A 115,343-nucleotide genomic window follows, 5' to 3' on the forward strand; every position below is an offset into this window, starting at 1 on the left:
GCTATCCGGAAGCTTCTTATACGGTTGAAATTTTAGATGGTACCCAGGTTGTTGCCAGTGTTTTGGCCAATACTTACCGGGACGATTTGAAAGCCAAGGGTTTTGGTACGGGCAATTACGGGTTCAGTATTGATTTTCCTGCTAGTCTGAAAGATGGCAAAGCGCACTCGATCAGCGCCCGGATCAAGGATACCGGCTTCCAGCTGACTGGTTCACCTACTGCTTCTCCGATCAGTGTCACGTGTGCGGTATTACCATTGTACAGCGGGGTCCTGGAATCGGCTGACTGCAATGTGATTACAGGTTATGCATGGGACGAGAATTTCCCGGAGAAGGGACTGACTGTTGAGATCCTGGAAGGCACTACGTTGCGGGCCCAGGTTGTTGCAACAACTTACCGCGCTGATTTGAAATCGGATGGCAAAGGCACTGGCAATTACGGGTTTAGTGTGTCCTTGCCCGATATCCTGAAAGACGGCCAGCCACATACGCTGGCAGCTCGTATCAAAGGAACGACGGTTCTTCTGGCCGGTGGCCCCAAGACCATCACATGCCAGGTGCCCTCGTTGTATGCGGGTAACTTTGAAGGCGCGGATTGTAATACATTCCGCGGGTACGTTTGGGACAAAAACTATCCTGAAAAGACACTTACGGTTGAGCTCATGGAAGGCAGTGTTGTACGGGCCACAACCGTGGCAGATATTTTCCGTGCTGACCTTGAAGCTGCTGGCTCGGGCACTGCCAAATATGGGTTCCGTATGGCCATACCTGCAAGCGTGAAAGATGGTAAGCCACATGAGCTGAAGATCCGCGTTAAAGGGACAGAGTATTTCCTGAGGTCTACGTGGACAGTGACATGCAATAGCTCAGGCGCGACAGCGCGAATTGCTGCACCCGAGCAGATTGTTGCGAAGGAAGTTGAAACCATTGTAGTAGTGACAACCTCACCAAATCCAACAGCCGGTATGCTCAGGGTCAATGCCAGTCTTGGGGAGGGTAAACGAGGAACATTGTCCGTGTTGAATCTTTCTGGCCTAAGAGTTTACCAAAAAGAATTAATAGGCAGCAAGTCGGGCGTGCTGGAGGAAGTTGATCTTACAAACCAAGCTTCTGGAACTTACATTGTTCAATTTGATAGCTCTGAAGGGCATATAGTCAAGCGAGTAGCATTAGTTAAATAATTAAGATTTGATTCTTCTCAGCAGCTATTTTAATTCTTATGCAGATTGAACCAGAACTTGTTTCGGTTCAATCTGCATAAGATTGCGAATTTGCCACTGTAATCGCTTATGAATATGTGCTGGTTCAAGTATGCGAAAATATGCGTATAATTGTTAGCTTTAATTATACTCAACGCTTTTCGCATGCAAAATAAATCTACTTTCTATTGGCTGGATCTTATACGAGGTTTGGCTGCGATACTTGTGTTTTTGTCGCACATTCGGGTACTTTACTTTGTCGACTATACCGATATTGATAGTAACCCTTATTTGAGCCTATTTTATTTTATTTCCGGATTTGGACACTCAGCTGTTGTCATCTTTTTCGTATTGTCTGGTTTTTTTATTATTCGTAGTATCGATCGCGCTGAAAATAGTGGCAGGTGGTCAGCATCAAATTATCTGATTGATCGTATAAGTCGTCTATGGGTAGTGTTAATCCCCGCGTTGATTGTAACATTATTACTAGATAGAACAGGATTGAGTTTCTTTGGAGATTCAATAGCGTATACCGGACAAATTGATAGCCTTCAAAAGGTCAATCCTACTGGAAAAATTGGCATTTCGACTTTTCTGGGCAACGTTTTTTTTCTTCAAAATATTTTGGTTTTACCATATGGTTCTAATACACCCCTTTGGAGCTTGGCGTATGAGTTTTTTTATTATATCATTTTTCCACTTCTCTACTTTGCTTTCATAAACAGGACCAGACTTTTGAAAAGCCTAATTCTGACAACTGCAGCAGTTGCGCTTTTGATTTTTGTGGGTGAAGAAATAAGTAAATATTTCCTTGTATGGTTAGTAGGGGGATTAGTGTACTTCTTAAGCAAGAATGATTATTTTAAATGGGTTGGTAAACCGCCGGTCATAGTCTTATCTATACTTTTCTTCGCCGGGACACTAACTTTTATCCGGGCAAATAAATTGCATTGGATATTCAACGACTTCTCCTTGTCAGTTGCGGCAGGTTTATTGATATGGAACGTTTTTAAGCTTGAAATGAGGTCAGAACTTTTGCGGAAAATATCAAGGACGCTATCCAATTTTTCTTATACATTGTACCTTGTTCATATGCCAATTTGCGTTTTCCTGACAAGTGCGCTTCTTCGGCAACGACAATATCCTAGCATCGAGAATCTAACAGCTTTTGTTTTACTTTGCGCCATCATACTTGTAATTGCATATGGTTTTTACTTAGCATTTGAGAAAAAGACTGATCGGATCCGTAACTGGGTAAAGGGTAGAATCTACATGCTTAAAGAAACGCAGGTGAAGCATTTATAATGCTCCGGGACATGGAGATATGAAGTATTTCGGAGTAATTGCATATTCATATATCAAGAACAAAGCCCGCATCTTTTAAGGTGCGGGCTTTGTTCTTGATATACATTGTTTCCGAAAGACGTCTACCTTCCTTTGCCAAGTACCATTACCTGAACTGTTCGAAGTATAAGCTGAACATCATCAAAAACACTATAAGATTTAAGATATTGAAGGTCATATTTTAAGCGTTCAACATTCTTTGCAACACTATCTGCGTAACCAACATTTATTTGGCCAATGGAAGTAATACCAGGCTTAACGGTAAGAAGCCTTTGGAAATCATGTGGTTCAGCTTCCATTAACATGTCGACGTCATACTTAAATAATGGGCGGGGACCTACAACAGACATTTCACCACGTAGAACATTTAGGAACTGTGGGAGTTCATCTAGTCTTGACTTACGTAGAATCTTTCCGATGGGGGTTATCCTTGGGTCGTCATCTCCTTTAGAATGCTGCAGCCCCATCTTATCGGCATCAACGTACATAGTACGGAATTTATAAATTTCAAACATCTCGCCCCATCTGCCACACCTTTTTTGACGAAAGAATACCGGACCGCGTGATGATAATTTGAGAGCTATCATGATAGTTAAAAAGACCGGCATTCCCAAGATCATTACCGTAGTTGAGAAAATCAGATCAAATGAACGTTTAAATGTTTGCTCATTGACACTCGAAAATGGCTTGGTATTAACTTGAATTACAGGATACAGATCATGATATTCAATAGTAGCCATATTAGTCATAAAACCCCTAAAATCTGGCACAAGCCTAACCTGAGTTTTTCGTCTTTCTCCCAGCTTGATTATACCTTTAATCTGCTCATCATTGAGATCTGACAGGCAGCAATACAGGTAATCCAACTGCTGAGTTTTGACCATATTTTCAAGACTATTCAGATCATACTCACCATTATTGAATTGAAAGAGCCCACAAAAACGAAAACCGAGTTCTTTGCGATCCGCATAGAAGCCACGGATCATGTTAGAAACTTCACCCTTTCCAACAATTGCATAACGATGATCGTTATATCCTGCCTGGCGATATATTTTCAATGAAAATATCACAGCAATTCGGCAAGCTGTAGCCGAAACAAGAAAGAAAGCATAAGTCATCAAAAATTGAGTTCTCGAGAATGCATCGCCTTCCTGGACGAGGTATAAAAGGGCGGTAATCGCAGTTGAGTGAATGATTACCGAGCGAAAAAATCGTCTAAATTGAACGTTGATGTTGTACGATAGTCGCGAAAATGAGTAGGGGTGCGACACATGTACTGTGAAGATCCAGATCAAGTTAGCAACTAATAAAAGGATAATGTACTGATTGTCAACTAGCTTTGTGAGGCTTTCAAAGCGAATCGCGTATGCTGCTAGAAATGAAGAGTTAAGAAGGACAATGTCTGTCCACAAGTGAATTTTGGGTAAAATCCCTGCGTAGCGGTTTTTCATATTACGTTGAGTATAGAGTAAATTATTTACACATAGCTAAAACCTCTACTTTATTCAACTTTCTATTGAAATAGAGGTTTTTACCTAACAAATAAACGTTGAGATTCGGATTATTCAAAGAGACGCAAACATTGAATAGTTCAATTTTACGAAAATTATGCAAATTTTCCTACTCTTCCCGCTCTAAGTTTTATATGTGAATTTCTGAGCTATGGAACGAACTATTCCCAAGATTAAAATGTCCGATTGGATGAAGCATTGCACATTGTTTTAAATCGTGCTTGCTCTTGGTAAGCCACTGTATTTCTGCGGGTTTTAGTTTGTAAGAAACTGATCTGTTGGCTTTTGAAGACCCAGTTCTCTTCGTCCTTCTATGATATTATTGAGAGTCGCTTCAAAATTCATTAATACTGCGTCTTTGTTCAGATACCTTTCAGCATAGCGTCTGGCATTGATACGGTAAATACTGGTTGATTCAATCAAGCCAGTCATAATTGCCTTGTATAGGGCATCAGGAGATTCTGGCTCTGCAATCAGGCCAAGTTGGTGCTCGTGTATCATATTGTGCAAAGAGCTTCCTGGAAGCGTGGTAACAATCGCACATCCGCCGGCGGACAAAATCGCTGTCAACTTGCTAGGCATCACGAGATCAGCTGCAGACTTTTTCTGCAAAACCAGGTGAAGATCAGCTGTTGCAAGTAGCTGAGACATTTTCTCATATGGTTGAAGTGGGTGAAATTTAACATTATCTAATCCAAGCGCATTAACTTGATCAACAAGCGCTTCTTTTCCTCCACCGGCACCAACGATTAAGAATTTGACATTCTTCTGTGTAGAGAAACGGGACGCAACGGATACAATTGCATCAAGTCCCTGTTTCTCACCAAGATTACCTGAGTAAAGAACCACCTTGTCCTCGTTACTTAGACCAAATTCAGCACGTAGCGAATCATGCTTGTCCAGGGGGCGAATCATGTTGGTATCCACCCAATTCGGGAGTAGAACAACGCGAGAACTTGGCATTATCTTTAATTTTATTCTCGAAATCATCCCATCACTGATGGATGATACTAAATTGCTTCTTTTCAACAACTGCGTCTCGAGCGAAAACATTAGATTTAGCATAGCTTTGTTTCTGATCATGCCTAACTCTTTGGCCGCGTCGATCTGGAGATCTTGTACGTGAGTAATATAAAGCGAACTCCGTATTTTTGAATATAGCTGCGGTAGGATGCCAAGATGGAATGGTGGAGATATACTGATAACTATGTCGTGCTTTTTTAAAAAAAACGTATATAGCCAGACAGGTATAATGCTTAGAAAGAATGAGAACTCGTGTATTATTCTTTTAACAGGCGTCACATGTTTTGGAACATACAATGGACAACGGAAAACTTTTACACCGTCGATTTCTTCGGAGAACCATAGCTTTCCTGCATAACCTGTATGAACTGCCCATTCGGGATAATATGGATGAGCGGTCACAACAGTGACGTCATGTCCCTGCCTTGCCAGCCATGTAGACATTTCGCCTGTATATTTACCAATTCCTGTAAGCTCCGGGCTGTAGTTAATTCCGTATAAGATGATGCGCATTTCAATCCGTTCTTGACTTATTAGTTAAATATATTAGCATGCGATTGTCCTTTGTTTTGGAATTACCAGCATTTTCGCCGCGTCAGAGTGTACCGTTGTTTGGTGTAAAAGCTATCGTGAGCTTCCATTTTTCCTGAGACTTTGCTATTTCGCAGTCAGCACCACCGAATAGCCTCCAATTATCAGATTAAGACGTTACTTCTATCTATACTGGCCTTTCGAAACTCCTGGATTTTACAATAGACCTGGACAAAGTATGATGCTTTTAGGATCGAGAATGCCAAACCCCGTGATCCGTCCAGACATCCTCCAAGCAATATATAATTCCCGAGGAAGTATAAAATGCCGACAAAGGGTGTGTCAACAAGTTTGTACTTGATCGATTGTTTCCAAGTCAATTGTGTCTCAGCATCGCGGGAATGCTCTCGTTTAAGAAATCGCAATGCTTCCCAATTCGCATAATCATCATGTTTCTTGACATAGTGTGATATTCCACGAAAGTCCTGGTGATCTATTTTGCTCTTTATTTTTCCAATGTTACCATCAAGGATTGGATGCTCATGGATCTCCATGTCAAGATGGCTCCAGAATTCCTCATCAATCCTTTCGTATTCACCTTTTCCAATTTGAAAAAGTGCGAGTTTCTTCAACGGGTATCCCCATTGAAGGGTTTTGCCCATAAAGTAGATACTGTAGTTAAGCCAATAACCGACGAAATCATTTTTGGCAATTGCTTCGCGTACCTCCTGTTTGAATTCAGGTGTTATATACTCATCAGCATCTAGAAACAGTACCCATTTCGTAGTAATGGTAGAATCTCGCAGAAACCAATTTCGCTTTTTAGGGAAACGACCATTCCATTTAAAATTTACGACCTCAACGCCCATAGCAGCAGCGATCTCAGTAGTCGCATCTGTACTTTCTGAATCGATGACTACAATTCTTCTCGCGAAATCCTGGCCTATTGCAGCCAGGCATCCTGAAAGATTTTTCTCCTCATTCTTAGTTGGAATTGCAATCGTTATATCTAATAAGCTGGTTTCAATCATTGTTGTGGGGAGCGTTAATCATTAGAACCCTATTTAGTCAGTCATTACCCGTGCTTTCAGCGCCTTGCAAGGATTCCCTGAACATACCATCCAGGGTGGCATATCCTTAGTAACTACGGATCTTGCCCCAATCACTGCACCGTCGGAAATAGTGATACCCGGATGAACAAAAGTTTCAGCAGCAATCCAGCAGTTATCGCCAATTGTGATTGGCTTTGTAATTAGGGGAAAGCCTTTTTTCGTGTAATCGTGTGTTCCAGCGCATAAATAAGACCCTTGAGAAATAACGGTTTTCCTACCGATTGTAATTTTCCCTTGGGAGTAAAGATTCACTCCACTGGCAATTCCACATTGATCGTTTATGTCTAGATTCCATGGAGCCCAAATTTTCACCCCCGGATATATATGGGTCTTTTTACCTATTCTAGCGCCGAAGCATCTTAACAAAACTGCTCTGAACTCATGAAACGGTATAGGTGATAACTTAAATAGGATTGAAAACAATGCCCATACGACACGTGCGATTCGGTTACGAAAAGAAAATGATGGACCATCGTGTGTGTCCTGATTGATCAAAGTTGATTTACTCATTCAAAGGCAGCAGGAATGTCTATGTATCTATTTTAACCAGTAATTTTCCTAGGTGCTACAGGCTTGTTAGGAATATCTTTTGTCTTTTTACTAAGGAAGATTGCCAACATATGTGAAGGCTTTTCAATCAATAGATAAAATATGTATGATAAGAAAAGTGCCACAATAATAGCTATGATCTTTAACTCAAATCCAGGCATCAAGCTAACACCCACGAGTACCAAAACCTTCGGGGCAAGCTGGTGAATCATATAAAGCGAATAGCTCCATTGCCCTGCACTTTCTAATGTTTTATTTGCCTTATGATCAATGAAATATTTGACTTCGAGGCCAAACCATATGCACACGAGAAAAGCAAAGATATTTAACGTGAATACGTTGCTGGCTAAAACATGGTCGGCGTGGAATTTGACGACCCTTAGAACAACGCTGGTAGAAAAAATACCTGTGCGTACAATCCAGATATTTTGGGTCGAAAGTAATGGAAAACGCTTGTAATTGTCGGCTAACCAGCAGCCCAGAAGCCAGCAAGGCAATCCAATAAATGCTGTAAATAATATGCCATTTCCGCTAATAACATAGGAACCATTCGCTTCATCTATCCGATCCCAATTGAGTAACGCGAGTATCAAGGAGGAAATGTATGCAATCGCAACCTGCTTGTCCCAACTGAATTTTTGACGGAAAAATAGTAGTAATGGAAATACCGCATAGTAGATCAATTCGCATAGAATACTCCAGAATATGCCATACTCGGGAGCTGGTACATTCATTCCTAAGTACTTATACAATGAGAATGCGATGATCGCTGGCAGGCATATTCTTGTAATGCGCCTGATGTAGTATGAAGACAATTGAATTCGTTTACCGGAGCTATATGGATAATAAATACAAAAGCCGCTTATCACAAAAAAGACAATCACAGCAGCTGGCCCATTAAAAAGACAAGCTATTGTATGATTCAGCAGTTTTCCGAACAATGAATCCATATTGCTAATGAATGCAGGAACCGGAACACGGAGATGTCCTAAGACAACAATTACTGCACAGATGAAGCGAATGCTGTCTATACCTTTTATTCTTTCCATAATGTTTTATCGTTGAGTTTCTATGTGCACGAGCACAGCTTTTCAAAAATGCCCTAGTTCTTTAAGACGCTAGTGCTTTGAGCAAGTAATCGACTGATTTTTGTCGTTCAGCGCTAAGCTTGCTCGCTACAGTATCATAATCAATTTTAGCCAAAGGTTGCACTAGTGAAATTTCTGTTTCTTTAATGAGACGGTCCTCTAATCCGAGCAATTGCATTAAATTAATTTGTCTGCTGTTGTTTGCTTTTCGCGACGGAATTACTGTATAAAAAGGTTTATTAAATTGAATGGAGAAAATTGATCCATGATATGAATCAGTAACTACATAAGAAGCTCTCGAAAATAAACCTATAAACTCTGCGGGACCTGCATCAGGAAAACTTTCAATCTCTATCGAATCAAACGATTTGGCCACTCTGCCAACACTCACTACCTGTAAGCCAGTTTGTTCATGAATAAGCTTTAAAACACTTTTCATGAATTCGGATAATCTTAATACATAAAGCAATATATATGGTTCACTTCTTTCAACAGGGATAGCTATTTCCTCCCACTCTTGTTGCGTCAATAGCAATGTAGGATCCAAAACTCGTGTTGCGTCACGGCCAGTTATGTCCTTTATTATGTCTACACCTGCTTGTTCTCGGCACGACAGCACATCAATATTATTAAGAAGACTTTTATAGTTGTTCCTATTTGACTCGCCAATTTCGCTCACACCAAAGCTTGAAGCATAGGAAATCTTCTTTTTATTTTCCTTTACAAAGGTTAAGAAATATGGTTGCAGCGAAGTATGTGTAACCGGATTCCATACCTGATCGCTACCCACAATAAATGTTTCGTATGGGAGATTTGCGGCGTAAAGCTTTTCATAGCTATTGTAAGTTGGTGAAAGCCTGGTATGCCTCGCGTGAAACTGATTAACGTTTTTCGCTTTTTGACTCGGCTTTCCCTTAAGTTTATTAATGTAATTTATAACCCGATGGCCCAACCACTTGAATTTGTTTTTTAGGCTAATATTCATCGTACGCACAGACCCCTTGGTAGGTATATGCTCTGGATTAGTGTAATAGAGGTAATCAATTACTTCATTATGGAATCCCAATTTTTCCAACTTATGGTGCAACGCGAATGCCTGTAGCTCGGCGCCATAGTTATTTACCTTAATTATTGTAATGATTCCTATTTTTTTCATCTAAATTGATATTTCAGTTGTTAGTGAAAACTTGCAATGTTTTCGACCGGATACCTAGCAGAAGAGGCAATTTTAAAATGTTCGGGAACGAATCCACAGCTTATCATCATAATAAAACTTTCGGATTTCGGAATATTTCCTACCCTCCAATAAATTTCATCCTTTTGAGGAGAACTGCTGCAATTAAGCGAACAAGCAGCGATTTTATAGTAATGTAATGCATATAGAAGGTTCATCGCCCACATTCCTCCATCAACAAATGCCTGATTTCTTTCAAACAAACCATGAAAAACCCCAAGCTCAGCCGTGACAACAATCAGTTTATCGGCAAGGTGTCCGAAGCCACGGTTACCACCCTGCGTTTCAAGCAACTTTTTAATTGTATTTTTATCGGAATAAACATGCACGCGTACAGTTTGACGATTACATGCAGAGGGAGTATTACGCGCAAGCGAAACTGCTTTGTTGATTAGGTCAATGGGAATTTCAACACTCGAATAATTTCTGATACTTGATCTTGATTCCGAAAAGTCTAGGAAATTACCGGAGCTATTTGCAAAATAGCTTTCACCTGTCATCAAGCGCTGCTCGCTCACAGAGCAGGAAGACATATTGCGTTCAAGAATTTGAGTGGCGTGCAATATGTCGTCGTCAAGCTTGAAATCATGGAGTCTATGAAATTCACGATACTCAAGAATGACTGATACAGCATGTTTTACCTGCTGATCATCCAAGCCATACTTGGATACATAGGTGTTGCAATTCTGGATTAAGGTCATGATGTTCGCCTTTCCAAATCCTAGTCTCGTCTCGGGCATAGTCAATCCCTTCTCGACTACGTGATATTGTGCAGTTATTTTACCCGACAGCTTGTATTTTCCGTTGAGATTTACAGCACCCGAATATCGGGCATAACGGTACCAATCTCTGAAGTAGACTGGTATCAGAAGAACAAACGCTAAACTTGGGAGATAATTTTTTATAAACCGCTTCATGAGTATACTAGGGCTATTATGACAAGTGAACAAATTTGGGAATTGGACTCTTGTAAAGAATCCAATTGTAAAGCTCTTCAATCTTCTCAGCGATTACTTGAACTGAATAGTTTTCACGGATCAGCTTTTCACCGTTGCGGCCCATTTGCACTCTTTGTGCTTGAGAAATCGAGAGTGCTGTTCTGAAGGTATTTGTTATTGTCTGCACATCATTATCTATCCACCAACCGCACGAATTGGTTTCAAGTTCTTCCCAAGGCATCCCTTTTGACGCAATTACAGGGACGCCCAGCATTAATGCCTCGGGAACGATCATTCCGAAATTTTCAAAATCACTTGGCACTGCTAAGTAAGAAAGTGAGGCAATAGTTTTATTCTTAGCATCACCTGAGAGAAAGCCGGTAAAAATGACATTTTTCAATCCGAGCTTTTTCACCTCCTCCTTTAGGAAGTTCCCGTAACTATTTTCTTCTCCACCAATGATCAGCAACTCCGAGTCTTGAACTAAATCTCCCAGTTCATTCCAGGCGTAGATCAGCCTTTCGATGTTTTTTCTAGGATGAATGCGGCCTAGATAGCCGAATCGATTTTTGTTTTTTACAGTGAAGTCCGGTGAGCCAAAACTGTCGGCATCAATCGGGTTTGGAATAACCGCGACTGGCGATTTAACTCCTAACGCTCTAAGATGCTCCATTTCTTCGTGACATGTTGCTTGTATACACGCAGCTTGCTGTAAATCTCTTAACATATACATATTCAGAGCGATCTTCTTAATCATTGCTGATTTTTTGAGATCCTGTGGATACAGCATTCCTCTTGGGGTAAGGATGTAAGGCTTGCTGAAACTGCGGGCTCGTTTCGCAGTTACATAGGAGGGATACTGCCACACACCATGTGAATGATATAAATCATAATTATTATGATTTTTAAGGAAGGTATCAAAATGCTTTGAGTATGCAATCTTCTTTTCGAACGGGGATGGCACGAAATGAACGAACTCGCCGTCAATGATATTAACGTCTGTCGCAGATTCAAGTGCGTATGTAAGTATTTCAACATCCAGTCCCCGGTCCATGATACCTTTGACGGTAAGTGAAGTGCTCAGTGGCGGTCCACCGCCGTTGATCCTGAGGCGTGGTATTGTATGCAGAATTTTCATTTATCGTTTACGTTGAGAATATCGTTGGTAATCAGCCTTGTGCTAATATTCGTTCATAAAGTAGTTCAATTTGAGTTAATGCTTTTTCAGAACTGAATCTTGAACTATTAGCAATACCCTTAGCAATAGCTTGTTCTCGGTCTTTTGCAGATAGGTTAACAATTTTCGTAATCTGTTCTGCTGCTGTCATGGCCCATTGCTTTAACTGGCCAGACTCTACGGGCCGGCGCGGAATTAAGAAAGCTGCATCACCCGCCACCTCGCTCATCGGTGCTCGATTGGTTGTGATTGTCGGACACCCCGATGCCATGGCCTCAGCAATCGGCCATCCAAACCCTTCATCCAATGATGGAAACAGGAACAGTGCAGCAGTCCTATATGCCTTCCTGACTACTTCATCTGAAAGGCCGGTGAAAAAATGAATATCCTTTCTGTATTTTGATGTATTGTACGAAGCAACAAGTGAGGTGCTTGGAGTTGCTCCGATCATTATAAGTGGCATCTTAGACGCTGTTTCATCGCGCCACGCACTATAAATTTCAATCACACCTCGTCTATTTTTATACCATTGATTACCAGCTACATTGAGAATGAACCCAGTGGAAAGATCTTGCTTTAAAATCTGACTTAATTCATTTCGCTCGAATTCAACATTCTGGGACGGTGAAAAAGGTTGAGCAAGCCCATTGTGGACGACTTCCGAAATGCTTGGTGCTTGCATTAAGAGACCATGTAAATCAGCTTGGGTCTTGTATGAAATCGAGATAAAGTTTCGTCCCTTCTGATAACCCCTTCTTATGAAAGATTGATACTTCCTTCCTGACCAATTCGTTGGATTTTCGGGAATATTGCCCAGCGCACTGTGTTGTGCGAGAAAGTCATGGCAGTGGATAACATGAGGTAAATTTGAAACCAATGGTACCCAAGGTCCAAGTGCATGGTCGGTGAAAACAAACAATGTGTCTCTGCGATGTAGGTAATCACTTTTTATCTTTTTTGGAAATAAAACATACTGATCAAAATACCCCATCCACTTCTTGAGGCTCTGAGGAACAGGTAAATTGTATGCAATAGGATCAGGTGAGATAATCTGAGTATCGTGACCACGAGACTTCATACCCTGAGCAAGCCATCTTGCGTAACGAGGCATGCTCTGAGAGCTTAAAAATGTTGGATGTGTGATAAAAATTAGCTTCATCAGCTCAGGTCTTTAAGTTCGCCAACCGGGAACAGGCTTTTAATCTCTGTCAGTACTGTGTTGCAAACATCCTCGTTCCCAACTTTCAAAGCCCTTACTTTTGCAGCGCCAGAATTTCTAATATTAGTTCTGAGCAAATCATCACCAAGCAGCTTTTTGCAGACTTCTGCACATTCCTTTGAGTCTTTCCAATATACCGCTTCGACTCCCTCCTCATACATTTCGCTGTGCTCAGATGTCCGTTCTGCACAGAAAAGACCGCCTATATACGGTATCTCAACCGACCGTCTTGTATGTAAATCCCTATTACCTTTTGATAACATGCCCAAGCATATTTTAGCTCCCTGAATAGCGGCTACATAATCCCGGCCAGATAATGCCGGACCTTTGTAATGATCTTTCAAGTCATTCCATAATGGTGACTTTTTCCAGCGCCCTCCCCAAATGCTAACCGGGATACCGTCCTGTATTAAATCGAGAAGGAATCTATCCCTATTTTCGTTACGCATCCAAGTGCCGATGAAGGCCACATCAGATCTGAATTGCGCCGGAATATCACTTGCAGAATCATAGGGTTTATGAACTATCTCATCATAAGACATGTAAACTCGAATAACGTTCTTTACTCCAAGAGACCGATACTCAGCTATATTTGGCACTCTAAGCACGGCAGCAAGATCATAAGATGATATCGCATTGAGAAGCGTATTGAATCTATTTCCATCCCGCCCCCCGGTGGGATCATCATTATTGTATAGTATCACAGGGCAGCCAAGCTTCTTTAAAATATTCAGGCTGCTTTTGCCTAACAACTCACCGCCATTTACCCAGACAGCATCGAATGCCTTGTCCCTTTGTAATTGGGTTTCCAGCCATTTTGCTACCCTCTGATTAAGCAATTTATATCCAGTACGGAAGTGCATTTGACTCATTAATCCGGGTAGCAGCTTAAAGTTTAGCAATTCATACGGATCTAGACAAACCACCTCATTTCCGAGACGTTTTAAAGCCTGAGCTCTATGATTAGAAGTCGCCGAAGACTTCATACTTCCTAAATACAGTAGTCTCATGCTATGCAAATTTTGAAATCAGTTTCCTTTTTTTTGTTCTAAAAAAGGAAAGTCTTAGTCGAAGGAAAATTTGTGTCAGATAAAAGAAAACACCCCAGAAAAGTATCGATCTAAGTGAAACCAGCCACTTGATAATAGATGCCTCCCCAAGCCTCAGGAAAAAGAGGCTAATGAAGGTTGTTACTATTATTGCGTAAAGAAATGGTGAGAGTTTCATCGTTTGACTCATTGATAGCATCATATACCAAAGGCCAAAAAGCAACAACGGATAGATGAGTATGCCGAACCATCCGAAGTCCACATATGAACTAAGATAAAGGGAGTCTGCTGTATCCTGCGTACCAATAGGGAAGTTTGCATATAGCAACTGCTCTTGTTTTGGGAATGCTTTTTTATTAGGAACAAGAGGCCCTGGTAATGCCCAGATCAGAGAGTGAAACAAATCTTTGCCAACCGTAAACGATTTGTTCCACAAGGGTAATTGAATACATAGAGCGAGTGGTGTTGCCACAAGCGGCCTAGTTGAGAGATTCACGGCAGTCTTAAATCTCTCTGCAGCCTGTAATTCCTCAGATTGTTGAAATTTATCTAACGTCTTCGAAATCACTTCCACCGCACTTCCTTGAATTTCACTAGCACCTGACACCCCACTTCGAAGAAAATTGTTTAGCAGAAAAGCCTGTGAAACAATGGGGTATACAATTGCCATAATAAGTACAGCTCTAACAAAATTTGGTCTTTTTGCAAGGAAAAATATAGCCCAGTAAGCGTGAGCCACAACTGAAAATGTCATGGTGCTCCTACTTTTATTAAAATGTAAAAAGAAACAGGTACTTGCTGATACTGCCAAGATAATCCATAACAACAACCTTGCATGCCCTACTTCCTTTTTCCATAACAAACTAAATAACAATGCGTTTAAGAATACATGTAACGGTAAGAGTGATTCATAAAGTACCATCCATGCGGGCATATCACCATCTTCATATCCTGCCACATTCAATCCTCTTTGCGCAACAATCCCTGATCCAATCAGCCCTAATTCAATTGCTACTATGAGCAGCATCATAATTATGAATCGCTGCACATTGATTTTTTGAAATAGCAAGATTCTGTTGCGTAACTCTATTTCCAAGCGATATAACCACGGTCTTGAACCAGCGTATGCCAAAACAGCTGAAAAGAGCGTAACAAAAATAATTGCCAAACAGTAACTACTAAGAGTAAGACCTCCGCCCAAATTTTTACTAAGAGCAACTTCAATAGACCTGTCGACAGCTCGACTAAACATAGAGGCTATAAGCCAAGATGCATTTTGAATAAAAACAAGCATTGCAGCCCCTAGTCGAGCAAAGCGAACCATTTCTACCTGATTTCCTAACCTGTTCCACACCCACAGTAACATCGTGATACTACCAAAGAGCGCAGCGAGGTCTGCAACTATTACTTCGCTAATCAAATAAGCAAAGAACCATCCAGGCAAGGTCAATAAGATAAATTGCCCTAACGGTCTTTCGGAATTTGAAATCGACGGTCTCAGACTGCTACCCTGCCTAGAATTACCTGACAATGTTGCTAAAGTCTTCATAGATGAATATTTATGAGGATTATCAGATCCTGTTTTTTATGAGTTTAGCATATTCTAAACCGTAAGAGTCCCAGCCGCCACGAGAGTTGATCTTAGTAATTGCTGCCGCAGACATGGTTTCGCGCAAAAAGTTGTCGTCTGCCAGCATTTCAAGATGCTCGGCAATAATCTGAGGTGATCGGGTAGGGACGATAAAGCCTTCTACACCATTTGTGAAAAGATCCTCTGCCCCTGCATTTCTTGTTGCAATAACCGGGCAGCCACAAGCCAGCGCCTCTCCTTGGACATTTGCCAAACCTTCTTCGATACTAGGCAGGAGAAATGCATGAGATTGGCTGTAGTAATTTAACAATTCGCCATTTGGAACGACGCCTTTAAAAATTACATCCGAGAGTTTTTCCTTTTGCAGAAGCTTTTGTACTTCCGGATGTACGCTTCCTATTACAGTAAATGATTTATTAGGATGTTTAAACTGCCGAAAAGCATGTAGCGCATCCATAAAACCTTTACGAATTGAAACTGCTCCAACCCACAGTACGTCAAACCGACCACTCTTTGGGTCTAGCGTCTTCTTAAAGCGGTCCATACTTGCACCATAAGCCAGCTTAACTACCTTTTCCGGTGCCACACCTTTTTCAATGAAAGTTTGGCGCGCGAATTCGGAGGGAACAACTATCGCATCTGAAACAGCATATTCCTTTTCTTCCTTCGTTATTTTTCTAACATCAATACCTGCAAAGCCAAGTCCCCAACGGTGGTATTCCTCAGTCAGGATTTCGTTTTGAAATGTAATGTGGCTAGATCCGCGGTGACAAATATATTTTCCTCCTACTTGCTGTGCACGAGTGCCACTTTTTAAACCGGAACCCGAGAGACCTATAACGATGGTTGGATTATTAATTTGTTGAGCAACGTGATGATCCAAGGATTCATGCGCCAGCCAATTCCATTCTCTACTTATCCATTTGAAATTATTCATGCCTATGTTGGACATGTAGAGGTAGGGGGTGTAAATCCATGGAAAGGATTTAATGCTGTTTTCAGGAATACCTTTTTCTTTTTTTAGCTTGAATTTTGGGTAAGCTGTCCAAATAGTGTCTAACAAGTCATGCTTGACTAATTGTCGAGCTAAATGGAACTGACTAAATCTACCTATTGTGACTTGAGTAACTTTCATATTGATTGTAGATTCCTTTTTGCCAGAATTCGTTTTGCTGAACTTACACGCCCTACCTTTCCTCCGGCTGTTGCAAGAAACAAAGCCCAACGCCACATAGACGACAATATAAATGGGGATTTTTCAGCAACTTTTTCCAACTCTACGAGATAAGTGTTATTACCTGCAAACCTCCTTCTTACACCATTGTATCTTTGCTGCGTATCAAAATTCAATGTTCCATGCACTCTTAAAGGTAATTTGTTTTGGCCTAGTTCATTAACTAGAATGTCGTACAACTTGGACAATACCTTCGATTTCTGTGCAAGCAGTTCTCCTTTTTTGTTCAAGTGATTAGAAGCGACACCTTCATGTCTTCTCACAAAAACAACAAAATCATCAACAACGCCCATGGAAAACTTCCGTGAGGCTCGACTCCAGAAGTCGAAATCACCAGCATAGGGAAGCTGCTGATTGTATCCTCCACATTTTTTTACCAGATCTGTTCTGAGAGTAACATTGGATAAGTTGCCAGGAATATTGCCAAACAAAAAAAATAACAATGTGGCATCTTCGGATTTGACAATGTTCGGTATAACTTTCTTTTGATATCTAGTAAGAGCACATTTGCCAGTTTCGCTATGATTAAATCTTGCAAAACCTACGTTCTCCGGAGCTGTTTCCCAATAATTTACGATTCGCGATAATGAGCGTTTATCCACAAAGTAATCGTCCTGACACAATATCTGACAGAACGGAGCAGAGGCCTGTTCAAAAATCCAGTTTAGATTTCCGAAAATTCCTCTGTTTTTCTCTTGTTTAAAAATTCTTACCCGGGAGTCCTTAATAGTGTCTAGGTATTCCCTGGATTCATCACTAGAGCCGTCATCGCTAATGATCATCTCCCAGCTTTGATATTCTTGAGACAATACAGACTCAACGCACTCCCGAAGAAATGGCATTCCATTCCAAACGGGCGTTATGATGGAAATATTTGGTTTGGTCAACAGTTCGCTCATCTTAGTTTTCCATTATTTTGACCATATTGTCGAAAGACTCCCGAATTCTGGACAATTGCATTAGTCGGTTTTCCTGCAGAGCATCTTTACTTATGTCCCGACTGCGTACGTAAGCGGATTCAATTTGATGGAATTCACTAGTTCTATCCAAACCTTTTACTCCCCATGTATTCATGTAACTATTAACTTTGGCTCCTTTGAGGCCAATATAAGGAACAGCATAACTCATCGCTGTAATCACGCCATGTAAACTGGTCCCTATATATGTTTTTGCATTAGCTATTAGAAACATAATATCCCAGATAGTTACATCTACAAAGAGTTCATAGTCAACGCTAAGATATTTTGCAACTTCCCGAAGTGCCACATCATCTTCATGCGCAAGTGCTTTGCCAATTGGACAAAGACATATCTTAACATTTTGATTAGCTCCCAATGAATTAAGTTCATTGGCAATTTCCTTGTGAAATCCCTTCGAAATTCTCTTACCAACTTGTACAAATACATACTTACCCCCATTTTGGGAAACGTATGAAGCTGCTTTCGCACTTACTTTTGTTGCCAAATATTCTTTATCATAAAACTCAGACATTAATATCGCTGAATCCGGGAATAAACTGGCGTTAATACCATTGACTTCGAGATTGTTTAGTGTGACATGATCCCTAACCGCAAAGTAGTCAGAGTTTTGCAGCGGCCGCATGAGTGCGTCAGGATAAGCCTGAAGGAGCTTTTTATTGACACGAGATCCGCCGAGCGAGTTCAAAATAACTCTATTTATATTAGGGAATTGCTGCTTTGTTACAAGAAATGGAAAAGGTGAATGAAGGCCTAGAAATTTAGTGCCATAACTATCAAAATTGATAAACCCGGCGAGATATCTTGTGAAGAATCGTACGATATCAATTTTCGAGTTGCCATCGATCGCTGAAATGAGGGATCCCCATTTCACGGCGACTGATTCACCACCTGCTAAAATAACATTTACCTTGGACTTGCCACTATTGCAACGCTTATAAAACTCACTAATTCCAAGTGTGGGTTTTCCGCCGATTTCCGAAAGATCACTGTCAACTAAGCCAAAAAATTCGAGATTGAAATTTTGATTATATGTGGCTAATTGCTTCTCCAATATTATTGGGAACAATAGATCTCCATAATTATTCCTATCAAAAGCTCCAATTATAAGTACATCACTCATGAATAAGAAAGTTAAGCTATTTAATATTTTGAGTAGCAACCGACCTTTTATTTGAGAATCGGGTGATCAATTTTCCGAGCATAGAGTGTAACAATTGTTTTTCGTCGCTGCACAGTCCCGTGAAATATACAGCAACTAAAAATAATGAGGCCGATATAAATCCAGTCAATATAAATCTGTATTCCAAATGAATATAAGTAGTAATGAGCAAGCATGCAATTACCGAAACTAGAACCGGTATTATTTCTCTGAGAAAAACCTTTTCGGTATATTCTTTGACAGACAGACCCGCAAGCTTTCTTAAGAAATAAATTCTAAACATACATGCTGCAAAGTCTAGAGAAATAGTAACAGCCAAAACTGAATATGCGGGAAGCCCTAATGAGAGAAGTAAATAAGAAATGGGTATGTTAAACAAGAGAACTGTCCCTATAACTATCTGATACATCTTGATTTTTCCTGTCGCCTGGGCTGCTGATTGAAGGCCAACAGTGAGTTGTACTGTGAGTGAAGAGATGATAATCAGAGTACAAAAAATGACTGAATTGGCCGGTACTTTTTTGAGCCAAAGATTAAGAATTGTTTCAAGTTCAAACATGATTGGTATCGCTGCTATCGCGAGAAGAAAAAATCCGAACTTGCTTGCGATCATGGCCAGGCGAAGCATGCGTTGCCTATCGTCGGCACCTTCACTTTTCATAATCTGGGGGTTAATAGCCCTCAGCAATGTTGCGGAAAAGAAGTTCAATTGACCTGCTATTTGCCCGGAAATACCGTAGGCTGCATTTACAACAGTTCCAAAGAATAGATTAAGTAATATAGCAGTGCCTTGCGAGCGCCCTAACGCGCATAGTGAACCAAAAAGGTTCCAACCAGCAAAAGAGGTGAGCTCTTGGATAGTATTTCTATCAGGCAAATTGATCCCCCGAAAAGAACATTCTGCATAATTCTTTAGACAGTAAAGAAAATACAACAAAAAACTGGCCCCGCTTATAAAAGCAACAAAGAAGCCGTAAAAAACTAGTTTGTCTGTTGTAACATAAATCAGTGAAAATGCTATAGCGAACTTTGCTAGGGTTTCAAATATACTGACTACGGCAATCCAAAAAATGTTTTCATGGGCATTGATAGATGCAGTAAATGGCACGGCAATAATTGTAAAGAATACGGATGCCGACATAAAATGGAAAATGGTCTTCGCTGCGTCAACCCTGTTTGCGGGAATATTCAAAAAATGGTCAAAAAGAAACAATCCCCCTATTTCAAGCAAAAAAACGATCAATGCAGCGATTCCCATGTGAATAACCAAACTTGCATGGAAGATTTTTTTTTGCATCAGCCAGTCCTTCTTTCCTTGATAAAATGACAAGAACCGCTGAGTGGAAGCGGTCATGGCAGAATTCAGGAATGAAAGCATTGTGATAATGCCAGCAACTAAATAGTATATTCCATAATCCGAGGCACCAAGTCCGTTTAGTACGAACCTGGTCGAATAGAGGGTAATGAACATTGTTATGAGCATCTTTCCGTAGAGGATACCCATATTAAAAACGACCTTGTTTGCCCTTCCCATCTTGTTATTAAACCATATTTTGGTTGTGACCTTTATACCATTGAGCAAATCGCAATAAGCCTTCTTTCAAGCTTACATTTGGAGAGTAACTAGTCAGATCCATAAGCTTTGCCTGACTGGCCCAGGTTCTTGGTACGTCCCCAGGTTGCATAGGCATCAAATCTTTTTGTGCCACCTTTTCCAAACCCTTCTCAAGTTCAGAAATGAATTCCATCAAACTGACGGGTGCTCCGTTGCCAATGTTCAAGACTCTATATTTAGAAGCTGAGGTGAAGTCTGAGAGAGCGGTTTTAACAACGCCCATGACGATGTCATCTACATAGGTGAAATCCCGCTCCATAATTCCATTATTAAAGACCTTTATCGGCTTTCCCTCCGAAATGGCCTTCGCAAAAAGCATAGGAGCCATATCCGGTCTACCCCAAGGGCCATAGACTGTAAAAAAACGTAAGCAAGTAATGGGTATATTATATAATTCACTGTACGCATGAGCCATTAATTCATTGCTCTTTTTTGTTGCTGCATATAAGCTTACTGGGGAGTCTACTTTATCATCTTCTTCAAATGGTATCTTCGCATTGGCGCCGTAAACAGATGAAGAGGATGCGTGAACTAGGTGTTTTGGAGCGAAGTATCTACATGCCTCTAGCACATAGTGAAATCCTAAAATATTTGATTGGACATACACATCAGGATTCTCGATAGAATATCGTACGCCAGCCTGTGCGGCTAAGTTTACTACGATATCAAACTGCTCTGTCTGAAAAAGATTAAATAGCTGCTGCTTGTCCTCTAAATTCATCCTAACAAAGCGGTAACGCTCATTTGTGCTACTAGACACAAGTTTGTACCACTTAATGTCGTCTTGGGAGATGCCTGACTCATTTAGCCGCGCATATTTGAGTTGAGGAGAGTAATAATCGTTTATATTGTCCAAGCCCACAACCTCAAATCCTTCTGCAAGAAATTGCCGAACCGTGTGAAATCCGATAAAGCCTGCACTACCAGTAACTAAAACTTTCATCGTAATCAGTATATAAGTTGAGTGTATAACATACCATTGTAGTCGATCACGCGTGCGAATAAGCTACGTAATTTGAACTACGTTGACGCGATCCAAGATATGTCATTTTAAAATTTGGATTAATAATTGCGTTGATCTCATCCATATATTGCAAGATCAAACTGTTGGATTCAAACCGTTGAAGAAATGGTTTGACTACTGCTTAAAAGTAAAGTCAAATGATCCTCTTTCATGAAAATCATTTATGGACATACTTGAACTGGCTTGATAGAGCCCGTCAAAAATTGAGAATAAAATGGGAGTTTTCATATAGTTACGTTGAGTTTTATCTATTTTACGAGATTGTAAAACAATCTCGTAGTCAAATGTTTGTCATAATCTATGCCTTGCCCACGAGCTTCCTGAGCCTGCCTCCAAAGTCACGTCTTTTATCGCCGCCGTTATCTTCTGTATAATAGCCATATCCGTATCCACCATAACCATACCCATATCCGTAGCCAGCTCCATAGTTAACACCATTGTAAATTACGGTGAGATTTGAGAATCTCCTGGACTTGCCAAGCTCCCCTACACGCTTGAGGTGGTCCTTCAAAGTATAGTTGAAACGGACAAGGTAAAGGGTCGCATGAACATGCTCAGCGATCAGTGCAGCGTCAGTAACCAATCCGTATGGGGGGGAGTCAATAAGGATATAATCATATATTTCACGAAGTTCACTAATCAGAAGTGGAAGTCTTCCATTGCTTAGCAACTCAGAAGGATTCGGGGGTATGGGGCCGCTGGTAATTACATCAAAGAGAGGATGAACGCCAGTTGACTGAATAAGATCAGATAGATCTTTCTGACCAACCAAATAGTTGGACACACCTTTTTTGTTGGGAACTTCTAAACGTTCATGCAAAGTGGGCTTGCGCAAGTCAACTCCCAAAAGAATAACCTTCTTATCTGAGTATGCCAAACTCGCGGCAAGGTTAATACTAATAAAACTCTTTCCCTCGCCACCAATGGAAGAAGTAAACATAATTGATCGACAGCTACCATCTCCAAGATATTGAAGGTTGGTACGGAGTGCTCTGAATTGTTCAGCGACCGCACTTCTACTTGTCATCTTGATGATTCCTTCTGAGATCGCTTGACCTTTTTCCACTTTCATCAAACCAATTTCTCCAAGCACTGACAGATTGGAAATATTTTCAATCTCTTCCCGGCTTTGAACTTTATTATTCAAAAGGAAGAACAAATTTATAAGGAGTATCGGCAAGAGGAAGCCGGCTGCAAGCGCACCTAGCCAAACAGTTGATCTCTTCGGCTTGATAGGTATCGCGGAGGAGCTCGGAGCGTCTATCAAACGGCTATCAGTAACTGTGGATGCATAAGCGAGAGCAGTCTCTTCACGTTTTTGCAGTAAGTACAAATAAAGCCCTTCCTTTATAGATTGTTGCCGCTTTATTCCAACAAATTCCCGCTCCTTTTGAGGAATGCTCCGTAAGCCTGATGAAAATCTGGAATTTATTGATTGCAGATTCTGCCTTGTTATATCCATCCCTCTTTTCAGATTCTGGACATTTTCTCTGATTGCAAGACGGGTGTTTTCAAGCTGGGTGTTAATTGTTTCTAAAAGCGGGTTACCAGCTGTTGTTGTTCTAGCGTACTTTTCTCTTTGGAGTTCAAGTTCATTAAACTTTGTGAGAAGCGAGACCAGTACCGGATCGTTGATCATATATGTCGCAGGGGCAGGCGCTCCTGAACTAGAATTCTTAATGTAGTTATCAACGCTTTCTAAGATGCCTATCTGAGTTGTGATTTCATTTAATTTAGAATCATTTTCCTTGATGTTTTCAAGGAACAATTGTGACTCGGCACTGATATCAGTTAAACCTCTTGAGGTTTTGTAAGTTTCAACATCTCTTTCGACATCACCGAGCTCACCGGTGATCAGGCCAAGACGGGTTTCAATAAACTTCAACGTGTTGCTGGCCTCACTATTCTTGTCGTTAAGTGATGACTGTACATATACATCGAGTAGCTTGTTAAGCACATCTTTGCCACGCTGCATTGAGGGATCCTCAAATGTCAATTCCAGTACTGTACTTTTGGGATTTAGAACTGAGACATTTAGCCTTGTGAGCATGCTGGCAGTAAGCGACGTAGCATTTTTGAAGTTCACGCGGATCTCGCTGTAAGGAGAATCTCCACCTTTAAATACTGAAAATATTCCCCACGGATTTCGGAATTTCTGTCCGAACGTATGAACTTTTTCTTCGTCGTTAATCCTGAAATGATCTTTGTCTACCAAGTAGATCGTCATTGGATTTCTTAATGCGTATTCGGTGGTAAGATCTGACTGTAGGAGTATGGGACTAGCACCGTAGAGATCTACTGTTTTAAGACCGTCTTTCGCCTGAAAGGCAATATCAAGGCTTAATTCTTTCACCACCTGCCCCATAAGCATCTGAGACTTTAATACCTCTATTTCATTCTCAACCAGCTTATTTCCGCCGAATTGAGCCATTTCTTCCATAAAAGTACCATCCTCCGCGACTCCCTTTTTTTCATCCTTTATAAGAAGGGTGGTCTTGGAAAGATAAATTGGGCTTGTTACCTGAAGGTAGAAGAATGCAAGAATGCAGGTAGAGAAGATAAAGATTGGGAAGAGATACCAGTATCGAAAATATCGCCTTATATAATCTTGCAGATCAAACCTTTCTTCCTCAGCCTCGAAGTACTCCTCAATTGAGCTGTTATTTTTCATAAGTATCTTATAACGTTAAGTTTTTTGCAACTATTTTAAAAGCACTTGGCTTAGAATACTCGAACAATAACAAGGGAGATGGCAGTCACGATGCTTACGAATAATGGAGCCAATTGGACGGTACGATCTGTCGCATTCATCTTTGCTTTGGCAGGCTCCACGTAAACTACGTCGTTCTTGTGCAGATAGTAGTAGGGTGAGTCAAAGATCGCTCTGGATGTTAAATCTATGCGAATGTATTCCCGCTTTGAATTTTCCTCTCTAATAATTAAAATGTTATCTCTTTTGCCATAAATCGTGAGATCGCCAGCCAAACTCAGAACCTCTGGTAGTGTTATTTTTTCGTCCGGAATTACATATACCGCGGGTCGGTTGACCTCTCCTAAGACTGACACTTTGAAATTAATGTTCCTGATCGTAACAGATGGCTCTTTAAGATAAAACGCAAGTCTTGTTCTGATTGTGTCAGCGGCAATTCTTGTTGGCAAGCCCTGTACTGATATCTTCCCAACCAAAGGTAGTTCAATGTTCCCTCCATCGTCTACTAGATAACCGAAAGGTTGTGATACATTATTACTGCCGCTGCCATAACTTGTAGTTGGCGATGAATATCTGTTTGGACTGTTAAAAATCTCATTTGCTTCCGCATTCAAGCTGCCTACCACGATAGATAGCATATCATTCTTCTGGATCGTAGGCACATAATTTTGTAATACCTGGCTGGAAGAGTATCTAAGACTATCACCTTGGAAATAAATAATAGACTTGGGAGAGACACAAGATCCCAGACTAAATAAGACAACGATAGTAACAAAACATAGACAGGCAGAAACTTTGGAGAAATGGCGCATTGTAAAACGTTTGAGTAAAATGTCTTGTCTTCAAGAAATAGTAGCACTTATCGTAGCTTGATGCAGTTTGCTGACTAATACATCAAAGGAGTAAGCACTCTTTGATGACTTGTATATGATGCAAATTGCCTTAAATTGTCTACGAGTCAGGTTTTCAATCTGACGCAAATATAGGACAAAATTTATATTCATATTTACTAGACAACTGATGATTTTAGGCTATGTATCGAATTTAATCTTTCCAAGAGAAGACGACTTGGAGCAATAATTAGCTATGGTAACCTTTAATTTTTGTTGATATTCTAGAAGTATTTAGACTCTTGTGGTCGCATGAAAGGAACATTTTGGTTTTCGGGCATAAGGCAAAAGACATCTGTTCTGAAAAATGGCGGGACAAAACCTTCCTCTCTTACCTCAAATTTACAATAAAGTTATAGATATTATAGCCAAAATATGAGAATATTGCAATTTATAAGAAATGTTTAATACCTACTTGATAAAGTTAAAATGCTTACTATGAGTTTTTGGTCAATGATAACATACGTGCTTGATAGTCGCCGACTACATTGGAGCTCGGATCGCTTTAATAGCCTTACTTGGGTTCTTACCTGTAGTCTTCTACTTTTCGCCAGCATTGGACAGTCTCAGGATTTTTCTAGTTTTGAACTGCGAAGGCAAGCGCTACTTCGAAGCCTTTCTAACGTGCCTTTAAAGGAGCGGGGCAAGTACGGGCTGCCGAAGGCTTGTGCCAGATTATGGAATAATCCAAAGGATCAGGAAGCACTCCAGTACATCTCGTTGGTATTGCAACATCGGAATCAAAGCGTGTTTGATTTTCCTGGAATTGCTTACGCGTTACATAAATACGGTAGCCAATTTTCCAAGGAGCAGCTCGGACGAATTCAGAGTGATTTGGAGAGGCTTGCCAAAGCAGGAAGCAAGAACGGAGAGGGATTTTTATCTCATGGAACAGAGAACCAGGCAATGCTGCAGTGGTGTGGGGCATATCTGTTCGCACAATACTTCCCCAAGGCTAAATGGGCAAACGGGATGAATAGCGAAGAGCTTAAAGCTGAAATCAAAGACCGATTCAGAAGAACCTTTAAAAATATTTATAAAAAGGGATATGCGGAATTTCTTTCCCCTACCTATGAAGTAGTATCGGATTTTCCTGTGACAATCTTGTGTGAATTCGCGAAAGACCCTCAGGTAAGGGATATGGCGAAGGCTTATCTGCTTTACAAGTGGTCTCTACTCGCTTTGAATAACATAGATGGCTACATCTCGGCGCCCGTGGCCAGGATGAATGTGGAGCAGGATTTTAAATCAGATTTCAAATACGGAAATCCGTCTGGTACTAATTACTACGTCTGGCTCTATTGGGGATGGGGATTGGGTACAAATAATGTCAATCTGAATGATTTTCAACAACGTCGTAGCTCAGAAACTGCCTACACCATATACGCTGCACTATCACAAGTGCATCCCGATGAATTTTTTGAAGATGTAGCCAATCTCAAAAATACGACGTCACTTGATATTAGATCATCTTCCTCCACGTTTGGTACTTACGCTGGTGATAAAGCACGAGCCCACATGATGCTCCGCAAAACGTATAAGGAAAAGATGTATGCAATCGGATCTGGTAATTTCAGATGGGTGCCGGGAGGAGATTATGCGGACAATGATAATTATGGATTTAGTATTGCGTGGAGCAGTGCTGATCGTTTCAAGTATTTAGGCTGCAGTTCCCCATTTTGGTACTCGGACTCGCAGGATCCAAATAAAACGCCTGACACGTGGAGGAGTATCTCTCCATTTCAACAGACGGCTCACCACGAGAATACATCTATTGTGCTCTTCGATATCCCAAATCAAGATCCTTGGACAAAGGCTTCTAATCCGAAGAAATTGTCCTGGCGAGCTACACATGTAGATAATTTATTAAAAAGGGCAATGGTTCGTTACCCCAGATCAATTGATCAAACATCTTCCAAGAAGGGTTGGGTCTTCCTTAGGGAAAACGAGACATATATAGGCATTCGTCCTCTCCGCGACTTTTATGTACAGGATTCTCTTGAAGGAAGAGGACTAGATGACTTTGTCGTTATCAAAAGTGATTTTTCACAAACTGGATTTATTTTCGAAGTAGGTACTAAAGAGGAATTTGGCTCTTTCGAAAAATTTCAGAATCTATTGGTTGAAAACAAGGTGGATGTCGATTGGACGAAAATGCAAGTCAGTTATAATAATACTCGGAAACACAACTTAAGAATCAAATTTAAGCCAGGTCTCGCCATTGACAGCGATGGTTTGGCAAATTCGATACCTGAAATTTGGGTAGATGGAAAGGAAGAAATGGATTTTAAGGACTGGCCTTTGATTGGATCCAGCGTAATCAATATGAATAATTCTGTTCTGAAATTACCTCAAACAATTGTTGATTGGACAGCTGACTATCCAATAATCAAAAAGAATAATGTCGTTAGCCCAGTGAAAACGGGCAACTGATTTTTTAAGGTGTTTGGTTTTCAATCCTACCATCACTGCACCTTGAAAGGTATTGATTATGAGGAGAGACTGATTAACTTTTGATTTTGGAAAGGATAAATCGAGAGCCAGTCTTTTTTAATCACTTTTCGGATCATGTCCAGATGCTGAACCTTATGTGCATCGGTCCCAAGAAAAGTGATCAAATTGTTTTTAAGCAGCCATTCAGCCATCTTGTTTATGTTCTCTCCATAGTAGTTAGTTAGAGACAATATATTTACTTGGAGCTCGCATCCCTGATCTACCAGTCGTTTGTAAATCGATGGATCAGAATAAAAGTAAGTATAACGTTCCGGGTGTGCTAAAATAGGTTGATATCCTTTCTCGATAATGGCAAAGAGGTTTTCGGATGTATTCATCAACGGCGTTGAATAGGGTAGTTCAACTAACACGCGATTACCGGGTAAAGTCAGTAACTTCTCCCCAGACTCCAGCATCTCGTTAAAATGTTCGTCTATAAAATATTCCGCTGCCGCAGCAATCTCAATGGTGAGACCAGCAACCTTGCAAGCAGCTTGAACATCCCTAAGTCTTGCTAAAACAATTTCTGGCGTATTTCGATAACAATCCCACATTACATGGGGGGTAGTTATGAGATGCGTATAACCCAGGGACTGCATTTTAGCGGCCATTGCGACAGCTTCATCTATAGTCGGAGCACCATCGTCGATTCCGGGAATGAGGTGGGAATGTATATCTATTCCAATATGATCCAAACTAACCTCCTTATTCTTATTGCCAAATAGCCAATTGAACATAATATTGTATTCGCAGCTTTTAGGCTGACTGATCGCGAATTGCTGATTTAAAAGAGTAGTAATTGGACAAATTTAATTTAAAATCCGGCATAAAGCCAGATTTGTAGCACTAAATCAACTTTTGCGTTTTATATAACACTTATCCGAGCACATGGGTTATTATTGCTGATTACCGAGTAGATCTGCATTTCAAAGCTAGAGCACGCCCATAATATCACATCATTTTAGGCTACTCTTAATATCTGAGTCAATGGTTGATAGTCAATTATAAACCATTAACTGTCTGGGTACACCAAGTTAGTTCCGCAAACAGCCTTTAATGTGCAGTAGTCTACCTACGATTGCGTTGTCTTTGCCGAGTTTTGTGATTAGCTGAGCTGTGCTAGCTTCTGAAATTCCTGGACAAGCATTATTCTTAGCTATCATTTGTCCGATGCGCCTTTTTTCGATTGCCACTACGCTTTAATCGTTTTTTTGGCTTGTTTACCAGTTTTTTTTCCGGATTTTTTAGAAGTGAATCTGAATGTTGCTTTTCTTTCAACATTTCCTGATCATAGATCCAACCCACTACTTCATAAGTTTCTCCGCTGGATCCCTGAGCGATTCCGACTTTGATCCGTTTCGAGTAGTTAGACCATGAATGTGTCCACAAGATTTCGCCTTTTTTCATGTCTGTGAGCTTCGGAGCTGCCAACAACGTTTTTGCTGCGCCATTGTCCTTTTCAAAAAACTTTACCAGATTTTGTAGGTCGTCCCTTAGCTTTATGCTTGAATAAGATGCATCACGGCTGATACCGGAAAGTTCGATTTTGAATAGTTTCGACTGACTATTAAAAAGAGGCCTAACGAAGTAAGTGTTAGCTCCAAATCCCTGCATGATGTACCGATTGGCCGCCTGGTATTCCTTCAAGGTGATTCCGAAATTTACCGCAGGCAAGGCAATCCTTGATTTTTCCAAATCCTTGCTTGAATCTGATTGACGTGCAACTACTTCGGGTGTTTTGATCGTCTCCGTAGTTGACAGCTTTTCATCTGAATTTGAGTTGCAGCCCAGAACGATAATGGCCAATAAATGTAAACCGGAAAATTTCATACGGAGGTTGCATTATCGTTGAGTATCCTGTAAATATATTAAAATCACCGAAGCATATGCCATTAGAGGTGTAAAATCATGGTTTGACTGCAGTATCTACATTTTACTAGTTTGTAGAATTCGCGAGAACAAATTTCTAAGAGGTCCATCTTTGTAGCTAAAATTCGATAAATTGCAAGAAAGTTGTTAGGTTTAAATCAACAGTAGAGTAGCAATACTACCGCTCCGTCTATACCATTTACCATGCCCTATCTCGACCCTTTCTCGCAGCCGCTGTCGACCAAAAATGCGGCACATTTGCTTAGGCGCGCTACGTTTGGTCCTACGCCGGATGAGATAGCTGATTTTACCGGGCTGTCTGCCGCGGAGGCCGTGAGTGCCCTTATCAGCAATGCGGCTTTAACACTTTCTCCGCCGCCGCCGGTTGTCATGGATGAAGCTTCTCCTGTTGCTGGTCAGACGTTTACTGATAGACCGTTCGATTCCGGCAAGAGTAATGAATATAGCTTTTATGTGAAATATTGGTGGATCGGGTTAATGGCCGAGCAGAATGGGAAACCTTCCGTGTTGGAGAAGTTGACTGCCTTTTGGCAAAACCATTTTGTAACCACACAAACGGTTGTCACTGACTACCGGCTTTCTTACCAGTACATCAGCTTACTGCGCAAAAACAGTCTGGGTAATTTTAAGACACTCGTTTCCGAAATGACAAAAGATGCTGCTATGCTCATTTATCAGAACGGTAACCAAAATGAGAAGGATCACCCGAATGAAAATTACGCAAGGGAGTTGCAGGAGCTGTTTACAGTAGGTCAGCGGAATTTTGCCAATGTTCCCAACTACACGGACGCAGATGTGAAAGCGGCAGCCCGACTGCTCACCGGCTGGCAAGTGGAAAATCAGTCAGCCCACGGCTCTGCTTCTGCCAGGACCGTATTTAACCCTGATCGCCACGATACCGAAGACAAACAGTTTTCATCTCATTATAATAATACAGTTATAAAAGGCAGGGCAGGCGCGAATGCAGGAGACGAAGAACTTACCGACTTGATCGATATGCTGACGCGACATCCCGAATGCGCCAGATTTATTTGCCGGAAACTTTACCGCTGGTATGTCAACACGGATGTGCCGCAGGATATTGAAAACAATGTAATTGTCCCGCTCGCCGATTTCTTCGCCAGTGCAGAAAACAACTTTGCATTGGAGCCGGTACTGCGGAAGTTACTTTCAAGCGACATTTTCTTCCATTCAGATAACATCGGCTCGATCATCAAGTCCCCCGCGGAGTTGCTGGTGGGTTGTATGCGGTTTTTCAAGCAGCCAGTTCCCGATATGAAGAAGGAATATGTGGCCTTTAAGAAGTACGTGGAATACATACATTGGCGCATGTACCCGATGCAGCTTAACCTGCTGGACCAGCCTTTGGTATTTGGATCTTTACCTTATTACCAGACGGGCTATTCAGTTAACTGGATCAATTCGGCAAGTATCGGAATGCGCAGGATGTTTACCGATCAGATGGTTTATCCCACCGAAATTCACCCGAATTTTAAGGTCGGCATCGATCTGGTGAAGTGGGTCAGCTCATTGCAGCCCAACTTCTCGGACGTAGAGGGCACTCCGCCTATTACCTGCGAGCAGGTCTTTGACGCATTGAGTAAAAATCTCTTTGTTCATGATTTGTTTCCATCCCAAAAAGAATTCCTTATTGACAAAATCATGATGTATTCGGCTCCCAGGAAATCTTGGGAATTTGAATTCAATGCTTACCGGAAAAATCAGAATCAGGAAACCAGAGGCGGGATTTTGTGGCGGTTGGAAGCAGTAATGAAGTATATGATGAGCATGGCTGAATTTCAAATTTTTTGACAATGTCGACGATTAACAGAAGAGACTTTCTTGCGGCAACTTCCTCGATGGTCCTGCCGGTGATGTTAAATGGATTTGGTGTAAAAGCATTTGCCAGAAATTCAGCACTCGTAAATTCACTTCATGAGGCAGTCGCCGCGAATCCGGACAGGATTTTGGTGATTATCTATCTGAATGGGGGGAATGACGGTCTGAATATGGTTATTCCGGTGGAGCACTACTCGCGCTACCACGCACTTCGCAGCAACATCGCTATTCCTGAAAACAAGGTACTGCCGCTGGGTAACAGCAAGCAAATGGGGTTGCACCCTGCAATGCCGGGCATGCAGCAGCTATATAATGAAGGGAAACTCGCTATCGTCCATTCGGTTTCTTATCCAAATCCCAATCTCTCGCACATCAGGTCTACCGATATTTACATGACAGGGTCTGATGCAAACCAGTATGCTTCTACGGGCTGGGCAGGAAGATACCTTGATGATCGTTTTCCCGGTTACCCGGAGAACTACCCGAATGACAATATGAAAGACCCGCTGGCGATACAGATCGGGCACATTGCAAGTACAAGTTTGTTGGGACAGCGGCAGTCAATGGGCGTTGTGATGGCTACGCCGGACGAATTTTACCAGCTTGTCGGCACACAAACCAACATTCCCGTGGACGATCTGCCATGTTGCTACTCGGGCCAGCTGATTAAGTATGTCAGGGAACAGCAGGTACTTTCAATCGGATATGGATCCCAGATCAAACGCGCTTCGGAAGCTGGGAGAAATATGGCGGGCTACCCTGAAAATGGCAACGAACTTGCAGAGCAGCTTAAAATTGTGGCTCGCCTGATCCACGGAGGCTTGCAGAGCAAAATATATTATGTAGAGCTCGGCGGCTTCGATCTGCATTCCGGGCAGGTTGACGGAAATGATCCTGTGAACGGAGCACATGCTACGCTGTTGAGCAAACTTTCCGGCGCTGTGTCCGCTTTTCAGCAGGATTTGAAGTTGCAGGGCACCGAAGACCGTGTCATAGGAATGACATTTTCAGACTTCGGCCGGCGCGCTTCCTCGAATGCCTCCAAAGGAACCGACCACGGCATTGCCGCCCCGATGCTGGTTTTTGGAACCGGCATAAAAAGGCAGAACATCGGCACAAATCCGGATCTCACCAACGATCTGGTGCCGCCGCCTTCAAGCTCCGGAGATAATAATTATGACATTGCAATGCAGATTGATTTCCGCCGTGTTTATTCTGATATTCTGAATAACTGGTTTGGCGCGGAAAGCTCGAAAACGGATTCTTTGCTTTTCAAAAGCTTTAAAAATGTGTCGCTGTTTTCTGATGTAGTTGAAACAATCAATTCCGGCTCATGGGGTGAAAAGTCTGTCTGGTCTCACGGCAGGGTCCCCGATGTAAACGATCTTGTTCGAATAAACCGGGGACATACCATATCAATCAATCAGAATATAGCTGCAAAAAAAATCAATGTAGACGCAGGCGGAGAACTGTATTTCCAGGGAAATTATAAGGTTGATACGAGGGAATAGAGGAGGAGTACGATACTGTCTGCGCTATGCTCTTTTACGTTTTATATGAGAAATATGAAGAAGCACGTCTTTGACAAAGGCCAGCTGATTCTTTGTGTTTCTCCTGAAAATTTCAGGTCTGAGAAAAATTCGCACCAGCCATTCCAGGCGCAGCTTGATCCAGATAGGCGCTGGTCTTTTGCTGTTTCCTGCATACCAGTCAAATACATTGCCCACGGCGCACAAAATTCGTGCATTCACAAGATCGCGGTGCTGATATCCCCATTTTTCCTGCTTTGGGGCAGTCATAGCAATAAAAAGAATGTCGGGCTGGAAGGCGTTGACAGCTTCAACCATTCGTGCATTGTCTTCATCCGAAAACTCTGCTTTATAAGGCGGGGAGTAGCTTCCCGTGATGATCCGGGGATATTCCTTGCCCAGTCTGTTGGTAATCTTGTTCAGCGTTGATTCCGTTGATCCAAGTAAAAAAACTTTCCAGCCATGTTCATTGGCTTTGTCAACGAGATAATCGAAACAGTCTTGACCGGCTATCTTTTTGATATTCTTTCCATTCAGCAAAATGCTTCCAAGAGCGATTCCGATGCCGTCGAGTACGAGAAGATCGGAGCCTTTCAGTGCCTCTTCAAATTCCTGGTCTTGCAGGGCGATACCGTATGAATTAGGACTGAATGTATTGATCAGCAATTTCTTAACATCTGCCCTGATGATATCCAAAGAAGCCGAAAATACCTCGTAGCTCAAAACGTTTGTACTTTTGTATCCTTGAAGTTCCATAATTTATTTAAGCTTGATTTGTTATGTGTTGAGTATTTTATGACGGGTTTTTTGCAATAGCAGTTTTCAGAATGTCCCGGATGTTGGTTTCAAAAGTTTCCAGTCTGAAATGCTGTTCAAATCTTGCCTTTGCTTCCTGTCCCATTGATTTTCTGAGTTCAGGATTTAGTATCAGGACTTCCAGCTTGTCCGCCAGCGCCTTGACATCTTTTTGAGGAACCAGATATCCGGTTTTTCCATCAACAACAATGTCAGGAATGCCGCCTTCCGGACATGAAACCACAGGAATTCCGTGTTGCATGGCTTCCAGATTTACAAGGCCGAAGGTTTCGTAATGATAGAATGTCGGGAAAACGAAAACGTCGGAGTTATTGAAGAAAGCAAGTTTGTCCGCATTGTATTTGGGTCCGTGACCGAAAACCCGGTCTTCTATCCCAAGCTGCTTTACTTTGTTTTTAAAAGATTCTTCAGATACATCCGACCAGGCGCCCACAAAATTACATTCAAATTGCAAGCCGCGTTCTTTTAAAATGTTGCAGGCTTCCATCAATATATATACGCCCTTCTCCTGCATCATATTAGAAAGGAATAAAAGCCGACAGGGACTATTTGTTGTATTCTTAATGGCACTTGGACTTGTTACTTCGGTACTTTCAGGAATGCCATACGCACAAACAAACACATTGCTTTCCTTTGCATAATTCTTGATGTCTGAATAGAGAAATTTTGATATCAGAATGCTGAATGTATTGTTAAAAGCATATTTATACAGCGTATCATTGAGTCTCGTTTTCTCTGATGTTTCTACACCTTTGTTATGGAAATGATAAATGATCTTTTTGCCGAATAGTTTGCATATAACAACGATCAGCATATCCTTATAAAATCCTGGTCCGCTTGCATTTAATGTAAGATAGCAGAGATCATAATTTTTCCGGAGTAGCGCACTGATCACACGATATTGAATGCGCAGCAGTGCACCCAGTTTTTTAAAACTTCCTTTTCCCGATTCTTTTAAATGCGTGGACGTGGAAAGATTGATATACTTTGTGTCAAATTCGTTATTAATTAATGCGCTGTTATGAATGAATGTACCAGCCATTGCTGCGCCATGTACGGGAGGTGGTATATGTAAGACGAATAGAATACTAGATTTCATAAGTGGAGGTCATTGTATTTTTAGGTAATGTAAATGAAACGGCGTCCAGGATTCCTTGCGCTGCCTGGAAGTGATTGTAAGACTGAACTTTCCTGACAGCGCGATCAGAAAATTGCTGGATCAGATTTTCGTTGGATAATAATTTCTCAATGTGCTCAGCCCAGATTTTTACATCTAATGGAAGAATGTACCCGTTCTCGCCATTAATTACGAGATCGTCAGCTGCACCTGCATTGCTACATGTAATGACGGGTGTACCACTGGCGCAGGCTTCATTTGCAACAATTCCCCAGGGATCATGAAGTGTGGGAAAGAGAAATAGCTTTGCCTTCGGATAGCAGGAGTAAAGCGATTGCTGGTCCAGGAAACCGGTAAATACATAATCAAGTTTAAGCTCGTCCATTCTTGCGAGAACAGATTGTCTGAGAGGTCCGTCGCCTACCAGCAATACCCTGAGTGCCGGACGCGTTTTCTTTAATTCACTGGCAACTTCAATAAAGAAGTCGGGCATTTTCCTTGCTATCAGTTGACCTGAAAACATGATATCATATTCTCTGCTTTTAATTTCAGGTGATTTGAACCGGCTGTTGTCAATGCAAAGTGTACTTTTAAAAATTGCATTCTCATTTACGCCGTAACTTTTAAATAGCTCAGCCGAACCATTACTCGGTCCGACGAATGCTTTGGTAAATGGAAATATAAATCTCCTGACCAGCTTATGGAAAATGGAATAATCCTTTTCTGACTGGTAGGTGCCGTCCAGGGAAACGATTAGTTTACGTCCTCTTAATAATGCCCAGATTACACCGTAAAGCATCGTTGGATTAAAACCTGTAATCAGTACAATATCCGGGTCCAGGTTATTTAATAGTGGCCAGACATTCAGATTATTATGCTTGAATGTCTTCGACTTTTCTTTTAGAAAATACTTCTCGTAATTTCCATAATCAAGTTTCCAATCCCGGTTGGGTTCCAGTTTAGCGCAGTATATTACACTGTACGAAATCGAAGAATGCTCTCCCAATATCTCGTGCATTCTCTCCCGGTACGGAGCAGGAACATTCGTGAGGTAAACAAGTTTTGTTTTCTTTTGCATAAGGTATTATTAATTCAGGATTGATCAGACTGCGACCTTCATTCTGATCATACTCGTAATATCCGCAGATAATAAGTTTAGATTATCTCTGTGAGACACTCTCATTTACAAGATCATCGATCACCACTGCATTACTGATCTTGTCTTCTGTTGCAACTAGAAATGTACTGTCTTTCAGGAGTGTTATTACTGAATTATAGATTGCCAGGAATAATAGTGTTAATAGAAAATAATTAGCATCTCTGATAAACTGAATCTTGAACTGATTAATTAATAGAAAAGTAAACAGGAGATTAAAGCCTAGTAGAATGTCTATGGCAAATAGATTATAATGCTGCAATCTGAAATAGAGTTGGTATCCACGGAAAAGACTAATTACAAAAAGAGCTAGAAAAATAATGCCGCCGAGATATCCCCAGGTAACAATCACACTCATATACAGGTTGTGATAATCGGGAATGATATCATCGCCTGTTTTGTCAAAATGTACTTTGATATATTCGAGCCTCTTTGTGAAATACCCTTCGCCAAAAAAGAAGTTACTTCTACCGGCTTTCTTAATGCCATAAGCGAAAATTCCGCCCCTGTTGATCTCTTCGCCGCTCAGGATTTTCTCTAACGTCAGATTTTTCATGTCGACGTTCTCACTTCTTTTAGAGAACACGTCAAAATCAATCCACCCGGCATTTGCGTTTACAGCCGCAAAGGCAGAAGCAAGCACGGTACCATAAAGTATGACTCTCACTTTGAGTCGCTTGTTCAGGAAGACTCCTGTAAGAAGTGCAACAACCGGCAGGAGCAATACGGAAGAGCGCGTGCCTGAAAAAATGATTGATAAAATCCCCGTAAAAATGATAGCGAAGCAGAAAAAGTAGAATCTCTGACTATAAGCCTTGGATGATCCGCTTAGCACAGATGGTAGTACCAATGCGATCAATGAAATCGAATATTCTGCATAAAATTCAAAATTATTGAGAACACCATTGCTTCTAAGAATGCCCATTTCGAACTCCGCTTCTGCATTGAGGCTTGGGAAGAATTCAAATGGCGATGCAAAAAACTCATACTTCTGATTAATCGAAACGACAAGATTGTAAAAAAGGAAAATGCCTGTTATTTGGATGAATTGCTTTAAATCTGAGTAATTCAATTGAATTTTCGATGCGTAAAGAAAAAGAAACAGCAGGTTTAGGAATATCACCGCTGCAATCACCTTCGTTGCGAAACCCGTATTATTATTTAGCAGACTTACTATCTGAATGACCGCAAGCATTGCAAGTAAAAGAACAGGAAGTCTGCCCAATGAAGAGGGCGCAGATAGAGAATTCCTGAAAAAAGTTAAATAGGTAATCAGAGAAATGGAAGCGACCAGATTATATATTCCGCCGTTTTCATAACCAAACATGAAATGGTTACAAATGAAAAGCTGAAACAAGAAAAGAGGATATCTATTCCTGTAAAGTGATTCAAAAAACAGTCCACCAATAATCAGCAGCGATAAGGCAATGACGGGGGCCGGGTACCTGGTAAATGTGAATTGCCCCAACACCATCATAACCGCCAATCTTCCCATAACGAGGATCAGCGAATCTGCCTTTGGCTGTACCGAAATATTGTTGGCTTTATTTTGCATATCAATCTACCAGTACTTGTGACATTTTCCGGTAAAGTGTCAGGTATGATTTGGCTTGTCTTTCAAGACTGAATTTCCCTCTGGCCTCTGATGAAATTGCTTCCTGATCAAACGACGAAATTTCGTTAATGCATCTTATGAAGGCATTGTGCAAGCCGGCGGCAGACAGCTCACCAGACAAGTAGCCATTATAGCCATTGAATATATGATCTTTCATGCCACCTACGGAAAATGCGACGACCGGAGTACCGCATGCAAGACTTTCCAGCATTACATTAGGCAGATTGTCTTCGCGGCTTGGAAGGAGGAAAATATCCGCCGCACTGTAAATCTCACTAAGCAGCATTTCTGAATGAATGCTACCTAGATATTTTACGCCGGGTAATTTTTGACCACTTTTGATATTTCCGACAGCTACAAACTCGCAGATTTCTGCGAGCATCCAATCCGCCGTCAGGTTTGCTAGCAGATCAAATCCTTTTCTCGGATTTCCGATGCTTTCGGACACAAACAATACGGTTATTTTTTCAGAATCAAATCCAAATTTGCTTTTCAGGTTAGATTCTGAACCGTTTTTGTTATTGAATAATGATGTATCTATTCCATTCGGAATGTGCTTGTGCGCAAACCGTCCAAGTATTTGTGATTCAGAAGCTTCTGACATCATCCATTTGGAAGGAGAAACAACCGTCAGCGAATCACTCGGAAGTTGTTCAAGTGCATTTAATTTGCATTGATATTGCTCGTCATTTTCTTCAAAAAGGACCTCTCGATTTCTAATATCATCATCTTTATAATGGAAGCCGCCCTGAAATGCATTCATATCATGCTGGGTCCATATAATAGGTTTGTTTATTTTCTTGAAGAATGAACTGTAGTCCAGGAAATTAGCTATCCAATGGAGATTGATTACATCGCATTCTTCTACAAGTGGATGATTAACCAGCTCCGTAAAAGACGTTTTTGCAAATGAGAAATAGTCGAAGTCTCCTTCAAATCTTCTCTGACGATTATCATTGTAGTGTTCAAGAGTAACAGGGAATCCCAGATTTTTTAGAATCCGCTGAAATAGAACGAAGTATTTGTTGGTTTTTCGCAAAGCGTACACCTCTGGTGTATCAGTTCGCTTATCGAGGACCAACATTTTGCTTTCGACTCCTATACTCAGGAGACCTTTGTGTAATCGGACCGCGGCAGTACCTGCACCGCCGTTATCGAAGCATGTAATGTGAAGAACTTTCATAAGAGGGTTTTTTCTAAATGGTATTGCAATTAAAATCAGCTAACTAGTTAAATCAGCATTTACCTGCTGATTCGATAAATGTTAAGAGTAGAAGATTTCATGTTTATATATTTTTCGCAGAAGGTAGTTCGAGATCTTCTGCGTTTTGGCATGCTGATATTTTGTCCACAACAGCCCACTAACAATGGTCTTTTTGAATGAATGAAATTGCTGAATCGCGGGAAGATCATTTACATTCACTTCTGTATTGGGCTGCCTTTGAGACAGCATTTGTAATCCTTTCTTAGCTACTGCGATATAGTCGTAATCTCTGATGATTTTGTCTCTTCCCTGTGCGCCGAATCGAAGACGTAAATTGCTGTCGAGGAGGAGCGTTTTTGTGTATTGGAAAAGCTCTTCCCTGGAATTGGCACAAAAGCCGCCGACACCGTGTCCGATGGTTTCAACCTGTGAATTATCAGACCAGGGTGTATTCAATGCAACTACCGGTGTTTCGCATAAAAGCGACTCGGCTAATGCATATCCAAAGCTTTCTCCCTGACTGCTGATATGTACAAAAACATCGATAGCGGAATAGCATTTCGACAATTCAGCATCACCTGTAATTGCGTCAATGTTAATAATTCTGTGGCCCAAGTTCCTGGCGTAAGCATATGCGAGCAATTCTTCTTTGGCGTTGACGAGAACCAGGTAAGTTTGATCATTAACTTCTTTTAGAAGACGCTCCAATAGATGTATCAAATAATGCGACCATTTTCCGTAATGTCGTTGCCCTATTCTTCCAATAAGGAATGCATTTTCCGGGATACCATATTTATTTCGGAATTCACTCTTCTCCTGCTGCGGCGCTTGTTTGAATTGCGCTGTTTTTACCGGATTCGGTACGATAACGCTTTTGCTTTTTGAACCTCCACGAAGCAGATATAAATACCTGCACCATTCCGAAAGTTGAAAGCTGAATTTCAGTATATGTTCTGGATAGGAGGAGGGTTCACTAAATACATTGGTTTCAACAAAGTCTGCGAATGGACAGCATTCTTTTAATGCGAGTACTTCATCGCCCGCAAGTGAATGCGAATGCAGGTGTACAATATCCGGCTGCCACGATTTGATATGCTCGACAAACTCTTCTGTTAAGCCAATAAAATACGGGATGTTGAGTGCGCGAAGTTCATCTTCGCGAGATCCGCCGGTTTGGGTTGCCAGCAATTGACTATCAAACCCGAGGATCTGATATGCTTCACAGAAGTTCTGCGCCGCCCTTTGCGTGCCACCTTTGTCTAAGTCGTAAACTACTGTCAGGATCTTCATCGCGAATACTTTAAATAAACTTTCTGATTTTTTCTGTTTTGATAAACAACAGCGCTTCGAGCCGTAGGAAGAATATCCCTCGTTCATTTGGAATCAGAAAGCCGAAAATGAAAAGCGACATGTCAGCGATCAGCGTTCCCATTGAAGCGCCGACGATATCATATCTTGGAATCAGGAGCATGTTGACCAGTATATTAATGCCGGCTATGATAAGCTGCCTGAAAAGAATGGTTGAATTTTTATTCAGCTTTTGAAGAATTGTGCTGGTTACAATGTTGAGAAATGTAAATGGAATCGACCATATCAGAATATTGACAACAGCGATACTGGCTTCGTATTCTTCGCCATAAAGCAGTTTTACCGCAAATCCGGAAAATACATTGACGAATAATCCCAACAGCGCAAGTGCAAGGAAAATGTAGCGCAGCATGGCAACCAATTTACCGCGCTCTTTTTCAAGATCCATTTCAATGATTTTCGGGTAAATGGACTGACTGATTAGCATGGGAATGAAATTGAATATCTCGGCAAATTTTACTCCCACTGCATAATAGCCGACACTCGTTTCGTTGATGTAGCTTTTAAGCATGACCTGGTCAATTCGCATTCCTATGGAAATGGAAATGCTGCTGAGTATCAGTGGCCAACTGTCTTTTAACAGCGACATTGCTACATTCGTATCAAATCTCCACTTGAGAATGTCGGTTTTATTTTTTCGATAAAAATAGATCAGTCCGATAGCTGATACGATTGTTTCAACCACTACGATAACGGCAAACACTTCCACGGAAGCTTCTAAAAAAAGGAAAAGGAGCTTCAATAATGTGGATACAAGTAGCACGGTAAAATTGACGTATACTACAAACCTGGATTGAACCTTTGACTGGAAATAAAAGTCGATTACGTTCACACTTTGAAAAATGGTGGACGCAGAAGTTATCATGACAATCAACTTGGTGTACGAATCTGTGGGGATTACATTTATGGTAATCGCCAGCAAAGCCATTACTGCAAATGCGCCCACCAGTTTCATTACGAAGGCAGTCCCAAGCAGCAAATTCTCATTCACTGTTTTGTTCACCAGCTCTCTGATGACAATATTGTTCAGCCCAAGCGTTGCCAATGCACCGAATAACCCGACTAAGCTTTGTGCATAGTTGAGTATCCCGAAATTGGCAGGGCCCAGATAGCGCGCCACCCAAACACCCACAAACAGCCCCACCGCCATTCGCAATATCTGCTCACTAAATAGCCATGACGTATTGAAGGCGTATTTTCGGACTGTGGGATTATTGATCAGAATGCTAATCTTGCTGACAATACCTGAAACCGATTTATCGATTGTGTTACGCATTAAGCCTTGTAAATAGTCGACGTTGAGAATTATTCCTTATGATTGAATTGAGTTGTTGGCTCACAGCTCACCTGTAATATGCCGTATCATATTTATATCCATATCCATGTTTTCGTCTATTGATTCCATTGAATATGATATTCATGTTTTTGAAGTTGCTGTCTTTGATCAGCTCTTCAATAAAGGCCAGCTCGTTTTTTGACGTGAAGCCCTGACGGATGATATACATCGTTGCTTCGCTCAGATAATCAATGATAAGTGCGTCAGATACAAGGTGTACAGGAGGCGTGTCAATAAGAATGTCGTCGAATTCCTGCTTCAGGTAATCGATCAGTTGTTCGATTCTTCCATTTTCCAGAAGTTCCGATGGATTTTCTGGTATTTCTCCGCATCCAATTACATACAGATTACCGGCTTGCTTAGTAACCTGAATGATTTCATCTTCCATTACTTCGCCTTTCAGATATTCGGAAATGCCGGGATGATTTGTTGGTAATTTAAAAAGAGAAGCAATTTTAGGTCTTCGCAGATCTAATTCCAGGATGACTGTTTTCCTGTCTGATGCCGCAAGCGAAATGCCCAGGTTACATACTGCAAAGCTCTTCCCTTCACCGGCTACGCTCGACGTGAATAATGTAACTCTCCCTTGCTGTTCGTTACTGTGGATATTCTGAAGTCTTGTTCGTAATGCCCTGAATTGTTCAAGAATTAAGTGATTGTTTTTGTTACGTGAGATCAGCGGTTCCTTGCCTTTTTGGTGGGATATTTCACTGATTACAGGAATGGAAACATTACGTTCGATTTCATTTCTGTTATTAATTCGCCCTCTCAAAATGCCAATTCCAAAAATGAAGCCTGCGGGAACAATAAAGCCGATTAGCAGAGCTGCTACGAGGGCCAGTGATTTTTTTGGGGATTTGGGAACATCTGAATAAGCGCTCTCTACAATTTTCGCATCATTTAAAGTAGAGGCATAGCTCAATGCGATTTCTTCCTTCTTTTGAAGCAGGTATACATACAAGTTTTCCTTTATCTCTTGCTGCCGCTTGATACTTGTGTATTGTCTCTCCTGACCAGGTATATTCTTAATTGATTTCTCGAATTTGTAATTATTCCCCTGCAGTTGCGCCTTGGTTGTCAGGAGTGATCCTTTAATTGCACGAACATTTGCACGAATCGCCGCCTCCGTTGCATTGATCTGTCGGTTAAGAGGTTCAAAAATAGGATTCTCTTCCGGGGTTGTAGCTAGTAGCCGGTTTTTCTGCAGGTGAAATGCGCTGAGTTGTTCAACCAGATTCACCAATCCTGGATCAGAAATGCCGAGTGTTGCAGGAGGATTTCCGGTATTGCTGTTGGAAGCAACATACCGTTCTATCCCCGATATTACATCAAGTTGCACATTAACATCATTCAATCTGGTGTCATTCGATTGAACGTTTTGCAGGAAGACTTTTGCTTCTGATGAAATATCCGTTACGCCTCGGCTGCTCTTAAATCCTTCAACACTTTTTTCCACACTTACCAATTCGCCGGTTAAAGATGATAAGCGATTGTCGATGAATTTAAGTGTGCTCATCGTAATTCTGTTCTTGTCTTCCAATGCAGATTCATTGTAAACCCGCATTAAACTATTAAGTATATCCTTTCCTCTTTCAGGAAGGTTATTGTCAATAGTAAGCTGAACAACAGGAGATAATTTATTGACCAGGGAAACAGAAATGCCTTTCTGATAATCTGCAACTGCCTTTTCAAAAGGTGTAAAACTGATTGTGATCTGCTTACCAATGTAATCCTGTACAGCCGGATTTTTAACAAGCTTCCATTTGAAGTATGGCGTAGCAACTATGTCTTTGAAGTTGGCAGTGAGTGGTTTAGGTCCTAATCCTGTGATAATGTAACTGTTTTTGTCTTGTATCGATATTCCAATTTTCTTTGTTAGCAGTGAATCTTTTTCTCCGGATATATATTGAAATACGAACGGACCATTTTTATACAGCTCCTGGCTCCCCAATGTTTTTTTCTCAGTATACGTCACCCATAATTTCAGATCGTTAACGACTTTCCCGATTAGTTCCCGTGACTTAAGAACCTCCATTTCATTTTCAACTGTCTTCGGCTTTTCGTATACATTCAGCTTTTCCAGTGGGGTCTTTTCTATGCTTGCATTTTTCTCGTCTTTGATCAAAAGCTTTGCTGTTATCTCGTAAACGGGAGGAGTTGTTTTGATATACAGGAACGCAATGGCAAGCGCAACACATAAGCTCAGAACAAATACCGGCCAATAAAAAAGGCATTTGGTCAGCAATTCTGAAAAGCTTTGTGGCTGCGTTTCACGAACAGTATTCGGAGCGGATACAATAACGATGGGTTCCTTATTCATGAGTTTGCTTTTAAAGCTGAGTAATAACGATAGCGATAATAGAAAGTGCTGATAACACCAGGCTCGCAGTTCGGTAGCTCCGGTCAACAGCAGCAAACTTTGTTCGCTCGGGTTTTACGTAAATGATATCGTTGTTTTTGAGATAATAAAAAGGTTGGTCGAATACCTTTTTTGATGTAAGATCAATGGGGTAATATTCCCTTTTTCCATCCCGCTCGCGGATGAGTACAATGTTTGTTCTGTTGGCAGTAATGTTCAAATCACCCGCCATACTGAGCGCCTCTATTACGGTAATCCGTTCCTTTTGGACATTGTAATTGTCGGGGCGAAGTACATCACCCAGTACAGATATTCTGAAATTCAGAAGGCGGATATTGACCACGGGTTCTCTTAAATAAGTGGTCAATCTCTTCGTCATATTTTCCCGTACCTGAGCCGTAGTCAAACCTGCTACTTTAAAGGATCCGATCAATGGAAGCTGGATATTTCCATCCTTATCAACCAGATAACCCAAAACAGGATTACCGTTTGAATTATCAAAATTGTTACCGTTTACCCGTCCCAGATTGTAATTGAAAATAACGGAAGCTTCGGGATTAAGACTGGTCACATTGATCCCCAATATATCGTCGGTTTGAACCGTCAAAGAAGTGTAGTTTGCAACAGTATCCACCGACGGCAGCGCCTGGTTCAAATCTTTAAAGTAAGGCACATTTTTATAAGAGCTGCACGATGCGAAAAATAGCATGAGCAATACAGCAGCGAGCCAGGATTGTAAATTTTTCATCTGATCATTTTTAGGCATGTAGGAGGATTCGCAGTTTCGGCGCCTATTTTCGAAATGCTTTTGGCAGTGTGAAGTATATAGTAGTTGTGTCGAAGGAGAGGAGCATACGTTGAGTAGATTTAATTTTAGGTCGAAATTATACACTGAATCAAGGCAACTATTTTTTTTGTGGCGAGTGCCTGCAAATGTTGTGGTGAGTTTTGTGAAATCAGTGGTTACAAAAATGCTGGAAACTGATATTCAGGTCATACTAGCGAAATAGTCCTTTCGAGGTGTTGTATAGATTCCTGGAATTGCCTGATGCGCTTATCTTCCCTTGCCTGTTAACACAACCTGGATAGTAAGCCAGATCAGATAAAGATCTGTTGTGAGACTGTAGATATCCAGATAAATGATATCGTATTTTAACCGTTTCAGGTTTTCGGCTGCATTAGTCGCATAACCCACCTTGATTTGGCCAATCGAAGTAATGCCCGGCCTGAGCGTGAGCAGGCGTTGGAAGTCGTGGCTTGCCTGAGCCATCAGCATGTCCACATCCACCTGATGCAAGGGTCTCGGGCCTACTACCGACATTTCGCCGAGCAGTACATTCAGGAACTGCGGTAATTCGTCCAGACGGGTTTTTCTCAGGAATTTTCCTATCGGCGTGATTCTCGGGTCCATTTTTCCCAATGAATGCGTAAGATTGTACTTGGCCGAGTCGGTGTACATGGTCCGGAACTTGATAATGCGAAATGGTTTACCCCAACGTCCGGTACGCGTTTGGAGAAAGAACACTGGGCCCCGGGAGGAACATTTAACCATGATCATCACGAGCAGGAAAAGCGGTACTCCGCACAGCATCACTGTGAGTGAAAATGCTATGTCAAAAACGCGCTTGACGAAGTCTTCCCAGTCTTCTGATTTGCGTCTTTCAGCATAATCTACGGTAGCATGACTTCCATGTTGATCAACCTTGAACTGATTGGAAAACATCATCAGAAAGGTCCGGTCAGGCAATCTCGGGAACGTGAGTATAAATTTGCTTTTCATATTTAATTATTTAAGGGCTGGAGGGAAACTTCGTAACTCAGATGCTTTTAAACTGTAATTTGAAAACCAGCTCTATCGGTGCGGATAATTGGCTGGTGTTTCTGCTGTAAGTAAGGTTATAGGTGCTAAGTACAGACGATGCAATTCTTTGGAAAGCGGTGTTCAGTTCGCCGGTATTTTTCCCTATTAATGATATTCCACCATTCTGGGTAAGGTTTTTTAGCACGTTTTCGTCGGGGCTGTACGTTGGGTGGCCTTTTAAGCCAATGGTATAAGCGGATACCCTTTTCCCGTTCACGGGTGAATTGAGCCTGTTTTTGACATAATCAATGCTTTGATAAAGCTGCGCATCGCTCCATGAATTATTCAGTCCGTCTGTGAAAGTAACCAGCGCCATTGCTTCGGCGTCAGAATCCGCGAGCAGCGACAAGCCTTTATCAATAGCCTGGTAAAGCTTTGTCTCGTTTCCGCCGGTCCTGCTTTGGATGAAAGCTTTCGCAGCAGTAAAGTCTGAGCTTAGCTTGAATGTTTCGATGACATCTGAAAATACAACCAGGCCGACTCTGCTTTTTGTTTTTTGGTGAGCCGTAATCTGGTCAATAAAGTCGCTGGCCTGCTGCTTCACAATCGCCTCGTTGGCTCCAAGAGATTTACCAATATCGAGCACCAGTACATAGTCCAAAGTGTTGACCGGATTGGAAGAAAGTTTATTGTCCAGATCCCTGAGTGGTGTCCCATTGACGATCTCGAATGTTTCGGTGTTCTCCGCCAAAATCTCATAAGAAATTCCTTTTTCTACGAGGCGCACATTCGACAGGCTCACACAAGCCATCGATTTTTCGCAATTGTTTGACGGAGTAAAGCCGAAGTTGGGATCGATTTGCAAGCGGGAGCCAAGATCTTCTGATTGGAACTTCAAAGAAGGTACTCCATTCTGGTTGTGATAAGTTGCCCGGAATTCGATGAAATTCGGGTCGGCAACAACTTCTTTGTCTTTTTTACATCCGCTCAGCAATATGCATACGAATGCTAGTGTCAATATCAATCTCATAGGTACTTGGTTATATAAATGTCACCCGGGCCTTAGAAGTGTGGCCCGGGTAAGACCGCCGTCAGGCTATTACTTCCATTGATTCGCCGGTCAGGCTGTACTCGTTAATCAACTCTACTGTCTGCTCAATGTTAGCAGCTGACGATGCACCAAACAGGATGGATTCAATATTGGGCAGGCTGCATACATATTCAATCGCTTCTTTGGGATGTATCGCACCTCCCGCCAACACCTGCATAGCCATTGCTCTCACCTTTTTGGTCCTGAGCACTTCCTCATAAACTTCTCTCCCGCCGGACATACGGAACCCAACTTTATTGATAGAGCTGCAAATGATAGGGTTGGTAATGCCATTTGCTTCTAATACAGACAAAAGCTTCGGCATATTCATCGTAATGTAGCCCGCTTCTGCACCGTACTTCTTCTTTACGTACCGGTGAAATGCGACGAGGATATCATTCATTCCAAGACCAAGCAGCAGATCCGTGATTACGTTCTGTAAAAAGATCACCGGTGTTTGGATACCCTTGAACATCTTCATTTCCGAGTCGATCAGGAGCTCCATGATCGAGATATAATCCTTTGACAAAAAGGCCAGTCCGCCTTTGAACAATGAGCCTACAAAATTACCCGGAACAAAGTGCTTCAACGTTCCCGCGTAGCCCATCTCCGTCACTGCATTTGCATACTTATGTGCATAGGGCATACAGGGATAGATCTTGAAATCCTGGTACCTGGAAGGGTTTTTGCGGATGTGGTCGCAAATGTTTTCAATGCGGTCGTGGGTTGTGCACATGAAAGTGTTGATGCCGCTTTCGATGGCAATGTCCAACGTTTTAATGATCGCACGATCTTCTTTGAACTTGATGGATTGTGCGCGGGATTTTTCGTCTGAAATATGGTTAACGGCGAAGAATTGATTATCTCCGAAGATGATTCTGTCCATGATTAATTAAGATTACTGCTTTTGATCATTGAAATAACATTGTCGGTATACCAGGCACTTTTGAAGTTGTTGATCCCATTCGTAACCTGCCCCTCAATAGCGCTGATGAAATAGTCGATCTGAGAAGAATACTCTTCTCCACGCAGATAGAAGTCAACGGAATCGGTGAGGTCTGTGACGTACTTCACATTCCAGCCTTTGGAATATCCTTCAGGGTAGTCGTTCGTTTTGAAATATACTTTCAACTCGTTGGCGTCGCAGATGATCTTGCCTTTTTTCCCCTGGATTGTAATCGAGGTCGACATTTTACGGTAAGTTTCATCACTCCAGTTTACCGAAAGGACGCCATTCACACCCGAGTTCACTTCGAGAATACAGTACACTGCGTCTTCCACATTCTTGGAATAAATGGATTCCAGCATCGTGCCTCTTACAGCCGTGATGTTGCCTAAAAGGTAATTGATAAGATCAATCACGTGTGAAGCGTAGTCCATCAGACAGCCACCGCCTTCCGCCGGATCCGCGCGCCAGTTATCCTGTTTTTCGCGGATAACAACCGGTCCGTAAGACTCACCTGTGAAATGATATACTTCTCCGAGAACACCCAGGTCCAGCAGTCTTTTTACCTCTCTGAATGTTCCAATGAACTTGTTGTGGTAACCTACCTGGTTGACAACCGCCTTTTCTGCTGCCAGTTCCACAAGCGATTTTCCTTCCTCTGCAGTGAGACAAAGCGGTTTTTCAGCGAAAACATGCTTGCCGCTTTCAAGTACTTTGCGCACCATGGAAGCGTGGAATTTGGTTGGAACAGATACAAAAACCGCGTCTGCATTCGTCTTCGCAAGCATTTCCTCGTAGTTCGAAAAGCAAGGAAAGGAAGAATATTTTTCAAACACGTCGAGTACCATTTTGGAGGTGTCACTCACCCCTACAACTTCAACGTTCGGATGTGCCCCTAAGATGGATAGATGAGATATTCCCATCTTGCCGGCACCAATCAATGCAACTTTTACCATAACTATTTTTTGATGAGTTTGAGATAGATGATCAGTAGAAAAGGTTTTTACTAAGAGATTCGATTTATTATAGACTGTAAGCGCATTTCGAACGTATTTGTATATACGTAATTGTAAAATTTGCATTCTGATTAATGTTTATGTCTGTAAAGCATTGTTCAGATTTCATGGTAAGTTCCGGTAAACGTGTTCGGGACAGTGTGCATAACCGCATCTATTACCCCTTGCGCAGCCTGGTTGTGATTGTAGATCCGTACACGCGACAATGCATTGTTGGCGTACTGCTGAATCCGATCCTGATTGTTCAATAGTGTCGCAATTTGTTCAACCCAAACATCCGCGTCCAATGGGAGAATAAGCCCGGTATGCTGATCGATCACCAGATCATCCGCCGCGCCTGCATTAGCGCAGGTGATTACGGGCGTGCCACTCGCACAGGCTTCATTCGCCACAATTCCCCAGGGATCTTGCAGGGTAGGGAAGAGGAACAATTTGGATTTGCTGTAACACGAAGCAAGTGAATGCTGGTCGAGAAATCCTGTAAAAACATAATCCAACCCCTCTGAATCAAGCTTATCCAGCACCGGTTTACGAAGTGGCCCGTCGCCTACCACCAGTATCTTAATCCCTGGATAGACCTTGTTAAGCCGGCAGGCTACCTCTGCAAAAAAGCCGGGCATTTTCCGCTCGATCAGTTGACCGGAGAACATAATATCAAATTCCCGATCCTTTGTGGGGGAAGGCGAAAACTTGTTATTATCAATACAAAGCGTGCTTTTGAATATGTCGCGATCCTTGATTCCGTAGCTCTTAAACAGCTTGGCAGATCCCCGGCTTGGGCCGATAAAGGCGTTTGTATAGGGAAAAATAAGCCTTCTAACCCATTTGTGAAATATAGAGAAATCTTTTTCCGAATCATAAGTCCCGTCAAGGGACACGATGAACTTACATCCTTTGAGCATCGCCCAGATAAAGCCGTATAGCATCGTAGGATTAAACCCTGTAATGATCATCACATCCGGCCTGATTACGTTAAGCAGCGACCACACGGACGGGTTATTATGCTTGAATGTTTTAGACGTTTCACTTAAAAAATACCTTGCATATTTTCCATACTCCAGTTTCCATGAGCGGTTGGGTTCAAGCTGTGCGCAATATACCACGGTGTACGAAAATGCATTTTCCTGTTCAAGTAATTCATGCATTCTCTCCCGATAAGGCGCGGGAACATTGGTAAGGTAAACAACATGTATTTTCTTCTCCATTTTGAGGGCTTCGTGAGCTTCGGGCAAAGTAATTGAGCTTTAATAGTTGAGGAGTTCTCTTCAATAAATGAGGCCTCAATAGTGTGAGCTGCAAGCTAATTTAATTCGTGCAGATCTTAGCGGATGCGCTTAATTCAGGTGTGATCCAAATGGGTTGTGAATTAGGATCGGTCTGTTGTGTGCTGATTTCGTAATCTAAGTTACTACTGGTTATTTGTAAATCTATTCTTTTGTGGTCAAACCCGAATCTCGTGGGGTTATCTTTTAAATCGAAGGGGTTACTTTATTGGGATAATTATAATAAAAATGAAATCAGTTTGGACGAGCCTTTAAGTTTTCCCAAATAAATGGAAATAATGTTTTTAGCCATAGCTTGCTAAATGCAAACGGATAATATACAGGAAAATGATCACGTATGAAACCCAGGTATTCGTGGTATGCCAAACCTTTCGGACTCATTAAATACTTGATTCTTTCTGAAAGGGTTGTACTCTGTCCGCGCCAGTTATTACCGTGGTCATCTGTACATTCACCCAAAACACCTGGTGCGACAACTACTGAAAAGCCCGCTTTTTTTGCCTTTAATGTATAATCGTAATCCGCAATTCCATGTGTAAAATGATCGGATAATATCCCGACTTTTTGTACAACTTGTGCAGGTACCAACATGATATTTGCGTTTCCGAGATCACATTCCACAGCTTCTTTTGAACTGAATACCTGTACGCTCTTTATAGAGAAATGAGATGTGAGTTTTTTTCCTCCATAAGATATCTTCTGAGAAACAGCGTCCATTGTGCTGCCGATGCAAATGCCTGCTGCGCCGAATTTCTTCCGGGTTGTTTCAGCACATTTCAAGAGTGTATCAAGCGCATCCGGAAATAAAATGGTATCGTCATTAACCAGGAGGTAATAGTCGAAATTTCCCTCGGACGCGCGTCGCCATGACTTTCTCATTCCACCTGCCCAGAACAAGGTACCTGTTCCTTTCAATACCTGAACTTGCGGAAACGATTGTTTTACAGCCTCCGCAGTTCCGTCAGACGACAAGTCGTCGGTCAGGAAAGTAGATAGCTCAACATCATTGTTAATGTCCAGACTATAAAGGCTCTTTAAGCAGCCGAGTGTCTTGTCTTTTCTGTTGTAGGTGGTTAATAATACCGCAATTTTCATTAGTACACAGGAAGTTAGAGGGTAATTGTTTTTATTAATCCTTACTATACAGGCAGTACACTGTTATTACTCTCACGCATTCAAATGCAACATATTCTTGACCCTGTTCATGATGCGGATGCGCATCGGGGGTTTTCTCATAAATCTTTTCTTGGCGTGGTGGCGCTCATATTGGGTGTTAACCGCCAGCTGCACCTGCGAGCCGGTATTTTGCCAGGGCCACGTTTCGCAAAAATGATCTTCCGTTTTTTCACCGCTGGAATGAACACCTTCCAGTCCGATATTACTTACCAGATTGACATTAGGAACCACCGATAATCCATAGTTCAGGAAAAGAGTGTATTGCCATTGATAATCCCAGGTACTCTTCTTTTCCTGGATATACACTTCGTTAAATCTGTCGTACCAATAGCGCGCAATTTTACTGTCGCCGAATAATGCCTGCACTTTTCTCTGATTCTTCATTTCAGGAAGTTTCTCCATCCAGAAATCATATTTATTCCAGGCCCTTTTCCACGTTGCCCAGCCCCAGATATGTCCTATTAAACTGAAAAAGTGATCAGATTGGCCCATTGCAAATTCGCCGTTCCACCGGGTACCTGACACGTGCATGACACGATCATTGTTGTGGTACTTATCCAGCATTACTTTGCAGAAAGAGAAAAAAGAAGGATGCGGTAAACAGTCGTCTTCCAGTATGATTAACTTTTCATTTGTTTCAAACGCCCAGCTGATTGCTGATGATACTCCCATTGCGCACCCCATATTGGTATCAGCAAACCATTTTTCAACCTGACAATCCCAATTAATTTGTGAATCGTCGAACAAGCTTCTGCACGCTTCCACCAATTCGTTTTCTTCGGGCTTTTCTATTCTTGCCGCATCTGAGAATATGTAAAGTTTTGAAGGTTTTAGCTTCCTGATTTGTGCAAAAACATGACAAGTTGTTTCCGGCCTGTTAAATGTGATGAGCAGGACAGGGACATCAAATACTTTTTTACTCATTACGAATCAATCATGAATAGTTAATAATGGGAATTCATTTATAATGCCGAGCTGATTTTCGCTTGCATTGCATTTACTTACAATTTCTTTTGCATTTCATTAATCGAGCGTAATAAGTATCTCTGATTGATGGTGCATACGCAACCACTATTTGATATTATATATAATGGAAGTGTGCATTACAATTTATATTAATGTCATTTAAACTTCCGGTTTTCTGATAGGATTGAAACGGCATACCAGTAACATTGAATACCCTTTTGATCGGCTACTCTTATGATTAATGGAAGTTTATAGGTGTCAGCGTATCATACAGTCTGGAAATATTACCTGCCTCGCTGTATGATGATTGATATTTAAAGAGAGTGTGCTTGATAGAGTACCGATCAACTTGCAGAAGGTCGGTTGGTTTACGAAATCTAAATTAGTAGAAAGCGGAACCAGATTTTCAATTTTGGGGCGATACCCCGTGTATTATGTGGTCAGTTTGATGAAAAGTGGGGTTACATAAAATCTGCTTTTTTGAAGCTTTAAAGGCGTTTATTCTACATTTAAAACCACTTTTTGGAAAAATGAAAACGTTGACAAAATCAAATCTAATGCATCTGAAACTTGTCAGGATTACATATAATATTTGATACATTCAAAAAGCTTTCGCGTTTTAGATAGTTGTCTAACGTAATGCGAAATACTTCGGTGATTTAGTTTACTATATAGTTCTTTCAGGCAGACCTAACTATTTTTTGCGCTCGCTACAAGTCACCGGAAGTTGCAGCTGTTTATTGGAGTTTGGAACAAGCAGCCACTCCCCGTGATAAATGTGGTCTAATTTCTCACTTCTTATTTTGTCTCTCTGTATCTACTGGTTGTGCCACCCTGCAATTCATCCGCTTTCACTGCCCTACAAGAATGCGTTGATTTATCCATTCAGGACAAAATCCAGGACTTCACGGTATCAAAGCTTCCCAAAAACCGACCAAATCACGCCAAGGCGAAGAATTTAGTGTGAAATTGTCGCTTAAATAGTTGCAGGCGTATGTAGAAATACTTTCTTTGCGATAGAATAAAATTTATACGATCGGATATAAACTCTACTCTACTGCAAATTAATTATGACACAACTATACAAGTTCTTTTCGCCGCTAGTGCTGAGTACGCTCATGCTGTTTACGTTGGATGTTTCAGCACAAACCGGAAATGGTATATCTACGCACAGAGGCACTCAGATCGGACTGGTTACCTTCGGGCCTGACGTGGAGACCGGCGTACTGGGAGAGGATAACTTTGTAGATGGTTATGTTAAAAAGCTGGGTACAAGCGAGTTTGTATATCCTGTCGGCGGCAATGGCTCTTTCCGCCCGTTTGCGGCTGCCGCGCCAGGAACAGCCGGTGCCTATTTTCCGGAGGATCCGGGCTCAGATAAAACACGTGAACTGTTCAATGAGGGACCTTTCAACACCCTGATAACCGATCCTGCCACAAGCGCGGTCAGTAACCGCGAATACTGGGATATCGACGGCTCGGCAAGCACAAAGATTACTTTGACCTGGAATGCAGGCAGCGAAATCAATGCGTTGCTGGCAGGCAAAGAACTCAGCAAGCTGACAATCGTCGGCTGGTCTGCTGGCAAGTGGGTCAAAGTGCCGTCCAGCGTTGATAATGAGTCTGTTTTGGGCGGGATAAGCTCACTTACAGCAGGTTCGATAACAACTAGCGAAGAATTTACACCCGATAATTTCAGCGTTTACACCCTCGGGGTAGTAGCAGAGGGATCTTTACCTGTTACGCTTGCAAGCTTTCATGTGAAGGCGGCCGAACAATCGGCAGTGCTGAACTGGGTTACTTCCGCTGAGATAAATAGCAGCCACTTTGAAATTGAGCGCAGTACGAATGGCAAGCAGTGGGCGCAAATCGGTACGCTGGCTGTTGCAACGGGCACGGACACCAATCTGAATACAAATTACCAGTTTGTTGATCAGCATCCATTGCCCGGCATCAATTTGTACCGCCTGAAAATGGTTGATCTGGACGCATCATTTTCATACAGCCAGATCAGGGATCTTCAATTTGACCTGAATACAACCGCATTCATCTACCCAAATCCTGCATCCGGGAAAATTCACTTCAATGGGATTACACAGAGTACCCTGAAAGAAGCCACGTTGATGGATTTGAACGGCAGACCTCTGATCAGGACCGGCAACATCGCAGGCGGACTCGGGATTGCGGATGTCCCGCAAGGCAATTATGTTGTTAATCTGAGGTTCAACAATGGAACAGCGAAGTCACTGTCCGTTGTTGTTGAGAAATAGTATTTGCCTGATGATGAGGGTTTTGTGCTATCAATTGCGCCCATTAACCATAAAGCTGCGCACGTTTTAATTTCAGTTTAAGCGTTTTCAGTTCCACTGCCTGCTGCAATAGCAACTCAGTACGTTTTTTCTGTAGCCTAACCTTGTAACGCTGCATTTGTAAATGCTGCTTTCTGACCAGCAGCGCCTTATTGATATACCCCGCCTGATCGGCTATTGCTTCCAGTCTCTTGAAGTGACGGTGCGACAGCCGTTGTTTTTTTTCTTCTGCATCATGATCGTAGGCAGACACTTGCATTTGGTGCTTCCTTATTAATTCGATTATCTCTCGTTTGATGTCTCCCTCGCTTAGCATTAGTTCTACATTAATTTAGTAACTATTTTAATTACAACTAATTAATTATCAGTGGGGTAAGTTTTCAAAAGCGACCGACAAAAAATTGTGCCCGGATAGGCTCAAATGTTGATATATTGAAAAGAACAGGAAAAAGGAGATTGTAATTAGATTCAGTAGTTTCCTCTGGTAATGGTGCTTTTTTGCAAAATCATTTCATCTCACGCATTCAACTTTTTATACGAATAATTTTATGAAAAAAGGTACACAACTGCTTGCATTGGCGCTTCTCTTAAGTCTGTTTACAACTTTGGCCGCACACGCCCAGGATGGCTGGATATCACTTTTCAATGGTAAAGACCTCACCGGCTGGAAGGTTGGCGCGAATGCCGGCTCTTTCACCATTGTCGACGGTACCATTCAGGTAGCAGGCCCGCGCGCGCATTTGTTTTATGAAGGCCCCGTGAAAAATCACATGTTCAAGAACTTCGAGTTCAAAGCAACCGTGAAAACAAAGCCGGGTTCTAACTCAGGTATTTTCATTCATACTGCTTACCAGGAAGAAGGCTGGCCTGCGCAGGGGTATGAGGTGCAGGTAAATCAGTCGCATACTGACTATAAGCGCACCGGCAGCTTGTATAATGTGGTGGATGTGAAAGAGACTTACGTAAAAGACGACGAGTGGTACACAGAGTACATCAAAGTAGAAGGCAAGCACATTACCATTAAGATCAACGACAAAGTGGTGGTAGATTATGAAGAGACGGATGTTGACAAAAGACAGGGCGATATGAAAAACAAATTCCTTAAATCAGGCACGTTCGCTTTGCAGGCCCATGATCCTAAAAGCATTGTTTTTTACAAGGATATTATGGTAAAACCTTTGACAGAGTAATAATCCAACAGGTTATGCCTGACTATGTTCATTTTGAATCGGTACTTGATCGCCTTCCTAAAAAGGGAGGCGAATTTTATATGATCGTACCTGATGAAGTTGCGTTGCAGTTCGTTGAGGGAAGGAAGCCCGCCCGGGTAAGATGCCTGTTGAATAATCAGGTCGAGTTTCAATGTGCGATCCGGCCCAAGGGTGGAGGAGGTTTTTACATTAACATTGGTACACCTATCCGCCAGGAAGGCAAGCTGCAACTCGGGCAGCAGCTGTCGGCAAAGGTTTGGAAAGATGAAAGTGAATTTGGGCGCGACATTCCGGAAGAACTCGCTGAGCTGCTTGAAATGGATCCGGAAGGTAAAAAAGCTTTTTACGAACAACTCCCAAGTCACCAGCGAGGCATTATTTACTATATATCGGGAGCGAAATCGGTACAGGTGCGTGTAGACCGCGCAATTAAGATGATTAACCGGCTCAAAAACGCAATTCCCCCGGCATAAAAGTGGCTGAACTCACCTGGTAGCCTGGCGGGTTATTCACTAACCAGCCAGGCACCGTTTGGCGGCAAGGTAAGAAGCTGACTTAGGCAGGTCTTTCAGTAAAACCGTCCGGCTTCTTTGTCTCATTCTGCACGATATCATTGATCATTGCGTCGCGTTCCTCGACTGTTCTGTTCAGTATCTCCTGGTTCTCCAGATCGTTGTCGCTATTCGTTCCCTGAAACTGCGTAGTCGCTGGTGTTTCAAACCCGCTTTCGTCGGGAGTAGCAGCGTAATTTGTTGTACCAATGTGGTTCACCGGCATAGTGCCATAATTTTCGCGCTCTTCGCGGAGGCGCAGACTTTGTTCCACCTTCCGCTCAACAATGCGGCTCCTTACCCGCGCACTTGCCTCGCGCCGCTCGATGTCGGCTCCCCAGCTGGTTGCAGCAGCTGTTTTATCCTGGTGCTCCGAAACACTGGGTGGGTTCACGATCGGATCTTCATACTGCTTCCCGGTATTGTCGCTTGCATGCAGGTCTTGCGCACCGGATTCATCCAGGATGGCCGCAGCGATCTCTGCCTGCTCGGTACCGGACGCATGAACGGTTACAATGGTCCCGCGTTTTCCGGCCTGAGTGTAACGCTCCGTTTCATGCTGGTCGCCATTGAACAGGTCGCGGAAGAAGTGGCCGAGGCGGTCGAGCCAATCTGTTTCCGGTTCGGCGGGCAGTGATTCATCCGGGGCAGTTTTGTAGGAAGCGGTCTTGATATCAACTTCTGCGTCTGTAAACCCGCTTGCCAGCAAATTGCGCTGTGCATTCCGGGCTTCACTTTCCATTTCGAATATTCCAACTACTGTTTTTGACATCTCTTTTATTGTTTGAAGTTAGCATTGCTGATGCTGCATGCTATCAATATCTGTGCCGGGACAGCGAAGTGATTTGTAAGTCGTGGCTGATACTTTCACGTACTTGAATTATCCCGGTAATTGGCATGAAACTTGTGAATTAGCCTTTGTGAAACCTACGGCACATTGTTTATCTTGCCGCCCTTATCATAGTATTCTTTTGGAAGATTTATCGAAAACAAACGCAAACATGCGATTGGCCGGCAATGGCCGCATGAGTGAATTTATTCAACATTATAACTGGTCGTATTCTGCTCTGGAAACGCCCGATCGCTGGCCGGTAAGTTTGCGCACACTCGTGCAGATGATGCTGAGTTCCCGCCTTCCAACCGCATTATTTTGGGGAAAAGACCTGGTCACATTCTACAACGATGCATTCGAAGCCAGCTTTGAGGCTAGTGAAGGTTCGCCGGTAATCGGCCAGCCGGCTGCTACCATTTTTAGTGAATCCTGGAATCGCATTGCGGCGCACATAAAATCGGTACTGGAAGGAGGGGAAGCACTTTGGTTTGAAGATGATGTCTTCCCGCTCAAGCTCCATGCGCAGCCTGATCTCAGCCACTGGACTTACAGCATGAGCGCGGTTCATGACGATAACAACGAGATCAACGGCGTGCTGGTCACCTGCCTCCAAACCACCAGATCGGAGGATACTGCAAACCGCCTGCGGCATTCAGAGCAGCGTTTTCAGAATCTGGTACGCGAAGCTCCCGTTGGTATCATCATGCTGAGCGGGCCTGACATGCGCATTGAGATTGTAAATGAAGCATACGCCTCGCTCATCGGCAGGAACGTGAGCGAATTGCAGGGTCGCAGGATTTTCGATATCGTCCCCGAAGGAAGAGACCCTTTTCACGACCTCATCAATCGGGTGCGGCTCTCCGGAGAACCATTGTACCTCTACGCACAGCCTTATTTCGTACTTGTTGAGGAAGGCAGGAAAGAAGGATTTCTGGACCTGGTGTACCAGCCTTACAGAGAAGTAGACGGAGAGATCACAGGTGTGATCGTGCTTTGTCAGAATGTAACGCAGCAGGTACTCGCGAGGCGCCAGCTGGAACAAAGTGAGTCACGGCTGCGGAGCGTAGTGGAAAGTGCACCTTTCCCGATCGGCCTCTATGTAGGTTCCGAAATGCGCATTCAGCTTGTCAACCAGTCAATAATTGAGGTTTGGGGAAAAGGCCCTGATGTAGTTGGCAAATGCTACGCAGAAGTGCTGCCTGAACTCGCAGGAAAAGGGATTTATGAGCAGCTCGATGGTGTGTACCGTACCGGCAAAACTTTTCATGCATCCAATCAGCGCGTAGATCTTGTGATAGAAGGCGAGCTGCGGCGGTTTTATTTCAAATATACATTTACACCCTTGTTTGACGCCGACAGGAATGTTTACGGGGTAATGAACACAGCTGCCGACGTGACTGACCTTGTGCTGGCCCAGGAGCAGCTGCAGGAAACAGAGGCGAGCCTCAGAGGCGCCATCGAACTGGCCCAGCTCGGTTCCTGGGAGCTGGATGTCGCCACCGGCAAGGTTAGCTACTCGGATGCGATCAAGTCCTGGTTTGGTTTCGAGGGAGACCAGATTGTACTGGAAGAGGTCTACAATCCAATTCACCCCGACGATCGCGCGACTGTTGCGACAGCAGTAAGTAAGGCACTGGCGCCGGGTTCTGGGGGGGTGTACGATGCCGAGTACCGCATTATCGCATTCGGGTCAGCGCAGGAGCGGGTCGTGCATGCGCTGGGCAAGGTGATTTATGATGAACACGGCCAGCCTTATAAATTGCTCGGTACTGCCCAGGATATCACATCCTCTCGCCAGCGGCAGGAAGCCCTCGAACAGCTTGTCCAGCTCAGGACCGCCGAACTCGCCGCGCAGAATGAAGAGTACTTTGCCATCAATGAAGAACTCGAAGAAGCGAACCAGCTGCTTTTACGCACCAATGAGAATTTGCAGCAGTTTGCCTACGTTGCCAGCCATGATTTGCAGGAGCCTTTACGCAAGATCCGGCAGTTTAGTGACTTGTTAAAAACGCAGAATGCAGCTGCCAGCGGCAACGACTGGCATTATCTCGACAGGATCCAGTCTGCGGCCGGCCGCATGTCGGTGCTCATCAGGGACCTGCTTGATTTTTCCAGCATCAGTACCGAACTGGAAGCAGCGGAATCCGTTTCCCTTGAAACAGTTGTTAATACGGTCCTTTCGGATCTGGAACTGATTGTTACCGAAACCGGCGCGGAGGTTGTGATAGGTCCGCTACCCAGTGTGCAGGGCAATGCTTTGCAGTTAGGCCAACTGTTCCAGAATCTGATCAGCAACGCATTGAAGTTTCGGAAGCCCGGCTCGATTCCGACCATCCGGGTGAACAGCGCGCAGGTTTTGCAAAGTGAGCTGCCCCGGTCTGTTAAGCCTGTCCGCAATGCAAAAATGTATTACCGCATTGATGTGACCGATAATGGAATAGGGTTTGACGAAAAATACCTGGATAGGATCTTCCAGGTTTTCCAACGCCTCCACTCCAAGCACGAGTTCAATGGGACGGGCATCGGGCTGGCTATCTGCGAGAAAGTAGTGGCTAACCACGGCGGAGCAATCACGGCAGCCAGCCAGCCTGGTGAAGGAGCTTCATTTATGATATTTTTCCCGGTTTAATGCATTACAAAACGCCTCAACCCACATAGATAGCAGAAGATAGATCCTGACAAAGAGTAAGATTTGAGTGAAAACAAGTTTAAATTAATTGACAGTAATGATTGTTTTCCATTCATGCGAAGTTGGTTTGTAGCTTGTTTTCTGATTTTGGCCGGTTTGTTGAGCGGGAGGAGGATGGTAGTGGCCCAGTCGAGCGACTACCAGTTTTCGCGCTACAATGCAGAAAAAGGACTATCCCATAATCAGGTTAATTGCTTTTTAAAGGATAGCCGCGGCTTTGTCTGGGTAGGTACCGCCGACGGGCTCAACCGTTTCGATGGCTATTCTTTCCGGATCTTCAAACACGATCCTGCCGACTCGACAAGCATTTCAGACCATTTTATCAACTCGATTTTTGAAGATCCGGAAGGTTATATCTGGATCAACACCAGGAAAGGTTTCAATATCTACGATCCTTCCACCGAAAGCATTGACCGTAATGCAGACAAGGCAGCACGGCGCCTGGGATTAAGCGACGCCAACTTCGGCGCCATTGTCAAAACGCATTCTGGTGATTACTGGATCAATCACAACAAGCTGGGGCTGGTTAAATACCTGACCAAGAGTAAAAAGCTACTTAAAATCGCATTCCGGCCGCCCGCAGATCCGGCAACAGGATCTCCGCAGACTATTACCGATTTCAATGAAGATAGCCGGGGTAATCTCTGGGTTGTTTACAATGACGGCCTCGTAGCGCGCATTGATGCACAATCCTATCGTACCGGTTTTCAAACTAACCTGGTGAAAGATAAAAAGCTGGGTGTATCGCCCAATTACCGCATTTTTGCAGATGAGCAGGGGCAACCCTGGGTGTATGTGGTCAAAGCGGTGTACGGCGCATTTTATATTGATACTGCAAAAAACCGGCTGCTTGTCGCAAGTACAACCGGGCCTGATTTCCGGCTGAGCAACAATGCGGTCAGCGCGATCGTGCAGGGGCCTGAGGGTAAGATATGGATCGGGACCGACCACGGCGGTATCAATGTTCTTGATAAGACTACCGGCAGTGTCACTACTTTGCTGTCAAATGCAAACGATCCGCGCACGCTCAGCCAGAATAGCATTTTAAGTCTTTACAGAGACCCCACGGGAATGATCTGGGCGGGCACTTTCAAAAAGGGATTTTCAAGCTATCATGAGAACATCTTCAAATTCTCCCTCATTCGTCACCTGCCCGCGGTACCCGGGAGTTTGCCTTTTGAGGATGTAAATGTTTTTACCGAAGATCGCGCAGGGAATATCTGGCTCGGCACCAATGGCGGCGGACTGATTTACTACAACAGGAGCAAGAACACTTTCCGCCAGTACAAGAACATTCCCGGAGATCCCGGGAGTTTGAGCAACAATGTAATTGTGAGTATGTTCCTCGATAAAAGCGGCTTGCTGTGGATCGGAACATACTTCGGCGGGCTGAATAGTTTTGATGGCAAGACTTTCACCCGCTACCTGCATGATCCGGCAGATTCAACAAGTCTGGTTGACGACCGGGTCTGGGAGATTTTTGAAGATTCCCAAAGGCGGCTCTGGGTAGGTACCCTCGCCGACGGGCTGGATCTGTTTGACAGAAATAAAAAAACCTTCAAGCATTACCGCAGGCTGGCCCCGAATTCGGTGAGCTCGGATTATATTTCCGCCTTGCTGGAAGACAAGAACGGCGACCTGTGGATCGGGACTGCAAACGGGATTGATGTATTGAAGCGCAGCACAGGGAAGTTTGTACATTACATGTACGAGGCAGGTAACCCGCTCGGCCTGAGCAGCGACGGCGTCACTTCACTGGCGCTCGACAGTCTGGACAACATTTGGGTAGGTACCTCCGAGGGGCTGAACCGATATGACCGAAAGCGCAACGGATTTGTTTCATACAGCACCAGGCACGGTCTGCCAGATAATTCGATACTGACCATCGTAGTCGATAAAAAGCAGAATCTCTGGCTTGGAACACCAAAAGGTTTGGTAAACCTGCGTGTTACCAAGCGGGCAGCTGGCATTCCGGCGCGATTTGAAGTAAGCACTTATAATGAAATAGATGGATTACAGGGCCGGGGCTTCAATGAAAATGCAGCCTTGCAACTGCGCTCGGGCGAGCTGATATTCGGCGGGGCAAACGGGTTTTCTATTTTCGACCCTGCAAGGATCCGCGATGAACCTTTGGCCACGCCCGTAACACTCACCGATTTTCAGATCTTCAATCAGAGTGTGTTGCCCGGCGAGCTGATTTCGGGCAAGCCGATCCTGGACAAATCCATTTCAGAAACCAGCCGGATCGTTCTCAAACACAGCCAGAATGTGTTCTCGATTGAATTCGCCGCATTAAATTTTTTACACCCCGAAAAAAACAGGTACCTCTACCAGCTCGCAGGCTTTAACAACCGGTGGTTTGAAGCGGACAATACAAGAAAGGTAACTTACACGAACCTGGACCCGGGGACTTATGTGTTCAAGGTGAGAATGAAGGGCGGCAGTGCATCGTCGGAGCGGCGGCTTGAACTGGAAATTCTGCCGCCGCTGTGGCGTACCTGGTGGGCTTATATGATCTATATTTTACTTGTGATCGGCGCATTGCTGATCGCCCGCTGGGTTTTGATCGAGCGGGAAAAGATGAACTTCGAGCTTGAACAGGAGCGGAGGCACGCTCAGCAAATGCACGAGCTGGATTTGATGAAGATCAGGTTTTTTACCAATGTAAGCCACGAGTTCAGGACGCCGCTGACGCTGATGCTCATGCCCCTGGAAAACCTGCTGCACAACATCCAGTCTGACCACGCTGTGCATAAACAGCTCTCGCTGATCCACCGCAATGCAAGGAGATTGCTGAATCTGGTAACCCAGATCCTCGATTTTAAAAAACTGGAAGTAGAGGAAACCCGCTTCAATCCGGAGCCGGGCGATATTGTGCAGTTCATCCGGGAGATAGCCCACACCTTTTCAGACCTGTCAGAGCACAAGCATATCAGCTACGTTTTTGAAAGTGAATTAACCTCACGTTACGCCGATTTTGATCAGGACAAGCTTTCCAAGATCATGTATAACCTGCTGTCCAATGCATTCAAATTCACACCCGAGAACGGCCAGGTAGCGGTAAAGCTGCGGATTTCAACAGATACTGATTCGAAAGAACAGCTGGAAATCAGCGTGCAGGATTCGGGTATCGGCATTCCCCCGGAAGCGCAGCAACGCGTTTTCGAGCGGTTTTACCAGCATCCGATGCCAGACCACATGATCAACCAGGGGAGCGGTATCGGGCTTTCCATTGCCGCCGAGTTCGTGAAAATGCATGGCGGCAGTATCGACCTGCAAAGCAGCGAGGGGCAGGGGAGCATTTTTACAGTCACATTGCCGTTAAGGGAAAGTGCGCCAAGAACAATGCCCGTGGAAGAGCCTGAGGAAGTAGTTCAGGCGCAGCCGGAAATTGATGTGGCGCTTGCGTCAGGAACGCCCGGACGAAAAAGGCCGGTGGTATTGCTGGTGGAAGACAATGACGAGTTCCGCAATTACCTGAAAGACGTACTTGGCCAGGAATACCAGATTTTGGAAGCAGCGAATGGAAAACTCGGGCTCAATGCAACACTTGAAAACGTACCCGACCTGATCGTAAGTGATGTGATGATGCCGGAAATGGACGGAATAGAACTTTGCAAAACCATTAAAACCGACCGCCGCATCTCCCACATCCCTGTCATCCTGCTTACTGCCAAAGCCGAGGAAGAGCAGCAGTTACAGGGTTACCAGACAGGCGCCGACGCGTATGTGACCAAGCCTTTCAGGCTCGACATTCTTCAGGTGCGCATTCGCAACCTGATCCGTCAGCGCGACCAGTTACAAAAGCAGTTTCAGCAGCACATTCAGGTACGGCCAAGTGAAGTGCAGGTGCGCTCGCTCGATGAGGAATTTATCAAAAAGGCGATCAGGGTGGTGGAGGATAACCTCGCCAATCCCGAGTATACCGTCGAAGAACTGAGCGATGCCATGTCGATGAGCCGGGTGTACCTGTACAAGAAAATCAACTCGCTCACGGGCAAAACGCCCATTGAGTTTATCCGTATCATCCGCCTCAGAAGAGCCGCCGACCTGCTCGAAAAGAGCCAGCTTTCGGTATCGGAAATCGCTTATCAGATCGGCTTCAATAATCCCAAGTACTTTGCGAGATTATTCAAGGAAGAGTATCAGGTATTGCCTACCGAGTACCGCCGCCAGGGCAACCAGCTGGAACGGAATAGTTCAATTTAATGATCTGATGTTTTAAAACGGGTAAGGAATGTGAGCGCCACATTCTTTACCCGTTTTTTGTTGCTGATCGGAGTTTTAACTGTAAAAAACGACGAAAAAGTAGCTAAATGTGCCTCTCAGTTTACAAATGATGCCCTAACTGTAAACATTAAGATACCTTCAAACATGATTTTATAAGTCACATTTGTCCAACTATTCATTCGATTTATACCAATCCCTTTACTGCTTACAGCTGTCGCGGAAATGTCTAAGTCGGGGTGGATAGGCAGGCTTATAAAACCAAACAACATGCAACAAAATTTGTACGAAAAACGGCAGGTGAAGCAAAGCTTCCGGTTCCTGCCAGCATTATTTCAGACCCTCCTCATGCTAGTGGCCATCGTGTGTTCTGCGGGTGGCGTGTGGGCGCAGGCGGATGCGAAAAGAACAGTGACGGGTGTGGTGCTTTCAGATGATCGAGGCGATGGAATCCCGGGAGCGAGTGTGGTGATTAAGGGAACATCCAATGGTACAACCACCAATACGCAGGGTGAATTTTCAATTGAAGCAGCAGCGGCCAATACGCTCGTGATCTCATTCATCGGTTACGAAAGCCAGGAGCTGCCGGTAGGTAACAGGACCAAGATCGAGGTGCGTTTGAAGGAAAGTATTGCCAGCCTGGATGAGGTAGTGGTAGTAGGTTATGGTGAAATGAAGAAAACGGACGTTTCCAGCTCGCAGGTGACTGTTTCGGGAAAAGACCTGAGCAAAACCATCAATACTTCGCTGGAACAAGGCTTGCAGGGCCGCGCAGCTAACGTAATGGTGCAGCAAAATTCGGGACAGCCGGGTGCAGCGCCTTCCGTACTGATCCGCGGGCTAAGCTCGCTGACAGGTACCACGCAGCCGCTTTATGTCATTGACGGCGTGCAGATTAAGCCTGATAACATGCGCGACGATCCGAACAACCGGCCAACCGGATTTTCCAACATTCTTTCCAGCATAAACCCTGATGATATCGAGACCATTAACGTTTTGCAGGGACCTTCTGCCACTGCGATTTATGGTGCGGTAGGTGCAAACGGCGTGGTGATGATCACGACCAAGCGCGGAAAGGCAGGCGAGGCAAAAGTTACTTTCAATTCACTGGTGACAATCCAGGCTGAGCCGAAACACATTGATGTAATGAACCTGCGCGAGTACGCGCAGTTCAGAAATGAAGCGGAAGCAGTGGGAAGTACCGCATCCGATCCCCAGTTCGCAGATCCGTCTGTGCTGGGAGAAGGTACCAACTGGCAAAGCGCACTTTTCCGCCCGACTACTTTGCAGAAGTATTCAGTGGGATTAAGCGGCGGTACTGAAAAATCGACTTACTATCTCTCAGGTGAATATTTCAACCAGAAAGGGATCGTGGAAGGATCAGGTTTCAAGCGTTATAATGGTCGTTTGAACCTGGAAAACCAGACACGCAGCTGGTTGAAAATTGGTGCGAACATGAGCGTTGGTATTACCGAAGAAAAAGTAAATACCAATAATGGAGGTATCATCCAGCTTGCATTGGACCAAAACCCAAGTGTGCCGGTTACCAACCCTGACGGAAGCTGGGGCGGTCCTTCAAGCACGCAGTTCCAGTTTACCAACCCGGTAATGATCTCCAAGATCTACAATGATTACAACCGCCGGACCTCAATCCTGGGTAGCTTGTTTGCAGATGTGAAACTGGCTAAAAACCTCGTTTGGCACACGGAAGCGAATGGAAGCGCGGAATTTCTTAAATATTATTCATTCCACCCTTCTTATACAATCGGTGGCTTTGTAGTGTCGCAGGACGCAGCAACTTCAACCAGATCGGTGAACACCAATACCTGGTGGAGCTTGCACAGCCGCCTTACTTATGACCTGAAACTGGATAAGCACGCTTTCAATATCATGGCGGGTCACGAGGCGCAGGAGTTCACTTACGAGTCACTGACTGGTACCAGGAAGAAATTCATTACCAACACCATTGAAGAGCTTTCGGGTGGAGATGCATCGGTGATTTCCAATGTAAGCAATGGCAGCGGAAAAGGCGCGGGCTCGCGGGAATCGTATTTCGCACGTTTGAATTATACCTTCAATGACCGCTATATCCTGCAAGGTACTTACCGGATGGACGGATCGTCCGCATTCCGTCAGGGACGTCGCTGGGGCAACTTCCCTGCTGTGTCAGTTGCGTGGCGGGTATCTGAGGAGCCTTTCCTGAAAAGTGTGAATGAGATCAATGACCTGAAACTGAGATTTGAGATCGGTCGCTCCGGAAACCAGGGTAGCGGCGGAAACGCGGTTTTCTCTACACTACAAACCGTACCTACCGGCTGGGGAACAGGGTTTCTGGCTTCCAACTTCGCCAACGAGTTCCTTACCTGGGAAAAAGATGACGTGATCAATGCGGGGATTGACCTGCACATGTTCAGCAACCGCATTGAGCTGATCGCGGATGCCTACATTAAAAACATCACCAGCCTGATCACCGTGAACTCTTATCCGTTCACTTATGGTGGAGATATCGCCTACTCGCCAGGCTACCTGAGCTGGCCGGCTGTGAATGCAGGTTCGATGAAAAACAGGGGTGTCGGTTTTACATTGAATACAGTTAACATCGACAAAGGTGGATTTTACTGGAAAACGGGACTGAACCTTTCGTTCGACCGGAACAAAGTAACCTCTCTGCTCAACCCGATCACACCGGTTTGGAATGCTACTTCGGTAGGTTTCAAGACAGAAGTGGGCCAACCTGCCAGTATGATCACCGGTTATGTGGCTGACGGTCTTTTCCAGAATGCCGGTGAGATTCAAAACCACGCCATTCAAACTTCCAACAACCAGCTGACGATCAATCCGGCAACTGGCAGCTGGGTAGGGGATACCAAATTCCGCGATTTGAACAATGATGGTGTCATTGATGCAGAAGACCGCACGGTGATCGGAAATCCATGGCCGAAATTCACACTGGGCTTCAACAACAACATGACGTACCGGAATTTCGAATTGAATGCATTCCTGACCGGAAGTTTCAAAAACGACATTCTGAACTATCCACGTTACCGCGCTGAAATCCCTGGCAACGGTGGTGTATTCGGTAACCAATGGTCGTCAGTGGCCAACTACGCAAGACCAAGCAGCTACCAGGCAGGCGATGCAGAAAGCGTAACACTTACCAACCCGGGCTACCATATTCCACGCATTGCACCGGGAGATCCAAATGGTAACAACCGGATGAACACCAATTTTATCGAAGATGGAAGCTACGTACGTCTGAAAAATATCACGCTGAGCTACAATTTCCCGAAAAGCATCTTGAAAGACACTTTCGTGAGAGGATTGAAAGCTTCGGTAGGTGCGCAGAACCTTTTCACCATTACCAAATACAAAGGATATGATCCTGAAATCGGGATGGTGAACTACGGAGGTACCGTAATGGCAGGTATTGATACAGGACGTTATCCTTCGGTGCGCATGTACTCTTTCGGTCTGCTTGCTGATTTTTAACAAACCCGGACTTTTGACTTAATACCCAGATTTTTAAAAATATTCTATATGCAATTTAAATTAAAACTCATAGCGGCAATCGGGGCTTTAACGCTCATGCAGGGATGTAGTGAAGACTTCCTGGACCGTCCGCCGCTGGACGCGCTTACCTCTGGTAATTTCTATAAAACAGACGAAGAGATCCTGGCCGGTACCGCGCCACTTTACAACATTGTTTGGTTCGACTTCAATGACAAAGCAGCAATGTCATTTCAGGAAGCACGTGCAGGAAACCTGAATTCCAATGACCGTACTGCTTACGTAAAGCATGCGATTCCTTCTACGGATGTAAATACGCTTTTGCCCGGTTACAAATCCTTTTACAAAATCATCGCGCAGAGCAACAATGCCTATAAGGCGATCAACGAAGCAAGCGGAAGCACTGCTTCGGCAGCTGTAAAAGCGCAGGGGCTGGGTGAATGCAAGTTTATGCGCGCAACTGCCTACTACTACCTGGTTACCAACTGGGGCGCCGTGCCGATCGTGTATGACAACGTAGCGCAAATCAACGAGCCGCCGGTTCGTAATAAAGTGGAGGATATCTGGAAACTGCTTATCCAGGATTATCGCTTTGCAGCAGCCAACCTGCCTGCTTCTACAGTGCAAGGCCGTTTGACGAAATACTCGGCAGAGGGAATGCTGGCGCGGATGTACCTGATGCGTGCCGGATTGAACCAGAATGGAACACGTAACCAGTCTGACCTGGATAGCGCGAAGTATTTTGCTGAAAGTGTGATCACCAAAAGCGGACTTTCGCTCGCGCCGACTTACGGCGAGCTTTTTGAAAGCGCAAACCACAATGCAACCAAGAACAATCCTGAAAGTTTGTTCTCCCTGCAATGGATGCCGATCAGCAATCCGTGGGGAATCAACAACTCTTTCCAGGCTTATTTCGCTTATGATGCCAACATTACCGGTACAGGCGATGGCTGGGGAGCGGCACAGGGTGTATCTGCGGATCTTGTAAAATACTTTACCGAAAACCCGGCTGACTCTTTGCGCAGAAAGGCGATCGGTATGTTTGACGGGGACGTGTATCCTACGATCAATAAGGCAAATGGCGGTCTGAAATATGTAAGACCAGCTGCATTGTCGGCGATCAAGAAGTACATCGTTGGTTCTCCTGCAGACAATGGCGGATTAGGCGGATTTATGTCAGCCAACATCAATTCCTACATGCTGCGCCTGGCCGAAGTGTACCTGATTTACGCAGACGCCGTACTCGGCAACAGCGCAACAACTGCCGATCCGAAAGCACTGGAATACTTCAATGCAGTCAGGAAAAGAGCAGGTATGCCGTTGAAAACCTCTCTTACTTTTGAAGATATATTCAAAGAAAGAAGAATTGAGACTGTCTTCGAAGGTAACTCCTGGAACGAGATTGTGCGGTGGTACTACTTCAATCCTGCCAAAGCGATTGCTTACACAGCTTCGCAACACAAGGAAAACTATACCATGAGCTATGTAGCGGGCTCTACTAATCCGAAGAAATACAGCGTAACCTATTCTCCGGCTGAGTATTACCCACTGTCGGATGCGACGTTGTACCTCCCATTCCCGGAAGCTGAGATCGTGAATGCGCCTTCTTTGAAGAACGAGCCGGTCGCTTTTGATTTCAGCAAATTGAAAGACTAACCTCAAATCGAATCAAAATATGAAATTCAAGCATTTATATAGAACAGGTCTGGCAATTGTGGCGGCAGCATGTATGCTGGTTTCCTTTCAGAGCTGTAACAATGAAGATATAGACGGAGCGCCTGTGATCAGTAACGTGCGCTTGCTGGATCCAACGAAAGCAGACAGCTCGCTGACAGCCGCCGAGCCGGGCAGCATGGTCGTAATCCAGGGCCAGAACCTGGGAAGTGTATTGAAGGTTTACTTCAATGATTTCGAAGCTACATTCAACTCTGCGCTGGGCAGCAACTCCAATATCGTCATTACGATTCCTGCCAATGCGCCTACCAAAGCGGTAGACGCAGGTGTTTCGAGCAAGATCAGGGTAGTAACCAATGGAGGGGAAGCTACTTACGATTTCGTACTCACTGCGCCAAGCCTTGTAATCAGCGGCCTTTATTCAGAATTTATCAAGCCCGGTGGTAATATCGTGATCAACGGCGATTACTTCTACAATGTGAAGTCGGTGAAAGTGGGAGAAACCAGTCTGCAGATTGTGAGCAGCTCGGTGAAATCGATTACAGCGAAAATGCCCGCTACTGCGACAGTGGGAGCGGTAACTGTGGAAGGAGAATTCGGTACTGCCAAGACAAACTTCAAGGTGAATGACAATGAAGGTAACATGGTCAATTTCGACATTCCGGCCACAAGTTGGGGATCGGAAGTTTGCTGGGGGGCTGCGCCTATCATGCCTGCTAATGATCCTGGTGCCATTTCGGGTAAATATTCCCGGATCAAAGGCACCAAGCTGCCAGCTACCGGATATAATGACGCCTGGGTATTTTCAACCTGTTCATTCGATTTCAAATTGCCCGCAGGACCTGCTGCTGACAGACAGTTCAAATTCGAGCACAACATCGCAGAGCCCTGGAAAGCAGGGAAGTATGACATAACCATTACCGCCGACAAAAGCGAGTATACATTTTCATTCCAACCCTGGAACTCGACAGAATACGCTGCCACAGGCTACCAGACCAATGGATGGAGAACAGCAGTAATAGAACTGTCTGAGTTTAAGAATGCGGCAGGCAACACCATTACCGACGTTTCCAAAATCACGGACTTGAAAGTACTGTTTAATACTCCTGATGTTGTGATTGCTTCTTTCAACGGAAGTGTTGATAATTTCAGGATTGTGAAGAAGTAGTGCTTTGGCTGGGCGCCGGCCCGGTGCGCTCAGTGTGACGGCTTGTACTTGTTCTACCTTCGACCGCGCAGTTATCGCCTTGCCCTTCGACTCCGCTCAGGGTGACAAAGGCTTAGTTTGTCACCCTGAGCGCAGTCGAAGGGCAACACCGATAACCGTGCAGTCGAAGGGCAGACAGCGACAACTAACCTATCAATGCAAAAAACACTCGCATTCCTGCTAATATGCCTGGTCCCGCAGTACTTAGCTGCGCAGATCGCGATTGACATTGACGCGCGGGCGGAGGTTAGGGAGGTTTCGCCTTACCTCTATGGCCGGAATAATTCTTTCTCTTCCACTGATCCGAATTGGACTTTACCGGAAGAAGAATTGATCCGTTTGCGCGATGCCGGTGTTCGGTTTTTCCGGGAGAGCGGCGGTAATAATTCCAGCAAGTATAACTGGCGCAGAAAGCTCAGCAGCCACCCCGATTGGTACAACAATGTATATACCAACAACTGGGACCAGGTCGCTCAGTCACTGCAAACGCATTTTCCTGCAGCCCAGGGAATGTGGGCATTCCCGCTACTGGGTTATGCAGCCAAAACCGATGCAGCCAATTTCGCCGACTGGGACTACAATCAATCCCAGTGGTGGGAGGGTGTCAGCCAGAACCTTGCCGGAAATGGGCTGCCCAACACAAACGGTACAAAAGCCAAAAAAGAGGGCGATATCAACGTTTATCTTGAAAAATGGGATGCTGATTCTTCAGTCGCCATACTTGATCACTGGTTTGGAAGCGGAGGCGAGGGGCTGAACAAGGATTTTATCCGCTATTGGAATATGGACAATGAGCCGGAGATCTGGTCGGGAACGCACGATGACGTTATGCCCCAGCAAATTTCCCCGCAGGATTTTATGCAGCGGTACATTACACTTGCCAAAAAAGCTCGGGCCAAATTCCCGGATATCAGGCTGGTAGGTCCCGTCACTGCCAATGAATGGCAATGGTACAACTGGGATGGAAAGCCCGTTACGGACAACGGCAAAACTTACCCGTGGCTGGAATATTTCATCAAGACAATCGCCGAGGAACAGCAGAAAAGCGGGATCAGGTTACTGGACGTGCTTGACATCCATTTTTACCCGGGAACAAAAAACACAGAAGAAGTCACCCAACTGCATCGGGTGTTTTTTGATAAAAACTACATTTTCCCAGAAGCAAACGGTGTCAAAACCATCCTGGGAGGCTACGACAATAGCATTAACAGGGAATACATATTCGCCCGCTGCAACGATTGGCTAACCAAGTACCTGGGAGCAGGACACGGCGTCACACTCGGGCTGACCGAAACCGGGATAGACCAGAGTATATCTGCCCCCGTTACCGCCGTCTGGTACGCGTCGACATTGGGTGAATTCATGAAAAACGGCGTGGAGATCTTCACGCCATGGACCTGGAAACCAGGTATGTGGGAAACGCTGCATTTGCTTAGCCGCTATAATCAGTCGCGGTCGGTAAAAGGTACGTCAGCCAATGAAACGCTGGTATCTGCTTACCCGAGCATCAATGCTGCCGGGGATTCACTCACCATTGTTTTGGTCAACCGGTCGGCGGAGCAAAGCCAGGCTGTGCGGGTCAGTTTTGCCAATTTCATTCCTGAACAGGGAAATGCGCCGGTATACACCCTTTCACAGCTGCCAGCAGCGGAAACGTTCCGGTCACATACACAAAATGCACTGAAAAAGTCGGAGGTAGTGATTACGGGAAATGTGCTTAATGCGTCGCTTCCAGCCATGTCCGTTACGGCTGTGGTGCTGCGCAACGGGGGCCAGATCCTGGGAACCGGTCAGGCGACTGCATTTGAAGTCAAGGTTTTCCCAAATCCAACCCGCGACCGCATTACCGTTCAATGGGCAGAACGGGAGTTTTCATTACTGGAAATATTCGATCTGACGGGTACGCAACTATCAAAACAAAATCTGCCAAAAACGCAGCGGGAGGCTCATATCGATCCCCGGCTGGCTGCGGGAACATACCTGGTCAAGCTGACGGGCAGGAACGGGCAATCTGCAGTAAAACAAATTATAGTCCCGTAAAATGGACTCCTAACTATTTTTTATCCTAATGCATTCAACTACACTTTCAGGGAAATGGCGCCTGCTGCTGTTTTCTTTGGTACTGTGCCCGACCGGATTCAAAGCATCGGCGCAGCATTCCAAACTGGTGAACGAACCTGTTGATATCAGCGGCGACTTCCGCGACTTTTCCAACACCATATTCTTTGCAGACAGTCTGGCGGCATTTGACCCTCAAACTGGCGCCGGACAGATCAGATGGAAAAGGCACGAGGCGTTTTCTGCACATAATTTTGACAACTCGATGCTCAGCTACAAACGCGCTTACAGCAACGAGTTCCCCGCCACAGAATATGCACAGGATCCGGTACTGCCGTTTTCGATTGAATTTACATCGCCGCGGACCATCCGTATCCGTGCAAATACGAGCACGCAGAAGCAGGTTGCAGAACCATCTCTCATGCTCACTGGCGAACCGGTGCAGGATAAGTCTTGGAAGTACAGCAAAATCAATGGCGGGCACCAGTATACCGGAGCGCACGGTTCTGTGATCGTTTATGAAAATCCCTGGAAAGTGCTTGTGCGTGATAGTAATGGTAAAATCCTGACGCAAACCCGCAGTGCGGCTGACGGCAGGTCTTCATTTACGCCAACGCTGCCTTTTTCGTTCGTGCGCCGTGCTTCCGATTATTCACGCAGCGTAGCAGCCGTTTTCTCTATTTCACCCGATGAAAAAATATATGGTTGCGGCGAATCTTTTACCAAACTGGACAAGAACGGCCAAAAGCTGGTTCTGTGGACGCACGACCCGAATGGTGTAGAGACGCAGACCATGTACAAGCCTATTCCGTTTTATATGAGCTCGCGTGGTTACGGCATGTTTATGCACACCAGCTCGCCCATTACCTGCGATTTTGGCGCTACTTACGGGGAGTCCAATGCGATGCAGATCGGGGATGAAAACCTGGACCTGTTTGTGTTCCTGGGCGAGCCGAAGGAGATACTCGATGCTTACACAGACCTTACTGGCAAAGCGCCGATGCCGCCATTGTGGTCTTTCGGGTTGTGGATGAGCCGCATTACCTATTTTTCGGAAAAGGATGGAAGAAATGTGGCAGAGAAGCTGCGCCAGAACAGGATACCCTCGGACGTGATCCACTTTGATACTGGCTGGTTTGAAACAGACTGGCGTTGTGATTACCGGTTTGCACCAAAAAGATTTCAGGATCCCGCATTGATGATTTCAGATTTGAAAAAACAGGGTTTTCATACTTCTCTCTGGCAGTTGCCCTATTTTGTTCCTCAAAATGTACTTTATCCCGAGATTGTTGAAAAAGGGCTTGCAGTCAAAAATGGCAATGGTACTATTCCTTACGAAGATGCGGTTCTTGATTTTTCCAATCCCAATACAATCAAATGGTATGAAGATAAAATCTCGGGGCTATTGAAACTGGGCGTGTCGGCGATCAAGGTCGACTTTGGTGAAGCTGCGCCATTTTCGGGCGTATATGCTTCTGGCCGTACCGGTTTTTATGAGCACAATCTGTACCCATTGCGGTATAATAAGATCGTCTCCGAGCTAACCCGCAAGCTGAATGGCGAAAACATCATCTGGGCCAGAAGTACCTGGGCCGGAAGTCAGCGGTACCCCATTCACTGGGGTGGCGATGCAGAAACGACCAACAAAGGCATGGAAGCACAGCTGCGTGGCGGATTATCCCTCGGCTTGTCGGGATTTACCTTCTGGAGTCACGACATTGGTGGGTTTACAATGAAAACACCGGAGGATTTGTACCGGCGCTGGCTTCCGATGGGCTTGCTGAGCTCTCATACCCGCACGCACGGCCAGGCGCCCAAAGAGCCGTGGGAGTATGGTATGGCGTTTCAGGACTATTTCAGAAAAGCGGTGGAGCTTAAATACAAGCTGATGCCCTATATCTACACGCAGTCCAAACTGGCTTCCGAAAAAGGGTTGCCGATGGTGCGCGCATTGCTGGTTGAATTCCCCGCTGATCCGGGTGCCTGGCTTGTTGATAATCAGTATATGCTTGGCTCGGACCTGCTGGTTGCTCCGCTTTTTGAGAATGGAAAAACGCGGCAGGTATATCTGCCAAAAGGGAGCTGGGTAGATTATCAAACTAAAAAAGTATACGCAAGTGGCTGGCACGAGATTGCCGCAGGAGAGCTGGAAGTGGTATTGCTCGTACGTGAAGGCGCTGTGCTGCCGCAGGTAAAAGTGGCGCAATCAACGGGCGAGATCGACTGGAATAACATTGAGCTTCTCAGCTTTGCAAATACACCTCAAAAATCAGAAGTAAAGCTGTTTGTGCCCGGGCAGGATGCTGTAAAAAGCATCGAGGTCACTCGGAAAGGCAGCAAATCTGTGGTCAGCAAAGATCCTTTCGCGGGTAAAATCAAATGGGTGTTGCGTTGAGGCGATCAGGAGAAACGGGCAGCGATTTCTCCATTCGATAGTTGATTATTTCAATGCCCCTGATCAGGTTTCGATTTGTTTTCATTACCGTATAACCCTGCTTCTCAAAGAATGGGCGCGCAGTCAGGCTTACATCGGATGTGAGTCTGGCTGCACCATTTTGTATAGCCTCCTTTTCAAGCAAATGGTAGATTGTACCCGCTACGCCTTTCCTGAGGTGTACATTGCTTGTATACATAAAATCAATGTAGCAGCTGTTCAGCAGGGAGCCAAAACCTGCGATAGCATTCCCGATTTCTGCGATCAGGAAATACTGATTCTCAATTGCATCAAGCCACCGCTGCTCATTCTGGGTACCCTGTTTCCATACTGTTCGCTGGGCTTCATCATAATCCTGCTTACAGGTATGTTCGATAGTCTGACAGTAAAGCTGCTGCAAAGTGGCCATATCACTCTTTTGGGCCGGCCTGATTTCGATTTGGTAGGGGGCAGTATCGGGAGACATTCTTTCATGATTTTGTCGCGAAAATAGCAACCCACGGCAACTACCCGAAGCAACTACCACAATTCTGACTGAATGGTCATGCAGCCCGGTAAATAGATTTCGTTGCCGCCGGACTTATGTAGTGGTTTAAATCAGCAACAAAAAAATAGCCGCCATGTCATTTCAGGGGTATCTAAAAACAATCAAGACAAAGACCGGGAAAGGGCCGGAAGATTTCAGGCAGCTGGCCCGGGAAAAGGGATTTACCAGCGAAGGTGTATTAAAAAGCGAGGTAAAAGCAGGTGAAATAACCAAGTGGTTGGCCGAAGATTTCTCCCTCGGCCAGGGCCACGCAATGGCCATCTACGCGCTGCTGAAAGGCAGTAAGAATGAAAATAGTGATTAGATGGGCGGTGTATCTCCTCACAATGCTGGCGCTGCCCGGTCTGGTATACGGGCAGCGTGAAGCAGACAATTGGTTCTTCGGCCGGGGTGTTGGCCTTTCCTTTGCGACGGGCAAGCCGCTGCCGGTTTATGGTAGCCCAATCAAGCATGTCGAAGGCACTGCGGTAGCATCAGACCCGAAATCGGGGAAGCTTTTGTTTTATACTGATGGAAGAACAGTCTGGAATCCGGCCTACGGATTGATGACCAATGGCGAGGGGCTTTGGCGGTATTCGGGGAAAGTAGCAGGCCATTTGAACTGTACGATTTTGACAACCAAACCGGAACAATCTCCAATTTTCGCAGCTTGGGCGATTTTACCGGGCAGTATAGTCTCTCTTTCTCGCCTGCAAATTCCAAATTATACCTTTCACTTTTCAATGATCAGGGCGCTTTCCAGTTTGACTTAAAAGATGGAAGTCCTTCACCGTCGCAGCTGATCAGCCCGGATATTGAGAACAATAACCCGACTTACGTGGGTGGTTCAATGCAATTTCGAGGTCAATGTCACCTTGTGGCCCGCAGGACTATACATCCTCGTGTTTGAGTACCCCGATAAAAGCGTAATCAGGAAGCTGGTGCGATTGTAAGCTGGGGCCTTAAACAATGGCACGGATATTTAACGGGTGAATGCTACAATACAATGACCATCAACAAACTTAATCATACAGCTATGTTCGACGAACTATTTAAGATCATACAGCAAAGCGGCCAGCAGGCTGTTGTCGATAACGACCAAGTTCCCAATGAACATAATGAAGATGTTTTGCGTGAGGCGCACACGGCTGTTGTAAACGGACTTGGTAACGTGCAGGCTTCCGGCCAGGTAGACGGCCTAGTAAACTCTGTGCAGAGTGGCTCTGCTCAAAGTAATCCGGCAGTTCAGCAAATCTCTAACAACTTCATGGGCAGTATTATGCAAAAGTTCGGCATTAATGCGAGTACCGCCTCTTCCATTGCAGCGGCTGTCATTCCAATGGTTATCAGCAAAGTGATCGCGGGAAGGGGAGCACAGGGCGGTGCAGGCGGGTTTGACCTCGGAGGATTGCTGGGTGGCTTGACCGGTGGCGCTTCAACCGGCAGTAATCAGAACAGCGGCCTCGGCGGACAGATCAGCAGCATTGGCAGTAAGTTCGGCCTTGATAAGGATAAAGACGGAGACGTCGATCTGAATGATCTCAAAAAAATGTTCTGAGGATTTCCTCCAATTTATACTCCAAACAGACCGCCTGGTGCAAGATAATTCATATGATGATCCGGAGAACCCGTTCCAGACTTTCTGGATGGGAGGGTTTGAATGCAGCGATCAGTTGAATTCGTCCGGAAACCGGGTTGATCTGCTTGATATCACGGGCCACCTGGATCTGATGCGGGAAGATTACTCCCGCATCAGTTCACTCGGCATTCAAACTGTGCGTGAAGGAATCCGGTGGAGCGTGGTGGAATATCTGCCTTATCAATACAATTTCGACGCTGTTGCGGAGATGATGCGCGCGGCTGATGAATTGGACATTCAACAGATCTGGGACATTTGTCACTTCGGCTATCCTGCCGATCTCAGTCCGATGCACCCGCACTTTACACCGCGCTTCGTTGCGCTTTGTGAGGCTTTCGTGGTCTTCTACACGAACAGATATCCAGGCAAACCCCTGTTTGTCACGCCGATTAATGAGGTAAGCTTCATTTCCTGGCTCGGCGGCGAGGTCGCCGGTACTTCACCCTATTCATTGAGAAATGGCTGGGAAGTGAAATATGCATTGATGCGCGCATACATTGCCGCAGCGAGAGCGATGAAGGAGCTTAGTCCGCTCGTCCGCATTGTTACTACCGAGCCGCTCGCCAATGTGGTTGCCGGCATTAATCCAACGCGAACAGAAATCGCCAGGGCTGCCATTGAAAATGAATATCAGTTTCAATCTGTAGACATGCTTTGCGGCAGGATGTGCCCTGAACTGGGCGGCAGCGAGGACTTGGTTGACATATTGGGTTTTAATTACTACTATAACAATCAATGGGTTGCGGGCGATTATACCTGCCTCGGCTGGAACGATGCTGTACCAGATCCAAGGTGGCGCCGCCTGGCGGACCTGCTTGAACCCGTTTACCACCGTTATAATAAGCCGATATTGCTTTCAGAAACCAGTCACCCCAGGGAAGACCGGCCTATCTGGATTGAGATGATAGCAAATGAATGCGCCGAGCTGATCAGTCGCGGTGTTCCTCTCTTGGGTGTTTGTTTATACCCGATCATCGACCGCCCCGACTGGGATAACCTGGATATCTGGCACCATGCGGGTATCTGGGATACGGATTTTACAAGCAAACACAGCAGAATTCTTCACGAGCCCTCCAAAGTGGCACTTCTTGCTGCTCAGCAGATCGTTGCCGCAACCAGGGAAATCCGGCAGGCACAATAATTGGATTATACTGGCCGAAGGGAAATCTCCCGTTTACTTTTTTTCAAAACCAAACTAATAGATGGACAATTACACAATGCTGCAATTCTTTGAATGGTACTATCCCGCGGACGGAAGTTTGTGGAACCACTTTGCAGCAGAAGCAGGAAGACTCAAATCAATGGGTTTCGACGCCGTGTGGCTTCCTCCTGCACATAAGGGAATGGAAGGCGGCAAATCATCAGGCTACGATTCGTACGATTTATATGATCTGGGCGAATTTGACCAGAAAGGATCAGTGAGGACGAAATACGGCACGAAAGAGGAGCTGATCGCAGCTGTGAAACAAGCGCAGGAAGAGGGACTGAACGTGTACTCAGATATCGTTCTCAACCACATGGGCGGGGCAGACGAGAAGGAAACGGTGACCGTGAGGGAGGTTACACCTGAAAACCGCAATGAGTTTGTCAGCGAACCGAAACAAATTGAAGCTTATACCAAGTTTACATTCCCGGGCAGGGGAGGAAAGTACTCAGAGTTCGTCTGGGATTACCAGTGTTTCTCAGGCGTTGACTACAATGCAGGTACCCAGGAAACGGCCATTTACAGCATTCAGAATGAATACGGAGACGGGTGGCAGGATGTACTGGACCTTGAAAACGGTAATTTCGACTACCTGATGCTCTCGGACATTGATTTCAGAAACCCGCACGTGCGAGAGGAATTGAAGCGGTGGGGTGAGTGGTATTATGAAACAGTGGGAATGGACGGATTTCGTCTCGATGCGATCAAGCACATGGACCCGCAATTCTTTGTAGAATGGCTGGACCATATGCGGGGAAAATACAACCGCGAGTTTTACACGGTAGGAGAGTACTGGGCTCCTTACGACCTGCCTTCCATGCACCACTACATTGAATCGACGGGCGGAAGGATTTCACTTTTTGATGCGCCTTTGCAAGGTAACTTCTTCAGAGCCTCTAAAGAAAGAGAGAATTTCGATCTGCGGTCAATCTTTGAAGATACCCTCGTTCAAACACACCCTGAGCTTGCCGTAACGCTGGTTGAAAACCACGATACGCAGCCTTTACAATCATTGGAACAAACGGTAGAGCATTGGTTCAGGCCACTTGCCTATGCATTGATCCTGCTCAGGGAGGCGGGTTATCCTTGTGTTTTTTACACCGATTTGTACGGATCTACATACAGCGACGAAGGGAACGACGGCCAGCTGCATGATATTACCCTGGAAAAACTCGATGGACTGGAAACGCTGCTGTATGTGCGTAAAAACATTTCATACGGACAGCAATCAGACTACTTCGAAGCTCAGGACAGCATTGGATGGGTGCGTGGCGGCGATGACGAACATGAAAACTCAGGCTGTGCGGTAGTGCTTTCCATTGGTGGTGACACTGCGCGTAACATGGAAATCGGCGGAAGGCATGTGGGTAAAACCTTTGTAGACTATATGGGCCATTTTGATCACGAGATCATCATTCCGGAAAGCGGCTGGGCCGAATTCCCGGTTAAAGGCGGTTCGCTGTCAGTATGGGCAGTGAAAATGCAGTAATCAAATCAGATCAAAACACATGAAAATCTTATTATATGCATCGCTTCAAAAGCAGCATCAGGATGCACTTGTTGAGCAGCTTTCAGATAACGCGGAAGTTATTATAAATGAAAATCTTTCCGAAAATCAGCTCAGGGAGGCAATTGCGGACGCAGATATCCTGATCGGTAACCCGCCCGCGGAGCTGCTGGAAAACGCGACTGAGAAGCTTAAATTCTGGCAGCTCGAAAATGTGGGATTTGAGCAGTACAAAGACGTGAATTTCACAGGCAAGGTGGCCAATGTAGGCGATATGTCCGCTGCTGCGTGTGCCGAAACCATCGTTGCCGGGATCCTGGGCTTTTACCGTGGTGTACATATCATGGTTAAAAATCAGCTTGAAAAGCTATGGGCAAGTGAAAAGGTGGAAAACAAGCTGGGGCTGCTGGGCGAGAAGGAGGTGATTATCCTTGGATCAGGCGCTATCGGGCAGCATGTGAAAAAGATACTGGAAGCTTTTGACTGCAAAATCAGGATGACCGCGAAAAGCGATCCCGATGCAGATATCCATTCGTTTGACGAACTGCTGTCCGCTCTCCCGGAAACCGACCTGATCGTGAACACCTTACCCGGCAACCTGGATAACTATGTGTCCGAAGCATTTTTCAATGCAATGAAAGAAGGCGCACTTTATGCCAATGTGGGCCGTGGAAATACTACGGATGAGCCTGAAATGATCAAAGCACTGGAAAGCGGGAAGCTGCTTGGCGCTGTGCTGGACGTGACAGAAGTGGAGCCTCTGCCAGAGGATTCGAAATTGTGGGAAATGGAGAATGTGATCCTTACCCAACATACCGGGGCAGCTCACAAGGACCGCGACCGGGATAAGGTCAATAAATTTGTGGAAAATATAAATCAGTTTCTGGACGGCGGAAAAGTCGAAGATGAGGTCAGTTTGTCTGATGGATATTAAATGGATTCGGAGGACGTGTGGTGAAAGTTACCGGTTAATTTAAAGTTGTGTGGGAAAAGAGAATTGTGCATTAATGTCAAACTAATTTTATATAAATTTGAAGAGTTCATACTCTCAACTCTTCTATTTGATGAAATTAATTACCTCCACTGAATCAGGTTCACCAATCAAAAAATCCTATCAGACGCCGCAGTTGAAGAAATTAGGCACCGTTGTACAAATCACCAAAAGCTTGGGGAAACTGGGTTCGCAGTTTGACGCCAACGATCCTACCTCCAACAATTATGCAGATGATTAAGGTATGCTTGTTTACGGATCTACTTTAAAGAAGCACTTATCAAGGATATTCGTAGAACCGCGTCAGGCATTTTCCTGATGCGGTTTTTCAATTGAATCCAGCCAGATAGACAGGTAAATGACGCGTGATAACTGCCAGATATAGCGTGGTTTGAGTTTGCCGTGAATGCGTTCGTTGAAAACGACCGAGACGATTTTACTGAAAACCTGCCTGTCGACTATTTCCCAGATCTTGTGTGCAGGAGATGCTATTTGCGGCCAGGCTGCATGGTACAACTGCTGTGCCGCATGCAGCCCGTATTCGATGAAGTTGGCTTTTGAATTCCTCGTCTCGACAGACGCCGGGATAATACCCCGCATACCGTGGCGGATCAAGCCGCGGCCGCGCCCATTGTAGAAGCTTACATCAAGGGGCGTCGCAAGGCAGAGTTCAATTACGTGCTTATCGTAAAAAGGGAATGCATACTGGTGCCCGTAATACGCGCCGATGTGATTAGCCTGTTCATTGCAGATCACATTGGTGTGATTCAGTACGCCTTCCAGAGCTATCCCCTGATTTTCCATAACCGACTTTACGAGCGCATGCGTGGTTCGCTGCTTTCGTGGTTGGGTCTGTTGTTTGAATTCCTTCGTCAATGCATCGGTCAGTATAGCAGGAGCAGCTGATTTATTGGCAATTTTGTTAAAAATGTAAGTGACGATCGCTTTATCCGAAATATTTAATCCCTGCTTATACTCCTTCATTTTGGACAAAAAAGAAAATAGCGGCTCTTTGCGGTAGCTGCTCCTGATATCGGGCGTAAGCAGCGAGAGCATGTATTTATCATAACCTGCTTTACGACTTTTTCCCCGGGTAAAAGGATGTTTCGTGTTGTGATCGTAGCATTGTTCGCATGCAGTTTTAAATGCATTCAAGTCCCCGGCCTGCATGAGCTCGTCCAGGTAATCAAAACCATTTGTTGCCACATTATCTCCGCCGTGGCCGGTCAGGATCAAGTCGCATTCCATCCTTTCCAGCTCATTTGAAATACTTAAATGGAAGCTGGAAGGCATAATCAACTGTTCGGGGCGGTCAAAAATGGTGTTGATCTTCACGATCGATCCCAGTACATCGTCCAGGGGAGTTACCCGGTGGTGACTGGTGCGCCACTGACTTACCACGTCCTGAACAAAGCGCTCTTCTTCCGCCAGCGGCTGACCGGTGTCGATCTTGAAAGTGTTCAGGGCTGATCGACCTTGTTGTACCAGTACCGATTGTGCGACGCAGGCTACCGAAGAAGAATCTAATCCACCACTTAAATGCGATCCGATGTTTTGTCTGTTCCTGATCCTGCTGGTAACGGCGCTGGTAAAGATGTCGCGGAATGAAGATGCGAACTCCTCAATCCCGCCCAGTTGGTGAAATCTTTTGAAATCAGGCTGCCAGAATGGTTGCTCTTCCGTTTGCTTCGCGTTGACTTTCAAATAATGCCCCGGTAAAACGCTGTAAATCTGCTCGTAGAAAGTTTCGGCACTGTAAGCCAGGTTCGTCACGTGCCAGGTGAGATATTCGCGCACCTTATGCATGTTGGGACCTATCTCTACCTCTTCCAGGGCATTCAGAGCCTTGATCTCCGATGCAAAAGCAAAAAAGCGGTCGGGCTGGTGTACATAATAGAGCGGCTTTACACCGAGTATATCGCGGGCACAGTACAGGGTTCGCGTGCCGGCATCCCATAATGCGAGCGCAAAATCTGCATTGGGCTCGTCGAAGGCAGCGGGGCCTTTCAATGTATAATTGCTGGTAAAAGGGGAATCAGGAAAAGCGCTGGAAAAAACATCGGCATCGGCGACGGATAAAATCTGGCGATCCGGCGTGTTTTCGACAGAGCCGCCGAATGTCATCAATAACCCGTTCTCAATATTTGTGGCTGTCAAACCGCCACGGTGCGCAAGTAGCCCTGTTATTTTATTTACTTCGGCTGTCCTGATTTCCTTACCGTCAAATTGTATTATCCCGGCGATTCCGCCCATGTTGCTGCAAGTTTAATTCGGTCAGCACCTGCGCGGACAAATTACTGCTCCATTTCACTCCCGGGCGGATGGTCGCTTTTACCTGCGTCGCGCGGCAGTGACTACAAAAGGCAAAGGTGTCAAATTCATTTTTTCTAATGACGGCGAAGTCAAAAAATAACCCGTGACATAAATAGCAAGGCTGTCCTGACCAAGGTTTTCCGGCAAATTGCAACTGCCCCAGGCAGCACCATTGGGCGCGATTAACATGCCGCCTGTGACCAGCCCGCCGCTAAGCCGCACGACGACAGGCGCATCGACCACTTGCTCACCACGTTTAAGTTCTTCTACCAAAGGATAACAATTCGTAGCTACTGAGTCAACTTTATCTTCTTTGCAATGCGACAAACTAAGCAGGGTTATCGCGGCGAGTAAACAGCGTTTCATATATCGGGTTGGTTTAAATAATTGTTGAAAGTACCAGCAGTTATTAGTTAATGCGAACTCAAATCCATTGACCCGCCGCAATCAGATTTCGTTGGAACAACAGGTCAGTAGGTGATTACATACCAGTGCTTTATGGACTAACAAACTATACCAGCCATGATCAGAAACTACTTCGTTATCGGGTACCGGAACTTCCGCAAAGGACATCTTTATTCTTTCATTAATCTTTTCGGGCTGGCGGTAGGTCTGTCCAGCGTGATGCTGATTATCGCCTACATCGGTTACGAGCTGTCTTTTGACAGGCATTTTTCCAAAAACAACCGGATATACCAGCTCGTCATGGAATCGCGGGCGACCGACCCGATCATCAGGAATGCTAACACGCCCGAAGCACTTGGAAAAACGTTGAAAGCCGAGTTTTTCGAGGTGGAAACAGCCACTGCTTTGCTTCCTTACAAGACAACTTATCTGGTCAACAACAAGCCCGTTGAACTGAACTTCGCACTCGTTAATCCCACTTTTTTTGAGGTCTTCGATCTGCCCTTTGCCGAAGGCAATAAAGCCACGGCGTTGAAGGACGAGTCGGGAATGGTACTTACCAGGACAACCGCTGCCAAACTCTTTCCGGGAACAAATGCAGTTGGCAAAACAATCAGCCGGAAATTATATGATGGCAGCATATCGTACTATACTGTTACAGCTGTGGTAGGAGATATCCCTGCAAACTCGCATTTTACAGCTGACGTATTTGGGTCACAACCCTTTACCGGGAAAACGCTCGATTTCACCCAATACAGCTCATTACCACAGTATGTACTTCTGAAATCCAATGCGGATGCGGACAAGCTGGAAGCCAAAATGCAGCCTGTTCTGGCGAAATACAAATTGACCAAAACCGAGCATATTCAACTACTGCCTTTGACCGACATTCATTTACGTGCCGGAAAACTCAATGCACCTGATATGAAGCTGAGTGACATCCGGTACATCTATATACTCGGTTGCGCCGCATTGCTGATCCTGCTCATCGGCTGCATGAACTATGTGAACCTGACAACCGTGCAGGCTTTGCAGCGCGTTAAGGAAGTGGGTATCCGCAAGACACTGGGAAGCGGCCGGGCCCAGCTCGCGTTTCAGTTTATCGGTGAATCGTTCCTGTTTTTTATTGTTGCAAATGCGCTGGCTATTGTCCTCTCGATTATTGCTTTGCCTGCTTTCAATCAAATGCTACAGGTTAACCTGCCGGTGAGTGATTTATTTGGTTTTCAAAACCTTTCACTCTTTCTCATGATCGCATTGGGGTCCGGTTTGCTGGCGGGCGCTTACCCCGCTATGTTCCTGAGCCGCCTCCAACCTGCGGGCATTCTGAAAGATAAGAATGGCGGTCTTCGTATTAATTTCAGTCTGCGCAAAGTGCTGATCGTGTTCCAGTTCAGCATTTCAATTGCACTTGTTGTTGCTACAATGATCGTGTGGCAGCAGCTGAACTTATTCCATAACCGTCCTTTGGGTTTCAACAAAGATCATCTGATCCTGCTGCCGGCCATTCACCTCGACAATAAACCCGACGCATTCAAAGCAAAGCTGCTTGACAACCCCAACATTATTTCGGCCAGCTTTACCGACCTGGATCTGGGAAACCGCATAGGCAATGCATCCAGCATGCCCGACCCGGAAGACAGCACGCGCCGGCTCGACTTCGGGTTTGTTTACGGCGATTCGGATTTCCTGAAAACAATGGGCATAAAAATGGATAGTGGCAGAGATTATTCGGTCAGGTTCCCGGGCGATAACCTGAACTATGATTCCCTTTACTCTGCTTCAAATGGTAAAGACGCGGACAAATACCTGTATCAGAGACCGATTATTATCACCCAAAGTCTTGCGAAAACATTGAAGTTGAAAAATACGAGCAACGAAGTAATCAGGCTGGGCGCGTTGCAAGGCACGGTGATCGGAGTTGTCAGGGATTTTCAGGTGACTACATTGAAAGAGGCAAGCCCGCTGCTTGTCTTCAAACCGATGCAAAACTGGATCAGCACCACAACTTATGTTCGTGTCAACAATCAGAATATTCCGGAAAGCATTGCTTATATGGAAAAGGTGTGGAAACAGTTTTTTCCTGATTACACATTTGCGTATTCATTTGCTGATGATAATCTTCAAAAGTTGTACGAATCTGAAAACCGCCTGGCTTCCATTTTCAGCTCTTTCGCATTGCTCGCGATCGCAATTTCAACATTGGGCTTATTCAGTCTTGCCGCATTGATGGTCAAGCAACGCACCAAAGAGATCGGTATCAGAAAAGTTTTGGGCGCGTCGGTTTCAGGGATCGCCTTGCTGCTTTCCAGGGAATTCATTGTATTGATCATGGTGGCCGCGTTAATTGCTTCGCCGTTTGCCTGGTACGGAATGGAGCAGTGGTTGCAGGACTTTGCAAACCGGGTCAGTATCCATTGGTCTATTTTCATGCTGGCAGCTGTTCTCGCATTGCTCACCGGCGTACTGACTGTCGCATTTCAAACCATCAGAGCGGCCAGGTCCAATCCGGTGGAAGCATTGAAGACGGAATAATTTTGATCTGCATTCAGCTTTATGAGGGAGTTATACCAGTTACGTTTGCTTTGCAGGTACGCTTTTTGATGGATATGTGCAGGCTGTGCCAATTTGGTTGGCACGGTAAGTTTGATCACCACATAAAAAACCATTAAAATGAAAATCGCATCAGCAATCATGTCACTCGCAACCGTAGCAATGCTATGGGGCTGCGGGTCCAAATCAACCGAAACAACAGACACAACTGACTTCGCCGACAGCACAAACGAAGCAGTAGCAGACAGCGCTACAACTGATTCAGCATCAGCTGTGGCAGAGGACGATGCCGAGTTCGCGGTAGAAGCTGCAAACGGCGGAATGGCGGAAGTAGCATTAAGCAAAATCGCTGAGGAAAAAGCAACCGACCCAAAGGTGAAAGAATTTGCAAAACAAATGGTAACAGACCATACAAAAGCAAATGATGAGCTGAAAACGTTGGCTATGAGCAAAAACATCACGCTACCTGCTGCACCGAACGAAGAGAAGCAAAAAGCAGCTTCTGACCTTGGCGCTAAAAGCGGAAGTGATTTTGACAAAGCTTATATCGCTCAGATGAAAAAAGACCACGATAAAACTGTGAAGCTTTTTGAAGATGCACAGAAAGAAGTGAAAGATGCAGAGCTGAAAGCTTTTATCGACAAAACTTTGCCGGTAATTAAAGCACATGCTGAGCACGTAAAAAGTATGGATAAGACGAAGTAATCCGTGCTAATATAAAAAGCTGGCAGTCACGGTAGTGGCTGCCAGCTTTTTTGTGGGCAGCCCATTCAATTTTACATTCCGCTTCGTGATATCTTGAAAATTATTCTTATTATTATCTAATTGTAAGACAATATCCTTGCGTTGCTGTCTTGCTGACCGGATTTTGCTTTAACTCTACTTTTTTCAAATGAAAACAATTTTTATTACCATGCTGCTGGCTGCGCAAATGATGCATGTTGCTGTGGGCCAGTCTAAAAGTGCAACAGCTGCTCCGCAGGCAAAGACCGCGAACGGGACGGTAGAAGGCGTGATGGAAACGTCGGGCGTGCGGGCGTTTAAAGGAATTCCATTTGCGGCACCACCTGTGGGTGAGTTCCGCTGGCGCGAGCCGCAACCAGTGAAAAACTGGCAGGGTGTTCGGAAAACGGTTAAGTTCGGGCCGCGCGCCATGCAGAATGCGGTGTTCGGAGATATGGGCTTTCGCTCGGACGGGATGAGCGAAGACTGTTTGTACCTGAATGTATGGACACCGGCGAAATCTGCCAATGAGAAACTTCCCGTTCTGGTGTACTTCTACGGCGGCGGCTTCGTCGCGGGTGACGGTTCCGAAGGGCGTTATGACGGTGAAAGTATGGCGAAAAAGGGCATTGTGAGTCTGACAGTAAACTATCGGCTCGGCATATTCGGCTTTTACGCTTCGCAAGATCTGACCAAAGAATCCCCGAACAAAGCTTCGGGTAACTACGGATACCTGGACCAGGCTGCCGCATTAGCCTGGGTAAAGAAGAATATCGCTGCTTTCGGAGGCGATCCTAATAAGGTGACTATCGCAGGAGAATCTGCTGGTTCACTTTCGGTGAGCGCATTAATGGCGTCGCCGCTTTCCAAAAATCTGTTCTCAGCTGCGATCGGCGAGAGCGGATCTGTGTTGGGTACATTGCCGCCGGTACCACTTGCGCAGGCTGAGCAGGCGGGTGCCAAATTCAACGAACAGGTTGGCAAACAATCGCTGGCAGAAATGCGCGCGATCCCGGCAGAAGAATTGCTGAAAGCAACAGCCGGACCAAATGTACCTCGCTTTTCATCTGCGGTAGACGGCTACTTCTTCCCTGAGCCGCCATTGAAAACGTTCCAGGAAGGAAAGCAGTCGCAGGTACCGTTGCTGGCGGGGTGGAACTCGGAGGAAATGAACTATCGTATGATTTTGGGCAAAGAAGCGCCGACGCTGGAAAATTATAAGAAAGCCGTTCAAAAGCTTTACGGAGAGCAGGCCGATCAGGTTCTGAAAGAATATGCGGCCTCTTCGGATGCAGAAGTGGAACAAGTGGCGACTGACCTCGCGGGTGATCGTTTTATTGGTTATGGTACCTGGAAATGGATTGATCTGCAAAGTAAAACCGGCGGCGGAAAGCCTGTTTACCGGTATTTGTACGGTCGCGCCCGGCCTGCGATGAGCGCCGAAGCGGGGAATGTAACTGCAAACCTGGCTGGCGGTGTTTCCAAGAGCACAGAACCTGCTGCAAAAGCTGCCCTGCCCAAAGGCGCGGTGCATTCAGCGGAAATCGAGTATGCAATGGGTAATTTGTCGTACAACAAAGTATACGCCTGGACGCCGGAAGACCACAAAGTATCTGCAACCATGCAGGAATACTTCGCCAATTTCATTAAAACTGCAAATCCAAACGGAAAAGGGCTGCCGGAGTGGCTGCCTGTAAAAGCTGGCGAAAACGCGAAGTACATGTACCTGGATGTAGACAGCCGTCTGGAAACAGAAAAGCACAGAGGCCGCTACGTGCTGCTGGAACAAATGGCCGCGAAGAATCAGTAGGCTATACTTAGCAGATATGCTGCATTTGCTCCATTTGTGAGCGAATGCAGCATATCTGCTGAAACGACCAGCGGGTTAGTAAGCATGACGGCCACAACTGATTGATCAGAACCCGAACTTCTTCTTTTTATATGGTTTAATGGTCTTGGAGACCATGATTAACCTGTGGACTTTTGCCAGGTCCTCTTCATTCATTTTTCCGAGATAATTACTGGAATCTGATTGCAAGGCTGTTCTGATATAGCTCATGCTTTCTTCATGCAAATCTGTGCAATCTATGTACGAGTTGTGGTGCAAGTATTCGCGGCCCGCGCTATCAACGGGTATATGAAGGCTTCTCAATTCGTCTGAGAAATTCACATGTTCATTGACCCTGGTATTGATCAACACCATTGCCAGGCTTACGTAATCTTCGCCAATAGCAACAATAACAAATCTTTTTTCCTTGGGAGGAATAGTCCAGTTCACGAACAGCCTGATCACACATCCAACCTCAATATTTCGTTCAACGAACTCTTCTCGAAAGCTTTCAGGAAAGTGATCCCCTAAGCTCATTTAAACATTCTTTTGGTTTCAAGATTTTCCTGCAGATAATGAAGCGTATCCTCACTGGCACCGCCAACTCTGCCTATCTCGAAAATGTCCATTTTGTGATTGAGCTTGACAGCATTGTAAGCATCGTCATGCGACTTGTCAGTTCGTTCCGAGAATGTGAGACTGCCGAATGATTCGATTGAATTGTTAATGCAAGAGACCTCTGACTCTGATAAATAGTCGAGATTTGGCTCGGAAACAGCTTTAAAAGAGTGTTCGCCAGCCAGGCAGAAGTAGTTGTTCAAATCTCCATTCGAAACGCTTTTCAGGATATCGTACGCATTGGAGGGTACGGGGCCGTACTTCATAGCAACATAGTCGTCATTGAGCAACTTCTGTCCAAAACGCCTGATATGCTCCTGCTCAGCAAAGTACAAGATTTTGAAAATCGTGTGGTAGTCGGCAGTCCCAAGTTTTGAAATCACGTAAAGGAGAATATTGATTAACTCCATACGATTCTCGTCAATTTTCATAAAGTGCTAGCGGTGTATTGTTGCCTTTGAAATAATATTCTTAAAAAATCTAAATAGCCTTTATATTGTTCTGATTAGCAGAAACATAGTGCTGTTCCGTGAAACAAAGTTATCGTTATTATTGAATTGTTTCCAATCCTGTGAATATTTATTGCCACTGTCCTCCCTTCCCTCTTCATTTGTCCCAAATCCCTACTTAAATTCCTTTTTGCAATAAATAGTTTTGTGGAAAGGATGTCTTTTTGGAACAAACACAATACTGAAAATGAGAAAGCTGGTATTATTTGCGCATATGTCGCTCGATGGTTTTGCGGGGGATCAACAGGGGGGCCTGGGCTTCTTAACATACAATGAAGAACTGCGGCAATTCGCCGATGAGTTGGTGCAAACAGTGGGCGCGCCTGTGTATGGAAAAAACACTTACCACTTAATGGAAGGGTACTGGCCCACCGTTCTGAATGATCCGAATGCGGACGCACACTCGCTGGCACACGCAAAATGGGTGCAGGAAATCCCGAAGATTGTGTTCTCAACAACTTTGGAAAGCGCAGATTGGAACAATACCACGCTGATCAGGGACAATGTAGTGGAAGAAATAAACAAATTGAAACAGCAGCCCGGCAAAGACCTGGTGATTTTCGGCAGCCCCGGGCTGGCTAAAAGCCTGATGAATCTTGGCCTGATCGACGAGTACCAATTCACTGTTCACCCTATCATATTGGGACAAGGAAACAGCCTTTTCGATGGAAATACACAAATGAGCAAGCTGAAATTGCTGGATTCCAAAACGCTAAATTCAGGAGTGGTGGCGCTGCGTTACGCTAACCGGTAAATCGTTGAACTTGCTTTTTTAATCTTGTAATTACTTGCGGGATAGTGCCTGATCTGTGTTTTGCGTTTTGATCCGGTTTACGGCAATACCTTTTGAATGCACCGCAGTCACGAGGTATTGCTGATTTTTTGCGCCGCGCAGCAATGCGCTAGAACGTGCGTCGCCTTTGAGCATCAAGCCACTTTTTGCAGGATTTTGTGGTAAAAATCTGCCTTTGCCGTTTCCGAGCAGGAGCAGTCCGGTGGAAGCATCCTGCCGCCCCATATTTACTTCATTCGGGAAAAAGTTGCCGGTAAGGATCACGTCGGGGTTGCGGTCTGCATTCACGTCCGTTACCACAATTCCGAACACGGGCGCTACCTGAGCTTCGATGGGCAAAGCGCTCACTTCAAACTGTCCGTTTCCTTTATTTTCAATGTACGCGCTTTTCAAAAAAGTCGCCTGTGCCGTGTAGGCGTCTTTTTTCTCGTCGGCGGTGAGGAGATCTTCGTAAGTAGCTTTGGCGTAATCAATGTAATGAGGGTACTTCCTGCGGAACTGGATCACCTGCTGGTTCAATGCATCGTGCGGCACGCTGGGGTAGGCGATACCCTGCATATAATAGCCCATGAGCGGATCAAAAGTGCCGTCGCTATTAAAATCCTTGGCTACCATGGTCACAGGTTCTTTTGCTGATGCATGGTAAAATGTGTTGGTACCTTCATTACCAGCGATGAAATCAATGTCCCCGTCGTGGTCAAAGTCGGCAGCTGCCAGGCTGTTCCACCAGCCGGAATAGGGAGCCAGAGCTGTTTTTACCGACTCTGTTTCCTGAAATTTCGTCTTCTGATTTCTAAAAACGCGCACCGGCATCCATTCCCCCGCGATTACAAGATCGTCAAGCCCGTCGTGATCTGTATCTGCCCAGGTAGCTGCACAGACCATTCCGGCCGAAAGCAGTTCGGGGCAATGCGATTTGGTAACATCAGTAAATGCCATTTTCCCCGATCGGGAATCGTTCCGCAGCAGGTAACTGCGTGGCGGGAGCGGGTACTTGCCCGGGATCATGCGACCTCCGATGAAGAGATCGGTATCTCCATCTTTGTCAAAATCGTTGGCCAGCACGCACGAGCCACTTACAGAAATGGTCGGGAAAGTCGCAGCGGGTGCGGGCTTGAAGTTTCCGTTGCCCTCATTCAAGTACAATTGCACTTCATAAAAGGCACGATCACTTTCCGGCCGCTCGCTTCCGCCGTTCACCACGATCAGATCCTGGTCTTTGTCTCCGTCGGCATCAAAAAAGGTTGCTGAAATATTCTCGTGCAGCGAATCCTGCGCGATTTCACGTTTGGTAAATGTCCCCGAAGCTTGCTGAAAGTATATGCAGGGCCTGCCTTTCTGATAACTTGCCCCGGCGAAAATATCATCCAGCCCATCCTGATTAGCGTCGCCCACCGCAATGGCGAACCCGCTTTTCGAGAGCATTTTGTGCAATGCAGCAGTTTGCTTGAAATCAATAAAAGTGGATTTCTCGTGTTTAAAATCAATCTTCAATTCATCCGTCACATCCGTGAAAAGTGGCTCTGAAATTGTTTCAACCTGCTTCGGGAGGTTACCCGCATCTTTTTGCGTCAGCTGCAAATGCTGGTTTGCGGCTACTTTGTAAAGCTTCTGCGACTTCCCGCCCGGCCAGGTGACCAGCAAACTGTCGATCGTTTTGCTTTGCCCCAAACCAAAATGCAACCCGGTACCAACGGAAGAGATAAAGCCGCGCGTGACGAACATTTCAGCGTATTGCACCTGCTCTCCATGCCAGATCGTAACACTGCTGCCGATACCCGCAAGATTACCTTTATCGCCCTTTAATGTGATCGAAAGGTAGTTGCCGCCCGCTTTTTCACGGCTTTGATTTTGGTAAATAAATGGTTCAGAATCAATGTTATTCACGACGAGGTCCAGGTCTCCGTCTCCATCCAGGTCCGCGTAAGCGGCTCCGTTTGAATAGGATAGTTCATCCAGTCCCCACGCTTTGGAGGTATTTTCAAAAGCCAGGTTACCCGCATTTTTATAGGCATAATTCGGGATTTTCACCTCGGGTACCTTTTGTATCAATTCCAATGCATTTTGCTGCTTGAAGTTGTTAGTCCCAAAACTTGAAAAGTCTTCTTTGAACTGAATAAAATCACGATCGGTCACATCGCGGCGGTAACCGTTTGTGATGAAAATATCTTTCAAACCGTCATTGTCGTAATCGGCAATGAGCGGTGCCCAGCTCCAATCTGTCTTCGAAATCCCGGCCAGCAGGCCAACTTCCGAGAACTGCGGCGCGCCGTTGACTTTATCTGCCGTTCCCAGGTTCAATTGCAGCATGTTCCGCATGTATTGCAGCTGGTAACCATACTGCTCCGAAATGCTCATTTCCTTGCGATCGTAATCCTGGCCAGCCAGCATCTTCTTCTGTCTCAGGTTATCTTCCGGCAGCATATCGAGCTGGAAGATGTCGGGATAAGTGTCGTTGTTAATGTCGGCAATGTCCACGCCCATTCCGAAAAGGCTGGTGTGAGCAGTAGCTTCTTTGATCACATTCTGAAATGCAGGTTTTGAACCGGAGCCTGCATTTAAATACAGCATATCGCTGCTGATGAAGTCGTTGGAGCAATAAATGTCGGGGTAACCGTCTTTGTTCAGGTCGCTTACAGCCAGGCCAAGTCCCAGGCCCTCGTATTTTACTCCGGCTTCCCGGGAAATGTTGGTGTACCTGGGCAGGCCATTTTCACCAATACCTTCATTCACGTAAAACTTGCCCGTGCTCGGATAGGAGCCGTCGTGGTAGGTTTGCCTGATAAAATTAGGGTTTTGCAGATCAGGCGCTGTGTTCATTAAATACGCATCCAAATCGCCGTCCAGATCGGCATCGAAGAATGCGGTCTGCGTGGTAAATGCATTGTCGTTCAGTCCGTAATCTTTGGCTGACTCTTTGAAAACAGGTATCCCGTTTGCCCCGTTTCCCTGGTTAACAAACAGCAGGTTTTCAGAATCGGGCATTTTCACGTGCCTGGCTACGCTGATGTAAATATCGAGCAGACCGTCCTGGTTGATGTCCACCATCGAAATGCCGCTGCACCAGCGGCTCGTAGTCAAGCCGGCTTTCACAGTAACGTCCTCAAAAGCCCATTTCCCGGCAACGGTATCGATTTTACTCAAATACAATTTGCTGCTCACCTGATTGCCGCCAAAGAAAATATCCGGCTTCCCGTCCCCATTCACATCACCAATCCCAACGCCCCCGCCATTGTAAAAGTTGGTAAAAGTAAACGGGTTAATGGAATCGTTGGGAGTAAGCTTATTGATGAAATTGATGTTTGTTTCGGCAGGAGTGTGGGATAGAAAAAGCGTATCCTGCTTCTTGGCACAAGCGCTAAGAAGCAGGATGATCATAAAGTAGCTCGCGAGGTTAGTACCCCGGGTTCTGGTCCTTCGCTTCAATTTTTGCATTGTTATCTACTTCCTGTTGCGGGATGGGCAGCAATTCGTGTTTGTTGGCCTGGAAATAGGTGATCGGCTCGGATTTCAGCTTTTTGTTTTTACGCCAGCGAACGATGTCGCGGTTGCGGATCTGCTCGCCGCTGAGCTCCACACGCCTTTCGTGCACGACCGCCTCAAACACCTGCTCTTTGGTACCTACCGGATATTTGGCAGTAGGGTAGGCGGGCATTGAAACGCTCTTGCGTGCGCGTACCATATTCAGGTATTTCACTGCATTTGGAATGTTGCCCAGCTCATTTTCCACTTCTGCCAGCGACAGTAAGGTTTCTGCAAAACGCATAATCCGCTGATTGATACCGCCTGTCAGGAAAGATTCATTCATTTTGTACATCAGCGAATATTTCTGCCAGCTTACCTTCTTAGTCACGCCGTCAACAATCGATGAGCTTCCATTCTGCTGTCCGTCAGTAAGCGTCGAATTACCATTGTTATACTTCTCGCCTGTGAAATAAAACGAATCTTCGTACCGTGGGTCTGTCTTGGGATCTCCTTTTGTCGTTTTTTCAAAATCATTGAGCAACGAATTGGAAGGGATCACATTCCGCCAGCCGATTGCAGAATATTCCTGCGTGCGCACGGTTTCAGTACCGGCTGTTGCGCCATTGCCGTCGCCATCCCAGTTGTATACCCCGCCCGAAGGATAGAAATTGACCTCGAAAATGGATTCTTTGTTGAACTCGGTTTCTTCCAGGAAGTTGTCGTTGTAGTTATCTACCAGCGCATACACATTGGAATCGTATACTTTCATCAGCTCCGTTTTTGCATTGGCATAATCGCCCTGCTGCATGTAAACGCGGGCGAGCAGCATTTGTGCCGCACCTTTGCTGGCTCTTCCCTGGTTTGCCGCATTATAGGTAGCGGGCAGCTGTCCCTGGATTTCCTGCAATTCCGCAATCAAATAAGCATATACCTCAGCTTCGGGTGATCTTGGCAAGCTACCGTCCACGGTTTGTACATAATTTTTATACAAAGGCACACCGCCCCACATACTTACGAGCTCGTAATAGGCATAAGCACGCAGAAAACGGGCTTCCGCCAGCAGTCGCGCCTTGTCTGCCTCAGCAATGTCGGCGACCGCAGTGGAGTTGTCGACTACGGAATTGGCGCGGTGGATCAGGCGGTAATAAGCCTGCCAGACTGTGCTCATGACCGAGTTACCACTGTCGTGCGTACCAATCAGGAGCTGGTTACGTGGCGTTTCAAGCTGGCCGCCGCCTGCTGCCGCATCATCTCCCCGCAAATCGTGCAGGAAAAACCATTCACGTGCAACCAGGTTATTGGATTTGAGCATGGAATACACGCTGGTAACCCCGCTCGTGAGTTCTGCGCCGTTTTTGTAATAGTTATCGACGGTCACGCCATTCGGGTTTGTTTTTTCGAGCACATCTTCGTTGCAGGAAAAAGTGATTCCGATTAAAAGCAGTGACGCAATGATGATCTGTTTTTTCATTTCAGTGCTTTTCAAAAGTGATTAAAAGCCAAAACTTAGTCCTACCTGCAAGGTTCTTGGCTGCGGGTACATGCCGTAGTCAATGCCGTTGATCAGCTGCGTGCCGGTTGCCGTGGATGATCCATTGGCGCCGATTTCAGGGTCAAGTCCGGAGTACTTGGTGAAAGTAAGCAGGTTGGTCGCCGACACATATACACGTGCTCTTGTGATGGTATTCCGCGTCAGCGCAGACAGTCCTTTTGAAGGAATGGTGTAGCCGATGCTGAAATTCTTGATCCGCATATAAGAACCGTTTTCAATGAAGCGGTCGCTGGTTTTGCTGTTGTTGTTTGGGTCGCCACTTACTGCGCGAGGTACGTCGGTATCGGTATTCTGCGGTGTCCAGGCATTCAGTACGTCGGTTCCTGCATTGAACAACCGCAGCATTCCCTGCTCGATCACTTTGGTACCATTGTAAATTTTATTACCCTGAACACCCTGCAGGTACAATGTAAAGTCAAATCCCTTGTAGCTTCCGCCTAAATTGCCGCCGTAGCTGAACTTCGGAATAAAGCTGCCGAGGTACTCGCGGTCACTGCCGTCGATCACTCCGTCGCCGTTAATATCCTTGAACCGGATATCACCCGGTGCAGCAGCTGACTGGTATTTGGTCTGATCGTTTCCGTCCAGCGCATTGGCTGCGTCGATTTCGCCCTGGTTCTGGAAGATACCGTCCACTTTCCATCCATAGAATGACTGGATAGGGTGGCCTGCTTCTGTCTTTGTAATATCAAAACCGCCGAAATCGTCATTTTTTCCCGAAAAGATCGTGGCGCTTTCCGTGGCAAGACTGACTACTTTATTTCTGGTAATATCCAGATTTACAGAAGCATTCCATTTAAAATCGCCGTCATTTTTGTTGTAACCCAACTGGAATTCATAACCCCAGTTCTTCATTTTACCAATGTTGGACAATGGGGATGAAGAATACCCGAGAGAGTTGGGGATCGGCACTTCGAGCAAGAGCCCGTCGGTGTTGCGGTTGTAGCGCTCTGCGGTGAATGTAATGCTGTTGTTGAACAAAGCCAGGTCAATACCCAGGTTGGTCATCGCAGTGCTTTCCCATTTCAGCTCGGTGTTACCAAGTGCGCTGAAATACGATCCGAGCAGCTTGTTTCCGCCGAAGTAGTAGTTGGAATTATCCGCCTGCACCAGCGATTGCCAGGCATAGCTGCCGATTCCATTGAAACCGGTCTGTCCGTAGCTCGCGCGGATCTTCAATTCAGAAATGGCCGGAACCGATTTCAGGAACTCCTCTTCGCTGATCCGCCAGCCCAGTGACACAGACGGGAAAGTACCCCACTTATTGCCTGGCGCAAACCGGGAAGAACCATCGCGACGCACCGATGCGCTCAGGAGGTATTTGCTGGCATACTCGTAATTCAAGCGGCCCACGTAGGAGATAAGCGCACTTTCGTCCAGCGAGCTGCTCGCACTCGGATTGGAAACGCCCTGCATCTGGTCAATGTCGTTGTTCGGCCGGTAACCCGATCCGTTGACGGTATTGGTGCGGAAAGTCTGCTTATCGACGATCGCTGTGATATTCAACTGATGTTTGCCAAAAGTTTTATCAAAAGTCAGCTGGTTGGTAATCACCGGCGAGAAGTAGGAGGTGCGCCCGTTCCGGATTTCAAACTGCGTCCGTGACTTGTAGCCGTCGTTGTAGATCGGGAACTGTTCGTTCGACAATGCGCTCACCACGTCAGCCCCGAAACTGAAACGGTACCGTAAAAAACTGGTAATGTTCAACTCGGCGAACAACGATCCAAGTAATTTAATGCGCTGGTTGCGTGTAATGTCCATTTCGGCAATGCGAAGCGGGTTATCCGGGTCACTTCCGTCGGCCGAAGTAGGAGAGCTGTACCCGCCAGCTTTCGTTGGGTCGGTTACCGGCCAGTAAGGCAGGTTACGGATCGCCTGCATTACCAGTGTGCGTCCGCCGCCAAATCCCTGTTCGCCGCGACTCTTATCATAGGAAAAAGTAAGCGTCTGCCCGATTTTAAGGAATTTGGTTATCTGATGGTCGGAGTTGATGCGGAAGTTGGCGCGTTTGTAATTGGTACCCACCAAAATACCTTCCTGATCAAAATAGCCTGCAGATGTGAAGAACCTCGAAACGCTGTTACCGCCGCTCACCGAAAACTGGTGCTGCTGAATGGGCGCGTTTCTGAAAAGTACGTCCTGCCAGTCTGTGTGCGTTTGCGCGAAAGTTTGCGTTGCACCTTCGTAGATAGGTTTGTTGAGATCCGAAAGACGGCCTGGCATCGCGATACCAGCATTTCCGAGCAAAGCCGTCGCATACTGGATGTATTGATCGGTGTTGAGCAGGTCCAGCTTCTTCCACGCTGATTGTGTACCAAAATAGGTATCGACATTCACGTGCAGCTTTCCGTCCTGAGAACCTTTTTTGGTTGTAATAATAATGACCCCGTTGGAAGCGCGTGAACCGTAAATGGCCGCCGAGCTCGCATCTTTCAGCACTTCGAGCGACTCAATATCTTTCGGGTCAAGGTTGTTGAGGTCACCGGAAGGGATCCCGTCGATCACATACAACGGCCCGGAAGCATAATTAATGGAACCGATACCCCGAATGCGCACGATCGGCGTCTGGCCTGGGCTACCGTTGTTGACCACACGCACCCCCGGCACGCGGCCCTGCAATGCTTGTTCGGCACTTACCACAGGAAGCGCCGTCAGTTCTTTGGGCGAAACTGACGATACTGCGCCGGTAAGCGACGATTTTTTCTGGCTACCATAGCCGATCACGACCATTTCTTCCAATGCCTGGTTTTCGGTGGCCAGCTTTACATCAATGCGGGTTTTGGAACCCACCTCGATTTCCTGTTTGCCATAACCGATAAAGCTGTAAACCAACACGCTGCTCTCGGAAGGCACTTGTATGGAATACTCACCGCTTGCATTTGTGCTGGTACCCACATTCGAACCCTTCAACGTCACGTTCACACCCGGCAGGGCTTCACCGTCTTCGGAGGTAACCCGGCCTGTGACCTGCTTTTCGGCTGCACGGGCAAATGTAAGGTTCACGGATGCAGTTACGCACAGCATGAATACCATCCACAGCCTGCCTTTCTTTAAACACGATTGTACATTCTTTCTCATAGGATAATAGATATGGACTAAAAGAACAAAAACTTGTATTAGTCAAAGGTTGTACGATTTCAATGAAATGTCAACCCCACACTTAACCTATGTCACTATAAGTTGATCAAATTGAACATTTGTTATAGTAATTCTCACAAAATTGCTGAATCCGGGGAGGTCGCTGGCAGCGGTTTTCGCTTTAAATGAATGTATTCCGAGGGCAGCATTCCGAATTTGAGCTTGAAAGACTTGGTGAAATAATTGGGGGAGGCAAATCCGGCGGCGTACGAAATCTGGGAAACGTTGAGGTCGCTCTTTTCGGCCAGCAATGCAGCCTTTTCAAGCTTGATGGTTTTGATAAATTCAATGGGCGTTTGTCCCGTCATTTCCAGGAGCTTGCTGTACAATGTACCCCGGCTCATGCCGAGTTGTTTGCTCATTTTTTCTACACTGAGCTCAGCACTGTTGGTCAGGTTCTCATCAATGTAAGTCAGGATGTTTTTCATCAGTTTTTCAGTCCCTGAAACAATCTCGGGCTCCGGCTTGGAGATGTCGATCTGTTTGGAATAAGTACTTTTCAAAAGTCTATTGAGCAGGAGCAGGTTGTTGATCTTTGCATTCAATATATCGAAGTTGAAAGGCTTGGTAAGGTAATCGTTGGCGCCGGAGCTCAATCCGCGCAGTTCGTGCTCTTCGCCGGTGGAAGCGGTGAGCAGGATCACGGGGATGTGGGCGGTACGTTTGTCAGATTTGATCTTCCGGCTCAGTTCGATCCCGTCCATTTCGGGCATGGCAATGTCACTAATAACGATTTGCGGATGCTGCGCCAGCGTTTTTTGCCAGCCTTCCAGTCCATTTGCAGCCTCAATGATCTTGTAATTCACTTCCAGGTTGCTTTTCAGATAATCCCTGAATTCATCATTGTCTTCGATAATCAGAATGTCGGCAGGTTGGTCCGGCAGGGTTTTTGGCGTCTCCGGAGCTATAATTGAAGTTGTACTATCCGGCAGATCTACATTCGTAATGGCAGGCGCAGTGATCTCACCTGTTGCAGGTATGACCGTGTTTTTGCAGGGCAGCTCCACCGTGAATGTGCTTCCCTGGCCGGGTGTACTCTCGACTTTGATAAACCCGCCATGCATTTGCACAAATTCCCTGACAATGGACAGGCCAATCCCGCTGCCCTGGTTCAGTACCGAGGATGAATCATTTTTATAAAATCGTTCAAATATCTTTTCAAGCTTGTCGCCCGGAATGCCTACGCCGGTATCTTTGATGCTGATGCAGAGCCACTTATCCCAGCCGCCTCTTTCGTGCTGCGAGAGGGAAAGTGTTACGGTACCTCCGCGGGGAGTGTGTTTAAATGCATTCGACAGCAGATTGAGAACAATGCGCTCGATCTTGTTGGCGTCAAAATCCATTTGCAGACTTTCAATCTCGCGCGCTACCACAAAGTCAATTGCCTTCACCTGCGACAGATACTGAAATGATTCCGCAGTTTCGCAAACAAAGGAAATGATCTCACCCGGCGCGGTTTCAAGTTGTGATTCGTGTTGTTGCAGATTTTTGAAATCAAGCAGCTGGTCGACCAGGTTGAGCAGCCGCTTTGCATTGCGTTTGATCCCCTGTAAATGTGGGATATTCCCGGTGTCCGAACCACGGTTTACCAATTGATCCAGCGGCGCAAGAATGAGTGAGATCGGTGTCCTGAATTCGTGGCTCAGGTTGGTCAGGAACTTGATCTTCATTTCATCCAGCTCCCTTTTTCGTCTCGCTTCCGTCTCCAATTCTTCCTGCCTGAATTTCTTTTCCAATTTCCGGATACCGCGGTGCCGCATGAACAACACCAGACCGAACAGCGCAAATGCATAGAAGAAGTAGGCGTAAATGGTCATGTAAAACGGCGGCTCCACCACGATTTGCACTGATGTACCCGGTGTGTTCCAAGCGCCATTCTGGTTCTTGGCCTGTACTTCAAACTGGTAGGTGCCCGGATTCAGATTGGTGTATCCCGCGGTTTTGGCATAACCTGCGTAGTGCCACTCGTCGTCAAACCCATTCAGCCGGTAGCGGTACATGGTTTGCGAAGCGTCGGAATAATTCAGCGCGGCGTAGGTGAGGGTAAAATTTTGTTTGTAGTCCAGATGAATGGATTTGGCTACTGAAATGTGTTCGGTGAGAATGTTGGAATCAGCAGGTGTAATGGATTTGTTGCCGACCCGCAGCACTTTCAAAACCACTGGAATGGGGTTGTTGTTTTGCCGGAGCAAACGGGTATCCAGGTAGTTGAAGCCGCGTATCCCGCCGAAGTACAACAAATTGTCGCGCGTCCGGATCCCCGCGCCCAGGACGAATGTATTATCCTGCAAACCATTGTGTTGTGTATAGTTAACAAACCGTTTCGTCGCCATGTCCAGGTAGCTCAGCCCGTGGTTCGTACTCACCCAGATCCGCCCCTGCGCATCTTCCAGGATCTTGTTGATCACACCGCTGATCAGTCCTTCTTTTTGACCGAAAACCGAGAAGCTCCGGTTGCCTGGATTGTATTTTGCCAAACCTTCGCCGCCTGTACCAACCCAGATATTCCCTTTGCTGTCTTCAAAAATCGACAGCACATTATTCCCTGGCAATGCGCTGTTGAGTTTGTCAAAATGAATGGACTTGCGTTGTTCAGGATCGTAAATGACCAGTCCCGTGCCGTGAGAGCCAATCCACAGCTTGCCGTTTTTATCTTCCAGAATATCCCGGATGTATCCGTTAAGCGGAATAACTCGCCTGGTCACCGCGATATTCTCATCAAAATGCCTGACAAATTCTCCGGTCTGCGGGTCAAATTCATTTACTCCACCGCCATTTGTCCCGATCCAGAGCTTTCCCTTGCGGTCAGTGGCGAGGCAAAAGATATCATTGTTGCCCAGTGATGATTTGCTGGCTGTCTGGGTAAACTGCTGGTACTTTCCCGTGGCGACGTCCAGCTGGAAAAGTCCGTCCTGGAAAGTGCCGATCCATAAATTTTCTCCCGTCATTTTAAGCGAAAGTACCGCCAGGCCCGACGTAGCCAATTTGCTTTTAGGCGACAGCGGGACTTTTGTGAACAGGTTCGTTTTCCGGTGATAAAGATTCAATCCGCCGCCATCGGTACCGACAAACAAATCGCCATTGGTGTTCTCTGCAAAGGAAGTCACAAAAGGCGCGCTCAATCCGTAGGGATCATAGGTATCAGACTTTTTCAGCCCGAAAATTGTCAGGTTTTTATCAAATTTATTAACGCCGCCCTTGTAAGTCCCCAGCCAGAAAATGCCCCGGTCATCAATGAGAATGCTTCGTACAGACTTGTTGGTGAGGCTGTAAGGATTGCGCGCATCAGGCGCGTACCGGGTGATTTTTCCGCTTTTAATGTTCATCACATTCAGTCCGCCATCGGTACAGATCAGCAGTGCCTGCGGACCTTCCGCCACCACGGCGTAAATCATATTGCTGCTGATTGTCTGCTCGTTATCCGCCTGGTATCTGAATGTTTGAAGCAGGTTACCTGCTGCGGTCAGTTTGTACAAACCATTGAATGTACCCACCCAGATATTCCCGAACTGGTCACCCCGGATCGTCTTAACCTGGCTGTGGCTGCCTGGCGCATAGGAGATTTTACGGAAGCGGTCTTTTTTGGGATTATAAATGAATAAACCATTCAGGGTACCAATCCACATTTGTCCCGCCTTATCTTCGTAAAAGCTCAAAATCAACTGATTTCTGATCTCGACAGGCGCATTTGCGCGCTGGCTCATCCGCGTCAGTTTAAAGGTAACCGGATCCACCCACACCAGCCCTTCAATGGTACCTACCCACAATTTGCCGGTTGGATCGCTCGTGATAGCAGAGACACTTTCGTTGACACAAACGCGTTTGAAAGCATCTTTTTTACGGTCGTATAAATTCAGTGCACCCTGGATCGTGCCGACCCAGATACGTCCGGCCCGGTCTTCGTGCAGCGAGGTAATATCATTGGAAGCAATGCTGGCCGGATTCGTGCTTTCGTTGCGGTAAACAGTGAATTCTGTTCCGTCATATTTGTTTAGCCCGTCATCGGTACCAAACCAGAGCAGCCCGTGGCGGTCCTTCAAAATAGCGTGTACGGTATTGGAGGACAAACCATCTGCAGAAGTGAGCGCAGTGAAATTGAGCTGCGGATCAATTGCATTTACCCGTACCAATGAAAGCAGGAAGGCAGCGACAGAAATGAGGATACATGCGTAAAATTTTGACATGGCACTGTATATTTTATGGCCTAAATCAAGGCGTAATGACCTTTTTTGAACATTTGTGACATTACTTTCAACAAATGTATTCAACAATAAAGCAACGAAAACCTACATTTGCTCATTGATAAATTAAAAAATAATATCGGAAAAATGATGGGTTTTTAATCCTGATAATAGAAGTACTATGGCTGAAAAATATATTGTCATTTTGACAAATAAAGTATTTAAGAAATCTCTGACGCTCGGTTTGCTGCTTTCCGGCGCGTATCTGAACCCCGCAGACGCGCAAAAAGCTGCCGCGATCAAGCCGCTGGTAACAGACCTCTACACGGCCGATCCTTCCGCACATGTTTTCAATGGAAAGATCTACATCTATCCCTCTCACGACATTGAGGCGAATGTGCCGCAGGATGATGAAGGCGGGCATTTCAACATGCGCGATTACCACGTTTATTCTATGGACAGTCCGACAGGAAAAGTAACGGATCACGGCGTAGCACTCGATGTAAAGGATATTCCCTGGGCAGGCCGCCAGCTGTGGGCGCCGGATGCTGCATTTAAAAACGGGACTTACTACCTGTATTTTCCTGCCAAAGACAAACTGGATGTTTTCAAGATCGGCGTAGCAACGAGCAAGTCGCCTACCGGTCCGTTCAAAGCACAACCAGAGCCGATTCCCGGCAGTTACAGCATTGATCCCGCGCTTTTTACTGATACCGACGGCACTTCCTATATGTACCTCGGCGGGATCTGGGGTGGACAGCTGCAACGCTGGCACACTGGAAAATATGATAAGAGTTTGTCGACTGATCTGGGCAAAGGGCACGAGAATGAGCCTGCGTTAAGTGCCAAGGTGGCGAAAATGAGCAAGGATATGCTCACGTTTGAAGAGCCGCTGCGTGATGTGCAGATCCTGGATGAAGAGGGAAAGCCGCTGCTGGCGGGCGACAACAACCGGCGCTTTTTTGAGGGCGCGTGGATGCACAAGTTCAATGGTAAATACTATTTTTCATACTCCACGGGCGACACGCATTTGCTGTGCTATGCCGAAGGCAGCACGCCTTACGGACCATTTATTTACAAAGGTGTGATCATGAAACCAGTAGAAGGTTGGACTACGCACCATTCTATCATTGAATTCAAAGATAAATGGTATATTTTCTATCATGACGCTGCATTATCCGGCAAAACGCATTTGCGGAACATCAAAGTGCGGGAACTGCTTCGTGATAAAAATGGATCGATCCAAACCATAGAACCTTAATAACTCACCATCTGCTATGCAAATTGAAAGACGTGAATTTCTCTCCACATTGTCACTAGCCGGAGCGGCTACCCTTTTTTCCGGAAACCCGCTTTTTGCTTCTACCAATCCAAAAAAAGATAAACTCGGCATTGCACTCGTGGGGCTGGGCTATTACAGCACCGACCTGCTGGCGCCTGCGCTGCAAATGACGGAGAAATGCTACCTCGCCGGGATAGTCACAGGAACACCTGCGAAAGCGGAAACCTGGAAAACCAAGTACAACATTCCCGAAAAGAACATTTACAACTACCAGAACTTCGACAAGATTGCCGACAATCCGGATATCGATATTGTATACGTGGTACTGCCGCCTTCCATGCACCGCGAGTTTGTGGTGCGGGCCGCCAAAGCAGGGAAACACGTGTTTTGCGAAAAACCAATGGCACCTTCAGTGGCAGATTGCGAGGCGATGATCGCTGCCTGTAAAGCCAACAAAGTGAAGCTGGCGATCGGCTACCGCTGTCAGCACGACCCTAATATCCAGGCTTACATGAAAGTGGCCAAAGACCAGAAGTTCGGTAAAGTGAAAATGGTGAACAGCGCTGCGGGTTATTTTGACGCGCGTACCGATCACTGGAAGCAGAAAAAGGCACTGGGTGGCGGCGTAATGGGGGATATGGGCGTGTATGCATTGCAGGGCGCGAGACTAGCAACGGGCGAGGAGCCGATCAGCGTAATTGCACAGGCTTCCACCACGCGGCCGGAGATCTATAAGGAAGTGGAAGAGACGATGATGTTTATGCTCGATTTCCCGAGCGGTGCGCGGGCTTCCTGCCAGACGAGCTTTGGTATCAATATGAATTATCTGCAGGTCAATTACGAAAAAGGCTGGCTGAAACTGGAACCTCAGTCGGGGTATAATGGCAATAAAGGCAGTATGTCGGATGGTACCATCATCAATTTCCCGATCAAAAGTCAGCAGGCGAAACAAATGGACGAGGATTGTATGGCGATCATGAACAATACCGACCTGATCGCGCCGGGTGAGGAGGGGTTGCGCGATATCCGCGTAGTTGAGGCGATTTACAAGTCGGTTGCTTCGGGTAAGAGTGTTAAAATCTGATTTTCGTTTTATGAAGTTGAGTGCCTTTTTTATCTTTTTGCTGATCATTGCTTGTCCTGCTTTTTCTCAGGATAAGTCTTTAAAACTTTGGTACAACACACCTTCCGGCAAAACCTGGGAAAATGCATTGCCGGTGGGCAATGGTCGGCTGGGGGGAATGGTGTACGGCAATGTGGCGGAAGAAAGGATCCAGCTCAATGAAGGTACATTGTGGTCGGGCGGACCAAACAGGAACGATAACCCGGCGGCGCTGGCTGCATTGCCGGAGATCCGGAAGCTGATTTTTGAAGGAAAACAGAAAGAGGCCGAAAAGCTGGCTAACCAGGCCATTATCACTAAAAAGTCGCACGGACAGATGTTCCAGCCTGCGGGCGAACTGCGCTTGCATTTCGCTGGTCAGGATGATTACCAGGACTATTACCGCGAGCTGGACATTGAGCGGGCTGTGGCCAAAACGACCTATAAAGTGGACGGTGTTACATTCACCCGCGAAGTGCTGGCCTCTTTTCCCGATCAGGTGATCGTCATGCGATTGACTGCCGACAAGCCCGGAAAACTGAATTTTTCAGCTTTCTATTCCACACTGCATAAGCAACCTGAAATCAAGGTTACGCCTGCAAAGGAATTGACGCTGGCAGGTACGTCGGCGGACCATGAGAGCGTAAAAGGGGTAATCAAGTTCAAAACGATTACCCGCATTAAGAATGAAGGCGGCAGTGTAGCTGCGAATGATACTTCGCTTTTGATCAGGGATGCGAATGCGGCGACCATTTATATTTCTCTTGCCACGAACTTCACGAATTACAACGAAGTGTCCGGGGATGAAAACGCGCGGGCTGACGGGTATTTGAAAAAAGCTTATTCCAAATCGTGGGATGCGCTTTTAAAGCCGCATGTAGCTGCTTATCAGAAGTATTTTAACCGCGTGAAGCTTGATTTGGGTACCAGTGATGCGGCGAAGATGCCGATCGATGAGCGACTGAAGAACTTTAAGAATGCGAATGACCCTGCGCTGGTTACCTTATACTATCAATATGGACGTTACCTGCTGATTTCCAGCTCGCAACCAGGCGGGCAGCCTGCCAATTTGCAGGGGATCTGGAACAATAAGATGATGCCGCCCTGGGATAGCAAGTACACGATCAACATCAATGCGCAGATGAATTACTGGCCGGCGGAGAAGACAAACTTGTCGGAGCTGCACGAGCCTTTCCTGAGAATGGTGAGTGAACTGTCGGAAACCGGGCGGGAAACGGCCAGGGTGATGTACGGCGCGCGGGGCTGGATGGCGCACCACAATACGGATATCTGGCGCGCAACCGGCGCAATCGACGGCGCTTTCTGGGGTATGTGGATCGCGGGCGGCGGCTGGACGAGCCAGCATTTATGGGAGCATTACCTGTACACAGGCGACAAAAATTTTCTCGCCAAAATCTATCCGATCCTGAAAGGTTCGGCGATGTTCTACACCGATTACCTGATTGAACATCCCAAATACCACTGGCTGGTGACCAATCCGGGCAGTTCGCCCGAAAATGCGCCTGCCGCGCACGAAGGTTCTTCCCTCGACGCAGGTACTACGATGGATAACCAGATCGCATTCGACGTGTTTACTTCGGCGATCCGGGCGGCGGAGATATTGAAAAAAGATGCGGCATTTGTTGATACCCTCCGCCAAAAACGCAGCCAGCTGCCACCGATGCATGTGGGCCAGTACGGGCAATTGCAGGAGTGGCTCGACGATGTGGATGATCCCAAAGATGATCACCGTCACGTGTCGCATTTGTACGGATTATTCCCGGCTTCGCAGATCTCGGCTTACCGCAACCCTGAACTTTTCTCGGCAGCACGGACCACTTTAAATCACCGCGGCGACGTGTCCACGGGTTGGAGTATGGGCTGGAAAGTGAACTGGTGGGCGCGGTTGCAGGATGGAAATCATGCTTACAAACTGATCCAGGATCAATTAAGTCCGCCGAGCAATCGCGGAGGCGGCACTTATAACAACCTATTCGATGCGCACCCGCCTTTTCAGATCGATGGAAATTTTGGCTGTACCTCAGGCATTACCGAAATGCTGATGCAAAGTGCAGACGGCGCGGTGCATTTGCTGCCAGCATTGCCCGATGTATGGAAAGATGGCAGCATCACAGGCTTGCTCGCACGCGGCGGTTTTGAGATTGTCAATATGCAATGGAGCGGCGCAAAGCTGACAAAGTTGGAAATCCGCTCGAAACTGGGCGGTAACCTGCGACTGCGCGTGCCGAATGCATTGAAACTGGCGGGCGGCACATTGAAAAATGCGAGCGGCGAAAATACCAATGCATTCTATCAGACTGACCAGATCGCGACTCCGGTTGTGTCACCGAAGGCAAGTAAAGAACCAATCACACTAAAAGAAACGCTGCTGTACGATCTGCCCACACAGGCAGGTAAAGTGTACGCATTCTCAGCCCAATAGATTTTTTCAAACTGTTATTACTATAATATGTACAGGCTTTTTCTCAGGACTGTTTTCGCCTTGTTGTGCCTTGTGGCAGGCTATCAGGCTTCGGCGCAGTCGATTACATTGGTCAATCCGATACTGACGGGCTTCTATCCTGATCCCAGCGTAGTGCAGGTGGGAAAGGATTATTACCTGGTCAATTCGACATTCTCCTACTTTCCCGGCATTCCGGTTTTTCATAGCCAAGACCTTAAAAACTGGAAGCAGATCGGGAATGTGATTGACCGGCCGTCGCAAATGGATTTTATGGGCGAACAGCTCACCCGCGGACTTTTTGCACCTGCTATCAGTTACCACAATGGTACCTTTTACGTGACCTGCACCGACATTGATCACGACGGTAATTTTGTCGTGACTGCCAAAAATCCAGCTGGTCCATGGAGCAATCCCGTACGCATTCCGCAGGTTCGCGGGATTGATCCTTCTCTGTTTTTTGACGAGGATAACAAAGCCTATATCATTTACAACAGCGACGCGCCGGACCATAAACCGTTGTATTCCGGTCACCGCACGATCCGGATTTATGAAATTGACCCGGTTACATTGAAGGTGATCGGAGAGGAGAAGCAGCTGGTGAATGGGGGAGTGGATCTGAGTCAGAAGCCTGTCTGGATCGAGGCGCCGCATATTATGAAGCGGTTTGGCTGGTATTATCTTTATGCAGCCGAGGGCGGTACTTCTGTGAACCATACGGAAGTGGTTTTTCGCAGTAAATCCGTCTGGGGACCTTATGTTCCTTACGAAAACAACCCGATTTTAACCCAAAGGGGATTGCCGGAGGATCGCAAAGACCCGGTGACTTCGGCAGGTCACGCGCAGTTTGTGGACGGGCCGGATGGGAAAACGTACGCGATCTTCCTGGCGGTAAGGCCTTATGAAGGAGACTATTACAATACCGGCCGAGAAACATTCATCGCGCCTGTGACCTGGAAAGACGAGTGGCCCATTATCAATCCCGATACCAAAGAGATCCAATACCAGTACAAAGCTGCATTCCCCGAGGTGAAGCAGCCCGGCGCACGTCCGCAAGCTGGGAATTTCAGTTACACGCTCACGTTTGAAAAATCACTTGATCCCGCATTGCTCTTTATGCGGACGATTGACAGCAGCTCGTTTTCATTATCTGCGAAAAGCGGCCTGACACTGAAATTGAAGCCGGAAACGATCATGGAAATGGGCAATCCCTCTTTCATCGGCAAGCGCCAGCAGCATTTGTACTGCACTACGGAAACGGAACTTAATTTCTCTGCCAAATCGGAAAAGGAAAAAGCGGGCCTGACGATTTTCCAGGATGAGCGCCATTTTTACCTGATCAGCAAATCGGTGGACCAAAACAAACCTGTGATCCAGCTGTATAAAAGCAACCCGAAAGACAAGGGAATGGAACTGCTCACACAAATGCCGCTAACGAATGGAGCTGCGCCTGTGAAGTTGCGCATTGTGGCAGAGGGCGGGACTTATAGTTTTTATTTCTCCAAAGGCAAATCCTGGCAGCTGCTCAAAGACAAGCTCGACTCGAAGTTCCTGAGTACCAAAGAAGCGGGCGGTTTTATCGGTTGTTTGTTCGGTATGTATGCGACTTCTTCGGGAGAGAAAACCACCAGCGCTGCGTCATTTAAATACCTGAAATACAGTGGGAATGATCCTATGTTTGAAAAGGCTTCCAAATAAATCCGCAGGCTTATTACCATTTTAAACAACTAGTTATCATTTGATTATATGCAAAAGACAGTATCGGCATTCTACCTGTTATTCTTATTCCTGCTTACCGGTAGCGTTTCCTTCGCGCAATCCAATTTTACCAGCAAAACCATCGGCGTAGGTGTTGTCGTGAGCGATATGAAACGCTCGCTGGACTTTTATGTAGATGGGATCGGAATGGTGAAAACCGGAAATTTTACGATCAATGCAGATTTTGGGAAGCGTTCCGGGCTGACCAACGGAGAGGCTGTGGAAGTGAATATCCTCAAACTTGAAAATGCGCCTGAATCCACAGACTGGAAGCTGATGAGCTTTGGCAAGAAGGCCGGGCACAAAAAGCCGGAATTCATCCAGGACGACACAGGTATGCAGTACATCACGATCAATGTAAAGGCATTGAACCCCGTGATCGACCGCTTGAAAAAGCAGAATGTGAAGTTCCTGGGCAGCACGCCCACAGCACTCAGCGAGAAAGCACATTTTGTGCTGGTACAAGATCCCGACGGCACATTTATCGAGTTGATCGGTCCGCTCGATTGATCCTATCAAACCGTATCTGACAAATCTAAAAAGCTAAAATTTAATACGATGAAGAGAATTTTGCTGCTAGTCGCGTGCATAACGATGTTTGTGAACATTGGAAATGCGCAGGAGAACAAGATGGAAATGCCGAAAGGCTACGATACGGTTCGGGAGGGAGTTCCGGCCGGAAAACTGGATTCGGTCAGTTACCAGTCCAAAACCGTGGGGAATGCCCGGAAGGCGCTGGTGTACACGCCGCCAGGTTTTAACAAAAAGAAAAAATATCCGGTATTGTATCTGCTGCACGGTATTGGCGGAGATGAAAAAGAGTGGCTGAAAGGTGGAAACCCGCAGCTGATCCTGGACAACCTGCTGGCCGAAAAGAAGATAGAGCCGATGATCGTGGTCATGCCGAATGGACGGGCGATGAAAGACGACCGTGCTACGGGCAACATTATGGCGCCGGATAAAGTGGAGGCTTTCGCGACATTTGAAAAGGATTTGCTGAATGATCTGATCCCGTTTATTGAAAAAAAATATCCGGTACTCACCGACCGTGAGCACCGCGCCATTGCGGGCTTGTCAATGGGAGGCGGCCAGTCGCTGAACTTCGGGCTGGGTAATTTGGACAAGTTTGCGTGGGTAGGAGGGTTTTCATCCGCGCCCAATACCAAAAAGCCCGAGGAGCTGATGCCGAATCCGGAAGAGGCGAAAAAGAAATTGAAGCTGCTCTTTATTTCCTGCGGTGATAATGACCGCCTGATCACATTCAGCAAGCGCACGCACGATTATCTGTTCGAGCACGATGTGCCGCACGTGTATTATGTGGAGCCGGGCGTGCATGATTTCAAGGTTTGGAAAAATGGGCTGTACATGTTTTCACAGTTCTTGTTCAAACCGGTCAACGTAGCTTCTTTGCCGAAATACACCATTCTGGGCACACCGGCGGCTACCAATATCCGCAATGCACAATACCCGCAGATTTTGCCCGATAACCGGGTCGTGTTCCGCACCAAAGCACCGCAGGCACAGAAAGTACAGGTGGATTTAGGTAAAAAGTATGATATGGTAAAAGATACCGCCGGTTTCTGGTCTGTTACCACGGATTCCATTGGCGAAGGTTTCCATTACTATTCCCTGCTGATAGACGGTGTGGCCCTGGCTGATCCGGCGAGCGAGACTTTTTACGGTATGGGCAGAATGGCCAGCGGCATTGAAATCCCATTCCGCGGCGGCGGCTACTATGCCATGCGCGACGTGCCGCACGGTGATATCCGCATCCAAAAATACCTTTCGAAAGCCAGCAATACCTGGCGCGAAATGTACGTGTACACCCCGCCGGGCTACGATAGGTCTACCGAAAAGTATCCTGTGCTGTACCTGCTGCACGGCGGCGGCGAAGACCAGCGCGGCTGGGCAACGCAGGGGAAAACGAACCTGATCCTTGATAACCTGATCGCTGAGGGAAAAGCAAAACCGATGATCATCGTGATGATGGACGGAAATCCGGGCAGTCCGATGGGGCCGGGAAGTATGGCCAGCGCAGGCGACGGTTTTCTCAAAGCATTTGAAAACGAGCTGAAAATGGGGGCGATACCTTTCGTCGAAAGTACTTTCCGCGTGCAAGCTGACGCAGCGCACCGCGCACTGGCAGGCTTGTCTATGGGAGGAATTCAGACTTTGTATGCGGGTGTCAAAAACACGGATATGTTCTCGTCGCTGGGTGTTTTCAGCTCGGGCTGGTTTGCCAATAATGATGGATTGTCAGGCCCGCATTATCAGTTTGCGAAAGACAATGCAAAGACGATCAATACCAATCTGAAAAACTTCTGGATTTCGATGGGTGGGGAGGAAGATATTGCTTATAAAAACTGCAAGATCATGCTTTCGAAGTACGATGAACTGGGGATTAAATATCAGTATAGTGAATACCGCGGAGGACATACCTGGCCGGTTTGGCGGCACGATTTGCATGGGTTTTCGCAGGTGTTGTTTAGGTAGCTCCGTACAACCTTTTGTCACCCTGAGCGGACAGGGCCGCCGGGCGGTCGAAGGGATGTGCGCAATGCATCTAACATGTTTGTAGCGCTGTGCCTGCCCTTCGACTGCGCTCAGGGTGACAAAGCACGGTACCCTCAAAAAGCCAACAGCTAAAAGCTAACAGCTAATAGCTTCAAACAAAACAAACTATGAAAAAATCAACAACCACCAACAAGCTACTTTGCGTCATCGCCTTAGCATTTACACTTTCAAACCCCACAAACGCGCAAGCACAAAAAACCTTAAAAGCAGCCTACAAAGACTACTTCCCAATTGGTGTAGCCGTAGCTCCTAGAAACCTGACGGGTCCAGAGGCTGAACTGATTACTTCGCAATTCAGTAGCATTACGCCGGAAAATGCGATGAAAATGGGGCCGATTCATCCTGAGCCGGATCGCTATGCCTGGGAGCAGGCGGATGCGATTGTGGCTTTTGCTGAAAAGAATAAACTGAAAGTACGCGGCCATAATTTGTGCTGGCATAGCCAGGCACCAGGCTGGTTTTTTACGGATAAGGAAGGAAAGCAGGTTACCCGCGAGGTATTGCTGGATCGCTTGAAGCAGCATATCGATGCGGTCGCGGGCCGGTACAAAGGCAGGGTGTATGTTTGGGATGTGGTGAATGAGGCGGTGCCGGATACCAGTGAAAGCATTTACCGGCAATCGAAATTTTATGAGATTATCGGCGAGGATTACATCGAGAAAGCATTTGAGTACGCCCACGCTGCTGATCCCAATGCAAAGCTATTTTACAATGATTATAACACTGAAAGCGCCGCTAAAAGAGAAAAGATATTTCAGCTTTTGAAGAAACTGAAAGCGAAAAATGTACCGGTTCACGGTGTCGGCTTGCAGGGACACTGGTCTATTTATGAACCGACCCGCGCCGATCTGGAAAAATCCATTTCCCAGTTCGCCAGTCTTGGGCTGGAAGTTCAGATCACCGAGCTGGACGTTTCTGTTTACCCAAAAGAACACGAAAGGCGCGCGAAGAAGGAAACGGACAAAGGAGAATTGACGCCAGAGATGATCGCGAAACAAACTGCGCATTACAAAATGCTCTTCGATGTTTTCCGCAAATACAAAGGCACTTTAACCAGCGTGACTTTCTGGAATGTATCCGACAAAGCGACCTGGCTGGACAATTTTCCGGTGCCGGGAAGAAAGGATTACCCGCTGCTTTTCGACCAGAATTACCAGCCTAAACCTGCATTCGAACAGGTTGTTAATTTTTGACATGCATTGTTGGTCAGTTTTCCTTTTAGTCTGAAAGGATCGAAAGGAGAACAATCAGTCAAATATTAGACGGTAGCATTAAAAATCTGAGTAACTGCTTGGTGGTAATGTAAAGTTTTGTTTACATTTGGTAAATAAAACTTTACATATCTCTTCATTTAGCCAATCAGAAATATGATGCTCCTTTTCTCCGCCCGGTACCGGGCAACTGGCCTTTTTATCGCGTTTGCCGGACTGCTCGGCTGCTGTGTTGCCTCCACAGAAGGCCTGATCAATGTTTACAGGATCTTTTTGCCTGATCAAACGTGGGCGGACGGTTCTTACCCTTATCCATCCAATTTCTGGGAAGTCAATGCGCTTCTCAACAATGTTTCCCTGTGTTTGCTTGCATTCGGCATCGTTGCGCTGCTTCTTACCAAAGAGCCCGATGAGTACTTCTATAACCTTCGGCTGGAATCGATCCAGTTTGCCGTTTATGCGCAATTTGTGGTCGGTTTAGTAGTATTTGCCTATTTCTACTTCACGCCTGGGTACCACATTGAAAATGCATTCGCCGCGATAATCGCCTTTGTATCTGCTACTTTCCTGCTGGCTTATCTGATCCGCTATTATGTAATCGCCTACTTTAAACAAGGCAACGATTGAGCGCGAAACCCCAGACCTTAGTCAATACACTTCGCGTTGAGCGCGCGGTAAGGCGAATGACGCAGGCGGAGCTTGCGGAGCGCGTAGGTGTTTCCCGCCAGGCTATCAATGCGATCGAGACCGGCAAGTTTATGCCGTCTGCACTTTTAGCGATCAAACTGGCGCGGGTGCTAGAAAAATCTGTTGAGGACCTGTTTATTCTTCAGGATGAAGAAGCTGCGCCCGTTCGGGAGCTTGATGAGTAGCCACTGTTATACCTTACATATCAGCCATGAGAACAAATATCTTTATTCAGCTTTTGATGTTTTTGATTGGCCACAATGCACTCGCGGGGATCGCGCATATCAGTGGGTCGGTTGCCAATGCGGATAGCGGCAGTTTGCAATGCATGGTCATTGCGCCACAGCTTCAAACCGGGAATGTCAGCATTTTGATCCCGGTGAAAGACGGAAAGTTTGAACATGAATTTGACATCACTGCGCCTACGTTCCTGAATATCAGTGACGGAGTAAATTATTTTGGCGGGTTTATTGCGCCTGGTGACAGCATTTATCTCCGGTACGACAAGCTGAACTTTGCGACTTCCATTGTTTATACAGGTGTCGGCAAGGAGAAATTCGGGATTTGCTATTCCATTAATGAGATTAAAGTTTTTGCAAGAAAGCTCGTTTCGGCAGCTAAGGCGCAGCATTACCCGGTCGATTTCGCGTTTGCCGCGCTGGACAGCCTGCATGATGTTGTAGGAAAAAAGATAAGTCAATCTGCTGGTTCAATGAGTGCTGAAAGTGCCGCGCAACTCCGGGGTTACCTGGCTGCTGCGGGTCTGTCGGCCAGGTATAATCTGCTGGTAGCTATTTTTGGCGATTCTTTTGACAACATTCTGAAAACACAGGGAGACAGGCTCAATAAAGAATCCATTATGAGAATGCAGGCACTGTTGCAATTCGACAAGGCATTTGCGGGATCCATGTTCTATGCCGACGCAGTTAAAACAGTTGCCTCGATTTATCTGGAAGAGAATGTCCAGCCTGTGACGGCCGATTTTGCCACAAAAAAGTATCGTTTGCTGGCAGATATGTTGCCCCGTGAGCTGCGTGATCCGGTGCTCTATCTGACATTGAAATCCGATTTTGCAAACCAACCTTCCGTAGCCGATCAGTTGGTAATGCGGGCTGCTATATCGACATTGGAAAATAGCGCGCACAGACAAAGCATTGAAAATTTGCTGAACGGATACAAGCCGCTGATAGCAGGGGATAAGGCGCCGGATTTTTCATTGGAAAACCTAAGTGGCGAAAAGATTAACCTTTCTTCATTTTCAGGCAAAACCATTTATCTCGATTTCTGGTTTGCGAGCTGCGGGCCGTGCAACATGCTATTTAAAGCCATTGAACCCGTCAAAAAGCATTTTGAGAATGACGATCGCATTGTTTTTTTAACGGTATCGATTGATAACAGGGAGGTTTGGAAGAAGGCGGTAGCCAGGTTTGGCGTGAAAGGCTTGCAT

The 115,343-nt window shown here is 45.5% G+C and carries 83 protein-coding genes (1 of these 83 running past the window's edge); 36 read left to right on the forward strand and 47 right to left on the reverse strand.

Features of this window, described 5'->3' with window-relative positions:
• Both AC1XTG_RS21080 and AC1XTG_RS21085 read left to right on the forward strand, forming a co-directional pair.
• On the forward strand, positions 1 to 1,181 hold a 1,181-nt coding region (locus AC1XTG_RS21080), incomplete at its 5' end, for a T9SS type A sorting domain-containing protein (protein WP_484843318.1).
• Positions 1,182 to 1,364: 183 nt separating this feature from the next.
• Positions 1,365 to 2,504, forward strand: coding sequence for an acyltransferase family protein (locus AC1XTG_RS21085; protein ID WP_484843319.1), 1,140 nt, complete (start codon positions 1,365 to 1,367; stop codon positions 2,502 to 2,504).
• A gap of 122 nt (positions 2,505 to 2,626) precedes the next feature.
• Here the strand turns inward: AC1XTG_RS21085 and AC1XTG_RS21090 are convergent, their stop codons facing one another.
• The 18 genes from AC1XTG_RS21090 to AC1XTG_RS21175 form a co-directional block, all read right to left on the reverse strand.
• Positions 2,627 to 3,994 carry a sugar transferase gene (locus AC1XTG_RS21090; protein WP_484843320.1) on the reverse strand — a complete coding sequence of 456 codons (1,368 nt, stop codon included), beginning with the start codon at positions 3,992 to 3,994 and terminating at the stop codon, positions 2,627 to 2,629.
• Between the two features lie 315 nt (positions 3,995 to 4,309).
• Entirely contained in the window at positions 4,310 to 5,590 is a 1,281-nt protein-coding gene (locus tag AC1XTG_RS21095) for a WcaI family glycosyltransferase (protein ID WP_484843321.1), read from the reverse strand.
• Between the two features lie 182 nt (positions 5,591 to 5,772).
• Positions 5,773 to 6,639: a glycosyltransferase family 2 protein gene (locus AC1XTG_RS21100; protein ID WP_484843322.1), complete on the reverse strand. Its 867-nt coding sequence runs from the start codon at positions 6,637 to 6,639 to the stop codon at positions 5,773 to 5,775.
• A gap of 33 nt (positions 6,640 to 6,672) precedes the next feature.
• Positions 6,673 to 7,230 carry a WcaF family extracellular polysaccharide biosynthesis acetyltransferase gene (locus AC1XTG_RS21105; protein WP_484843323.1) on the reverse strand — a complete coding sequence of 186 codons (558 nt, stop codon included), beginning with the start codon at positions 7,228 to 7,230 and terminating at the stop codon, positions 6,673 to 6,675.
• 32 nt (positions 7,231 to 7,262) lie between these two features.
• Positions 7,263 to 8,318 carry an acyltransferase family protein gene (locus tag AC1XTG_RS21110; protein ID WP_484843324.1) on the reverse strand — a complete coding sequence of 352 codons (1,056 nt, stop codon included), beginning with the start codon at positions 8,316 to 8,318 and terminating at the stop codon, positions 7,263 to 7,265.
• A gap of 61 nt (positions 8,319 to 8,379) precedes the next feature.
• Positions 8,380 to 9,513, reverse strand: a complete 1,134-nt coding sequence (locus tag AC1XTG_RS21115) for a polysaccharide pyruvyl transferase family protein (protein ID WP_484843325.1) — start codon at positions 9,511 to 9,513, stop codon at positions 8,380 to 8,382.
• A 20-nt stretch (positions 9,514 to 9,533) separates the two neighbouring features.
• Positions 9,534 to 10,508: a nitroreductase family protein gene (locus AC1XTG_RS21120; RefSeq protein WP_484843326.1), complete on the reverse strand. Its 975-nt coding sequence runs from the start codon at positions 10,506 to 10,508 to the stop codon at positions 9,534 to 9,536.
• A gap of 16 nt (positions 10,509 to 10,524) precedes the next feature.
• Positions 10,525 to 11,667 (reverse strand): glycosyltransferase, encoded by a 1,143-nt coding sequence (locus tag AC1XTG_RS21125; protein WP_484843327.1) that lies wholly within the window; start codon positions 11,665 to 11,667, stop codon positions 10,525 to 10,527.
• A gap of 31 nt (positions 11,668 to 11,698) precedes the next feature.
• Positions 11,699 to 12,865, reverse strand: coding sequence for a glycosyltransferase (locus AC1XTG_RS21130; RefSeq protein WP_484843328.1), 1,167 nt, complete (start codon positions 12,863 to 12,865; stop codon positions 11,699 to 11,701).
• Positions 12,865 to 13,935: a CgeB family protein gene (locus tag AC1XTG_RS21135; RefSeq protein ID WP_484843329.1), complete on the reverse strand. Its 1,071-nt coding sequence runs from the start codon at positions 13,933 to 13,935 to the stop codon at positions 12,865 to 12,867. The genes AC1XTG_RS21130 and AC1XTG_RS21135 overlap by 1 nt, the downstream gene beginning before the upstream one ends.
• Before the next feature lies 1 nt (position 13,936).
• Complete coding sequence (locus AC1XTG_RS21140) at positions 13,937 to 15,523, reverse strand: hypothetical protein (RefSeq protein WP_484843330.1); 1,587 nt, start codon at positions 15,521 to 15,523, stop codon at positions 13,937 to 13,939.
• A gap of 22 nt (positions 15,524 to 15,545) precedes the next feature.
• Positions 15,546 to 16,700, reverse strand: a complete 1,155-nt coding sequence (locus tag AC1XTG_RS21145) for a glycosyltransferase family 4 protein (RefSeq protein WP_484843331.1) — start codon at positions 16,698 to 16,700, stop codon at positions 15,546 to 15,548.
• Complete coding sequence (locus tag AC1XTG_RS21150; protein ID WP_484843332.1) at positions 16,697 to 17,698, reverse strand: glycosyltransferase family 2 protein; 1,002 nt, start codon at positions 17,696 to 17,698, stop codon at positions 16,697 to 16,699. The genes AC1XTG_RS21145 and AC1XTG_RS21150 overlap by 4 nt, the downstream gene beginning before the upstream one ends.
• A 1-nt stretch (position 17,699) precedes the next feature.
• Positions 17,700 to 18,899, reverse strand: a complete 1,200-nt coding sequence (locus AC1XTG_RS21155) for a polysaccharide pyruvyl transferase family protein (RefSeq protein WP_484843333.1) — start codon at positions 18,897 to 18,899, stop codon at positions 17,700 to 17,702.
• Between the two features lie 16 nt (positions 18,900 to 18,915).
• Complete coding sequence (locus tag AC1XTG_RS21160; protein WP_484843334.1) at positions 18,916 to 20,442, reverse strand: MATE family efflux transporter; 1,527 nt, start codon at positions 20,440 to 20,442, stop codon at positions 18,916 to 18,918.
• A 37-nt stretch (positions 20,443 to 20,479) separates the two neighbouring features.
• Complete coding sequence (locus AC1XTG_RS21165; RefSeq protein ID WP_484843335.1) at positions 20,480 to 21,496, reverse strand: NAD-dependent epimerase/dehydratase family protein; 1,017 nt, start codon at positions 21,494 to 21,496, stop codon at positions 20,480 to 20,482.
• Between the two features lie 379 nt (positions 21,497 to 21,875).
• A complete protein-coding gene (locus tag AC1XTG_RS21170) occupies positions 21,876 to 24,248 on the reverse strand; it encodes a GumC family protein (RefSeq protein WP_484843336.1) in 2,373 nt (790 codons plus the stop codon).
• Positions 24,249 to 24,298: 50 nt separating this feature from the next.
• Positions 24,299 to 25,099, reverse strand: a complete 801-nt coding sequence (locus AC1XTG_RS21175) for a polysaccharide biosynthesis/export family protein (RefSeq protein WP_484843337.1) — start codon at positions 25,097 to 25,099, stop codon at positions 24,299 to 24,301.
• Between the two features lie 702 nt (positions 25,100 to 25,801).
• Here AC1XTG_RS21175 and AC1XTG_RS21180 point away from each other — a divergent pair.
• The gene (locus AC1XTG_RS21180) at positions 25,802 to 27,610 is read left to right on the forward strand and encodes a hypothetical protein (protein ID WP_484843338.1); all 1,809 of its coding nucleotides are present in this window, start codon (positions 25,802 to 25,804) and stop codon (positions 27,608 to 27,610) included.
• A gap of 56 nt (positions 27,611 to 27,666) precedes the next feature.
• Here AC1XTG_RS21180 and AC1XTG_RS21185 read toward each other — a convergent pair whose 3' ends face one another.
• Positions 27,667 to 28,407 (reverse strand): tyrosine-protein phosphatase, encoded by a 741-nt coding sequence (locus AC1XTG_RS21185; RefSeq protein ID WP_484843339.1) that lies wholly within the window; start codon positions 28,405 to 28,407, stop codon positions 27,667 to 27,669.
• Positions 28,408 to 28,822: 415 nt separating this feature from the next.
• Entirely contained in the window at positions 28,823 to 29,500 is a 678-nt protein-coding gene (locus AC1XTG_RS21190; protein ID WP_484843340.1) for a hypothetical protein, read from the reverse strand.
• A gap of 243 nt (positions 29,501 to 29,743) precedes the next feature.
• On the opposite strand from AC1XTG_RS21190, the gene AC1XTG_RS21195 reads away from it, so the two are divergent.
• Together AC1XTG_RS21195 and AC1XTG_RS21200 are read left to right on the forward strand one after the other, a co-directional pair.
• A complete protein-coding gene (locus AC1XTG_RS21195; protein ID WP_484843341.1) occupies positions 29,744 to 31,372 on the forward strand; it encodes a DUF1800 domain-containing protein in 1,629 nt (542 codons plus the stop codon).
• Positions 31,373 to 31,374: 2 nt separating this feature from the next.
• Positions 31,375 to 32,910, forward strand: coding sequence for a DUF1501 domain-containing protein (locus tag AC1XTG_RS21200; RefSeq protein WP_484843342.1), 1,536 nt, complete (start codon positions 31,375 to 31,377; stop codon positions 32,908 to 32,910).
• A 24-nt stretch (positions 32,911 to 32,934) separates the two neighbouring features.
• On the opposite strand, the gene AC1XTG_RS21205 is transcribed toward AC1XTG_RS21200, so the two are convergent.
• The 16 genes from AC1XTG_RS21205 to AC1XTG_RS21280 all read right to left on the reverse strand — a co-directional run bounded on the left by AC1XTG_RS21205 (position 32,935) and on the right by AC1XTG_RS21280 (position 52,135).
• Positions 32,935 to 33,684 (reverse strand): WecB/TagA/CpsF family glycosyltransferase, encoded by a 750-nt coding sequence (locus tag AC1XTG_RS21205; protein WP_484843343.1) that lies wholly within the window; start codon positions 33,682 to 33,684, stop codon positions 32,935 to 32,937.
• Between the two features lie 37 nt (positions 33,685 to 33,721).
• Complete coding sequence (locus tag AC1XTG_RS21210; RefSeq protein WP_484843344.1) at positions 33,722 to 34,843, reverse strand: glycosyltransferase; 1,122 nt, start codon at positions 34,841 to 34,843, stop codon at positions 33,722 to 33,724.
• Positions 34,833 to 35,939 carry a glycosyltransferase family 4 protein gene (locus AC1XTG_RS21215; RefSeq protein ID WP_484843345.1) on the reverse strand — a complete coding sequence of 369 codons (1,107 nt, stop codon included), beginning with the start codon at positions 35,937 to 35,939 and terminating at the stop codon, positions 34,833 to 34,835. Before AC1XTG_RS21215 ends, AC1XTG_RS21210 begins: the two co-directional genes overlap by 11 nt.
• 82 nt (positions 35,940 to 36,021) lie before the next feature.
• Positions 36,022 to 37,572, reverse strand: a complete 1,551-nt coding sequence (locus AC1XTG_RS21220) for an O-antigen ligase family protein (protein ID WP_484843346.1) — start codon at positions 37,570 to 37,572, stop codon at positions 36,022 to 36,024.
• A 1-nt stretch (position 37,573) separates the two neighbouring features.
• The gene (locus tag AC1XTG_RS21225; protein ID WP_484843347.1) at positions 37,574 to 38,815 is read right to left on the reverse strand and encodes a glycosyltransferase; all 1,242 of its coding nucleotides are present in this window, start codon (positions 38,813 to 38,815) and stop codon (positions 37,574 to 37,576) included.
• 81 nt (positions 38,816 to 38,896) lie between these two features.
• A complete protein-coding gene (locus AC1XTG_RS21230; RefSeq protein WP_484843348.1) occupies positions 38,897 to 40,126 on the reverse strand; it encodes a glycosyltransferase family 4 protein in 1,230 nt (409 codons plus the stop codon).
• 10 nt (positions 40,127 to 40,136) lie between these two features.
• Positions 40,137 to 41,480: a flippase gene (locus AC1XTG_RS21235; protein WP_484843349.1), complete on the reverse strand. Its 1,344-nt coding sequence runs from the start codon at positions 41,478 to 41,480 to the stop codon at positions 40,137 to 40,139.
• A gap of 67 nt (positions 41,481 to 41,547) precedes the next feature.
• Positions 41,548 to 43,860: a GumC family protein gene (locus tag AC1XTG_RS21240; RefSeq protein WP_484843350.1), complete on the reverse strand. Its 2,313-nt coding sequence runs from the start codon at positions 43,858 to 43,860 to the stop codon at positions 41,548 to 41,550.
• A 10-nt stretch (positions 43,861 to 43,870) separates the two neighbouring features.
• Positions 43,871 to 44,647 carry a polysaccharide biosynthesis/export family protein gene (locus tag AC1XTG_RS21245; protein ID WP_484843351.1) on the reverse strand — a complete coding sequence of 259 codons (777 nt, stop codon included), beginning with the start codon at positions 44,645 to 44,647 and terminating at the stop codon, positions 43,871 to 43,873.
• Positions 44,648 to 44,953: 306 nt separating this feature from the next.
• Positions 44,954 to 45,679, reverse strand: coding sequence for a sugar transferase (locus tag AC1XTG_RS21250; protein ID WP_484843352.1), 726 nt, complete (start codon positions 45,677 to 45,679; stop codon positions 44,954 to 44,956).
• A 37-nt stretch (positions 45,680 to 45,716) separates the two neighbouring features.
• Positions 45,717 to 46,730, reverse strand: a complete 1,014-nt coding sequence (locus AC1XTG_RS21255) for a vWA domain-containing protein (protein WP_484843353.1) — start codon at positions 46,728 to 46,730, stop codon at positions 45,717 to 45,719.
• A gap of 61 nt (positions 46,731 to 46,791) precedes the next feature.
• Complete coding sequence (locus AC1XTG_RS21260; RefSeq protein WP_439558321.1) at positions 46,792 to 47,676, reverse strand: aldo-keto reductase family protein; 885 nt, start codon at positions 47,674 to 47,676, stop codon at positions 46,792 to 46,794.
• A gap of 2 nt (positions 47,677 to 47,678) precedes the next feature.
• Entirely contained in the window at positions 47,679 to 48,692 is a 1,014-nt protein-coding gene (locus AC1XTG_RS21265; protein ID WP_484843354.1) for a Gfo/Idh/MocA family protein, read from the reverse strand.
• 158 nt (positions 48,693 to 48,850) lie between these two features.
• Positions 48,851 to 49,957, reverse strand: a complete 1,107-nt coding sequence (locus tag AC1XTG_RS21270; protein WP_484843355.1) for a glycosyltransferase family 4 protein — start codon at positions 49,955 to 49,957, stop codon at positions 48,851 to 48,853.
• A gap of 312 nt (positions 49,958 to 50,269) precedes the next feature.
• The gene (locus tag AC1XTG_RS21275; protein WP_484843356.1) at positions 50,270 to 51,130 is read right to left on the reverse strand and encodes a glycosyltransferase family 2 protein; all 861 of its coding nucleotides are present in this window, start codon (positions 51,128 to 51,130) and stop codon (positions 50,270 to 50,272) included.
• A 72-nt stretch (positions 51,131 to 51,202) separates the two neighbouring features.
• Positions 51,203 to 52,135, reverse strand: a complete 933-nt coding sequence (locus AC1XTG_RS21280; RefSeq protein ID WP_056283729.1) for a hypothetical protein — start codon at positions 52,133 to 52,135, stop codon at positions 51,203 to 51,205.
• A 1,112-nt stretch (positions 52,136 to 53,247) separates the two neighbouring features.
• Here AC1XTG_RS21280 and AC1XTG_RS21285 point away from each other — a divergent pair.
• Entirely contained in the window at positions 53,248 to 54,447 is a 1,200-nt protein-coding gene (locus AC1XTG_RS21285; protein WP_484843357.1) for a T9SS type A sorting domain-containing protein, read from the forward strand.
• Positions 54,448 to 54,490: 43 nt separating this feature from the next.
• Here AC1XTG_RS21285 and AC1XTG_RS21290 read toward each other — a convergent pair whose 3' ends face one another.
• Complete coding sequence (locus tag AC1XTG_RS21290) at positions 54,491 to 54,745, reverse strand: hypothetical protein (protein WP_157474682.1); 255 nt, start codon at positions 54,743 to 54,745, stop codon at positions 54,491 to 54,493.
• A 289-nt stretch (positions 54,746 to 55,034) separates the two neighbouring features.
• Here AC1XTG_RS21290 and AC1XTG_RS21295 point away from each other — a divergent pair, with 289 nt between their 5' ends.
• A complete protein-coding gene (locus AC1XTG_RS21295; protein WP_484843358.1) occupies positions 55,035 to 55,676 on the forward strand; it encodes a 3-keto-disaccharide hydrolase in 642 nt (213 codons plus the stop codon).
• 14 nt (positions 55,677 to 55,690) lie between these two features.
• The gene (locus tag AC1XTG_RS21300; protein WP_056283715.1) at positions 55,691 to 56,170 is read left to right on the forward strand and encodes a YdeI/OmpD-associated family protein; all 480 of its coding nucleotides are present in this window, start codon (positions 55,691 to 55,693) and stop codon (positions 56,168 to 56,170) included.
• 82 nt (positions 56,171 to 56,252) lie between these two features.
• Here AC1XTG_RS21300 and AC1XTG_RS21305 read toward each other — a convergent pair whose 3' ends face one another.
• Positions 56,253 to 57,020: a hypothetical protein gene (locus AC1XTG_RS21305; protein ID WP_484843359.1), complete on the reverse strand. Its 768-nt coding sequence runs from the start codon at positions 57,018 to 57,020 to the stop codon at positions 56,253 to 56,255.
• A 253-nt stretch (positions 57,021 to 57,273) separates the two neighbouring features.
• Here AC1XTG_RS21305 and AC1XTG_RS21310 point away from each other — a divergent pair, with 253 nt between their 5' ends.
• The 7 genes from AC1XTG_RS21310 to AC1XTG_RS21340 all read left to right on the forward strand — a co-directional run bounded on the left by AC1XTG_RS21310 (position 57,274) and on the right by AC1XTG_RS21340 (position 74,837).
• A complete protein-coding gene (locus AC1XTG_RS21310) occupies positions 57,274 to 59,709 on the forward strand; it encodes a PAS domain-containing sensor histidine kinase (protein WP_484843360.1) in 2,436 nt (811 codons plus the stop codon).
• 114 nt (positions 59,710 to 59,823) lie between these two features.
• The gene (locus tag AC1XTG_RS21315) at positions 59,824 to 63,978 is read left to right on the forward strand and encodes a hybrid sensor histidine kinase/response regulator transcription factor (protein ID WP_484843361.1); all 4,155 of its coding nucleotides are present in this window, start codon (positions 59,824 to 59,826) and stop codon (positions 63,976 to 63,978) included.
• 288 nt (positions 63,979 to 64,266) lie between these two features.
• Positions 64,267 to 67,485: a SusC/RagA family TonB-linked outer membrane protein gene (locus AC1XTG_RS21320; RefSeq protein WP_056283703.1), complete on the forward strand. Its 3,219-nt coding sequence runs from the start codon at positions 64,267 to 64,269 to the stop codon at positions 67,483 to 67,485.
• 48 nt (positions 67,486 to 67,533) lie between these two features.
• Positions 67,534 to 69,159, forward strand: a complete 1,626-nt coding sequence (locus AC1XTG_RS21325; RefSeq protein WP_484843362.1) for a RagB/SusD family nutrient uptake outer membrane protein — start codon at positions 67,534 to 67,536, stop codon at positions 69,157 to 69,159.
• Positions 69,160 to 69,178: 19 nt separating this feature from the next.
• On the forward strand, positions 69,179 to 70,345 hold the full coding sequence (locus tag AC1XTG_RS21330) for a glycan-binding surface protein (protein WP_484843363.1): 1,167 nt from the start codon (positions 69,179 to 69,181) through the stop codon (positions 70,343 to 70,345).
• A 195-nt stretch (positions 70,346 to 70,540) separates the two neighbouring features.
• Positions 70,541 to 72,424, forward strand: coding sequence for a glycoside hydrolase family 44 protein (locus AC1XTG_RS21335; RefSeq protein WP_484843364.1), 1,884 nt, complete (start codon positions 70,541 to 70,543; stop codon positions 72,422 to 72,424).
• Positions 72,425 to 72,452: 28 nt separating this feature from the next.
• A complete protein-coding gene (locus tag AC1XTG_RS21340; RefSeq protein WP_484843365.1) occupies positions 72,453 to 74,837 on the forward strand; it encodes a glycoside hydrolase family 31 protein in 2,385 nt (794 codons plus the stop codon).
• Here AC1XTG_RS21340 and AC1XTG_RS21345 read toward each other — a convergent pair.
• On the reverse strand, positions 74,818 to 75,342 hold the full coding sequence (locus tag AC1XTG_RS21345; RefSeq protein ID WP_484843366.1) for a GNAT family N-acetyltransferase: 525 nt from the start codon (positions 75,340 to 75,342) through the stop codon (positions 74,818 to 74,820). The two genes, AC1XTG_RS21340 and AC1XTG_RS21345, sit on opposite strands and share 20 nt — an antisense overlap.
• 154 nt (positions 75,343 to 75,496) lie before the next feature.
• On the opposite strand from AC1XTG_RS21345, the gene AC1XTG_RS21350 reads away from it, so the two are divergent.
• From AC1XTG_RS21350 to AC1XTG_RS21380, 7 genes are all read left to right on the forward strand, one after another.
• On the forward strand, positions 75,497 to 75,727 hold the full coding sequence (locus AC1XTG_RS21350; RefSeq protein ID WP_484843367.1) for a DUF4287 domain-containing protein: 231 nt from the start codon (positions 75,497 to 75,499) through the stop codon (positions 75,725 to 75,727).
• Complete coding sequence (locus tag AC1XTG_RS21355) at positions 75,711 to 76,175, forward strand: hypothetical protein (RefSeq protein WP_484843368.1); 465 nt, start codon at positions 75,711 to 75,713, stop codon at positions 76,173 to 76,175. Before AC1XTG_RS21350 ends, AC1XTG_RS21355 begins: the two co-directional genes overlap by 17 nt.
• Before the next feature lie 263 nt (positions 76,176 to 76,438).
• A complete protein-coding gene (locus tag AC1XTG_RS21360; protein ID WP_484843369.1) occupies positions 76,439 to 76,960 on the forward strand; it encodes a hypothetical protein in 522 nt (173 codons plus the stop codon).
• A gap of 37 nt (positions 76,961 to 76,997) precedes the next feature.
• The gene (locus tag AC1XTG_RS21365) at positions 76,998 to 78,182 is read left to right on the forward strand and encodes a glycoside hydrolase family protein (protein WP_484843370.1); all 1,185 of its coding nucleotides are present in this window, start codon (positions 76,998 to 77,000) and stop codon (positions 78,180 to 78,182) included.
• Between the two features lie 61 nt (positions 78,183 to 78,243).
• The gene (locus tag AC1XTG_RS21370) at positions 78,244 to 79,734 is read left to right on the forward strand and encodes an alpha-amylase (protein ID WP_484843371.1); all 1,491 of its coding nucleotides are present in this window, start codon (positions 78,244 to 78,246) and stop codon (positions 79,732 to 79,734) included.
• A 19-nt stretch (positions 79,735 to 79,753) separates the two neighbouring features.
• Positions 79,754 to 80,686 carry a D-2-hydroxyacid dehydrogenase gene (locus AC1XTG_RS21375; protein ID WP_484843372.1) on the forward strand — a complete coding sequence of 311 codons (933 nt, stop codon included), beginning with the start codon at positions 79,754 to 79,756 and terminating at the stop codon, positions 80,684 to 80,686.
• A 130-nt stretch (positions 80,687 to 80,816) separates the two neighbouring features.
• A complete protein-coding gene (locus AC1XTG_RS21380; protein ID WP_484843373.1) occupies positions 80,817 to 80,984 on the forward strand; it encodes a hypothetical protein in 168 nt (55 codons plus the stop codon).
• A gap of 62 nt (positions 80,985 to 81,046) precedes the next feature.
• On the opposite strand, the gene AC1XTG_RS21385 is transcribed toward AC1XTG_RS21380, so the two are convergent.
• Both AC1XTG_RS21385 and AC1XTG_RS21390 read right to left on the reverse strand, forming a co-directional pair.
• The gene (locus AC1XTG_RS21385; protein ID WP_484843374.1) at positions 81,047 to 82,996 is read right to left on the reverse strand and encodes an asparagine synthetase B family protein; all 1,950 of its coding nucleotides are present in this window, start codon (positions 82,994 to 82,996) and stop codon (positions 81,047 to 81,049) included.
• Positions 82,997 to 83,074: 78 nt separating this feature from the next.
• Entirely contained in the window at positions 83,075 to 83,422 is a 348-nt protein-coding gene (locus AC1XTG_RS21390) for a hypothetical protein (RefSeq protein WP_484843375.1), read from the reverse strand.
• 156 nt (positions 83,423 to 83,578) lie between these two features.
• Here AC1XTG_RS21390 and AC1XTG_RS21395 point away from each other — a divergent pair, with 156 nt between their 5' ends.
• The 3 genes from AC1XTG_RS21395 (at position 83,579) to AC1XTG_RS21405 (ending at position 88,547) form a co-directional block, all read left to right on the forward strand.
• On the forward strand, positions 83,579 to 85,996 hold the full coding sequence (locus AC1XTG_RS21395) for an ABC transporter permease (protein WP_484843376.1): 2,418 nt from the start codon (positions 83,579 to 83,581) through the stop codon (positions 85,994 to 85,996).
• Between the two features lie 138 nt (positions 85,997 to 86,134).
• Positions 86,135 to 86,719, forward strand: a complete 585-nt coding sequence (locus AC1XTG_RS21400; protein ID WP_056283668.1) for a DUF4142 domain-containing protein — start codon at positions 86,135 to 86,137, stop codon at positions 86,717 to 86,719.
• Positions 86,720 to 86,906: 187 nt separating this feature from the next.
• Complete coding sequence (locus AC1XTG_RS21405; protein WP_484843377.1) at positions 86,907 to 88,547, forward strand: carboxylesterase/lipase family protein; 1,641 nt, start codon at positions 86,907 to 86,909, stop codon at positions 88,545 to 88,547.
• A 105-nt stretch (positions 88,548 to 88,652) separates the two neighbouring features.
• On the opposite strand, the gene AC1XTG_RS21410 is transcribed toward AC1XTG_RS21405, so the two are convergent.
• Together AC1XTG_RS21410 and AC1XTG_RS21415 are read right to left on the reverse strand one after the other, a co-directional pair.
• A complete protein-coding gene (locus AC1XTG_RS21410; RefSeq protein WP_484843378.1) occupies positions 88,653 to 89,102 on the reverse strand; it encodes a hypothetical protein in 450 nt (149 codons plus the stop codon).
• Positions 89,099 to 89,593, reverse strand: coding sequence for a Panacea domain-containing protein (locus AC1XTG_RS21415; protein ID WP_484843379.1), 495 nt, complete (start codon positions 89,591 to 89,593; stop codon positions 89,099 to 89,101). Before AC1XTG_RS21415 ends, AC1XTG_RS21410 begins: the two co-directional genes overlap by 4 nt.
• A gap of 286 nt (positions 89,594 to 89,879) precedes the next feature.
• Between AC1XTG_RS21415 and AC1XTG_RS21420 the strand changes: the two genes are divergently transcribed.
• The gene (locus AC1XTG_RS21420) at positions 89,880 to 90,446 is read left to right on the forward strand and encodes a dihydrofolate reductase family protein (protein ID WP_056283656.1); all 567 of its coding nucleotides are present in this window, start codon (positions 89,880 to 89,882) and stop codon (positions 90,444 to 90,446) included.
• Between the two features lie 30 nt (positions 90,447 to 90,476).
• Here AC1XTG_RS21420 and AC1XTG_RS21425 read toward each other — a convergent pair whose 3' ends face one another.
• The 4 genes from AC1XTG_RS21425 to AC1XTG_RS21440 form a co-directional block, all read right to left on the reverse strand.
• The gene (locus AC1XTG_RS21425) at positions 90,477 to 93,863 is read right to left on the reverse strand and encodes a VCBS repeat-containing protein (protein WP_484843380.1); all 3,387 of its coding nucleotides are present in this window, start codon (positions 93,861 to 93,863) and stop codon (positions 90,477 to 90,479) included.
• 16 nt (positions 93,864 to 93,879) lie between these two features.
• Positions 93,880 to 95,421, reverse strand: coding sequence for a RagB/SusD family nutrient uptake outer membrane protein (locus AC1XTG_RS21430; RefSeq protein WP_484843381.1), 1,542 nt, complete (start codon positions 95,419 to 95,421; stop codon positions 93,880 to 93,882).
• A 21-nt stretch (positions 95,422 to 95,442) separates the two neighbouring features.
• Complete coding sequence (locus AC1XTG_RS21435; protein WP_484843382.1) at positions 95,443 to 98,580, reverse strand: SusC/RagA family TonB-linked outer membrane protein; 3,138 nt, start codon at positions 98,578 to 98,580, stop codon at positions 95,443 to 95,445.
• Between the two features lie 134 nt (positions 98,581 to 98,714).
• Positions 98,715 to 102,824: a hybrid sensor histidine kinase/response regulator transcription factor gene (locus AC1XTG_RS21440; protein WP_484843383.1), complete on the reverse strand. Its 4,110-nt coding sequence runs from the start codon at positions 102,822 to 102,824 to the stop codon at positions 98,715 to 98,717.
• A gap of 178 nt (positions 102,825 to 103,002) precedes the next feature.
• Here AC1XTG_RS21440 and AC1XTG_RS21445 point away from each other — a divergent pair, with 178 nt between their 5' ends.
• The 10 genes from AC1XTG_RS21445 to AC1XTG_RS21490 form a co-directional block, all read left to right on the forward strand.
• Positions 103,003 to 104,082: a glycoside hydrolase family 43 protein gene (locus AC1XTG_RS21445; protein ID WP_082489164.1), complete on the forward strand. Its 1,080-nt coding sequence runs from the start codon at positions 103,003 to 103,005 to the stop codon at positions 104,080 to 104,082.
• Positions 104,083 to 104,098: 16 nt separating this feature from the next.
• Positions 104,099 to 105,187, forward strand: coding sequence for a Gfo/Idh/MocA family protein (locus AC1XTG_RS21450; RefSeq protein ID WP_056283646.1), 1,089 nt, complete (start codon positions 104,099 to 104,101; stop codon positions 105,185 to 105,187).
• Positions 105,188 to 105,197: 10 nt separating this feature from the next.
• Positions 105,198 to 107,648, forward strand: a complete 2,451-nt coding sequence (locus tag AC1XTG_RS21455; RefSeq protein WP_484843384.1) for a glycoside hydrolase family 95 protein — start codon at positions 105,198 to 105,200, stop codon at positions 107,646 to 107,648.
• A 27-nt stretch (positions 107,649 to 107,675) separates the two neighbouring features.
• A complete protein-coding gene (locus AC1XTG_RS21460) occupies positions 107,676 to 109,364 on the forward strand; it encodes a glycoside hydrolase family 43 protein (protein ID WP_484843385.1) in 1,689 nt (562 codons plus the stop codon).
• A gap of 48 nt (positions 109,365 to 109,412) precedes the next feature.
• Positions 109,413 to 109,934: a VOC family protein gene (locus AC1XTG_RS21465; protein WP_056283637.1), complete on the forward strand. Its 522-nt coding sequence runs from the start codon at positions 109,413 to 109,415 to the stop codon at positions 109,932 to 109,934.
• A 48-nt stretch (positions 109,935 to 109,982) separates the two neighbouring features.
• Positions 109,983 to 111,917 (forward strand): alpha/beta hydrolase-fold protein, encoded by a 1,935-nt coding sequence (locus AC1XTG_RS21470; protein ID WP_484843386.1) that lies wholly within the window; start codon positions 109,983 to 109,985, stop codon positions 111,915 to 111,917.
• 188 nt (positions 111,918 to 112,105) lie between these two features.
• Positions 112,106 to 113,191 (forward strand): endo-1,4-beta-xylanase, encoded by a 1,086-nt coding sequence (locus AC1XTG_RS21475; protein ID WP_056283631.1) that lies wholly within the window; start codon positions 112,106 to 112,108, stop codon positions 113,189 to 113,191.
• 174 nt (positions 113,192 to 113,365) lie between these two features.
• On the forward strand, positions 113,366 to 113,836 hold the full coding sequence (locus AC1XTG_RS21480) for a hypothetical protein (RefSeq protein ID WP_484843387.1): 471 nt from the start codon (positions 113,366 to 113,368) through the stop codon (positions 113,834 to 113,836).
• On the forward strand, positions 113,833 to 114,081 hold the full coding sequence (locus AC1XTG_RS21485) for a helix-turn-helix transcriptional regulator (protein WP_484843388.1): 249 nt from the start codon (positions 113,833 to 113,835) through the stop codon (positions 114,079 to 114,081). The genes AC1XTG_RS21480 and AC1XTG_RS21485 overlap by 4 nt, the downstream gene beginning before the upstream one ends.
• A 26-nt stretch (positions 114,082 to 114,107) precedes the next feature.
• Positions 114,108 to 115,343 carry the 5' portion of a TlpA family protein disulfide reductase gene (locus AC1XTG_RS21490; RefSeq protein ID WP_484843389.1) on the forward strand. The gene runs 177 nt beyond the window's last position, so 1,236 of the gene's 1,413 nt are visible here — the first part of the coding sequence; its start codon is at positions 114,108 to 114,110; its stop codon lies off the right edge, out of view.

The organism is Dyadobacter sp. HNCC25DJ183, assembly GCF_056895175.1.

What these genes read in the sequence shown, in the direction of transcription:
- AC1XTG_RS21085 (WP_484843319.1), top strand. Translation starts at nt 1,365, where the DNA reads ATGCAAAATAAATCTACTTTCTATTGGCTGGATCTTATACGAGGTTTG.
- AC1XTG_RS21090 (WP_484843320.1), bottom strand. Translation starts at nt 3,994, where the DNA reads ATGAAAAACCGCTACGCAGGGATTTTACCCAAAATTCACTTGTGGACA.
- AC1XTG_RS21095 (WP_484843321.1), bottom strand. Translation starts at nt 5,590, where the DNA reads ATGCGCATCATCTTATACGGAATTAACTACAGCCCGGAGCTTACAGGA.
- AC1XTG_RS21100 (WP_484843322.1), bottom strand. Translation starts at nt 6,639, where the DNA reads ATGATTGAAACCAGCTTATTAGATATAACGATTGCAATTCCAACTAAG.
- AC1XTG_RS21105 (WP_484843323.1), bottom strand. Translation starts at nt 7,230, where the DNA reads ATGAGTAAATCAACTTTGATCAATCAGGACACACACGATGGTCCATCA.
- AC1XTG_RS21110 (WP_484843324.1), bottom strand. Translation starts at nt 8,318, where the DNA reads ATGGAAAGAATAAAAGGTATAGACAGCATTCGCTTCATCTGTGCAGTA.
- AC1XTG_RS21115 (WP_484843325.1), bottom strand. Translation starts at nt 9,513, where the DNA reads ATGAAAAAAATAGGAATCATTACAATAATTAAGGTAAATAACTATGGC.
- AC1XTG_RS21120 (WP_484843326.1), bottom strand. Translation starts at nt 10,508, where the DNA reads ATGAAGCGGTTTATAAAAAATTATCTCCCAAGTTTAGCGTTTGTTCTT.
- AC1XTG_RS21125 (WP_484843327.1), bottom strand. Translation starts at nt 11,667, where the DNA reads ATGAAAATTCTGCATACAATACCACGCCTCAGGATCAACGGCGGTGGA.
- AC1XTG_RS21130 (WP_484843328.1), bottom strand. Translation starts at nt 12,865, where the DNA reads ATGAAGCTAATTTTTATCACACATCCAACATTTTTAAGCTCTCAGAGC.
- AC1XTG_RS21135 (WP_484843329.1), bottom strand. Translation starts at nt 13,935, where the DNA reads ATGAGACTACTGTATTTAGGAAGTATGAAGTCTTCGGCGACTTCTAAT.
- AC1XTG_RS21140 (WP_484843330.1), bottom strand. Translation starts at nt 15,523, where the DNA reads ATGAAGACTTTAGCAACATTGTCAGGTAATTCTAGGCAGGGTAGCAGT.
- AC1XTG_RS21145 (WP_484843331.1), bottom strand. Translation starts at nt 16,700, where the DNA reads ATGAAAGTTACTCAAGTCACAATAGGTAGATTTAGTCAGTTCCATTTA.
- AC1XTG_RS21150 (WP_484843332.1), bottom strand. Translation starts at nt 17,698, where the DNA reads ATGAGCGAACTGTTGACCAAACCAAATATTTCCATCATAACGCCCGTT.
- AC1XTG_RS21155 (WP_484843333.1), bottom strand. Translation starts at nt 18,899, where the DNA reads ATGAGTGATGTACTTATAATTGGAGCTTTTGATAGGAATAATTATGGA.
- AC1XTG_RS21160 (WP_484843334.1), bottom strand. Translation starts at nt 20,442, where the DNA reads ATGGGTATCCTCTACGGAAAGATGCTCATAACAATGTTCATTACCCTC.
- AC1XTG_RS21165 (WP_484843335.1), bottom strand. Translation starts at nt 21,496, where the DNA reads ATGAAAGTTTTAGTTACTGGTAGTGCAGGCTTTATCGGATTTCACACG.
- AC1XTG_RS21170 (WP_484843336.1), bottom strand. Translation starts at nt 24,248, where the DNA reads ATGAAAAATAACAGCTCAATTGAGGAGTACTTCGAGGCTGAGGAAGAA.
- AC1XTG_RS21175 (WP_484843337.1), bottom strand. Translation starts at nt 25,099, where the DNA reads ATGCGCCATTTCTCCAAAGTTTCTGCCTGTCTATGTTTTGTTACTATC.
- AC1XTG_RS21185 (WP_484843339.1), bottom strand. Translation starts at nt 28,407, where the DNA reads ATGTTCAATTGGCTATTTGGCAATAAGAATAAGGAGGTTAGTTTGGAT.
- AC1XTG_RS21190 (WP_484843340.1), bottom strand. Translation starts at nt 29,500, where the DNA reads ATGAAATTTTCCGGTTTACATTTATTGGCCATTATCGTTCTGGGCTGC.
- AC1XTG_RS21195 (WP_484843341.1), top strand. Translation starts at nt 29,744, where the DNA reads ATGCCCTATCTCGACCCTTTCTCGCAGCCGCTGTCGACCAAAAATGCG.
- AC1XTG_RS21200 (WP_484843342.1), top strand. Translation starts at nt 31,375, where the DNA reads ATGTCGACGATTAACAGAAGAGACTTTCTTGCGGCAACTTCCTCGATG.
- AC1XTG_RS21205 (WP_484843343.1), bottom strand. Translation starts at nt 33,684, where the DNA reads ATGGAACTTCAAGGATACAAAAGTACAAACGTTTTGAGCTACGAGGTA.
- AC1XTG_RS21210 (WP_484843344.1), bottom strand. Translation starts at nt 34,843, where the DNA reads ATGAAATCTAGTATTCTATTCGTCTTACATATACCACCTCCCGTACAT.
- AC1XTG_RS21215 (WP_484843345.1), bottom strand. Translation starts at nt 35,939, where the DNA reads ATGCAAAAGAAAACAAAACTTGTTTACCTCACGAATGTTCCTGCTCCG.
- AC1XTG_RS21220 (WP_484843346.1), bottom strand. Translation starts at nt 37,572, where the DNA reads ATGCAAAATAAAGCCAACAATATTTCGGTACAGCCAAAGGCAGATTCG.
- AC1XTG_RS21225 (WP_484843347.1), bottom strand. Translation starts at nt 38,815, where the DNA reads ATGAAAGTTCTTCACATTACATGCTTCGATAACGGCGGTGCAGGTACT.
- AC1XTG_RS21230 (WP_484843348.1), bottom strand. Translation starts at nt 40,126, where the DNA reads ATGAAGATCCTGACAGTAGTTTACGACTTAGACAAAGGTGGCACGCAA.
- AC1XTG_RS21235 (WP_484843349.1), bottom strand. Translation starts at nt 41,480, where the DNA reads ATGCGTAACACAATCGATAAATCGGTTTCAGGTATTGTCAGCAAGATT.
- AC1XTG_RS21240 (WP_484843350.1), bottom strand. Translation starts at nt 43,860, where the DNA reads ATGAATAAGGAACCCATCGTTATTGTATCCGCTCCGAATACTGTTCGT.
- AC1XTG_RS21245 (WP_484843351.1), bottom strand. Translation starts at nt 44,647, where the DNA reads ATGAAAAATTTACAATCCTGGCTCGCTGCTGTATTGCTCATGCTATTT.
- AC1XTG_RS21250 (WP_484843352.1), bottom strand. Translation starts at nt 45,679, where the DNA reads ATGAAAAGCAAATTTATACTCACGTTCCCGAGATTGCCTGACCGGACC.
- AC1XTG_RS21255 (WP_484843353.1), bottom strand. Translation starts at nt 46,730, where the DNA reads ATGAGATTGATATTGACACTAGCATTCGTATGCATATTGCTGAGCGGA.
- AC1XTG_RS21260 (WP_439558321.1), bottom strand. Translation starts at nt 47,676, where the DNA reads ATGGACAGAATCATCTTCGGAGATAATCAATTCTTCGCCGTTAACCAT.
- AC1XTG_RS21265 (WP_484843354.1), bottom strand. Translation starts at nt 48,692, where the DNA reads ATGGTAAAAGTTGCATTGATTGGTGCCGGCAAGATGGGAATATCTCAT.
- AC1XTG_RS21270 (WP_484843355.1), bottom strand. Translation starts at nt 49,957, where the DNA reads ATGGAGAAGAAAATACATGTTGTTTACCTTACCAATGTTCCCGCGCCT.
- AC1XTG_RS21275 (WP_484843356.1), bottom strand. Translation starts at nt 51,130, where the DNA reads ATGAAAATTGCGGTATTATTAACCACCTACAACAGAAAAGACAAGACA.
- AC1XTG_RS21280 (WP_056283729.1), bottom strand. Translation starts at nt 52,135, where the DNA reads ATGAGTAAAAAAGTATTTGATGTCCCTGTCCTGCTCATCACATTTAAC.
- AC1XTG_RS21285 (WP_484843357.1), top strand. Translation starts at nt 53,248, where the DNA reads ATGACACAACTATACAAGTTCTTTTCGCCGCTAGTGCTGAGTACGCTC.
- AC1XTG_RS21290 (WP_157474682.1), bottom strand. Translation starts at nt 54,745, where the DNA reads ATGCAAGTGTCTGCCTACGATCATGATGCAGAAGAAAAAAAACAACGG.
- AC1XTG_RS21295 (WP_484843358.1), top strand. Translation starts at nt 55,035, where the DNA reads ATGAAAAAAGGTACACAACTGCTTGCATTGGCGCTTCTCTTAAGTCTG.
- AC1XTG_RS21300 (WP_056283715.1), top strand. Translation starts at nt 55,691, where the DNA reads ATGCCTGACTATGTTCATTTTGAATCGGTACTTGATCGCCTTCCTAAA.
- AC1XTG_RS21305 (WP_484843359.1), bottom strand. Translation starts at nt 57,020, where the DNA reads ATGTCAAAAACAGTAGTTGGAATATTCGAAATGGAAAGTGAAGCCCGG.
- AC1XTG_RS21310 (WP_484843360.1), top strand. Translation starts at nt 57,274, where the DNA reads ATGAGTGAATTTATTCAACATTATAACTGGTCGTATTCTGCTCTGGAA.
- AC1XTG_RS21315 (WP_484843361.1), top strand. Translation starts at nt 59,824, where the DNA reads ATGCGAAGTTGGTTTGTAGCTTGTTTTCTGATTTTGGCCGGTTTGTTG.
- AC1XTG_RS21320 (WP_056283703.1), top strand. Translation starts at nt 64,267, where the DNA reads ATGCAACAAAATTTGTACGAAAAACGGCAGGTGAAGCAAAGCTTCCGG.
- AC1XTG_RS21325 (WP_484843362.1), top strand. Translation starts at nt 67,534, where the DNA reads ATGCAATTTAAATTAAAACTCATAGCGGCAATCGGGGCTTTAACGCTC.
- AC1XTG_RS21330 (WP_484843363.1), top strand. Translation starts at nt 69,179, where the DNA reads ATGAAATTCAAGCATTTATATAGAACAGGTCTGGCAATTGTGGCGGCA.
- AC1XTG_RS21335 (WP_484843364.1), top strand. Translation starts at nt 70,541, where the DNA reads ATGCAAAAAACACTCGCATTCCTGCTAATATGCCTGGTCCCGCAGTAC.
- AC1XTG_RS21340 (WP_484843365.1), top strand. Translation starts at nt 72,453, where the DNA reads ATGCATTCAACTACACTTTCAGGGAAATGGCGCCTGCTGCTGTTTTCT.
- AC1XTG_RS21345 (WP_484843366.1), bottom strand. Translation starts at nt 75,342, where the DNA reads ATGTCTCCCGATACTGCCCCCTACCAAATCGAAATCAGGCCGGCCCAA.
- AC1XTG_RS21350 (WP_484843367.1), top strand. Translation starts at nt 75,497, where the DNA reads ATGTCATTTCAGGGGTATCTAAAAACAATCAAGACAAAGACCGGGAAA.
- AC1XTG_RS21355 (WP_484843368.1), top strand. Translation starts at nt 75,711, where the DNA reads ATGAAAATAGTGATTAGATGGGCGGTGTATCTCCTCACAATGCTGGCG.
- AC1XTG_RS21360 (WP_484843369.1), top strand. Translation starts at nt 76,439, where the DNA reads ATGTTCGACGAACTATTTAAGATCATACAGCAAAGCGGCCAGCAGGCT.
- AC1XTG_RS21370 (WP_484843371.1), top strand. Translation starts at nt 78,244, where the DNA reads ATGGACAATTACACAATGCTGCAATTCTTTGAATGGTACTATCCCGCG.
- AC1XTG_RS21375 (WP_484843372.1), top strand. Translation starts at nt 79,754, where the DNA reads ATGAAAATCTTATTATATGCATCGCTTCAAAAGCAGCATCAGGATGCA.
- AC1XTG_RS21380 (WP_484843373.1), top strand. Translation starts at nt 80,817, where the DNA reads ATGAAATTAATTACCTCCACTGAATCAGGTTCACCAATCAAAAAATCC.
- AC1XTG_RS21385 (WP_484843374.1), bottom strand. Translation starts at nt 82,996, where the DNA reads ATGGGCGGAATCGCCGGGATAATACAATTTGACGGTAAGGAAATCAGG.
- AC1XTG_RS21390 (WP_484843375.1), bottom strand. Translation starts at nt 83,422, where the DNA reads ATGAAACGCTGTTTACTCGCCGCGATAACCCTGCTTAGTTTGTCGCAT.
- AC1XTG_RS21395 (WP_484843376.1), top strand. Translation starts at nt 83,579, where the DNA reads ATGATCAGAAACTACTTCGTTATCGGGTACCGGAACTTCCGCAAAGGA.
- AC1XTG_RS21400 (WP_056283668.1), top strand. Translation starts at nt 86,135, where the DNA reads ATGAAAATCGCATCAGCAATCATGTCACTCGCAACCGTAGCAATGCTA.
- AC1XTG_RS21405 (WP_484843377.1), top strand. Translation starts at nt 86,907, where the DNA reads ATGAAAACAATTTTTATTACCATGCTGCTGGCTGCGCAAATGATGCAT.
- AC1XTG_RS21410 (WP_484843378.1), bottom strand. Translation starts at nt 89,102, where the DNA reads ATGAGCTTAGGGGATCACTTTCCTGAAAGCTTTCGAGAAGAGTTCGTT.
- AC1XTG_RS21415 (WP_484843379.1), bottom strand. Translation starts at nt 89,593, where the DNA reads ATGGAGTTAATCAATATTCTCCTTTACGTGATTTCAAAACTTGGGACT.
- AC1XTG_RS21420 (WP_056283656.1), top strand. Translation starts at nt 89,880, where the DNA reads ATGAGAAAGCTGGTATTATTTGCGCATATGTCGCTCGATGGTTTTGCG.
- AC1XTG_RS21425 (WP_484843380.1), bottom strand. Translation starts at nt 93,863, where the DNA reads ATGATCATCCTGCTTCTTAGCGCTTGTGCCAAGAAGCAGGATACGCTT.
- AC1XTG_RS21430 (WP_484843381.1), bottom strand. Translation starts at nt 95,421, where the DNA reads ATGAAAAAACAGATCATCATTGCGTCACTGCTTTTAATCGGAATCACT.
- AC1XTG_RS21435 (WP_484843382.1), bottom strand. Translation starts at nt 98,580, where the DNA reads ATGAGAAAGAATGTACAATCGTGTTTAAAGAAAGGCAGGCTGTGGATG.
- AC1XTG_RS21440 (WP_484843383.1), bottom strand. Translation starts at nt 102,824, where the DNA reads ATGTCAAAATTTTACGCATGTATCCTCATTTCTGTCGCTGCCTTCCTG.
- AC1XTG_RS21445 (WP_082489164.1), top strand. Translation starts at nt 103,003, where the DNA reads ATGGCTGAAAAATATATTGTCATTTTGACAAATAAAGTATTTAAGAAA.
- AC1XTG_RS21450 (WP_056283646.1), top strand. Translation starts at nt 104,099, where the DNA reads ATGCAAATTGAAAGACGTGAATTTCTCTCCACATTGTCACTAGCCGGA.
- AC1XTG_RS21455 (WP_484843384.1), top strand. Translation starts at nt 105,198, where the DNA reads ATGAAGTTGAGTGCCTTTTTTATCTTTTTGCTGATCATTGCTTGTCCT.
- AC1XTG_RS21460 (WP_484843385.1), top strand. Translation starts at nt 107,676, where the DNA reads ATGTACAGGCTTTTTCTCAGGACTGTTTTCGCCTTGTTGTGCCTTGTG.
- AC1XTG_RS21465 (WP_056283637.1), top strand. Translation starts at nt 109,413, where the DNA reads ATGCAAAAGACAGTATCGGCATTCTACCTGTTATTCTTATTCCTGCTT.
- AC1XTG_RS21470 (WP_484843386.1), top strand. Translation starts at nt 109,983, where the DNA reads ATGAAGAGAATTTTGCTGCTAGTCGCGTGCATAACGATGTTTGTGAAC.
- AC1XTG_RS21475 (WP_056283631.1), top strand. Translation starts at nt 112,106, where the DNA reads ATGAAAAAATCAACAACCACCAACAAGCTACTTTGCGTCATCGCCTTA.
- AC1XTG_RS21480 (WP_484843387.1), top strand. Translation starts at nt 113,366, where the DNA reads ATGATGCTCCTTTTCTCCGCCCGGTACCGGGCAACTGGCCTTTTTATC.